This window comes from Bacillus sp. MN7755, from assembly GCF_054771475.1.
In genome coordinates, this window is the sequence record NZ_BTRL01000026.1 from 1 (window position 1) to 115,343 (window position 115,343).

The following is a 115,343-nucleotide window of genomic DNA, read 5'->3' on the forward strand; positions in this document are numbered from 1 at the left end:
ATCATGGATAACAATCAACCACCGAATATGATGCCATATCAAATGCCATACCAACAGCCTATGATGCCGCCGAATCCCTATTATCAACAACAAAATCCATATCAAATGCCGTATCAGCAAGGGGCGCCGTTTGGACCGCAATATACGTCTATGCCAAATCCAAATATGATGCCAATGGATAATAATATGCCGCCGCTCGTGCAAGGAGAGGAAGATTGTGGGTGCGGGGGAGAGAGTAGGCTATATAGTCCGCAACCTGGAGGGCCACAATACGCGAATCCTTTATATTATCAACCAACTCAATCCGCATATGCACCACAGCCTGGAACGATGTATTATCAACCAGATCCGCCAAATGTATTTGGGGAGCCAGTTTCAGAAGAAGAGGATGAAGAAGAAGTCTAAAAAAGGTGGGATTATTCCCACCTTTTTTGTATGTAGATTCGTTCTGAAAACGGAAGATTTACACCAAATGTTAGAAAATCCCCAGTGAAATATTAACAGTGTAAAAACCTTCTCTGTTACTCATCATAAGAGGGAGCTTTTCAGAAGAGAAGCTCATTCTAACAGAGGGGGTTTTTGTATTGAATACGAAAGTAAAAGTGATTGCTGCTTCTTTGTTAGTTACCAGTGCATTAGCTGCATGTGGTACACCAAAAGATAATAATGCAATGGATGGACGTAACTACAATTACGAACGTACATCTTATAATGATACACACCAGTATCGTGATAATGTAACGCGTAACGATCGTTATACAGATTATGTAACATATAGAAATGGTCGTAACGATACAGGATATAACAATTATTACCGTGATGTAAATTACAACGGTCAAATTGCGAATCCGCATCCAACTCGTAATATTACAATGAACAATTCATACATTAACAATGATGGTAAGACAGCAGAAAGAATTACAAATCGTGTGAAACGTATGAATAACGTAGACCGCGTATCTACAGTTGTATATGGAAACGATGTGGCGATTGCAGTAAAACCGCGTAATCCAGTATCGAATGAAACGGCACTTGCAAACGAAGTTCGTCAAGCCGTTGCAAATGAAGTTGGAAACAGAAATGTGTACGTCTCTGTAAGAAATGACATGTTTACTCGTGTCGATGCAATGAGTACACGCCTACGTAATGGTACAGTTACAAACGATTTTAATCGCGATATAACAAATATGTTCCGAGACATTCGTTACGGTTTAACTGGTACTATGCGATAGCAAAATAAAGGAGGAAGGGGGATCCCTTCCTCCTATTCATCGTCGTCTTGTAAACGACGCTTTTTAATAAAATAACTAATGGAGTAAGAAGCTAAAAAGCATATGAAGAAAATACTACCTGTTAGAATAGCTTCAAACAGAGGTCTTTCTGGACTGAAAATGATATAAATAATGGCTATAATAGTTCCTACAATAAAAGAACGTAAAATAATTTTGTAATAAGGAGTTAACTTTATTTCTTTTTCGTTTTCTTCTACATCGATAGAAACGCTTAACTGTAAATAACTAAGTACTATACTTGTAAGAATAAATAATAACCACAAGGGAGATTTCGTAATTTGATCCATTCCTTCAGTGAATCCGATATAGCCTAAAATTCCAATTATACCAAGTGATTGAAAAAGGAAGGCAATACGTACGTTTTTTAATGTTTGAAGAATAAGACGCTCATCTTTTATTTTTTTCACAATATCCATCTCCTGTTTATTATGATTTCGCTGTTATATTGATTGTAACATATATATTGCATTTATCAATTTATAGCTTACATAAATTCTGTTTGGGTGAAAGAGGAAATATTTTTTTTATAAACATGTTGCACTTATACTTTATTAATGTTATATTAGAAAAGCGATGAGCTAATTTACGTAAGACGAGAGATATGCTTAAGTGCTAAACACGCGAATGTGGTCGCCTGGTCTCTCGCCGTAAACGCATCAAGACGCCTGCTTTGCAGGCGTCTTTCATTTTATATGAATATAATGGGAAGAATGGAGGAATCCAATCTTCCCTTTTTTGTTGAAATAAAAGTCGGAAAATAAAGTTATTTACAAGTGTATATGAAAGGGTTACTATTTAATGGTAATATATTACATGTTTTTTAGATATAAAAGGTTGGGATGAATAGGATATGGAGAATTTTGAATGTAGAAATACAGAAGTTGTATTAGAGAAATTTCAGGTCGTAACACCTATATTTCAGGCGTTGGGAGATGAGAATCGTCAGCAAATTATTATGCTGTTGTTAGAAAACAAACAGATGAATGTAACGCAAATAACAGATAGAATGGGGATTTCTAGACCAGCTGTTTCGCATCATTTGAAAATTTTAAGACAAGCAGAACTAATTGTAGCGAATCGAAATGGAAAAGAAATTTTTTATTCTATAATAGCTGGAGAATTTTTAAAACAGGTGAAGGATTTACTCCAAGCAATAGAGTCAAATTATTAATTTTTTTTAACTAACATGTAAACAAGTTTAAACTTTTAAACTTGTTTGTGTGAAAGGGGTAATAAAAATGAACAGAATAAATCGTATGTATGTAATTATGTTATTTGTTCCTTTGTTTTGGGGTGGGTCTTTTGCAACAGCAGAGCATGTTATTACTGAAATTCCACCGATTACTGCGGCAACAATTCGTTTTGGTTTAGCAGGTTGTATTTTAATAGGCATAGTTTTTATGAAATCTGAGTGGAATACAAGTTTGTTATTAAAGAATTGGAAAGGGCTGTTCTTTGTATCGTTAACAGGTATTTTTGGCTATAATGTTTTTTTCTTTATGGGACTTAACTATACTTCTACTCTGAATGGATCGCTTATTATTGCTACAATGCCTGTTTTTGTAACATTGGGAGCAACATTATTTTTTAAAGAGTCTTGGAGTATAAAAGTCGGAATAAGTTTAATTTTGTCCCTTATCGGTGTAATAGTTGTTATTACAAGTGGTTCAATGAATACACTTATGTCTTTGTCATTTAATAAGGGGGATTTTTTATTTATAGCTGCTTTAATCTGTGGGGTGTTATATAGCTTAACAGGAAAAAAAGTTATGAGTGGTGTCTCCCCTTTGTTAACTACAATGAGTATGACGGTATTGGGTACTGTGTTTTTAGCAGGCCTTTCTCTATATGAAGATGGATGGGGAAAGGTTGGGACGTTTTCTTTACAGGGATGGATAGAAATGTTGTATATGGGCATATGTGGGACGTTAGTTGGATATATCGTGTTTAATAAAGGAGTAGAAGAGCTAGGTGCAAGCAAAGCAAGTATGTATTTAAATCTAACTCCTATTGTGGCTACTGGTATATCAGTTGTCTTATATGGAGCAGCTGTTACGTGGCAACAAATAGTTGGGATGATAATCGTATTAATTGGTGTTTATATAGTGACGGTACAATCAAATAAAGATATAAAAAAGCTTTCACGTAATCAATACGTTTCAAAATAGGTAGAAATCATTGGACTCTATAAGTCTTAATGAGAGCAATCTATGGATTAGGGATAAAACCCCCATTTCCGGAAAAACTACTAATGAAAGTTTGATCTTGCCTAAAAGAGGTGAACGGAAATGAAATGGATACTGATTGCAGTACAAGCTTTCGTTATGATATTTTGCTTAGCTTATGAGACGAGTGCGAGGGCGGAAGGGCCAGTACCAAAAGTGACAGAGAAAGACCCTCAAGTTACAATTTTATTAGAGCGTATGTATGTTGATGGAGAAGTAAGTGAAGAAATCTTTACAGAAAAAGTGGTGGATTTAGAAAAGTTTTTACAGCAGTATAAAGAATGGCAGCTCGTTGATCGTGATGATGTACAAATCGTATTACAAAAGAAAGTTGATGATATTTCTCCGTTATTAAAGACTAGCGGTTATTTTGGCGTGTCAGAGGAAGGGATATTACAAATTTTTAAAGGTGTACCGAAAAGTGATAATGCGATTCATTCCTTCTTTCAAATTGATATGAAAAAGCTTGAGAGTTATGAGCGTGCGAAATTGAAGCGTGGTATTCGCATTAAATCAAAAGAAGGTTTTGTGAAGACGATTGAAAAAATGAAGCAATACGCAGTGCAAAATAAGAAAAAAAGCAGCTCATGGTGAGCTGCTTTTTTCTTATTTATTTTTAGCTAAAATTTCTTTTGCGATTTCATCAATTAGCATATCTTTTCCGATAGGATTGAAAGCTTTCGTATTGAAGATTTCATTTGATACTTCATATACATGATTGTTTTTTACTGCTTTATTGTCTTTCCAAACGGCACTATTTTTGTAGTCTTCGTAAACCTTATCAGCTTCGCCGCCAAAGTTTACAATAAACATTTGATCAGGTTGGAATGCAACAAGACCTTCTAGCGATACTTGCGCCATCGTTTGTTTTAAATCTGTACCTTTTGTTGCTGGAAGTTTTAAGTCGTTAAAGATGATGTCGCCGTACCCGAAGCTACCGTATACACGGAAGTTTTGTGGTGTAACTGCGACGAACATAAAGTTCTCATCTTTTGTTTTCTCTTTAATCTTTTTAGATAAAGAATCTGCTTTTTTATCGTAGTCTGCAATCCATTTGTCTGCTTTCTTTTCTTCGTCAAATAGTTTACCTACTTCTTTAAATTTACCACGCCAATCTTCTAAGTTTGTTTCTAGAACTACTGTCGGTGCAACCTTTTCTAATTGATCATAAATCTTCAATTGACGATTATTTAAAATAATTAAGTCTGGTTTTAAAGCAGTAACAGCTTCTAAATCAACTTTAGGTGCCCAGTACCAACCTACTGCTTTTACTCCATCTAGTTTTTCTGTTAAATGCTTTTGGATTTTATCTTTATATGTATTTGCTGTACCAACAGGTTTATGTCCAAGAAGTAATAATTCTTCTGTTGATCCAGATAAGTCAACAATTCTCTTTGGATTTACTGGAATTGTAGATTCCCCTTTAGCATGTTTTACAACTTTTGTTTTCGGTTGTTCTTTTGCTTTTGATTCTTCTTTTTGAGAAGAACAGCCAACGATAGAAAGAACAACTAGCATAATAGTAAATAAAATAAATAGTTTACGTTTCATCCTGATGTAACCCCTTTAATTAGTATTGATAATCATTATCGACCTCTGTATATTAAGGTGCTTTACACTTTCTGTCAATGGAAAATAACAGAAGTTTCAAATAGAGAACATTTGTTGGGGCAGTCTCGCTTTTCTATCATTAAATATGTTAAAATGGAATACATGATTTAAGAGGGAGAGATCGTATTTTGTTTGAATATGTTACAGGTTACGTGGAGCATGTAGGACCGGAATATGTAGTAATTGACCATAATGGAATTGGTTATCAAATTTTTACACCGAATCCGTATGTATTTCAAAGAAGTAAGCAAGAAATCCGTGTCTATACATATCATTATGTGAGAGAAGATATTATGGCACTTTACGGTTTTAAAACACGTGAAGAGCGTTTATTATTTACAAAGTTGTTAGGTGTGTCTGGTATTGGGCCAAAAGGCGCTCTTGCAATTTTAGCTTCTGGTCAAACAGGACAGGTCGTTCAAGCGATTGAACATGAAGATGAGAAGTTTTTAGTGAAATTCCCGGGCGTCGGAAAGAAAACAGCGCGCCAAATGATTTTAGATTTAAAAGGAAAACTAGCTGATGTCGTGCCAGATGCATTTGTTGATTTATTCTCAGACGCAGAACGTTTTGATGAGAAAAAAGGTTCATCGGCTGAGCTTGATGAGGCGCTGGAAGCTCTGCGCGCACTTGGATATGCGGAACGAGAAGTTTCTCGCGTTGTACCAGAGCTATTAAAAGAATCATTAACGACGGATCAGTATATTAAAAAGGCACTTAGTCTTTTACTAAATGGTAAGAGGTGAGTATAATGGACGAACGTCTCCTTTCAGGGGAATCTGCATATGAAGATGCAGATTTAGAATATTCATTACGGCCACAGACGCTCCGTCAGTATATTGGCCAAGATAAAGCGAAACATAATTTAGAGGTGTTTATTGAAGCGGCGAAAATGCGTGAGGAAACGTTAGATCACGTGCTTTTATATGGACCACCGGGTCTTGGTAAAACGACGCTTGCGAATATTATTGCAAATGAAATGGGCGTAAATGTTAGAACTACTTCAGGTCCAGCAATTGAAAGGCCGGGAGATTTAGCAGCTGTATTAACAGCACTTCAGCCAGGGGATGTATTATTTATTGATGAAATTCATCGTTTGCATAGATCAATTGAAGAAGTACTATATCCTGCGATGGAAGACTTCTGCCTTGATATTGTAATTGGAAAAGGACCGTCAGCACGATCTGTACGTTTAGATTTACCGCCATTTACATTAGTTGGAGCGACAACACGTGCTGGGGCATTATCAGCGCCGCTTCGTGACCGTTTCGGTGTGCTTTCAAGATTAGAGTATTACACAGTAGATCAGCTTTCTGCAATTGTTGAACGTACAGCAGAAGTGTTCGAAGTTGAAATTGATTCGTTAGCCGCACTAGAAATTGCAAGACGTGCTCGTGGTACACCTCGTATTGCGAATCGTTTATTACGACGTGTACGTGATTTCGCACAAGTTCGTGGTAACGGAACGGTTACGATGGAAATTACACAAATGGCGTTAGAACTACTGCAAGTAGATAAATTGGGTCTAGATCATATTGATCATAAATTATTGCTTGGTATTATTGAAAAATTCCGTGGTGGCCCAGTTGGACTAGAAACGGTTTCGGCAACGATTGGAGAAGAATCTCATACGATTGAAGATGTGTATGAGCCATATTTATTACAAATTGGCTTTTTACAACGAACGCCAAGGGGCCGAATTGTAACGCCACTTGCATATGAGCATTTCGGAATGGAGATGCCAAAAGTATGACGGAGATGCCAAAATTGCTTATTACAGCAGGTATCTTACTTATTGTTGTTGGATTAGCTTGGAAGTTCATTGGAAGACTTCCAGGCGATATTTTTGTGAAAAAAGGAAACGTTACCTTTTATTTTCCTATCATTACATGTATTGTGTTAAGTATTGTATTATCTTTTATTATGTATATAATAAATCGATTTAAATAAGAAATAGGTGGATATAGTTATGGATATTAATCTGTTTGATTTTCATTTACCAGAAGAACTTATTGCACAAGTCCCATTAGAAGATCGTGAAACATCAAGATTAATGGTGTTAGACCGTGAAACAGGTGATATTGAGCATAAACATTTTACGGATATTCTTTCTTACTTACATGAGGGGGATTGCTTAGTTTTAAATGAAACGAAAGTAATGCCTGCTCGTTTGCACGGTGTGAAAGAAGATACAGGCGCGCACATTGAAGTACTTCTTCTAAAGCAAGAGGAAGGTGATAAGTGGGAAACGCTTGTTAAGCCAGCGAAACGTGTGAAAGAAGGAACTGTTATCTCTTTTGGCGAAGGGAAATTAAAAGCAACTTGTATTGGAACTGCAGATCAAGGTGGACGTCAGCTTGAATTTTCATATGACGGCATCTTCTATGAAATTTTAGATGAACTTGGAGAAATGCCACTTCCTCCATATATTAAAGAGACGCTAGAAGATCGCGATCGCTATCAAACGGTATATGCGAAAGAAATCGGTTCAGCAGCAGCGCCGACAGCAGGACTTCACTTTACAGAAGAGTTACTGGAGAAATTAAAACAAAAAGGCGTTGAGTTAGCATTTATTACACTTCACGTAGGGCTTGGAACATTTAGACCAGTTTCTGCTGATACGATTGAAGAACACCATATGCACGCAGAATATTACCATATGTCTGAAGAGACAGCGACATTATTAAATCGTGTGAAAGAGAATGGTGGGCGTATTATTACGGTAGGTACGACATCAACTCGTACGTTAGAAACAATTGCGACAGATCATGACGGCAAGCTTTGTGCTGCTTCTGGCTGGACAGACATTTTTATGTATCCAGGTTATGAATTTAAAGCAATTGATGGTTTAATTACAAACTTCCATTTACCGAAATCAACATTAATCATGCTTGTAAGTGCATTTGCAAATAGAGATAATGTACTTCATGCTTATAATGAAGCAGTAAAAGAAAAATATCGTTTCTTTAGCTTCGGTGATGCAATGTTCGTTGCATCTCACGCTAAAATGGGAAACAAATAAAAGGAGTAAATTATGACAGCAATTCGTTATGAATTTATTAAAACTTGTAAACAAACGGGTGCCCGTTTAGGACGTGTACATACGCCGCACGGTTCATTTGATACGCCGACATTTATGCCAGTTGGTACACTTGCAACAGTTAAGACAATGTCACCAGAAGAATTAAAAGCAATGGATTCTGGCATTATTTTAAGTAATACGTATCATTTATGGTTACGTCCAGGTCATGAAATTGTACGCGAAGCAGGTGGTTTGCATAAATTTATGAACTGGGATCGTGCCATTCTAACAGACTCTGGTGGTTTCCAAGTATTTAGCTTAAGTGACTTCCGCCGTATTGAAGAAGAAGGTGTTCATTTCCGTAATCACTTGAATGGAGATAAATTATTCTTATCACCAGAAAAAGCTATGGAAATTCAAAATGCATTAGGTTCAGATATTATGATGGCATTTGATGAGTGTCCACCATTCCCAGCTACTTTTGAATATATGAAGAAATCTGTAGAACGTACAAGCCGCTGGGCAGAGCGTTGCTTAAAAGCACATGAACGTCCACAAGATCAAGGTTTATTCGGTATTGTACAGGGCGGAGAGTTTGAAGAACTTCGTCGTCAAAGTGCGAAAGATCTTGTTTCAATGGACTTCCCTGGCTATGCTATAGGTGGTCTATCTGTTGGTGAACCAAAGGATATTATGAATCGTGTCCTTGAGTTTACAACACCACTTCTTCCAGACGATAAACCACGTTACTTAATGGGCGTAGGTTCTCCTGACTCATTAATTGATGGTGCAATTCGCGGTGTTGATATGTTTGACTGTGTACTTCCAACTCGTATCGCTCGAAATGGTACATGTATGACAAGTGAAGGTCGCCTTGTTGTGAAAAATGCGAAATTCGCAAGAGACTTCGGTCCGCTTGATCCAAATTGTGATTGCTACACATGTAAAAATTACTCTCGCGCGTACATTCGTCATTTAATGAAATGTGATGAAACGTTCGGAATTCGTTTAACGTCTTATCACAACCTTCATTTTCTGTTAAACTTAATGGAGCAGGTGAGACAAGCTATTCGTGAAGACCGTCTTGGCGATTTCCGCGAAGAGTTCTTTGAACAGTATGGCTTTAATAAACCGAATGCTAAAAACTTCTAATACATAATTTAAAAGGAGGAACAAAAGATGAATCCAGGTATGATGAATATCGTTATGATCGTTGCGATGTTTGCGATTTTCTATTTCTTATTAATTCGCCCGCAACAAAAGCGTCAAAAAGCAGTTGCTCAAATGCAAAGTGAGTTATCAAAAGGTGATGCTATCGTAACAATCGGTGGTTTACACGGTACAATCGAATCAGTAGATGAAACGAAAATTGTTGTTAAATCTGGTGGTTCACATTTAACTTTCGATCGCAATGCGATTCGTGAAGTTGTGAAAAACTAATGAGGAAGGCCCTGCATGAAATGTGCAGGGCCTTTTTTAGTTGTTTTGTTTTGACATATTTACACCGAAAATACCACCGAGTGTACTCGCACCCATTAATGCTAATTGGTAAAGTAACTGTGGGTTCGATAAAGTTTGAGAGAAGCCTAAATAGTTAACTAGAAAAACAAGTATAGTGAATGTAAGTCCTGTTGTGAATCCTACTAGCCAACCTTTTCCTTGGGCTTTCTTGCCGGCGGTAAATCCAGATATGAGCATAGATAAAAGAGCTAGTATAAAAATAGTAACGGCTAATGTCCCTTCGTTCATATCTGTAAATTTCAATAAAAGAGCCATAACCATGCTAGTAATTGTTGCAAGAATTAATAGGGTAACGATACCGAAGCCAATCGCAGTTGATAATTTTTTTGTTCCATCCATTTATACATTCCCCCTTTTTAATACAAGCATATTTTCCTTTTGCCTAAGTTAGACTAGTTTCTTTTTTATAGGGGAATCTATAGGTAAAAAAGGAGATGCAGAAATGGAATGGGTATCGGTAATTGGCCGGACGATGCTTTTGTATATCATTATATTAATTATTTTTCGTTTTATGGGTAAACGTGAAATAGGAGAATTAAGTGTATTAGATTTAGTCGTATTCATTATGCTTGGCGAAATGGCTGTAGTGGCAATTGAAAATACCGATAAATCACTTTGGCATCAATTAGTTCCGATGATTTTTCTTATGTGTATACAGATCATTTTGTCTGTCATTTCTTTAAAGTTTCAACGCTTTCGGCATTTAATAGAAGGGGAACCAGCGATCATTATTAATGCGGGAAAAATTGACGAAAAAAAGATGAAAAACCAGCGATATAATATAGATGATTTAATGATGCAACTAAGGGAACAGGGAGTTGGAGACATCCGGGATGTAGAATACGCTATTTTAGAACCGTCTGGGAAGTTATCTGTCTTTCAAAAACGAAAAGGTCAAGAGGATGCATTGCAGTTTACTCTTCCTCTTGTTATTGATGGAGAAATTCAATCTAGTCATTTGCAAATGATTGAACATACAGATGAGTGGCTCGTTGGAAAATTAAAAAACTTAGGATATAACGATGTAACACAAATTTTATACTGTAGCTTTCAAAACGGACAATTTTTTGTTGATTTGAAAGAAAACTAGAGGCTTACTATATGAAATAGTAAGCCTGTTTACTTCAAAAATGAAAGTTTTCGAATGATAGGTAGACGACTTAACTCTTCTTTTCGAATGAGCTTGAAAATGAAAAGGAGCACAATATAAACGAGTGTTGTTAAAGTGATTTCCCATAATGTTTGTATGCCAAGTGAATGAGAGAAAATTATATACTTATGAAGGTAAAAACCGAATGAGCCTGCGATACCGATGGCAAGTCCGCCAAAAATATAGTCTTTTGCGTAAATGGTAAATGTAATTTTCTTTAAAACAGTAGCATAATGAAGAAATGTTACTGTTACTATATTTGCTGCAATTGCAAGGGCAACCCCCATCATTTGAAACTCTGGCCGTGAAGCTAGTACAAAAATAACGATTAATTTCACGATGGCACCAATAAACGTATTCATCATGGCAGCACGTGCTAAATTTAAAGCTTGCAAAACAGAGGTAAGCGGACTTTGAAAATAATGAAATAAAAAGCAAGGTGCAAGAAGCTGGATGAATGCTGTTGCACTATCCGATCCATACATAAGAGTTAAAATAGGTGAAGCGAATACGTATAATATAACGACAGACCATCCACCGGTAATTAATGAAATTCGAAGTGCTTGTTGTAAGCGGTGTTCCACTAATTTATGTTGCCTTTTAGCCATCGCTTCACTAATAGATGGAACGAGTGCTGTAGAAAGAGCATATGTAATAAAGGCTGGCAGTGATAAGAGCGGGAAGGCATAACCATTTAATATACCGTATTGCTGGGTTGCGACAGAGGCAGCAACGCCAGCAATCGCTAAGCTTTGCATAACGACAATAGGTTCAAAAAAGTATGAAACGGAGCCGATTAAACGACTTCCTGTAGTTGGAAGAGCGATATCCATAAGAGAATAAAATGTCCCTTTGCTTTCCTTTACAGTAGTGAAAAATCCAGAGCGTATAGATAAATGTTTTTCACGCTGGAATAAAGTAAGTAAAAATAATAATGATGCAACTTCACCTAGAACAGCTGATAACATAGCGCCGGCTGCTGCATATTCTACGCCGTAAGGTAAAAATAATTGAATGCATATAGCAATAATCGTAATGCGGACAACTTGTTCTATGACTTGGGCGTAAGCGCTAGGTTTCATATTTTGTTTCCCCTGAAAGTAACCGCGTAAAACAGAAGACACAGCTATAACAGGAACGACAGGTAAAATAGCCATTAATGGATAGTACGTTCTCTCATCGGTTAATAATGTTTTTGCTAAAATAGGTGTGAGGAGCATAATCCCAATTGTTAAAATGATACTAATAACGGATGTAACAGCTAATGATACTGTTAATATTTTTTTAACTCTTTGTTTATCGTTCACAGCTTCCGCTTCTGCTACAAATTTTGCGATTGCGACAGGAAGGCCGATTTGTGTTAATGTAATTGCTAGAATGAATGTAGGAACGGCCATCATATAAAGGCCAACGCCTTCTTCTCCTAAAATACGTGCCATTACAATCCGGTTAATAAATCCAAGGATTTTGGTAATAAAGCCGGCTATCATTAAAATAAATGCGCCTTTTAAAAAGCTTTGTCTCGTCATGTTCTTCTCCTACCTTCTCAAAATCAGTGGAATGATTTACAATAATTTATATGCACGTACGAGACAAGAATGACAAGCATTTAAGAGAGTAAAGTATGATAGTGCTCTTGAAAGTAGTTATTGCTGTCCATTAGAGCGGGATTAAAAGCGACTTTTCGTGCGAAATAAGAAGGAGATGTTATGTATGTTAGATAAAGAGGCTTTGGTAGAATCATACCGCGGACAGTTACAAGTCGTTTTAGAAAGTAAAGTAGAAGAGTTCCACATGTTCGGTTACGACCGAGTGACAGATGATGACATTTGGAAGTTTCTCAAAGTGAAAAAGTGGAAAAAGATAGACAGTGATGTTAGATTGTATGAATTAGTAAATGATGTATTAAGAGTAAGTGCTAATGAGTATATGACATATTTAACTGTTGAAGCGTACCAAGCGCCACTTTGGTCATTTGATGAATATGAAAATAAATAACCGACTGCAATTGGTTTGTTCTTCCTTTTGCAGTATAATGATAGGTATTGATAATGAGGAAATAATTATGTCTAAGATTATATATAAAGGGGGTAGTGAAGAGAGAAAATAAATAATGAAAGTGTAGGTATTGTGAAAAACTTACCGACACAGCTAGTGATGAACTAGCAAAATTATAGAAAGGAAGTCTACTAACTAGACGTATGCACACGTGTAAAAGTGAATCGTAAGAGATTTATTTAAAGTGTTAGTAGCAGAAAGAGGGTACATATGGCAAAGCGTGGTACGAGAATTGCCGCCTTTTTCCTCATCGTTCTATTAATCGGTGGAGTAATTGGTGCGGCAGGAAAAGACATAGCAAAAGGAATTAGTCTAGGACTAGACCTTCGCGGTGGTTTTGAAATTCTGTATGAAGTAAAACCAGCCAAAAAAGGTGATAAAATTGACCGAGAGGCACTTGTAAGTACAGTAGGTGCTCTTGAAAATCGTGTCAATGTTCTCGGTGTAAGTGAGCCGAACATTCAAATCGAAGGGCAAGATCGAATTCGTGTACAGCTTGCTGGTGTACAAGATCAGCAAAAAGCACGTGAGATGTTGTCAACGCAAGCAAAATTAACATTCCGTGATGTAGATGACAATCTACTTATGGATGGAACGGATTTAAAAGGCGGCGGAGCGAAGCAAACGTTTGATGAGCAAGGGCGTGCGAGCGTAGGTCTTACACTAAAAAGCGCTGAAAAATTCCGTGAAGTAACTGAAAAAATTTCAAAAATGCCACCACCAACGAACTTAATGGTAATTTGGCTTGATTTTGAAGAAGGAAAAGATTCGTATAAAGCAGAATCTGCAAAACCGAATCCGAAGTTCTTATCAGCAGCAACAGTAAGTCAAGTATTTAACCAAGCTGAAGTATCTATCGTAGGTGGAAACTTCACAGTTGAAAGTGCGAAACAACTTTCATCTTTATTAAATGCAGGTGCACTTCCTGTTGATTTAAAAGAAATGTATTCAACATCAGTTGGAGCGAAATTTGGTCAACAAGCGTTAGAGCAAACGATTTTCGCTAGTGCGATTGGTATCGCTCTTATTTTCTTATTTATGCTTGTATTCTACCGTTTACCAGGAATTGTAGCGGTTATTATGTTAGGTCTATACATTTTCGTTACATTACTTGTCTTTAACTGGATGCATGCAGTCCTTACGTTGCCAGGTATTGCGGCGTTAGTGCTCGGGGTAGGTATCGCAGTTGATGCGAATATTATTACGTACGAGAGACTGAAAGAAGAACTGAAAATTGGTAAGTCAATGATGTCAGCGTTCCGTGCTGGTAACCATCGTTCATTAGCAACAATTTTAGATGCAAACGTTACGACTCTTGCAGCAGCTGGTGTGTTATTCGTTTATGGTAATAGCTCTGTAAAAGGATTCGCAACAAGTTTAATCGTAAGTATTTTAGTTGGTTTCGTTACGAACGTATTCGGTACTCGTTTCTTACTAAGTTTACTTGTAAAGAGTCGTTACTTCGATAAAAAACCAGGATACTTTGGTGTGAAACAAAAGGATATTATTCCATTAACAAAAGGTGTAGTACATCCACCGACAAGATTTGATCGTATTAACTTCGTAAATATCGGTCATAAATTCCTTGTTTTCTCGATTGTAGTTGTAATTGCAGGTGCAATTATACTACCAATTTTCAAATTGAATCTTGGTATTGACTTTGCGAGTGGTACACGAATTGACTTGCAATCAAAACAAGCAGTTACTGTGTCTGATGTGCATAAAGATTTTAAAGAATTGAACATTGAAGTGAAGGAAGAAAATATTGTACCGACTGGAGATGACAATAAAGGATTTGCAGTTCGTACATTAGGTGTTCTATCAAAAGATGAAATTGCAAAAACAAAAACATTCTTCCACGATAAATACGGTACAGATCCAAACGTGAGTACAGTTTCACCGACAATCGGTAAAGAAATTGCACGAAATGCATTTATCGCAGTATTAATTGCTTCTGCGGTTATCATTTTATACGTAAGTATTCGATTCCGATTTACGTACGCATTATCTGCAGTACTTGCATTATTACATGACGCATTTGTTATGATTGTTATATTTAGTATTTTCCAGTTAGAGGTAGACTTAACGTTTATCGCTGCGGTATTAACAATCATCGGTTATTCTATTAATGACTCAATTGTTACGTTTGATAGAAACCGTGAATTATACAAACAGAAAAAACGAGTTCGCGATATAAAAGACTTAGAAGAAATCGTAAATGCAAGTATTCGCCAAACACTTGGTCGTTCGATTAACACCGTATTAACAGTGTTATTCCCAGTAATTGCGTTACTTATCTTCGGTAGTGAGTCACTACGTAACTTCTCGTTTGCGTTACTTGTTGGATTAGTTGTAGGTACGTACTCTTCTGTTTTCGTTGCTTCTCAAATTTGGTTAATGCTTGAAAACCGTCGTTTGAAAAAGGGTAAAAACAAGAAGAAGGTTGAGAAAGTAGAATCTGAACCGCAAGTATAAAAAAGATGATGTCTCTTTATGAGGCATCTCTTTTTTCGTTTGTGGATACAATAAGATAGAAACTTTAAAATGAAAAAATGGAAGAAAGTGGTGACGTTATCGCTGTTTTTGTTACAATAAAAAGATAGGTTAAGAAAAGAAGGGATTTTAATTATGGAAAAAGATGAACGTTTTAAACAGGCCGAGTTTGGTGCTATTGTCGGGATCGTTGGTAATATTATATTAGCGATTGTAAAGGCGGTAATTGGTTATATTGGGAACAGTAAAGCGCTATTAGCGGATGCCGTGCATTCTGCATCAGATGTAATTGGTTCGCTAGCTGTACTGTTTGGATTGCGAGCAGCAAAGCAGCCGCCTGATGAAGATCATCCATATGGTCATGGTAAAGCGGAATCGATTTCAGCGATTATTGTTGCGGTATTATTATTTATTGTGGGAATCGAGATAGCGATTTCGTCTATAAAAGCTTTTTCGCAGGAACTAGAACCACCGAAAGCAATTACGATTTTTGCTGTTGTTCTTTCGATTATCGTGAAAGAAGGAATGTTTCAATATAAATTCCGATTAGGGAAAAGGGTAAATAGTGATGCAATTATTGCAAATGCATATGAGCACCGTTCGGATGTATTTTCTTCAATTGCAGCTTTAATCGGTATTTGTGCAGCGATTATGGGTGGTAAGTTCGGATTAGATTGGCTTGTATATGCTGATCCAATTGCAGGGTTATTTGTTTCGCTTCTTGTTGCAAAAATGGCGTGGAGTATTGGAGCAGAAGCAATTCATGCAACGCTTGATCATGTTCTTCATGAGGAAGATGTTATTCCGCTTAGAGAAGCAGTACTTCAAATAGATGGTGTGAAAAAAATCGGTTCTTTATATGCAAGGGAGCATGGTCATTACGTTATTGTTGATATTAAAGTTTCAGTAGATCCGTACATTACTGTAGAAGAAGGGCATCGCATTGGAAAGCATGTGAAAGAAACGCTTATGAAACAAGATAACGTACAAAATGTATTTGTACATATAAATCCGTATTCTCCAAATTAAACATTATTAACATTTTAGTATATAGATATTGCATCGTAGTTTGCATTATATTGTCACCCCTTAATCTGTCTTGTATAATGAACAGGTTAAGGGGTGATTTCGTGTTACAACCGAAGACGCGTTGGAAAGAAAAAGAATATAATGGCGAGCGAGTGAGTGAATTAGCAAGTAAATTACAATTATCACCACTTGTCGTTTCGTTATTCCTCGGTAGAGGACTAGATACTGAAGATAAGATTTTAGATTTTTTAAATACAGAAAATCAAGAATTTCATGATCCATTTTTATTGGAAGGAATGGATAGAACGGTAGAACGTGTAAATAAGGCGATTCAAAATGGAGAGCAAATATTAATATTTGGTGACTACGATGCGGACGGAGTAAGTAGTACGACTGTGTTATATCTTGCCTTGCAAGAATTAGGTGCAGATGTAGAATTTTATATTCCAAACCGTTTTACAGAAGGTTATGGACCAAACGAAGAAGCATTTCGTTGGGCGCATAGCGCAGGATTCTCGCTAATTATTACTGTCGATACTGGTATCGCAGCAGTACATGAAGCGAAGGTAGCGAAGGAGCTTGGAGTAGATCTTATTATTACAGATCACCATGAGCCACCACCAGAATTGCCAGAAGCACTTGCGATTATTCATCCGAAATTAGATGGCGGTGTGTATCCATTTCACTATTTAGCTGGTGTAGGTGTTGCGTTTAAAGTTGCGCATGCACTACTGGGCCGTGTACCAGAACATTTATTAGAAATTGCGGTAATTGGTACGGTAGCCGATTTAGTATCACTTCATGGTGAGAATAGATTGCTAGTGAAACGCGGCTTAAAACATATGCGTATGACGAAAAATATCGGACTAAAGGCGCTATTTAAAGTTGCTAACGTTTCACAAAGTGAAATTACAGAAGAGAGTATTGGCTTCTCAATCGCACCGCGTATTAATGCAGTTGGCCGTTTAGAAGATGCAGCACCTGCTGTACATCTTTTATTATCAGATGATCCAGAAGAAGCGAAAGAGCTGGCTGAAGAAATTGATGAGCTGAACAAACTGCGAAAAGATATTGTAAAGCAAATTACAGAAGAAGCTATCGCTGAAGTGGAAACTAATTTCACGCCTGAAGAAAATAAAGTATTAGTGCTTGCAAAAGAAGGCTGGAATCCAGGTGTAATTGGAATTGTTGCTTCTAAATTAGTTGAACGTTTTTATCGTCCAACGATTGTATTAAGCATTGATCCTGTAAAAGAAACTGCAAAAGGTTCAGCACGTAGTATTGCAGGATTCGATTTGTTTGCAAACTTGTCAGATTGTAGAGAGCTATTGCCACACTTCGGAGGACATCCGATGGCAGCGGGAATGACGCTACATATGAATGATGTAGATGAATTACGCCGTCGCTTAAATGAGCAAGCAGAGGTAATTTTAACAGAAGAAGATTTTATTCCGATTACAGCTGTTGATGCTTTTTGTAAAGTGGAGGACGTAACACTTGCAGCGATTGAAGATATGCAAAAGTTGGCGCCGTTTGGTGTTGGAAATCCGAAACCACGTATTGCAGTGAAGGATGCAGAGCTAGAAAGTATTCGTGCAATCGGATCAGACGGTTCTCATTTGAAAATGGCTCTTCGCGATGGACAGGCAACACTGGATACAATCGGATTTGGTTTTGGTGCGTATGCGAAAGAAATTTCTCCAGTTGCAAAGGTATCTGTAATAGGGGAAGCGTCTATCAATGAATGGAATAATTTTAAGAAGCCGCAATTAATGGTACAAGATATTGCTGTAGACGCATGGCAATTATTTGATTGGCGTAGTATGCGTAACGTAGAATCAAATTTAGCAGAACTTCCAAAAGAAAAAATAACAATGGTGTATTTTTCTGAAGAGGTATTGCATAAATTTTCTTTAGAAGACTATAAAGAGCATATTATGCATGCATCAGAAGTAACTGAGTTAAATGATCAATACATCGTGTTACTTGATTTACCAAAAGGAACAGATGAATTACGAGATCTATTTAAAGTTGGGTTCCCGTCGCGAATTTATACACTATTTTATCAAGAGAATAATCATTTATTTAGTACTGTTCCAACGAGAGAACACTTTAAATGGTACTATTCGTTCTTGAGCCAAAAAGCACCATTTTCTTTAAGACAATATGGAGAACAACTATGTCGTCATAAAGGTTGGTCAAAAGATACAGTAAATTTCATGACACAGGTGTTTTTTGAGTTAGAATTTGTTACAATAAAAGATGGCGTCATTTTTATGGCAGACAAAAAACAAAAGCGTGATTTAATTGAATCGAACACATATCGTGAGAAAATGAACCACTTACAATTAGAAAAAGAATTGGTTTATAGCACATATCAGCAACTATATACATGGTTTGAAACGATTCGTAATCATAAAGAAGTAGAACAGTTAGGGTAAAGGATTTGTATTTACAAACCTTTTAGATCTGAGGAGGATTCAGAAATATGGATTTCAAGCAACATATCGCAATTGTACCGGATTATCCAAAAGAAGGTATTGTGTTTAAAGACATTACACCGTTAATGAATGACGGTAAAGCATACAAAGCAGCAACAGATGCAATCGTTGAGTATGCAAAAGATAGAGATATCGATGTTGTAGTAGGACCAGAAGCTCGTGGCTTTATTATCGGTTGCCCAGTTTCTTACGCATTAGAAGTAGGATTTGCGCCGGTTCGTAAATTAGGAAAATTACCACGTGAAGTAATTACAGTTGACTACGGTAAAGAATATGGTAAAGATGTTTTAACAATCCATAAAGATGCAATTAAGCCAGGTCAACGCGTATTAATTACAGATGACCTATTAGCTACTGGTGGAACAATTGAAGCGACAATTAAGCTAGTTGAAGAACTAGGCGGAGTTGTAGCAGGAATTGCATTCTTAGTAGAGCTTACTTACTTAGATGGTCGTAAAATGTTAGATGGTTACGATGTATTAGTATTAGAAAAATACTAATCACTATATAGTAAAACTACGGTGATAAAAAGTACCCGTGAATCTCTTGGAGAGGAGCGGGTACTTTTGTATAATTGAACAAAAAATTATGGTGAAATGTCAGTAAAATCTTTTCCTTTTCACAATTCACAATCATTGGGTTATAATGATAGAATATAATTTATTCTATTTAATAAAGATAAAGTCAATTTTCAATAAAAGGTGATTCGATGGCAAATGAGCAGGTACTAACAGCTGAACAGGTACTCGAGAAAGCAAGTCAATATTTAGTGGATGAAGATATTGAGCTAGTGGCACGTGCCTATGAATATGCACGAGATGCGCATAGCGAACAATACAGAAAATCGGGTGAACCGTACATTATTCATCCAATTCAAGTTGCAGGTATTTTAGTTGATTTACACATGGATCCAGCTACAGTATCAGCAGGTTTCTTACATGATGTAGTGGAAGATACAGAGATTACACTAGAAGATATTGAACGGGAATTTAACAAAGAGATTGCTATGCTTGTCGATGGTGTGACAAAGCTCGGAAAGATTAAATATAAATCTCATGAGCAACAACAAGCAGAAAACCATCGCAAAATGTTTATTGCAATGGCTCAAGATATTCGAGTTATTTTAATTAAACTAGCTGATCGTCTTCATAACATGCGTACATTGAAACATTTGCCTCAAGAGAAGCAGCGTCGCATAGCGAATGAAACGTTAGAAATCTTTGCACCTTTAGCACATAGGCTCGGAATTAGTACTATTAAATGGGAGCTAGAGGATACGTCACTTCGCTATTTAAATCCACAGCAATATTATCGTATTGTAAATTTAATGAAGCGTAAACGTGCAGAACGTGAAGAGTATTTAGACGAAGTAATGACTGGTATTCGTGAGAAATTAGACGAAGTTGCAATTCAACCTGAAATTTCTGGAAGACCAAAACATATTTACAGTATTTATCGTAAAATGGCACTGCAAAACAAGCAGTTTAATGAAATTTACGATTTATTAGCTGTACGTGTCGTTGTAAATAGTATTAAAGATTGTTATGCAGTGCTTGGAATTATTCATACGTGTTGGAAGCCGATGCCAGGTCGTTTTAAAGATTATATTGCGATGCCGAAAGCGAATCTATATCAATCTCTTCATACGACTGTAATTGGGCCGAAAGGTGATCCACTTGAGGTGCAAATTCGTACGAAAGAAATGCACGAAATTGCAGAATTCGGGATCGCGGCACACTGGGCGTATAAAGAAGGAAAAACAGCAGAAACAACAGGTACATTAGAGAAGAAACTCACATGGTTCCGTCAAATTTTAGAATGGCAAAATGAAGCTTCGAATGCAGAAGAATTTATGGAGTCATTAAAAATTGATTTATTCTCTGATATGGTATTCGTCTTTACACCGAAAGGCGATGTAATGGAATTACCACTTGGATCTGTTCCGATTGATTTCGCGTATCGTGTCCATTCGGAAATTGGAAATAAAACAATTGGTGCAAAAGTAAACGGAAAAATGGTGACGCTTGATTATAAATTAAAAACAGGTGACATCATTGAAATTTTAACATCGAAACATTCGTATGGGCCAAGTCAAGATTGGGTAAAACTTGCTCAAACATCTCATGCTAAAAATAAAATTCGTCAATTCTTTAAGAAGCAACGTAGAGATGAAAATATTGAAAAAGGCCGTGAACTTGTTGAAAAAGAAGTACGTGGTCTAGAGTATGAAATGAAAGAAGTGTTAGCTCCTGACAATTTAAAACGTGTTGCTGAGAAGTTCAATTTTGCAAATGAAGAAGATATGTTTGCAGCAGTTGGATATAGCGGAATTACAGCGTCACAAATTGTTACGAGACTAACGGACAAGTTCCGTAAGCAACGTGAAGAAGAAGAAATTGTGGAAGTTAAAGAAGTTCGTAAACCGATGAAAATTCGAAAATGGGATTCTGGCGTTAAAGTAAGTGGTGCGGATAATTTATTAATTCGCTTATCAAAATGCTGTAACCCAGTACCGGGTGATGATATCGTTGGGTATATTACGAAAGGCCGAGGCGTATCGATTCACCGCCGTGATTGTGTAAATGTTCATACAGAAGAAGCTGTAGAACGATTATTAGAAGTAGAGTGGGAAGGTAGCCCTGAAAAAGAAATTGAGTATAACGTTGATATTGAAATTTCAGGTTACGATCGCCGTGGTTTATTGAATGAAGTATTGCAAGCTGTTACAGAGACGAAAACGTACATTTCAGCTGTTTCTGGTAGAAGTGACCGTAATAAGATGGCGACAATTAATATGTCAATCTCGATTCGTAACTTACAACATTTGAAAAAAGTAGTAGAACGCATTAAACGTGTTCCAGAAATTTATGCAGTACGACGCATGATGCATTAATAGGGAGTGTAGAAAAGATGAGAGTTGTTTTACAACGATCAAAAGAAGCGTCTGTCACAGTAGACGATGAGATCGTAGGACAAATTCCGTTCGGTTTAACATTACTAGTTGGCATTACGCATGAAGATACAGAAAAAGATGCAACTTACATTGCAGAAAAAATTGCGAACTTACGTATTTTTGAAGATGAGAGCGGAAAGATGAACCATTCTGTACTTGATGTAGAAGGACAAGTTCTATCAATTTCGCAATTCACATTATACGGAGATTGCCGCAAGGGAAGACGTCCAAACTTTATGGATGCTGCAAAGCCTGACTATGCGGAGCGTTTATATGATTTCTTTAATGAGGAAGTTCGTAAGCAAGGATTGCATGTAGAAACAGGTAAGTTTGGAGCAATGATGGATGTTTCTTTAATCAATGATGGTCCGGTGACCTTAATTGTGGAAAGTAAATAGTGTTGCTTAAAAAGAGAGGATTATATAATCCTCTCTTTTTTATACATTGTTGTATGTTTTGTTCATTTATCCTGTTATATGTGGGAATCGGGCTACCCGTAAAAGCCTGATTAAAGTTTCACTTTATCATAGGATTAATTTAAAGGGAATAAAAGGGAAATAAGGTGTAGCATGCTTCAAGAATTCAATATAGCTTTACGCTTCGTGCTAGAGTTATGCATTCTTGGGATTGTTGGATACTGGGGATTGCGAGTAGGAAAAATACCAGCTATAAAAATTACACTTGCGATTATTATTGTTGTGAATCGAGTGTTAATGTTTATTTGGAATCAATAGATTAGGTCATTACTTATATAGTATAATGAAAAAAATGGTAAAAATATTTGAATGTATGTGTGATAAGGGGAGATAGTATATGAATTGGTCAGTCTTTAAAGATTTAAAATTTTTATTGCGATTTAGCTTAGCTATTCTTTTCAATGCATTAGGAATTACTTTCGCAGTATTAAGTTACGGTACTTGGGTAGTATTTGTAATGGCAGCGATGGTTGCAACATTCTTTATGATTCAAAGGGGTGCTTACTTATATAAGAGCGTTATGGAATAACGTTATTCATTTATATGTATAACCCTCTCATCAATATGGAACAATAAAAAGTAAAACATCCATATTGAATGTGAGGGATATACGTATGCGTATGAATGAAAAAGGGCATTCTGTTACAAATGGTGCAAATCAACTGTTTAACGTGAATTTTCATGATTTTATTTCAAAAGAGCAAGACAACACTTCAATGGAGCTTGCTTCTGAATTTGGCATTTCGCTTCAAGATGTTAAGCGTCTAAAGAAGCAAATTGAACGCTCTTAGAGTACTTGACAATCCTACTCAACAAACGTATAGTAATTTTATATTTACATATGAATATAACCGTTGATAGAGAAGAGTAAATGAGACACACATGGAAAGAGAAGAAATGTCTTAGGCTGAAAACATTTCTGCATGATGACTGATTGAATGACACTCTAGAGGTTTCAACTTGAACGGCATATATGCTTAGTAGAGATGAACGCATATTTAAGCGTTATTAAAAAAGTGGAAGCATACGTGCTTCAATTAGGGTGGCACCACGGGTATAATACTCTCGTCCCTACTGTTCAAACAGTAGAGGCGGGAGTTTTTTTATTTTTATTAAGATTAAAACAATTTGAGGAGGAACTGAATATGTCTATTCAAATCCCACGCGGAACGCAAGATATTCTTCCAGGCACTGTTGAGTTATGGCAGTATATCGAAGGGCAAGCACGCGAAATTTGCCGTCGTTACAATTATAAAGAAATTCGCACACCAATTTTTGAACACACTGAGCTATTTTTACGCGGTGTTGGTGATACGACAGATATCGTGCAAAAAGAAATGTACTCATTCCAAGATCGTGGAGAGCGTAGTTTAACATTACGTCCAGAAGGCACTGCACCTGTTGTACGTTCTTACGTTGAAAACAAAATGTTCGGTGACGCAACACAACCAACGAAATTATACTATATCGGTCAAATGTTCCGTTACGAAAGACCACAAGCAGGTCGCTATCGTCAATTCGTACAATTCGGTATCGAAGCAATCGGTAGTAACGATCCTGCAATTGATGCAGAAGTAATTGCACTTGCTGTAGAGTTTTACCGCGGCATGGGCTTAAAAAATATTAAAGTTGTATTAAACAGCTTGGGTGATGCAGCGAGCCGTCAAGCGCACCGTGATGCATTAATCGCACACTTCGAGCCACGTATTGGTGAGTTCTGTTCTGATTGTCAATCTCGTTTAGAAAAGAATCCTCTTCGTATTTTAGATTGTAAGAAGGACCGTAACCATGAATTAATGGGAACAGCACCATCTATTACAGAATACTTAAACGAAGATTCAGCAGTATACTACGAAAAAGTTCAAGAACTATTAACGATGATGGATGTTCCATTTGAAAAAGATCCGAACTTAGTACGTGGTTTAGATTACTACCAACATACTGTATTTGAAATTATGAGTGAGGCAGAAGGCTTCGGTGCTATTACTACATTAAGTGGCGGCGGCCGTTATAACGGACTTGTACAAGAAATCGGTGGGCCAGAAATGCCAGGTATCGGTTTTGCTATGAGTATCGAACGTTTAATTATGGCGCTAAAAGCTGAAAACATTGAATTACCAATTGAACATAGTATCGATTGCTATGTTGTAGCGCTTGGTGAAAAAGCGAAAGACCATGCTGCAAAAGTTGCGTTTGATCTTCGTAAAGCTGGATTATCAGTTGAAAAAGATTATTTAGATCGCAAAATGAAAGCACAATTTAAATCAGCAGACCGTCTAAAGGCGAAATTTGTAGCTGTATTAGGGGAAGATGAGCTAGATAAAGGCATCATTAACTTAAAAGATATGGCAACAGGTGAACAAGAAGAAGTAGCATTAGATGTATTTGCTTCATACGTAGCAGAGAAATTAATATAGGGGGAACTTACAGTGGCTGAAAGAACACATGCATGTGGAAAAGTAACAGTAGAAGCAGTTGGACAAACAGTTCAATTAAAAGGTTGGGTACAAAAACGCCGTGATTTAGGTGGATTAATCTTTATCGACTTACGTGACCGTACAGGTATCGTACAAGTTGTATTTAACCCAGAAACATCAAAAGAAGCACTAGAAGTAGCGGAAACAATTCGTAGCGAATACGTATTACACGTAGAAGGTACAGTTGTTGAGCGTGGTGAAGGTGCAATTAATGACAATATGGCAACAGGCCGTATTGAAGTACAAGCAACGAAAGTAAACGTATTAAACGCAGCGAAAACAACGCCAATCATCATTGCTGATGATACAGATGCATCAGAGGATGTACGTTTAAAATATCGTTATTTAGACTTACGTCGTCCGGTAATGTTTAACACATTCAAAATGCGTCATGACGTAACGAAAACAATTCGTAACTTCTTAGACACAGAAGAGTTCTTAGAAGTGGAAACACCAATTTTAACGAAGAGCACACCAGAAGGAGCTCGTGACTATTTAGTACCAAGTCGTGTACATGATGGTGAATTCTATGCATTACCACAGTCTCCGCAGCTATTTAAGCAGCTTCTTATGGTCGGCGGATTTGAGCGTTACTATCAAGTAGCACGTTGTTTCCGCGACGAAGATTTACGTGCGGATCGTCAACCAGAATTCACGCAAATCGATATCGAGGCTTCATTCTTAACACAAGATGAAATTTTAGATATGATGGAGCGCATGATGACGAAAGTTATGAAGGATGCAAAAGGTGTAGAAGTTAGCGCACCATTCCCTCGTATGAAATATGCTGATGCAATGGCTCGCTACGGTTCTGATAAGCCAGATACACGCTTTGAAATGGAACTAACAGACTTATCTGAGTTTGCTGCAGGTTGTGGCTTCAAAGTATTTACAAGTGCTGTAGAAAGCGGCGGACAAGTAAAAGCAATTAATGCAAAAGGTGCTGCGAGCAAATACTCTCGTAAAGATATCGATGCATTAACTGAATTCGTAAAAGTATACGGTGCTAAAGGTCTAGCTTGGCTTAAAGTGGAAGAAGACGGCTTAAAAGGACCGATTGCGAAATTCTTCGGTGAAGAGGATGCAAACGTGTTAATGACTACGCTAGAAGCTACTGCTGACGACTTATTACTATTCGTAGCAGATAAGAAGAGCGTTGTTGCAGATAGCTTAGGCGCACTTCGTTTACGTCTAGGTAAAGAGCTTGAGTTAATTGACGAAAGTAAATTTAACTTCCTATGGGTAACGGATTGGCCACTTCTTGAGTACGATGAAGATGCAGATCGTTACTTCGCAGCTCACCACCCATTCACAATGCCATTCCGTGAAGACGTTGAGTTATTAGAAACAGCACCAGAAAAAGCACGTGCACAAGCATATGACCTTGTATTAAATGGTTATGAGCTTGGTGGTGGATCACTTCGTATTTACGAGCGCGACGTACAAGAAAAAATGTTCAAAGCACTTGGATTCTCACAAGAAGAAGCGCAAGAGCAATTCGGATTCTTATTAGAAGCATTCGAATACGGTACGCCACCACACGGCGGTATCGCATTAGGTTTAGACCGTCTTGTTATGTTACTTGCAGGTCGTACGAACCTTCGTGATACGATTGCATTCCCGAAAACAGCAAGTGCAAGCTGCTTATTAACAGAAGCTCCAAGCCCAGTTGCAGAAGCACAGCTTGAAGAGTTGAACTTGAAATTGAGCTTGAAAGAAGAGAAGTAAGAGAAGTAAAAATAGGGTCTAGATGGTTATACTAATACCATCTAGGCTTTTTTTGATAGGAAGTTTAAAAAGTCCGGTTCTGATAACTGTCGCATCTTATCGTTACGTATGCTAGTCCAGTGCTCGAGTAGTACTCCTACACTGCGCTCCTCCTAGCATACGTGCCTCGATTTGCTTGGTTCTCTGAATCCTCCTTTTTAAAACTGTATTTAGGAAGAAATAAAAGTAGGTTTACACTATGTTTTCATTCTCGAAATATGTATTTTTAGGAATTCTATAACTTTTTCTATACAAATAGTCGGAAAAACGCTAGAATACATGGTAGACCATTTTTGTAATAGGAGTGTAGAGCTGAATGTTACATCAATTTTCACGTAATGAATTAGCCTTCGGTAAAGAAGGACTTGAAATATTAAAAAATAGTACAGTCGGTATTTTAGGAATTGGCGGCGTAGGTTCTTTTTCCGCTGAAGCGTTAGCGCGTTCTGGCGTTGGGCGTCTTGTATTAGTTGATAAAGACGTTGTAGATATTACAAACGTAAACCGTCAAATTCACGCTTTAGTATCTACTGTAGGACGTTCAAAAGTAGAATTAATGAAAGAGCGTATCGCAGATATTAACCCAGAGTGTGAAGTAATTGGACTAGAAATGTTTTATACAGATGAAACATATGAAGAGTTCTTTAAACACGGTTTAGACTTCGTAGTGGATGCATCGGATACGATTACGTTCAAGATCCATTTAATTAAACAATGTTTACGTCGTAAAATTAAAATTATCTCATGTATGGGTGCAGCAAATAAAATGGACCCAACTCGTTTCCGTATTGCGGACATCTCTAAAACACATACAGATCCAATTGCGAAAGTAATTCGTACGAAGCTTCGTAAAGAGGGTATTAAAAAAGGTGTAAAAGTTGTCTTCTCTGATGAAAACCCAATCGTAATTCGTGAAGAAGTACGTAAAGAAATTGTACCAGACGAAAATGCGAAAATTCGTAAAGCGAAATTACCGCCTTCATCAAATGCATTCGTACCATCTGTGGCAGGCTTAATTATGGCAAGTCACGTTGTACGTGAACGCATTAAAAATGTAGAAGTGAAACGTGTAGGACAAGAATAAAAAGAAAGCATATATCCGTCTAGGGTATATGCTTTTTCTATTATATTTTAAAGAACTGCTGATATTTGCAATACTAATACTTCAAGTGTAAGTAATCCTAATAAAGAATAATCGTATTTGTCCGATTTATAACCTGAGGTCTTTTTTAAACTATGAATTGTAAAAAGGCCTAAAGTTAGAACGAGAATACCGAGTGTTATTTTGAAGACTACTAATGAAATGGCAATCAGCTCCTTTCAATCGTATATGTTTATAGTGACATTTAAGTTAAATATATCCAATTTACTCCGTGAATTTCCTTTTGTAACAAATCGACTTGTTTTGTCAATATTTGTTGGTAAATCGATATCTCTTGTCGAATAGTTGATATAATTAAAAAAATCGTTGATATATTGTAAGTTACGATAGATATATTTGAAAAATCGTCGATATAATTTCATTTACCAATATATCATTCACAGAAAAAATAAACAGGGATGTCACTTAGTCAAAAAAGTGACATCCCTGTTTTTAATTCTCTGCAGAATATATAATATCTAAATTTCCATTTTGATCTGTCTTGAAAATGGGAGCGATCTGTTCTTCTTGTTCTTCAACCGAAACAAGTTTTCGAGCACGGTCCATAATTCTAACAAGCATCGCATAATCTTCTTCGATTGCTTGTTGTTTTTTTGAGAGTACCGCTAATTTTGCTTCAAGTTCATGATTCATTTTTTTCAGGGACGTGAGCTGAGTCTGTAATACTTCATTTTCAGTTTGTAATTTTGCGAGTGAAGGGTTGTTATGCTCCAAATTTTGCAAAAACGAGATGATATTTTGCATTGTAAGTTCTTGTTTATTTGGCGTAATATCTTCTGAAAACTCGGCATCGATTACGAGTTGTTTCGTTTTCGTGAAATGCTCTTTTTCTATTTTAGCTTCAGAGCGCTTTAATTCTTTACGTTGTTTTTTTGCAAGTTGCACCGCATCTTCGTAATTCGGTCTTACTTCAGCATTCCATCTAAATCCGCAAGCTGCTGAAGTACGGTTCAATGTATCGCCGACTTCATCGAATGCTTTTATTTGTGTACTGCCGCTGCGAATATGCCGTAAAACAGTTTCGGCTAAAAGGAGATCGTCTTCTTTTGTCCATGCATCTTGACGTGTTTTCATAAGCGAAGCCTCCATAATGGTGACGTTTTCGCTTATGTTACCCTTTATTTTTCGTTTTATTCGAACTTTGTAATCTTTCATATACAGTAGAAAGTGCTTGCTCAAATTTCCCTGTCGTTTTCGGTTTATAATATTGTTTGTTTTTTATTTTATCAGGTAAGTATTGTTGTTGTACCCAGCCATTTGGTTGGTCGTGTGGGTATAAGTATCCAATGCCTCTTCCAAGTGATTCTGCGCCTTTGTAATGACTATCTTTTAAATGACTTGGGATGTCGCCTGTTTGACCGTTACGTAAATCGTGTAATGCAGCATCAAGTGCTTTATAAGCTGAGTTTGATTTTGGTGATAGGCACAGCTCGATAACGGCATTTGCAAGTGGTATGCGTGCCTCTGGGAATCCAACCCGTTCAGCTGATTCTATAGCTGCTAGTGTACGTGGTCCGGCTTGCGGGCTAGCAAGTCCGATATCTTCATATGCCATAATAAGAAGACGTCTACCAATACTTTGTAAATCACCTGCTTCAATAAGGCGTGCTAAATAATGAAGTGCTGCATTTACATCACTTCCGCGCACCGATTTTTGAAATGCCGATAATACGTCATAATGAGCATCTCCACCTTTATCGTGAACGAAGCTCTTTTTTTGCAAGCATTCTTCTGCGATTTCTAGCGTGATTTCCGCAGCTTTGTCATCCGTTGTAAAGCTAGATAATACAGCTAGTTCAAGTGCATTATAAGCGGAACGCATATCTCCGCCTGATGCATTTGCAAAGTGATGTAATGCTTCAGGTGTAACCGTTACATCATATTCCCCAAGACCTTTTTCTTTATCTTCAAGTGCTCGTTTTAAGCCAATTAAAAGATCGTCTTCTGTCAGGGCGTGTAACTCGAAAATTTGACACCTGCTCCGAATAGCAGAGTTTATCGCATGAAATGGATTACTCGTCGTTGCACCAATTAAAGTAAGAAGCCCACTTTCTAAATGAGGTAATAGAAAGTCCTGCTTTGCTTTATCTAGACGGTGCACTTCATCTAAAATTAAAACAAGATGTCGATGCATTTTCGCTTCTTGTACGACAACTTCCATATCTTTTTTATTATGGGTAACAGCGTTTAATAGACGAAACGGAGTACCGGTACTTCCTGCGATTGCGCTAGCGATTGATGTTTTTCCGGTGCCTGGAGGGCCGTATAAAATCATAGATTGAAAATGATTTGCTTGGACCATTCGCCATAAAATCTTTCCTTCACCAACTAAATGTTGTTGTCCGATAATTTCTTGAATATTTGTAGGGCGCATTCGATGTGCGAGTGGTTGTTTCATTTTTACCGTCTCCCTTAATGTATAATCTCTTTCTATCGTATCATTTTTTTTAGTGGAATTTGAAATAGGATGCTGTTTTGTGGGAAATATGAATATGAATATTTTCATTTTTCTTTCAATTGTAATAATTTCCGAGTTTTTCAATGTGATTTTATGTTATCATTTTGATACACAAGTTGAAATTTCTTATAATACTATATTATGCTATAATTTCATAGGATTTTAAATTGTGTTCTTTTATAAATAAGATATAACCAATAGAAGTGAAAATTTGAAAAGAGGTGCAAAATAGATGAAGATTTCAACGAAAGGCCGCTACGGCTTAACAATTATGATCGATCTTGCAAAAAAGTTTGGTGAAGGTCCAATTTCATTAAAATCAATTGCGCAGGCACATGATTTATCTGAACATTACTTAGAGCAATTAATTTCACCACTTCGTAACGCTCGTCTTGTAAAGAGTACGCGTGGTGCATATGGCGGATATGTATTATCAGACCAGCCGGCTAACATTACAGCTGGGGATGTAATCCGTGTATTAGAGGGTCCGATTAGTGTTGTAGAAATGATAGAAGAAGAAGAGCCAGCACAACGCCAATTATGGATGCGTGTTCGTGATGCGGTGCAAGAAGTGTTAGATAGTACAACGTTAGAAGATTTAGTACGTTATGAGGAAGAAAATCACGGGGGCTATATGTTTTACATTTAATTCCTTGTGAAACGATTTGGAAAGAAGGAGATTTAATGGAACGCATTTACTTAGATCATGCTGCGACATCTCCGACTCACCCAGAAGTGGTCGAAAAGATGATTCCATATATGACAGAAACATTCGGAAACCCGTCTAGTATTCACTTTTATGGACGTCAAACGCGCCATGCAGTAGATGAGGCGAGACGCGCATGCGCACGGAGCATTCATGCGAATCCGAATGAAATTATATTTACGAGCGGTGGTACGGAAGCTGATAATTTAGCGCTTATCGGTGTAGCGCGTGCGAACCGTCATAAAGGTAACCATATTATAACGACACAAATTGAACATCATGCAATTTTGCATACGTGTGAATTGTTAGAGCGTGAAGGATTTGAAGTGACATATTTACCTGTTGATAAAACAGGACGCGTTCAAGTTTCTGACATACAAAAGGCATTAACAGAAGAGACAATCCTTGTATCCGTTATGTTTGGGAATAATGAAGTTGGGACGATGCAACCAATAGCGGAAATAGGTAAGCTGCTAAAAGAGCATCAAGCTTATTTCCATACAGATGCGGTACAAGTTTATGGCTTAGTAGAAATTGATGTGAAAGAGTTTGGCATTGATCTATTATCAATTTCAGCTCATAAAATTAACGGACCAAAAGGTGTAGGGTTCCTATACGCTGGTGCAAATGTGAAATTTGAACCGTTATTAATAGGCGGGGAGCAGGAAAGAAAACGCCGTGCTGGTACTGAAAATGTACCGAGTATTGTTGGTTTACAGCAAGCAATTTTGTTAGCTGAAAAAACTCGTGAGCAAAAAAATGCCCAATATGAAGAGTTTAAAGATATAATGGTATCTGTCTTCAAAAATGAAGACATTACTTTCGAGGTAAACGGAAACTTAGAATATCGCTTACCACATGTGCTTAATATTAGTTTTACAGGAATGAACATTGAACCATTTCTTGTGAACTTAGACTTAGCTGGCATTGCAGTGTCAAGTGGTTCGGCTTGTACAGCTGGTTCAATTGATCCATCACATGTATTAGTGGCGATGTTCGGAAAAGACTCCGATCAAATACGTTCATCCGTACGCTTTAGTTTCGGACTTGGAAATACGAAAGAGCAAATTGAGAAAGCGGCGTACGAAACAGTGAAAATCGTGAAGCGATTAACACAAAATTAGCATGGGAGGTGACATGATGAACAAACTACCTCACGAAACACGCGTTGTCATCGGGATGTCCGGTGGCGTCGATTCATCTGTAGCAGCTCTTTTATTAAAAGAGCAAGGTTATGATGTAATCGGAATTTTTATGAAAAACTGGGATGATACGGATGAGAATGGTGTCTGCACAGCAACCGAAGATTACAATGATGTAATTGAAGTGTGTAACCAAATTGGTATTCCGTATTATGCAGTAAACTTTGAAAAACAATACTGGGATAAAGTATTTACGTACTTCTTAGATGAATACCGAGCTGGTCGTACACCAAACCCAGATGTAATGTGTAATAAAGAAATTAAATTTAAAGCATTTTTAGAGCATGCAATTGCGCTTGGTGCTGATTATGTAGCGACAGGTCATTATGCACGTGTTGCTTATATGGACGGCGAATATAAAATGCTTCGCGGCGTTGATGACAATAAAGATCAAACGTATTTCTTAAATCAATTAAGCCAAGAGCAATTATCAAAAACAATGTTCCCGCTGGGTGAGCTGAAGAAACCACAAATTCGTGAAATGGCGAAAGAAGCTGGTTTAGCGACAGCGGCGAAGAAAGATAGTACAGGTATTTGCTTCATTGGTGAGCGTAACTTTAAAGATTTCTTAAGTAACTATTTACCAGCACAACCAGGTGTGATGCAAACATTATCTGGTGAAGTGAAAGGAAAGCATGACGGTTTAATGTATTATACAATTGGACAACGTCATGGCCTTGGTATTGGTGGTAACGGTGATCCATGGTTTGCTGTTGGGAAGAACTTGAAAGAAAACATTCTATATGTTGATCAGGGATTCCATAACGAACTTCTATATGGTGATGAAGTTATTGCTACGAATATCGGCTGGGTAAGTAATGAAGCGAAAGAAAAAGAATTTAAGTGCACAGCGAAATTCCGTTATCGTCAAGAAGACAATAAAGTAACGGTTCAAATCGTTGATGAAAATACAGTTCGTATTCTTTGTGACGAGCCAATTCGTGCAATTACACCAGGACAAGCAGTTGTTTTCTATGATGGAGATGAGTGCTTAGGTGGTGCTACAATTGATGAAGTATACCGTAGCGGTAAGAAATTGGATTATTTAGGATAAAACGAGAAGCCTCTGCCGATTCGCGGTTAGAGGTTTCTTTTACATAAAGCGAATTTTCGTTCGCTTGGAAAATACATTCTTTGTTATAATTTGTTGTAGAGGTGAAGGACATGTCAAACAAACTTGAAACAGGTATTAAATATATGCAAGAAGGAAATTGGGAAGAAGCTGCTAAAAATTTTACAGAAGCAATTGAAGAAAATCCAAAAGATGCACTTGGATACATTAATTTTGCTAACTTATTAGATGTACTAGGTGATAGTGAAAGAGCAATTTTATTTTATAAACGTGCATTAGAGTTAGATGATAAATCTGCAGCTGCTTATTATGGATTAGGAAATGTGTATTACGGCCAAGAGCAATTTGCAGAGGCAAAAGCTATATTTGAACAAGCGATGCAATCTGGATTACAATCAGCTGATGTAACATTTATGCTAGGTATCACACATGTGCAACTTGGAAACGATCGTCTTGCACTGCCATTTTTACAAAGAGCAACAGAATTAGATGAAAACGATGTAGAAGCTATGTTCCAGTGCGGACTTTGCTTTGCGCGTTTAGAACATATTCAAGAGGCGAAACCTTATTTTGAAAAGGTATTAGAAATGGATGAAGAGCATGCGGATGCGTATTATAATTTAGGTGTTGCGTACGTATTTGAAGAAAATAACGAGAAGGCTCTGGCTTTATTTAAGAAAGCAACTGAAATTCAGCCAGATCACTTCTTAGCTGGTAATGGTGTTCGTTTATTAGAGCAAGAAGCTGAATAAGATGAACATATAGTTTAATGGGTAGTTATCCCTCATCTAAAGAGGTGGGGGATGTACTGTTCATTAAAGTGAAAAGATCGGAAAGGAGAGGAAAGATGGGAAATCAACATGCAATGGATTTGTTTGAGGAAGAGAAAAAGTTTATAAAAGCGCAAGTTCTTCATACCATTTTCCACAACGAAGAAAACCTCTATTCCGTTGTCAGTATGAAAGTCATTGAAACAAATGAAACGTACGACGAAAAAAAAGTGATGATAAATGGTCATTTTCCCCGTATGCATGAAGATGAAATGTTTACATTGACAGGTCATTTTAAGGATCATCCAAAGTATGGGAAACAATATTTAGTTGAAACATTTAAAAAAGAATTACCGCAAACAAAAGCAGGTATGGTGCAATATTTAGCGAGTGATTTATTTAAAGGAATCGGAAAGCGTACAGCTGAAAAAATTGTGGACCATCTTGGGGAACATGCCATTTCTAAAATTATGGATGATCCTGAGGCGTTAAGTGGTGTTGTCAACAAACAAAAAGCGCAGGAAATATATGAGACAATTGTTGAGCATCAAGGGCTAGAGAAAGTAATGAGCTTTTTAAATGGTTACGGTTTTGGAACGAAGCTTTCTATTAAGATTTACCAACAATATAAAGAGATGACGTTAGAAGTGATTCGTAATAATCCATATCAACTTATTGAAGAAGTGGACGGCATTGGCTTTGGACGAGCAGATGATATAGGACGTGCGTTAGGAATATCGGGTAATCACGATGATCGTGTACGTGCAGGATGTTTTTATACGTTAGAGAATGTTTCACTGCAACTCGGTCACGTTTATATGGGAAAAGATCAACTTGTAAGAGAAACGATGTCACTTTTAAACAGCCAAGAAGGAAGAGTGACAGAGGAGGACATTATAGGCTGCGTTGAAATGATGCAAAGTGAAGGGAAAGTCATAATAGAAGAAGAACGAGTGTATTTAGCATCGTTATTCTACTCTGAAAAAGGTGTTGTAAAGTCTATTCGCAGGCTTATGAATCAAGAAGAAACACCTTCATTTCCTGAAGCTGAAGTGTTAAAGACGTTAGGTGAAATTGAAGAACAGCTGACTGTTCAGTATGCACCGCTTCAGCAAGAAGCAATTCAAACGGCACTTCATAAACCGATGATGTTATTGACAGGTGGACCAGGAACAGGGAAAACAACAGTTATTAAAGGAATTGTTGAAATGTATGCGTCACTTCACGGGCTATCGTTAAATCCGAATGAATATAGTGATGATAATCCATTTCCAATATTATTAACGGCTCCAACGGGAAGAGCGGCGAAGCGTATGAGTGAATCAACAGGTCTTCCAGCTTGTACAATTCATCGTTTACTTGGTTGGACACCAGAAGGGTCTTTCCAACGTAATGAAACGGACCCGGTACAAGGGAAATTGCTCATAATTGATGAATTTTCAATGGTTGATATTTGGCTTGCGAATCAGCTGTTTAAATCACTGCCGACAAACATTCAAGTTATCGTTGTAGGTGATGAAGATCAGTTGCCATCTGTAGGACCAGGACAAGTGTTGAAAGATTTATTGAATGCAGGTGCAGTTCCAACAGTAAAGCTTACTGAGATTTATCGTCAAGCGGAAGGTTCATCTGTTATCCAACTTGCCCATGCGATAAAAAATGGAACGCTCCCGCCAGATTTAGCGCAAAACCAAAAAGATCGTTCGTTTATTGGCTGTACAGGAGCACAAATTGTTGAGGTTGTTAAGAAGGTTTGTGAAAATGCTAAGACAAAAGGGTTTAGCGCAAGAGATGTACAAGTGTTGGCCCCGATGTATCGTGGACCGGCAGGTATTAATGTACTAAACGAAGCGTTGCAAGAAGTGTTTAATCCGAAAAGGGAAAAGAGTAAAGAAATTGCTTACGGTGATGTTGTATATCGAAGAGGCGATAAAGTACTACAGCTTGTTAATCAGCCGGAGAGCCAAGTGTTTAATGGTGATATCGGAGAAATTGTTTCGGTGTTTTATGCGAAAGAGAACGTTGAGCAACAAGATATGATTATCGTTTCATTTGATGGAATTGAGGTAACATATACAAAGCCGGATTTAAATCAAATTACACATGCATATTGTTGTTCGATTCATAAATCGCAAGGTAGTGAATTTCCGATTGTGATTATGCCGATAGTAAAAAGTTACAATCGTATGTTACGTCGTAATTTAATTTATACTGGTATTACAAGAAGTAAGAAGTTCCTTATTATTTGCGGGGAGGAAGCCGCTTTCCAGTCTGGTGTAAATCGCCTTGATGATGCAATGCGTCAAACGACTTTAGCTAGTCGTTTGCAAGAATCACAAGGAGAAGTACAGATAGTAACAGTTAATGGTGAAGAAATGGACGTGGAAAACATTTCACCGTATGATTTCATGTAACAAGGTGAGATTATATAGTGAAACTTTCAAACGTATAACGTTGAAAGGCTCCAGCAATGTATAAATGAATGCGGTTTGGACATAATGGCGAATAGAATCTGGGAGACTGTAAGGAGATGAAAGCCATATGTTTATTTGTCCAAATTGCAAAGGGAAAGACATTGGAAAAATAGGTGTCAACCAATTTTATTGCTGGAATTGTTATATCGAATTATCGGTTTCAAAGGGGAAAATCCATACGCATCAAGTAGAGGAAGATGGTTCATTAAGCTCTCTTGATGATTTATTTGATGAAAACGAAAGAACGATCGGATAACGAAAAGGGGGATTTACTTTGAATCTACGCAATTCATTAATCGCATTAGGTGTTGGAGCGGCAGCATATCAATATGCTCGCAAACAAGATGTATTTTCAAAACGTAATATGAAAAAAGCACGTAAGATGATTAAATCTTATTTATAAGCGTAAAAAACTCCCTTCATGATAAGGGAGTTTTTTTATGCGCTTGTATGCAAATATAAAAGTCCAATTTCAGAGAAGAGATAAGATAGGCCGTAACATCCAACGCCAAGCATGCCGTAATGAAATAATTGCTTCGCCCTTTCTTTTCGTGAAGAACGAATAAAGAAACCTTTCCAAATACCAAACCCGATACAAATCCATTCAAGAATCATAAAAAGTGCAGATAAGATGAGCATAAATAAAACCATTATGAGCCCTCCTGATTATATTGTTTCATGTTGCATTCTCAGGGGTGGTTGTCCTTGTTATGTTATGTATATGTACGTCTTTACAAAACAGTATGGTCCGTATGAAAAGATTTTAAAAGTTTTGCACATAACCTACCCTATTTATTTTCAAAATAAAGGTGGAGGAGGTTTTTCGTGTGAAGAATCTTAAAATCATTTGGATATATCGTTTAGGATTATTGTTACTTGTATTTCTTTGTCTGCTCGTCTTTTTAAAGATTAAGCCGCTATGGGCACCGATTATTTTTGTATTTAAAGTGGCGATTACACCGTTTCTTATTGCGTGTTTTATTGCGTATTTATTGCATCCTTTAATTGAAAAAATTCATAAGGAAGGGATGCCGCGCACACTCGCTATTTTGCTCATTTACATCCTTTTCTTTGGCGGAATTGGTTATGGAATTTATAAAGGAACACCAGTCGTTATTAAGCAGTTACAAGAAATCAATGAACAATTTCCGCAGTTTACAAAAATGTATGATTCTTGGATGGATGGCGTTACGGAACAAACGGCGAATTTTCCATCATTTATTCATGAAAAGGTGAAACAAATTTTTGGTGGTGTAGAAGCAAAAATACAAGCGCTTTTAAATAAAGTGATGAGTACAGCTCGCGGTGTACTCGATTCATTGCTCATTATTTTTTTAATACCGTTCATTGTATTTTACATATTAAAAGATTATGGTGAGTTTTATCATATCTTTTGGAAACTAGTCCCGAGTAAATGGCGTAGTACGGGGCAAATGCTTGCAAAAGAAATTGATAAGTCACTCGGAAGTTATATTCGAGGACAGTTATTTGTTTGCTTAGTATTAGGGGGAGTGTCCGTTCTTTCTTTTTGGTTTATCGGCATGAAATATCCATTATTACTTGGCATTATTATTGGGGTAACGGATATAATACCATACTTTGGTCCTATTTTAGGAGCAATCCCGACATTAATGATTGCAGCAACTGTATCAACGAGTTTACTCATTAAGGCAGGGATTACGATTGCCATTTTACAATTTTTAGAAAGTAACATTTTATCGCCTTACATTGTTGGTAAGTCGCTTCGCATGCATCCTGTTATTATTATGCTTGCATTACTAGTTGGAGGAGAGGTTGCGGGGATTGTGGGGTTGTTAATATCGGTTCCGATTTTAGCTGTTATTCGTACAGTGATTGTGCATGTGAGACCTCTTTGGAAAAGAGAAGATGTGTAATAAGAAAGCCCTCTATTTATAAAAGTAGAGGGCTTTCATTATTTAGAGAGCTGTTCGTGTATTTGTTGAACGAGAGAGCTGACATCATTTGTTTGAATATGTTTTATTATTTTCCATTCATTATCATACATAAATACAATTTGACTGCCGAAAAGATGTTTTTTCTCTTTTAGATTAGAAATTTTTGTGAAAGAGTACTCCTCAAATAATGGGTTCTTACTTACATCTGGTCCATAAAAGAAGAGTCGTTTGTTCGTTAAAATTAACAGCCCTGGTCTTGCGACGGAACGATATATAAATATATCTAATGAACATGCTGCGTAAAATAATATCGTTTCATCAGTCGTTAACATATTTTTAGCTTTATTCAATAAGGTTGTCATTATAATCGCTCCTTTATTATTGATAATTTGATTATAACAAAAATAAAATGTTCAGAAAAGTTTATAGGGGTAGTACAATTTATTAATACATGCATAATATATGAAAAGGCTGTTAAGAATGACTAGTAGAATAGCTATGATTAATAAACAATTGATATAATATAAATGATTATCTACATTGACAAACTTAAGAGAATTCTATTATATTTAGTCATATAATACATTAAATCAATGACGGAACAAGTACGTTACAGTCCATTTATAGAGAGAAGCTTCCACATGGCTGAAAGAAGCTTTAAATGAAGGGTAACAGAAAGCTAATCCTGAGAGCAGCTAATCACTGCCGTCTTGCCACGTTACGGCACCATGAGGTGATGAATTGATTGTTATAATAATCAATTCATAATTAGGGTGGTATCGCGAGTTAACTCTCGTCCCTTTTATAGGGGCGGGAGTTTTTTATATTTAAGGAGGAAAATAAAATGAAACAACTAACAGGCGCACAAATTCGTCAAATGTTTTTAGACTTTTTCCAAGAAAAAGGACATGCAGTAGAACCTAGTGCATCACTAGTTCCACATGAGGATCCATCTCTTTTATGGATTAACAGTGGTGTAGCAACATTAAAAAAATATTTTGATGGACGCGTAATCCCGCAAAATCCACGTATTACAAATGCTCAAAAATCAATTCGTACAAACGATATTGAAAACGTAGGGAAAACAGCTCGTCACCATACATTCTTTGAAATGTTAGGGAACTTCTCAATCGGTGATTACTTTAAAGAAGAAGCAATTACTTGGGCTTGGGAATTCTTAACGAGTGACAAATGGATCGGATTCGATAAAGAATTATTATCAGTTACAATCCATCCAGAAGATGAAGAAGCATTCACAATTTGGAATGAGAAAATGGGTGTTCCAAAAGAGCGCATCATCCGTTTAGAAGAAAACTTCTGGGATATCGGTGAAGGACCAAGTGGACCGAATACGGAGATTTTCTATGACCGCGGAGAAGCTTACGGTAATGACTTTAGTGACCCAGAATTATATCCGGGCGGAGAAAACGAGCGTTACTTAGAAGTATGGAACCTTGTATTCTCTCAATTTAACCATAATCCAGACGGTTCATATACACCACTTCCTAAGAAAAACATCGATACAGGGATGGGTCTAGAGCGTATGACATCTATCGTTCAAGATGTGCCTACAAACTTTGACACAGACTTGTTCATGCCAATGATTGGTGCAACAGAAACAATCTCTGGTGAGAAGTATCGTAATGGTGACTTAGAAAAAGATATGGCGTTTAAAGTAATTGCTGACCATATCCGTACAGTAACATTCGCTGTTGGTGACGGTGCTCTTCCATCTAACGAAGGCCGTGGTTATGTATTACGTCGTTTATTACGCCGTGCTGTTCGTTACTCTAAGAAATTAAACATCAACCGTCCATTCATGTTTGAATTAGTACCGGTTGTTGGAGAAGTAATGAAAGACTTCTATCCAGAAGTACTTGAGAAGAAAGATTTCATCGCAAAAGTTGTGAAAAATGAAGAAGAGCGTTTCCACGAAACACTTCATGATGGTGAAGCAATTTTAGCTGAAGTTATCGCAAAAGCAAAAGAAGAAAAAACAACTGTTATTTCTGGAGTAGATGCGTTCCGTCTATATGACACATACGGTTTCCCAATTGAATTAACAGAAGAATATGCAGAAGAAGCTGGTATGACAGTTGATCAAGAAGGCTTTGAAAATGAAATGGAAAAACAACGTGAGCGTGCACGTGCTGCTCGTCAAGACGTTGATTCTATGCAAGTTCAAGGCGGCGTCCTTGGAGAAGTGAAAGTAGCGAGCGAATTCGTTGGTTACGGTACAGTTGCAACAGAAAGTAACGTTGTTGCACTTGTGAAAAATGGCGAATACACAGACAGCTTACAAGCTGGCGAAGAAGGACAATTGATGATTGATGTAACACCATTCTATGCTGAGAGCGGCGGACAAATTGCAGACCGTGGTTACCTTCTTGCTGATGGCGTGAAAGTTCTTGTAAAAGACGTACAAAAAGCACCAAACGGTCAAAACTTACACAAAGTTGTTGTGGAAGAAGGTACGTTAACGAAAGATGCGGCTGTGAAAGCTATTATCGATACGAAAAACCGTAGTAGCGTTGTGAAAAACCATACAGCAACTCACTTACTACACCAAGCATTAAAAGACGTTCTTGGAACGCATGTTAACCAAGCAGGTTCTCTTGTAACTTCTGAACGTTTACGCTTTGACTTCTCTCACTTCGGTCAAGTACAAGCTGACGAATTAGAAAAAATTGAGCGTATTGTAAACGAGAAAATTTGGGAAAGTATTGATGTTGAGATTTCACAAAAAGCAATCGAAGAAGCGAAAGAAATGGGCGCAATGGCATTATTTGGTGAAAAATACGGTGATGTTGTACGCGTTGTACAAGTTGGCGATTATAGCTTAGAGCTTTGCGGTGGTTGTCACGTTGATAACACAGCTTCTATCGGTATTTTCAAAATTGTTGCTGAGTCTGGTATCGGTGCAGGAACTCGTCGTATTGAGGCGGTAACTGGTAAGTCTGCTTATGAATTAATGAACGATCAAGTAGGTTTATTAAAAGAAGCAGCTGGAAAAATGAAAACAAATCCGAAAGATATTTTAACAAGAGTAGATGGTTTATTTGCTGAAGTAAAACAACTTCAAAAAGAAAACGAATCTCTTGCAGCGAAATTAAGCAATATCGAAGCTGGAAACTTAACTGATTCAGTAATGACAGTTGATGGCGTGAACGTATTAGCGGCAAAAGTAAATGTTGCAGATATGAACAACTTACGTACGATGATGGATGACCTGAAAAATAAATTAGAATCAGCAGTTGTCGTATTAGCGTCTGTAAATGATGATAAAGTAAACATCTTAGCTGGCGTAACGAAAGATTTAATTAGCCAAGGATACCATGCTGGTAAACTTGTGAAAGAAGTAGCTTCTCGTTGTGGCGGTGGCGGTGGTGGCCGTCCTGATATGGCACAAGCGGGCGGTAAAAACCCAGCGCAAGTTGAGGAAGCTTTAGCATTTGTACAAGAGTACGTTAAATCTGTTTCAAAATAAAGAGATAGTAGTGTACAATGGTAGGGAGAGGAGAAGTTCTTCTCCCTATACTTACTATATAAGTGAGGTGCTTGAAATGGACGGTTTTGATAAAACAATGAAGTTTAGCATTCAAGATGAAAAACAGAGTGTCCATGTAAATGATGTACTTTTAACTGTGTATGATGCACTTCAAGAAAAAGGCTATAATCCGATTAACCAAATCGTCGGTTATTTATTAAGTGGAGACCCAGCATACATACCTCGCCATAAAGATGCACGAAGCATCATTCGCAAGCTTGAACGTGATGAATTAATTGAAGAGCTTGTGAAGTCTTACTTGAAACATCATCGTGAGGAGTAGTTTATGCGGATATTAGGTTTAGATGTAGGTACAAAAACAGTCGGAGTTGCAATTAGCGACGAAATGGGCTGGACAGCACAAGGATTAGAAACAATTAAAATTAACGAAGAACGAGGTAATTTTGGTTTTGACCGTATTTCTGAGTTAGTAAAGCAGTACAATGTGGACAAAATAGTAGTAGGTTTACCTAAAAATATGAATGGTACAATTGGCCCACGTGGTGAAGCGTGCCAGCAATTTGCAGAAAACCTACGAGAGCTGTTACAATTAGACGTTGTAATGTGGGACGAGCGTTTGTCAACGATGGCAGCGGAACGTCTGCTCATTTCAGCTGATGTAAGTCGTAAGAAGCGAAAGCAAGTAATCGATAAGATGGCTGCAGTCGTAATCTTACAAGGATTTTTAGATAGTAAATAAGAGGTGACCAAAATGGAAGAAAATCAAATTACAATTGTAGACGAAAAAGGTAACGAACATTTATGTGAAATTATTTTCACTTTTGATGCTGAAAAATTCGGTAAAAAATCATACGTAGTCTTCTCTCCAATCGGTGAAGTAGACGAAGATGGAGACCCAATTTATGATGCAATGGCTTATGAGCAAAATGAAGAAGAGGGCGGAAGTTTACTTCCAATCGAATCTGAAGAAGAGTGGGAAATGGTACAAGAAATGTTCAACACTCTAGCTGATGAGCAAGAAGCTGAATAATTAAGTATTGAAAAGGTGGACGACATATAGTCCACCTTTTTTTATATGTAAAATGAAAGATTTTTTGTCGAAACTGTGTAATCCTTTGTAGTATAATGAGACGGATTGTAGAAAAAATAAAGTATCTGTCAAAAATGATAGATAAGTTTATTGTGATTTTGTATCGTGTTGTATAGAAATATGTACATATGGCCTACAATTGAATAAGGAGGAAGAGTTTTGGTAGAGAATCAAGTGAAAAAGAAGCGTAGACGCATTTTTTTATTTTCGATTATTGCACTGCTTTTAGTTTGTGGTTCAGTCTATGCGTATATTTCATCCGCATTAGGACCAGTTGACAGCGGGAATAAAAAAGAGATTGAAGTAGAAATTCCAAAGGGATCATCTACTAGTAAAATTGGTGAGATTTTAGAAGAAAAAGGTGCTGTGAAAAACGGTACAGTTTTTAGTTTTTATACAAAGGCTAAATCTAAAAATTTACAAGCGGGTACATATTTATTAAATCCTTCAATGAATGCAAAAGATGTTATAGAACAAATGTCATCTGGTAATGTACATCGTCCAGCTCTTTATAAAGTGACGATAAAGGAAGGGGCACAAGTAACTGAAATTGCAGAAACGGTTGCAAACGAATTAAAGTGGAATAAAGATGATGTCGTACGTCAATTAAACGATAAAGCATTTATTCAAAAAATGCAGAAAAAGTATCCGAAGTTACTAACGGATAAAATCTTTGATAGCAATATTAAATATCCATTAGAAGGTTATTTATATCCTGCGACGTACTCTTTCTATAAAAAAGATACGACGTTAGAAGAAATTGTAATTCCAATGCTTGAAAAAACAAATGCAATCATTGTTCAAAACGAGGCAAAAATGAAAGCGAAAAACTGGGATGTTCATCAGCTTTTAACATTGTCTTCACTTATTGAAGAAGAGGCAACAGGTTTTACAGATCGTCAAAAGATCTCTAGTGTCTTTTATAATCGTTTAGCGAAAGGTATGCCACTGCAAACTGATCCAACGGTATTATACGCACTTGGAAAGCATAAACAACGTGTATTATACGAAGATTTAAAAATAAACTCACCGTACAATACGTATGTTGCGAAAGGATTGCCGGTTGGCCCAATCGCAAACTCTGGTAAACATTCAGTAGAAGCGGCGTTAGAGCCTGCGCAAACAGATTATTATTATTTCTTAGCTGCACCAACTGGTGAAGTGTACTATGCGAAAACATTGGAAGAGCATAATGCATTAAAGCAAAAATATATTACGAAAAAACAGTGAAATGGGGAGGGGTAGCGAAAAAGGTCGCACATCCCTCTTTTTTGTGGTAAAATATATCGGGTTAAAAACTGGCAGAAGAATCGTTTTTAATATCAAAACGGGACGTACAAGCTAAGGGTGAAGCTGGCTTGTATTTTTATTGCATTCTATGTGTGAAAAGACGTCATAGAGGCACTTCTCCATGTAAATAAGGAGGACCATTATGGAGGATGCAGTTAACGAGTACCTATTATCATTTATTGATCCAAAAGATAAATTAATTCTTGAAATGGAAGACTATGCGAAAGAAAATCATGTGCCGATTATGGATCGACTTGGAATGGAATTTATGTTGCAATTTTTACGTTTAATTGGACCGAAAAGCATTTTAGAGCTTGGTACAGCAATTGGCTATTCTAGTATTCGTATGATGCAAGCTATTCCAAATTCTCGCATTGTGACAGTTGAGCGCAATCGCGAGCGATATGAAAAAGCACTTGAATATATAGAACGTTCACCAGTTAAAGAGCGTATTTCCGTTATTTACGGTGATGCATTAGAAACAGGCGAGCAAGTAGAAGAACATGGAACATTTGACGTTATTTTTATTGATGCAGCAAAAGGACAATATCGTCGCTTTTTTGACTTATATGAACCGTTATTAAATCCTGGCGGTGTAATTATTTCAGATAATGTTATGTACCATGGCCTTGTAACGACTAAAGAGAAAATTGAAAACAGACGTACACGTGGTTTAATCCGTCGTATTAAGACGTACAATGAATGGCTTATGAACCATGAAGGATATGATACAACGATTTTCCCAATTGGTGATGGAGTTGCTGTTAGTAAAAAGAAAGGGTGACCAAGGTATGAAAAAACCTGAATTGTTAGTAACGCCAAAAGCAGTGGCGGATATCGAACCTCTTGCGAAAGCAGGAGCAGATGCGGTAATGATCGGTGAGCAAAAGTTTGGTTTACGTTTAGCAGGGGAATTTTCACGTGAAGATGTGAAACAAGCTGTGAAGATTGCACATGAAAATGGTGTAAAAGTATACGTAGCAATGAATGCTATGTTCCACAATGATAAAGTAGAAGAATTGACAGACTATGTTGCATTTTTAAATGAAGTACATGTAGATGCAATTGTTTTCGGTGATCCAGCGGTATTAATGGCGGTCCGCGAAGTAGCGCCAAATATGCAATTGCACTGGAATACAGAAACAACAGCAACAAACTGGTTTACTTGTAACTACTGGGGACAAAGAGGAGCAAAACGTGCTGTATTAGCTCGTGAGCTTAGCTTAGATGAAATTGTTGAATTAAAAGAAAATGCTGAAGTGGAACTTGAAGTGCAAATTCACGGTATGACTTGTATGTTCCAATCGAAGCGTTCATTAGTAGGAAACTACTTTGAGTATCAAGGACGTAATCTTGACATTGAAAAGAAAAAATATGAAGAGAATATGTTCTTATATGACCCAGAGCGTAACAATAAATATCCAATTTATGAAGATGAAAATGGTACTCACATTATGAGTCCAAACGATATTTGTTTCATCGATGAATTAGAGGAACTAATCGATGGTGAAGTAGATAGCTTAAAAATTGATGGTGTACTAAAAAGCTCTGAATACATTATTGAGGTAACGAAGAAGTATCGTAAAGCTATTGATCTATGTGTAGAAGATCGTGATGCGTATTATGACGTGAAAGACGATTTATATAAAGAGATAGAAGAAATGCAACCGGTAAATCGTCCGTTAGATACAGGATTCTTCTTTAAAGAGACGGTTTACTAAACGAGGAGGGTGTAGGAAATGACTGTACAAGAAATTTCACGAGTGATCGATGGCAAACGCGTTATTGTGAAGAAACCTGAACTGTTAATCCCTGCGGGTAACTTAGAAAAATTAAAAGTAGCTATCCATTATGGGGCAGATGCTGTATATTTAGGTGGACAAGAATTTGGTCTTCGTTCGAATGCAGGTAACTTTACACTGGAAGAAATGGCAGAAGGTGTTGAATTTGCAAAGAAATATGGAGCGAAAATATATGTAACAACAAATATCTTTGCACATAATGAAAATATGGACGGGCTAGAGGAATATTTAAAAGGGATTGAAAAAGCTGGCGTAACGGGAATTATCGTTGCTGATCCGCTTATTATTGAGACGTGTAAACGTGTAGCACCTTCTGTTGAGGTGCATTTAAGTACACAACAATCACTATCCAACTGGAAAGCAGCACAGTATTGGAAAGAAGAAGGTTTACATCGTCTTGTATTAGCTCGTGAAGCAAGCTATGAAGAGATGAAAGAGATTAAAGAAAAAGTGGATATTGAAATTGAAGCATTCGTCCATGGTGCAATGTGTATCGCATATTCAGGAAGATGTACGTTAAGTAACCATATGACAGCGCGTGACTCTAACCGTGGTGGTTGTTGTCAATCTTGCCGCTGGGACTATGATTTAGTTCAAACGGTATCACAACATAAAGATGCAAAAGAGCTTCCTCTATTCCAAGAAGAAGATGCTCACTTTGCGATGAGTCCAAAAGATTTAAATTTAATTTTATCAATTCCGAAAATGATTGAAATTGGAATCGATAGCTTAAAAGTTGAAGGACGTATGAAATCTATCCATTACGTAGCAACTGTAGCGACTGTATATCGTAAAGTAATTGATGCATATTGTGCGGATCCTGATAACTTTGAGTTTAAACAAGAATGGTTAGATGAGCTTGATAAATGTGCAAATCGTGATACAGCTCCTGCATTCTTTGAAGGGGTTCCAGGACATCAAGAGCAAATGTTTGGAAATCATAGTAAGAAAACAACGTATGATTTCGCTGGTTTAGTGTTAGATTATAATGAAGAAACGGGCATCGTAACGATTGAGCAACGTAATCATTTCAAACCAGGACATGAAGTGGAGTTCTTTGGGCCAGAAATAGAAAACTTTACGCAGACGGTGGAGAAAATTTGGGATGAGGATGGAAACGAATTAGATGCAGCGAGACATCCGTTGCAAATCGTGAAATTCAAAGTGGATCAACGAGTGTATGTGAATAATATGATGCGCAAAAGCATACTTCAATAAGAAAGAGTGATAGTCGAATGGGGACGAATAAGCCTGTTGTAATTGGAATTGCTGGTGGTTCGGGATCAGGTAAAACGAGTGTAACGAAAGCGATTTTTGACCATTTTAAAGGTCATTCTATTTTAATCTTAGAGCAAGATTATTATTACAAAGATCAAAGCCATTTACCAATGGAAGAGCGTTTAAAAACAAATTATGATCATCCGCTTGCGTTTGATAATGATCTGTTAATTGAACATTTGCAGCAGTTGCTTGCATATGAGCAAATTGATAAGCCTGTATATGACTATACATTGCATACGCGTTCAGAAGAAATTATTCCAGTTGAGCCGAAAGATGTAATCATTTTAGAAGGAATTCTTATTTTAGAAGACCCACGCCTTTGTGAATTAATGGACATTAAGCTGTTCGTTGATACAGATGCGGATCTTCGTATCCTGCGCCGCATGCAGCGTGATATTAAAGAGCGCGGTCGTACGATGGATTCAGTTATTGATCAATACGTAAGTGTTGTACGTCCAATGCACAATCAATTTATTGAGCCTTCTAAGAAGTTTGCGGATATTATTATCCCTGAAGGTGGACAAAACCACGTTGCAATTGATATTATGGTTACAAAAATTGCAACAATTCTTGAACAAAAAGTAAATTTGTAATAGCATAGTAAAAGATATACGATAGGAAGGGATTTTTTCCCTTCCTATCGAATACAATGAAACATGCAACCTCATCTATATATAGGTGAGGGCATATTTATATCAACTTTCCATACATATCTTCTTTATATAAAGAAGAATTGGGAATACGGGGTTGTATGTGACAACTCCGCTAGTGCATGCGTGCTAGAAACCTCCGCTATACATATAAGTGGGGGAGTTTTCATATGGAACTCCTCTTTTTTTTCGGGGGATTGGTATATAAAAGGAGTGGAAAATATGGCAACAGAAAAAACATACCCTATGACGCAAGAGGGTAAGCAAAAGCTAGAGAACGAACTTGAGGATTTAAAAACGGTAAAACGTAAAGAGGTTGTAGAGCGCATTAAGATTGCACGTAGCTTTGGAGATCTTTCAGAGAACTCTGAGTACGATGCAGCGAAAGATGAGCAAGCATTCGTAGAAGGGCGTATTACACAACTTGAAAACATGATCCGTAATGCGGTTATCATTGAAGACAATGGTGAAGAGTCTACAGTTGTAACACTAGGTAAAACAGTAACATTTAAAGAGTTACCAGGTGGAGACGAAGAAGCTTACACAATCGTAGGTAGCGCAGAAGCAGATCCATTTGAAGGAAGAATTTCTAACGATTCTCCAATCGCAAAAAGTTTATTAGGTAAGCAAATTGGTGAGAAGGTAGCAATTCAAACACCAGGTGGAGAAATGCAAGTAGAGATTATCTCTGTAAAATAACGTAAAAATCACTCGTGTAAAAACGGGTGATTTTTTTATTTGTATAAAAGATGAAACATCTCGTCTAAACTACATGAGACGAGGTGTTTTTTATGAAAATAAAACGGAGAATTACAATTGTTTTAATTTTTTTTATAAGTATCATGTTTATATTACTTTGTCGTTTAATTCAAATACAAATTACAGATACGGAATCATTTACGGATCGTAAGATTAATTTAATCGAAAAAAGTGTTACACAACGGACGCAATCCATTACGGTAGATGATGGACGAGGCCATTTCATAGACCGAAACGGTAAGGAAATAGGTGAGCAAAAGTATCCGGTGTTAATTGTTTTTCCATTTCTACAAATAAAAAATGGCATGTTAGAAAAAATTGCGCATATCATTGGTATGTCGAGACAAGAGATTGAAAGTCAAATGAAAGATAAGAAAAGTGCATTTATCATGCAAAGAGGAAATGGACCATTTCGCTTGGCACGAGAGCAGATGGAGAAGGTGAATCAATTAAATGTATTAGGCATTGTAGCAGCTGAAGTTCGTTTACGGCAAACTAGCGTGATGAATCATTTAATTGGCGATGTGGGTGAGAATGAACGGGAATTTCAAAAACGATACGGAGAAGTAAGAAAAATTTCAAAACAAACGCCAATTGGCATTTCAGGATTGCAACAATCATTTGATGAATTTCTTTTGACCGATGGAGGGGCAAAAGTATTGTATCAAGTGGACAGACAAGGAGAACCGATTTTTGGGAAACAAGCGAAATATACGTCGCCTGGAAATCCATTTTACCCAGTGACGATTCAAACTACTTTACATAACGAATTACAGCAAAAAGCAGAAGAAGTGGTTGAAGCAAGCGAAATAAAGAAGGGGGGATTAGTGTTACTTGATGTAAAGAAAAATGAAATTTTAGCGATGGTCAGTAAACCATCTGTACAGGTGAAAGATGAGGATTTATATAAAACTACGCTTGAAAATCAAATGTTAACACCACATTTTCCCGGTTCTGTTTTTAAAACAATAGTTGCAGCGGCAGTGATTGATCAAAATAAAAATGTTTTTAATCGCGCATTTAATTGTAGTAAAGATTTATATGGTGAAGACCACCCACAAGTTATGATGGGTACACTTAGTTTTAAAGAGAGCTTTGCTAGAAGCTGTAACAGGACATTTGCAGAGTTAGGTAACGAGTTGATACAAAAGGATAAGATGGTGTTAGAAACTTACGTAGCGGCTTTAGGAGCCGCTGATAAGGTTGGGTGGAAAGGTCCTGTATTTCATACACCTCATTTTGAGCAAATGTCAGAGGAGAAGAGTGTTACGATCTGGGGGAATGAAGGAAATAAGAATAGTAAAAAAGCGGTAGCGCAAACAGCAATTGGACAGAAAGATGTACGTATGTCACCTCTAGCGATTGCAAATATGATGGCGACAATTGCTAGAGGCGGAGAAAAGATGGAAGTGAAAGCTGTTGAAAAAATAATGTATAAAAATGGAACGGACTTTTATACATTTGAAGACCATACATTAGGTGGAAAACAGCTTTCGTATGAAACAGTGAAAACATTACAAGAGTTATTAAGGAGTGTTGTAACAACGGAGAAAGGAACAGGAGCAGCATTCCAATCATTGCCGCTAAGTGTTGCCGGAAAATCTGGGACAGCGCAAACAGGAAAAGGGGCGAAAGCGAATCGTTGGTTTGCGGGCTATTTTCCATATGAAAATCCAAGATATGCTTTAGTTGTCGTGGATATAGAAACGAATAGCAAGGTAAATACAGTTACACCTATTTTCAAAGCTATTGTAGAATCAATCCATCAATTAGAGAATGGAAAGTAATCTTGCAATTCATAGTGAAATGTTTTCATTTCGTGAAAATATTATTGTAAATGTTCAACCTTTCTAGATTTAATGTTACAATAGCAAGTATGAAAAACTGCATGGGGGTTTGAAGAATGGCAGGAGGATCTAGATTCCAACAGAAACAACAAAAACGTCGTCAAAACGGTGTTTTAAATATTGCAATCGCAATTGTATTAATATTAGTAGCTATTGTATCATATCAATTGTTTGTTCCTGAAAGAAAAGAACAAGCGTCTTCTAGTGACAAAAAAGTAGCTCAGCAAACAACGAAAGAGAATAAAGCTGAGAAAGCTAAGGGCAAAGAAGAGACGAAGAAGAATGAACAAGAGAAGGCAGAGGCTAAGAAAGAAGAAGAAGAGAAGCTAAAGGCTGAAGAAGAACAGAAAAAAGCTGAAGAAGAAGCGAAGGCTAACGAGAAAGTAGCAGCTGAAAAAACACAGCCAAAGGCAACTGACGCTTATACGAAATCTTCTTGGAAGCCAGTAGGTACAGAGCAAGGTGCAACACCTGCGATGACGTTTAAAAAAGGTACAGCAGATTGGAATGAGATGAATCAAGCGATTTCAGCTGCAATTGACGTTCCAGTAGAGCAATTAGTTATTCATCGAATCGGAAATAACGGTAAAAATAAAGCTTACGGTAACGTACAAGATAAACAATCGGGTAAAAGATATTATGTAAATATTGATTGGGTAGATAATGAGGGCTGGAAACCAGTACTTGTTCAAACTCTAAACTAAAAAAAGAGAAGCTCCTTAGGAGCTTCTCTTTTTTGTTAGCGTAATTTCTTTAATTTAAAATGAACAACCGCGCTATAATACGGTCTTTTGCTTTCGGGATCCATAACCATTTGATGTGAGATGTGATGAACTTCAAGCATAAGTGCTTTATTATTATCGATTTGTTCACTAATTTTTCGTTCTAAAGAAGCTAAGTCTCCCGCTTCAAAAAATTCTACTTTATCTTCTAACATTTCAAAGGTAAATGACATGAAGACGGCCCCTCTCCTATGTAATCAACTATAGTGTAACAAAGAAAAGAAGGAAATACCATGTACATTTCAATTGACATTTTTAGAAAGAGGGAATATCATACTGATAAAACCGATAAGAAAAAGGGGAATTTTTATGGGGACAGAATTTAATGGTTTATTTGATGAGTGGGCTCATACGTACGACTCATTCGTACAAGGCGAAGATATACAATATAAAGAAGTTTTCGCCCATTATGAGGACATTCTAGAGGATGTAGTTAACAAGTCATTTGGTCATGTATTAGAATTTGGTGTTGGTACAGGTAATTTAACAAATAAATTATTACTTGCTGGCCGCACAGTTTACGGTATAGAACCGTCACGTGAAATGCGCATGATTGCAAAAGAGAAATTACCGCAAGAGTTTTCCATTACAGAAGGTGATTTTCTTTCGTTTGAAGTCCCAAATTCAATTGATACCATTGTAAGCACCTATGCATTTCATCATTTAACAGATGATGAAAAAAATGTAGCGATTGCGAAGTATAGTCAATTACTAAACAAAGGTGGTAAAATAGTGTTTGCTGATACGATATTTGCAGATCAAGATGCATATGATAAAACTGTTGAAGCAGCAAAACAAAGAGGTTTTCACGATTTAGCAAACGATTTGCAAACAGAATACTATACACGTATTCCAGTCATGCAATCTATTTTTGAAAACAATGGCTTCCATGTAACGTTTACGAGATTAAATCATTTCGTTTGGGTAATGGAGGCAACTAAGCGATAGAAAGAGGGAATTAGATTGAGAATTGCTGTAATTGGAGCAATGGAAGAAGAAGTACGTATTTTACGTGACAAATTAGAACAAGCAGAAACAGAAACGGTTGCGGGTTGTGAATTTACGAAAGGACAATTAGCAGGACATGAAGTCATCTTGTTAAAGTCTGGTATTGGTAAAGTAAACGCAGCGATGTCAACGACAATTTTATTAGAAAAATATAAGCCTGAAAAAGTAATTAATACTGGTTCAGCTGGTGGATTCCATCATTCTCTAAATGTTGGAGATGTAGTGATTTCAACAGAAGTTCGTCATCATGACGTAGATGTAACAGCATTTAACTATGAATATGGTCAAGTACCAGGAATGCCGCCTGGATTCAAGGCTGATGAAGCATTAGTTGCATTAGCTGAGAAATGTATGCAAACAGAAGAAAGTATTCAAGTTGTAAAAGGTATGATTGCAACAGGCGATTCATTTATGAGTGATCCGGACCGCGTTGCAGCCATTCGTGATAAATTTAAAGATCTTTATGCAGTAGAAATGGAAGCAGCAGCTGTTGCACAAGTATGCCACCAATATGAAGTTCCGTTTGTTATTATTCGTGCACTTTCTGATATTGCTGGTAAAGAATCAAATGTTTCATTTGATCAATTTTTAGATCAAGCAGCTCTTCATTCTACAAACTTTATCGTAAAAGTATTAGAAGAGTTAAAGTAATGTAACAAAAAGGCAACTGTCTCATATAAAGAAAATACATACAGTTGCCTTTTCTTTATTGGCAAATAAGGGGGAGAACACGATGAATGTATATCGTGGAGTTCATGAGTTAATTGGTCATACACCAATTGTAGAAATTACTCGTTTTTCACTTCCAGAAGGGGTCCGTTTATTTGCGAAGCTTGAATTTTATAACCCAGGTGGAAGCGTTAAGGATCGCTTAGGAAGAGAATTAATTGAAGATGCGCTCGAAAAAGGGCTTGTTACAGATGGCGGAACAATTATTGAAGCGACTGCTGGAAATACTGGTATTGGACTGGCACTTGCAGCGTTAGAACATGATTTACGCGTTATTGTTTGTGTACCAGAGAAATTTAGTATTGAAAAGCAAGAATTAATGAAAGCACTAGGTGCAACGGTCGTGCATACACCGACTGAGCAAGGAATGACCGGCGCAATAGCAAAAGCCAAAGAGCTAGTAAATGAAATACCGAATTCATACTCTCCAAGTCAGTTTGCAAATGAAGCAAACCCTCGTGCTTATTTCAAAACACTAGGTCCTGAACTTTGGGATGCACTTAACGGAGAGATTAACATATTTGTTGCAGGAGCAGGAACTGGTGGTACATTTATGGGGACTGCATCTTATTTGAAAGAAAAAAATATAGATATAAAAACGGTTATTGTGGAACCAGAAGGATCCATTTTAAATGGTGGTAAAGCCGGCTCACATGAAACAGAAGGGATTGGCCTTGAATTCATCCCGCCATTTTTGAAAACATCTTATTTTGATGAAATTCATACAATTTCTGATCGAAATGCATTTTTACGAGTGAAAGAATTAGCGCAGAAGGAAGGACTTCTCGTTGGAAGCTCTTCAGGAGCAGCATTTCATGCAAGCTTACTTGAAGCAGAGAAAGCGGCGCCAGGTACAAATATTATAACGATTTTTCCTGATAGTAGTGAGCGCTATTTAAGTAAAGACATATACAAAGGATGGGAATAAAAAATGAGAGCAAAGACAAAGTTAATTCATGGTATTCGCATAGGAGAACCTTCAACTGGATCTGTAAACGTACCGATTTATCAAACAAGTACGTACAAACAAGAAGCAGTTGGTAAGCATCAAGGATATGAATATTCACGTACAGGCAACCCAACACGTGCTGCTTTAGAAGAAATGATTGCTGTATTAGAAAATGGTCATGCTGGATTTGCATTTGGTTCAGGAATGGCTGCTATTACAGCGACAATTATGTTGTTCTCAAAAGGTGACCACGTTCTTTTAACAGATGATGTGTATGGCGGAACGTATCGCGTTATTACGAAAGTATTAAATCGCTTCGGTATTGAACATACATTTGTAGATACAACAAATCTAGAAGAAGTTGAAGAAGCGATTCGTCCAAATACGAAAGCAATTTATGTAGAAACACCAACGAACCCACTACTAAAAATTACTGATATTAAGAAAATCTCTACTCTTGCTAAAGAGAAAGACTTATTAACAATTATTGATAACACATTCATGACGCCATATTGGCAGTCGCCGATTTCTTTAGGAGCAGATATTGTGCTTCATAGTGCAACGAAATATTTAGGAGGTCATAGTGATGTAGTGGCAGGTCTAGTAGTTGTAAATAGCCCACAACTAGCAGAAGACCTGCACTTTGTACAAAACTCAACAGGAGGTATTCTTGGACCACAAGACAGCTTCTTACTACTTCGCGGTTTAAAAACATTAGGAATTCGTATGGAGGAACATGAAACGAATTCACGCGCTATTGCTGAGTTTTTAAATAACCATCCAAAAGTAAATAAAGTATATTATCCAGGTCTTGCATCACATCAAAACCATGAACTAGCAACAGAGCAAGCAAATGGATTTGGTGCAATTATCTCATTTGATGTAGATAGCGAAGAGACATTAAATAAAGTACTTGAGAAATTGCAATACTTTACACTTGCTGAAAGTTTAGGAGCAGTAGAAAGTTTAATTTCTATTCCATCTCAAATGACACATGCATCAATCCCGGCAGATCGTCGCAAAGAATTAGGAATTACAGATACATTAATTCGAATTTCTGTCGGTATTGAAGACGGTGAAGATTTAATTGAAGATTTAGCACAAGCATTAGCATAGTAAAAATGCACTGCTAATATAGAGCAGTGCGTTTTTATTATGTCTATTTTGTGAAAGTTTTCACAAAATAGACATACACAAATGAAATGATTTCATGTATATTGAATTCATGAAGTGTTACTCACGAACAAACTTGTGAAATATTTCACAAACAATGAAGTTCATGTAGGAAAGCAACTCTATTTTTTTTGCGCTAATCGGGACTTGTGATGACCTATAGGGTCTTATTTAGTCCAAGATAGCAGAATAGGAGGAATTTACATGGTAGTCAAAGAGAAAGTTGTAAATGAAATGCAGGAAGTAAAAGAGATGATTGATACGTTAGTGAATAACGGTCGGAAGGCTTTACAAGCATTAGAAAGTTTTACACAAGAGCAAATTGACAACATTGTTCATGAAATGGCATTAGCAGGTGTTGATCAACATATGCCACTTGCAAAGTTGGCTGTTGAAGAAACAGGGCGTGGTGTATACGAAGATAAATGCATTAAAAATATTTTTGCTACTGAATATATTTGGCATAGCATAAAGAAAGATAAAACAGTAGGGATTATTCACGAAGATCCTCATGAAGAAATAATAGAAATTGCGGAACCTGTTGGTGTAGTAGCTGGGGTAACGCCGGTAACGAATCCGACATCGACAACAATGTTTAAAGCATTAATCGCGATAAAAACGAGAAATCCAATTATTTTCGCATTTCATCCTTCAGCACAAAACTGTTCTATTGCAGCCGCGAAAACAGTATACGATGCAGCGGTGAAGGCGGGGGCACCAAAACATTGTATTCAGTGGATTGAAAAACCTTCTGTCGAAGCAACGAAACAATTAATGAACCATGAAGGTGTTGCGCTTGTTTTGGCAACTGGAGGAGCAGGTATGGTGAAATCAGCTTATTCTACTGGAAAACCAGCGCTAGGTGTAGGTCCTGGTAATGTACCGTGTTATATAGAGAAATCAGCGCATATAAAACGAGCGGTTAATGATTTGATTTTATCAAAAACGTTTGATAACGGTATGATTTGTGCATCAGAACAAGCAATCATTGTAGACAAGGAAATTTATGATGATGTGAAAACAGAAATGATTGCAAATGATTGTTACTTTGTAACCGAGGAAGAGAGAAGAAAATTAGAAAAGCTCGTTATTAATGAAAATACATGTGCAGTAAATAGTGATATTGTAGGGAAATCAGCACAGTATATTGCCGAATTAGTTGGAATTGCTGTACCTGAAAATACAAAAATGCTTGTAGCTGAAATACAAGGTATCGGAGCAGCATATCCACTATCTCGTGAGAAATTGAGTCCAGTATTAGCTTGTGTAAAAGCAAATTCATTAGAAGAAGGATTTACATATTGCGAAGAAATGTTAAGCCTCGGTGGTTTAGGACATTCAGCAGTCATTCATTCTGTAAATAAAGAAGTGCAAAAGCAATTTGGATTACGCATGAAAGCTTGCCGCCTTATTGTAAATGCCCCTTCATCACAAGGAGGAATCGGTGACATATATAATGGGTTTATTCCATCACTTACGCTTGGCTGCGGCTCGTATGGGAAAAACTCAGTTTCTCAAAACGTAACAGCGACGCATTTATTAAATATAAAAAGGTTGGCAAATAGAAAAAAGAATATGCAGTGGTTCAAATTACCACCAAAAATTTATTTTGAAAAACATGCGACGGCATATTTAGCAAGTATGCCTAACATTTCACGTGCATTTATTGTAACGGATCCGGGAATGGTTGAGCACGGATATGTAGATACAGTCGCGCACTATTTACGTAAACATGCAAATGATGTGAAAGTTGAAGTTTTCTTTGAGGTCGAGCCAGATCCATCAGATGAAACTGTTTTTAAAGGTGCGGAAATGATGAGAAGTTTTAAGCCGGATGTCATTATCGCACTTGGTGGAGGTTCAGCTATGGATGCAGCGAAAGGGATGTGGCTTTTCTATGAGCACCCAGAAGCAACATTCTATGGAATTAAACAAAAGTTTTTAGATATAAGAAAACGTACATGTAAATATCCGGAATTAGGAAGTAAGGCGCAGTTTGTTGCCATTCCAACAACATCAGGAACAGGATCAGAAGTGACACCATTTGCGGTTATTACAGATAAGAAAAATAATATAAAGTATCCACTTGCAGATTATGAATTAACGCCAGATGTAGCAATTGTAGATCCACAATTTGTAATGACAGTACCGCCACATGTAACAGCAGACACTGGGATGGACGTATTGACGCATGCAATAGAGGCGTATGTGTCTGTTCTGGCAAATGACTATACAGATGGATTAGCATTAAAGGCCATTGATCTCGTATTTAAATATTTACCAAGAGCATTTAAAGATGGAAATGATGAAGAAGCACGAGAAAAAATGCATAATGCTTCTGCAATCGCAGGGATGGCATTTGCAAATGCGTTTCTAGGTATTAATCACAGTTTAGCACATAAAATTGGGCCGGAATTCCATATTCCGCATGGACGTGCGAATGCAATTCTTATGCCACACGTAGTTCGCTATAATGCTATTAAGCCAAGAAAACACGCATTGTTCCCAAAATATGAGCACTTTGTAGCTGATGAACGTTATGCACATATTGCGAGAATGCTCGGGCTTCCAGCACGTTCAACAGCAGAAGGTGTGGAATCACTCGTTAAAGCAATTATTGAGCTTGGAAAAAGTTTAAATATAAATATGAGTATTGCAGGACAAGGAGTTGCTAAAGATCAATTTGAAGAGGTTGTTGGATTATTAGCAGAAAGAGCTTTTGAAGATCAATGTACAACAGCTAATCCAAAATTACCTCTCATTTCAGAGCTAAAAGAAATTTATATGGAAGCATATAAAGGTGAGTAATGGTTATGAAAGAGTCGCAATAAAGCGGCTCTTTTTCTTTTGGAAAACATCTCCCAGAATGGCTGTATTTACTTGTCTTTAAGTTTAATAGAATATGATACAGTGAAATGGAGGAGTGAGAATATAATGAAAGAATTACAAGAAAAAATAGAAGATTATACTCGGTTCGGACAAATTCTTCTCGCTGTAAGTACATTGTTAATGGTTGGCTTATTGATTCCGAATGGAGCAAAAGAAACATTACAACCTTTTGTTATGATGGGGAGCATCGTTATATTTTTAGGTTTATCCTTCTTTTTCTTTCAGCGTGTGAAAGTGATGCGAGACGAGTTAGAGGGAAACGAATGTGAATAATACTGATAAATAGAGCGTTACAAAAAGAAGGAATTTTTTTGTAACGCTTTTTGTTTTTTCTAGAAAATGTATGCGTTTCATATTGACAATGATAATCCTTATCAATTAAAGTAGAATAGTAGTTAATGATTATCATTATCAGTTAGAGGTGAAAGGATGAATAAATCTATTACGCTATTCACAGCGATTTTATCAATTTTTTTCTTATTAATAGGTTGCAGTGCAAAAGGAGACGAAACAGCATCGGCAACAAAAACGGAAAAAGGAAAAGAGAAAATCGAAGTTACGGATCTGTCAGGAAGGAAGGTAACATTCGATAAGGCGCCAGAAAGTTTTGCTACGTTGAGTATGGGAGATATGGATATAATTCATGCTTTAGGTGGAAAAATAGTAGGTCGTCCAGATGCAAAAATAACTCTTCCAGAGGATGTAAAGAAAATACAAGTAATTGGGAACGCACATCAGCCGAATTTTGAGCAAATTGCTAGTGTAAAGCCTGATGTACTTATTGCTAACAATGGATTCCAAAAGAACGTTCCAACGGTTGAAAGACAAGGAACGAAAGTAATGATTTCTTCTGCAAATTCTGTACAAGATATTCAAAAGAATATTGAGCTATATGGAACGATAATGAAGAAAGAAGATAAAGCAAAAGAACTTAACCAAAAAATTAATGATCAAATAAAGAAATATGAGAAAAAGAGCGATGTGAAAGCATTGCTAGTGTATGGAGCACCAGGTACATATTTAGCAGCATTACCAACATCTTTATCAGGTGATATTTTAGAAAAGACAGGCGGGAAAAATATTGCAGCTGATTTTACAGAAATGAAGGAATATCCGCAATATGCACAGCTCAGCGTAGAACGTATTATTGAGGCAAATCCAGATGTGATTTATTTAATTACACATGGAGATCCAAATAGCGTTAAAAAAGCATTTGAAGGCGAAATGATGAAAAATGAAGCGTGGAAAAATTTAGATGCAGTAAAACAAAATCGTGTAGTTATTTTGCCACCTGATTTATTTGGATCTAATCCTGGAACAAAAGTTACAGAAGCGATGGACTTTATGTATAAAAGTATACAAGATGTAAGGAAATGATAAGTATGGAAAGTAGTGAAGTAGTAAGGGGAAAGGAACATCCTTTTGCGAAAAAAAGATGGATAATAGCAGTTAGTTTAGTTGTATTAACGATCTTAGGTCTTTTTTACGGCCTTTTCGCAGGAAGCTTATCCTTTTCTTTACGAGATATTCTAACAGGGATACAAGATGAGGGTTCGACAGTTCATCGAATTGTATGGGACCTTCGTATACCAAGAGTGCTCGTTGGGTTTATAGTAGGGATATGTTTAGCTACATCTGGTGCATTACTACAAGGAGTTATGAGAAATCCTCTTGCAGACCCTGGTATTATCGGAGTTTCATCTGGAGCAGGCCTTGTAGCAATTGTAATTATGATTTTATTCCCTCAGCATATGGCTTTTTTACCGCTCGGGGCGTTTTTAGGAGCTTTCATAACGGCGATGGTCATTTATGCTTTATCATGGCAAAAAGGGGCACCACCTTCAAGAATTGTCTTAGTAGGTGTGTCAATTAATGCATTAATTGGTGCAGCGACGTCAGCATTAATGTTATTACATAGTGACAAAGTACAATCCGTGTTACCGTGGTTAGCGGGCGGCATTGGTGGTGTAAGTTGGGCACATTTAAACATGATTATTTATTATGCAATATTCGCTATTATATTAGCCTTCTTTGGTATTAAACATATTCGAGTATTAATGCTTGGAGATGAAATGGCGAAATTATTAGGTCATAACGTGGAGAGAAGCCGTTTTTATTTAATAGTAGTAAGCACATTATTAGCTGGAATTGCAGTTAGTGTTTCTGGTCTTATTGGATTTGTCGGTCTGGTCGTACCACATATGTTACGTTTATTGGTTGGAAATGACTATAAATATTTACTGCCATTATCATGCCTTGGCGGAGGGATATTACTTGTTTTTGCGGATGCGATAGCTCGAAGTTGGTTCGATCCAATTGAATTACCTGTAGGTATTTTATTATCCTTCTTAGGTGGTCCGTTCTTCTTATATTTAATTCATAGAGGAGGAAAACAACGTGATTTCCGTTAACAAAGTGTTTTACGCACATTCTGAAAGATTTCAAATGCAAAATATGAATGTACATATTAAAGCTGGAGAGGTCGTTAGTTTAATTGGACCGAATGGATCGGGGAAATCTACTTTGCTTCGTTTAATGGCAAGATTACTTAAACAAAGCGAAGGGGATATCATTTTAGATGGAAAAAGTATTCATAAGATGAAAAGTGCAGATGTAGCGAAGCAATTAGCGATGTTACCACAAATGCATGATCATCAATTAGATTTAACCGTGAAAGAACTAATTGAATTCGGAAGAGGCCCCCATAAATCATGGAGTAGCCGCTTAAATAAAGAAGATGAAGAAATTGTTGATTGGGCATTGTCTGTTACAAATCTTGAAGGGTATGAATATCGTCTTTTACAATCTTTATCAGGAGGAGAAAGACAACGTGCCTGGATTGCAATGACGCTAGCACAACGTACAAATGTCTTATTATTGGATGAGCCAACAACCTTTTTAGATATCGTACATCAGTTGGAAGTAATGGAACTTGTGAAACGATTAAACGAGGAGTTTGGAATGACAATTATAATGGTTTTACATGACATTAACCAAGCTGCTCAATATAGTGATCGCTTACTCGTATTAAGGCAAGGGAAGATTCAGTATGACGGTATACCAGAAGAAGTATTATGTCATGAAATGTTTCAACATGTATTTGGTATAGATGTAGATATTTTTCAAGGAAGCGACAAGCCATTTTTTACACCGAAACGAATTTCTAAAAGAGGAGGAACAAGATGCGAACAGAAGAACGTGTTACCACTGAGTTAGTAAGGGAATTTGTTATGGCAGCTCATGGAGATTTAGAGAAAGTACAAGAACTGTTGGCTGAATCGCCAAGCTTACTTCATGCTTCTTACAATTGGGACGGATCAGATTGGGAAAGTGCGTTAGGAGCAGCACATGTAGGTCGTAAAGATATTGCTCTTTATTTATTAGAAAAAGGTGCTCGAATGGATATTTTCGCAGCTGCTATGCTTGGAGAATTAGAAGTCGTACAAGCTATTTTAGTAGCACAACCAGAAGCATTACGTGCACCTGGTCCCCACGGTATTTCCCTTCTTCAACATGCACGAATGGGTGGAGAAAAAGCACAGCGTGTATTTGAGTACTTAACGGTGCTCTCTTAATGACCGCAAAGGTTCTTATGTGCGGTAAACTTTTCACTTTCATATAATTGAAAAGTTTACCGCCCGTTAGAACGGGATAAGTATCTAGTATATTTGAAAATCCTACACCCCCCTCAATTGTAGTTTTCTGTATGCTAGTTATGATATGGATGCAGTAGACAATATTTGTCTACTGCCTTTTTTAAACTCTTGATAGATTGAATATTCTGCATTTTTCCGTTAGTTCATTTATAATAGATAGTAACATTTAGTATATATACAAAACATGATCGTGTAGTTAAGTACAAATTAGTGGGAAGGAGAAAAAGATGTTTCATACAGATCGTTTACAAATTCGCAAATATACAATGGATGATTTACAGTTCTATGCTTCACTATGGGGAAATGAGAAGGTAATGCGCTATATTGGAAATGGGACGTTAAAAACATATATGCAATGTAAAAAAAGTTTGGAGGAATGGGTGATCCCTAGCTATAAAAACGGTCTCGGTTTATTTGTATTGATTGAAAAGGAAACGGGAATACGAATTGGTCATGCAGGATTAGTAAAGCAGCAGATAGATGGGAAAGAGGAAATTGAAATTGGTTATTGGTTATTACCTAAGTATTGGGGAAAAGGGTATGCGAAAGAAGCAGCGGCAGCATTTCGAGACTATGGCTTTCAAGCGTTACGAATGAATAAATTAGTTTCTCTTATTAATCCGGACCACCCTGCCTCAATCTTTGTTGCTAGAAAAACAGGGCTTAGTTATGAGAAAACAACTTCATTTCATGGGATGGATGTTCTCGTGTATTCCATTAAGCGCGTTGGATGAAAAAAGGTAAATTGCATCTTTTGAAGAATGGTATATAAAAATAAAGGGGGGATTACATGTATATTTACCATAATGGACTTATTATTCGTGAGGGAACGAATGGTGTACCTGCATATGCAATTAAAACTTTATTCGAAGATGCCGGTTGGAGTAATGATAATATCCCTTCTTGGCAAATTGAAAAATTCACGATAGCATTTGAAAATTCAACATGGGCATTCACAATTTGGGATGAAGAAGAGATGATTGCTATGGTTAGAGTCATTTCTGATGGAATCATGGTCGCGAATATAGTAAATTTAGTTGTGAAGTGTGAATATAGAGGGAAGGGACTAGGTAAGAAACTTGTCGCCCTTTGTTTACAAAAGCTACCACATGGCGACTGGTTTGCGCACACATCTGCGAGTAATTTTGATTTTTATAGAAGTTGTGGTTTTGAGGTAAGAGAGTTATCAAGAAATGGAACATGTGCGTACTATGGATACCAAATTGCCAAAAGAGATGGGCACCGGTAAAAGAGCGAAAGACAAAGAATAAGTACAGTTATAAGTATTTTTCATTCTTTTTATAATAGAAAATAAATTGAGACTCATTTTATGATAAAATAAAAGAAAATTCTGTTTATTATTAGGGGGATAAAAATGAGTATAAAAGTTGGGAATGTATTTAAGTACGAAAGAAGATTTACTGAGGAAGAGGTTTTTGAATTTGCAAATATTACAGGAGATAAAGGTAGGCATCATATGGAATATGATGAAAATGGACGTTTAATGGTTCATGGTTTATTGACTGCTAGTATTGGAACGAAAGTAGGAGAAGAATTACATTACATAGCAAGAGAATTAGTAAGTGAGTTTATTAGACCAGTTTTTGCAGGAGATACGATCACTTGTGAATTAACTTTAACGAATGTTGAACAGATGGAAGGATACAAAAAGGTTTCAATCGAGTCAGTTTATCGCAATCAACATGAAAAAACTGTACTAGTTGGGACAAGTTATGGAGTTATAAGGGAATAAAAAGAAGCCTAATTTACAGGCTTCTTTTTTGTTTAATAAACACGTTTCCGATTTTCCGCATGACTAGAGATGAGTAATAATGCAGTTTCTTTCCCTATATTACGAACAATATGAGGAACACATGCATTCCAGGAGAAAGAATCACCTTCTTCTACAATTGCAATATCTTCTCCATGTTGAACTTCTAGTTTGCCGCGTAATACAAGGTGACATTCTTCCCCTTCATGTGCATTTGGTGTATTTTCTTTCGGAAATCCAGCAGGAATTTCTACGAGATTTAGGCGAAGGCCACCCTGCTCTGCAACATGCTCAATTCTTTGTTCATCTTTTCCGTATACACTGTATTTACGCTCTACCTTTTTGACAACTTTCAACCGATCTTTTTGTTCTAACAATAAGTAGGGAAGAGGAACATTTAAGAAATTGGAAATCGTTTCTAAAGTTGAGATAGAAGGTGATGTTTTATTATTTTCAACCTGACTCATAAATCCTTTAGAAAGACCTGTTCCCTCACAAATTTGTGCGATTGTTATGCCTCTACGTTGACGAATTTCACGTATTGCAGAACCAATATTCATAAAATCAAGCTCCTTTTTGTAAACAACTATTTGTATCATAGCAAAAAAAATATATTTTTTCCCAGTGAAAATGAATTGACGAATAAAAAAATTTAGTGTATGTTTTGTAATGTGAATAAAAGTTTTGCATAAGAAAACTATAAAGGAGAGAAAGAAATGAATCAACATATTGGTAACTTAATTATTCGTATCGTGTTAGGGGTAACATTCTTTATGCACGGTTTAACAAAATTCCAATCAGGAATTGACAATATTGCAGGGTGGTTCACAAGCATTGGTTTACCAGGAGGACTGGCATACGGTGTAGCAACAGTAGAATTAGTTGGTGGTATATTGTTAATTCTAGGTTTAGGTGTAAGATATATTGGATTATTATTTGCACTTGTTATGGCTGGAGCAATTGTAAAAGTAAAATGGTCAGCTGGTTTATTAGGAGATGGAAAGAATCCTGGCTTCGAATTAGAACTTGCATTACTAGCAATGGGTGCGTACTTATTTGTTGCGAAAGCGGATGGTTTTGTAGATAATTTCTTAAAAGAGAAAATGTCAAAGAAGAACTAATTTAAATGGGGGGCTAACAAGATGAGTTTTCAACTTCATCCCGATACAACACTTGATGTTGTTCATTTATATGTATCAAATATAAAGAAATCACTAGAGTTTTATACAGAAGTACTAAGTATGAAAGTACTAAAAGAAGATGAAATGGTCGTTACATTTGGGAATGAAAATAACGAACCACTCCTTATCATTGAAGAAAAGAAAGAAGCCTTACCAAAGCAAAGAGGGAGAACGGGGTTATATCATTATGCAATTTTATTACCAAGCAGACAGGATTTAGCGAATGTCCTTCGTCATCTTGTAGAAATGGTATATCCACTGCACGGCGGAGCCGACCATTACTTTAGTGAGGCCCTTTATTTAGCTGATCCAGATGGAAACGGGATTGAAATTTATCATGATCGCCAAAAAGAGGTTTGGCGTGATGAGAATGGAGAACTACCATTTGTTAGTAACCCGTTAGCTGGTGAAGAATTATTGCAGCAAGGAAGTGCGTGGAACGGTTTTCCAGCTGGTACTGTGATGGGACATATTCATTTCCATGTAGCTGATTTGGAAGAAGCGAAACGTTTCTATGTGGATGGTCTTGGCTTTGAAGTAACAATCCCAGCTCGTAATGGGGCGTTGTTTGTATCCGCAGGTGGCTACCATCACCATATCGGTTTAAATACGTGGCAAGGTGAAGGAATACTACCGCAAATGCCAAATTCCGTTGGCTTGAAATATTTCACAATTGTATTAGCAGATGAAAAACAAAAAGAGCAAGTATGTAAAAGTTTAAAAAATATTGGCAAGATTGCTACGTACAAAGATGGAATATTACAAGTCGAGGATCCATTTGGACATTGTATACATTTCAAAATAAAAGGAGAAGCCTAAAAAAGGCTTCTCTTTTTTATTTTCTTATAATTGCTTTTTCGTTTTGTAAAAATAGTTCATCAAATTGCTTCGCAAGCTCAAAATCTAGTTTCGTTAAACCTTTTGCATTCCAAGATGACAAAGTAATAATAACTGCTTTATACTGGATAAGGATAAATGGATGGTGATTATTTTCTTCTGATAGTTTGGCGGCTTCAGAGACAAATTCGACTCCTTTTAAGTAGTCGGAAAACATATATTTTCGTTCAATCCATTTTTCATCTTTTACCATCCATTTATCTACATTCAATAATTCCTCTTGAATTTCTTCTTCAGTTAATCGTAGCATCATTTTTCACATCCTTTACCTGCAGTAGCGCAAGACCATTGTTAATAAGACGTGTTACAGCTTCGTCGGTTGTGAAAGTAGACAGTTGTTGTAATAGTGCTGCTGATGTTTCGTGCCCTTTGTTATGCTCTAAAAGTAATTCTAATATTTCAAGACGAAGTAGCCATTCTTTACCATAAAATTTATTTAATACTTCTTGAATTGCTACTAATTGCTCGACATGCGCGTCGTGTAAAATACCTTCATTTCGAATATCTCGAACTGTTTGATACATACGATCGAGCTCAGTTAATGTGAGAGGTACTGGAGTTTCTTCTATTTCTTCATCAACTGGGAAAAACGATGCCGCATCTGCAGCTCCTGGGAATACAGAAGTGACTTTTGAACCAACAGCCATATCAAAAGCACCCCATGAAGCATCAAATAATAAACTGTCTTTATAAGTAACTGTACAATCGATAAAGGATATAAGAGCAATCTTTTTATCGTTTTTTTCAATAGCTGTTACCGTTCCTTTTATATGGATACCACTTGCAAAAGTAAATGCTGCTGTATTTCCAATTGTAATTCCTAATGATTGTAATTGCTCATCTGTACAATTTTCTAATGCAATATTTTCAGTGAGTAATCCAATTGGTGTTCCAAAGCCGTCACTGTGTACAGCCGTAGAATGATTCGCTAGTTGTTTATTGTGAATTGCTAATGCTGTTGGCGAACTTGTTCGCATATAAATCAATTCACCTGCATCGTTTTCAATTGTCTCTGTGAATGTACCTGTAATTTGTAATCCGCTATTTAGCTCAGCAGTGGCATGGTTTTCAGAGCGAATTGCTTTTTCTAAGCCTTTTTTACCACCTGTTTTAAAGGCCATTGTTTCAGCGAATTTCTCAAGTGCTTCCGTTAATTCTTCAAATGATTCACAAACAAATAGTTGTGGTTGCATTTTTGTTACGTCATAAGTTGTACTTGTACATGCTTCGATAGAGAATGGAACCTTTTCTACAGCGTCTGTTAAGCAATGTTTACTTTCGCCAACAGAAGAAAGGAGGCCAGCACCATATATTTTTGGATCGCCTATATCTCCAATTAATCCATATTCCACTGTCCACCAGAAAAGGCGTGAAATTTGTTCAGCTTCTGATAAGCCAGAAACTAATTTTTGTTTTTCAATTACCGCATTTTCAGCAGCTGCAACTTCTTCATGTGTAGAAGTCGGGCTTTCTTTTACGATTGTTAATGTACGAACTGCTTCAAACGCATCATGTTCTTCTTTTGTAGAGAAAGCTTTTGCTCCAATTTGTCCAAAGCGTTTTACATACTTTGCATATGTAGGATCAAGTAAAATTGGTGCGTGGCCTGCAGCTTCATGAACGATATCAGGAGCCGGTGTATACTCGATATTTTCTACTTTACGAATATCTGTTGCAATTGGTAATAATCCGTGGCCTTGAAAATCAAAGAATGCTACTCCAGGAATAAGCCCGTCAATCGTTACAGCACCCCAGCCGCTTGGTGCCAAACACTCATTCATTTCTTCTACTTTAGGAATTGCATCTATATTAATACCAGATGATTGTAGTCCGTTCACATAGGCTGGATGAGCAACATCTTTTAAAAAGCTATGATTTTGTCTCATAATGTAACGCCACACAGCGTGATTCACCGGCGTGTATTGATCATAATGTTGTGTGGATACGAATGGTTTTAAATGCGATGGAATTTCTGTTTTCTTTGTCATTTAGACATCCTCCTTTTTTTCTGTAAAATTAAATATCGGTTTCGTATAGCTTGTACCACCCCCTTTCAAATTTGTAAGCGCTTATAAAATTTTATCATAAGATTCGGAATTATTTAACATTTGTTTCTGTGAGAAATAGAAAAAGCCCCTATCGGAAAATCCGATAGGGGCGAAAGAATCGCGGTACCACCCTATTTGTAAGTGAAAATATACTTACATCTCAATTAATGATAACGGAAAAACTCCGTCTTTTCCTTCATGCGTAAAAGCACTACGAAAAAGAAGCTCCAGAATTGTAATTCGTACTTATATATGTGCCAATTTCCACCGACCATTAGCTCTCTGTAACAGGGATATAAGATACTACTGCGATTCTTTCAACGCGTACATATGAAATTATGTAAAAGGACAGACGCAAAAAAGTCCCTATCGGAAAATCCGATAGGGACGATAAAAATCGCGGTACCACCCTATTTGTAAACAAGTAATTGTTTACCACTCACTTTACGATAACGGAAAGATCCGTCTTTCTCTTCATGCATAAAAAGCATTACGGGAAAGAAGCTCCAGAATTGTAATTCACGCTTGTATATGTACTGATTCGCACCAACCATCAGTTCTCTGAGACAGGGATATAAGTCGCTACTAGTATTCCTTCAAAGCCAATATATAATTCATTCAACTAAACTATGTTTTGTATTATAAAACTATATTTGAAAAATTGTCAACAATAATTTTTTATTTCACATCTAAATCAACATTTAAATTAGATGTATTTCCAGCTGCATCGGTTGCAACAAGATGAACTGTATTTTTACCTTCTTGTAATTGAGTACGATCGAAATAAATGTCATAGCTTTTCTCCCAAGGGTTCAGGAATGCCTGTTCCCATATACCATTTCCGTTTATTTCATACTGTAGTCTCACTGGAATTCCAGGTGATACCCAACCAGATTCTGTCATCCAATCTAGTAGAATATCGTCAACTTTTCCTCTAATTACAAGATTTTCTTGATCAACTTCATGTGTCAATTTTGGTGCAGTTCGGTCAATAAATACAGCCCCTGTTTGTTTCGTTTCGCCCCCTGAGTTGGAGGCAACAGCTTCAATTTGATATAAACCATCCGCTAGTGGTGATCCATCTATTTTTGTACCATTCCATTTGAAAGGTTTATAACCTGCTGTTTCATTTTTTCCTTGATAAATCATGCCTTGGTACGTTACACGTTCTTTTGTAACTAAGTTAGCGTGTAACGTTACATCTTCCACTGGAGCAACTAAATAGTAGTTGATGAGATTATCATCTAATATGTTGTCCCCGTTTGGACTAAAAGTAGAATTCACAATTTCGAGACCATCAATACGTTTGTAATCTTTAGGGTCGATACTAAATGTAAATGGAATTCTAATTTCTTCTTTCGCTCCCTGCTCTTTTACATATACATTCCCAGTATACACACCTTGTGGTAGTGAGCTATCGACAGTGATAGTAAATGGCTTTTCCGTATTACTATTTGGTTGTACGCTAATCGATGAAGGAACAGAAGTTTTTATTTTTGTTTTTGTGTTTGCATCCAGTAATTCTACACGAGTTGAAAAGGTTTTCTTTTTATTAGAAAGATTTTGTAACGTAATATTTTGCGTCAGTTTTACTTTTCCGCTATTTGGCTTTATAAGACCGAAGCTGACATTGTTAGGCTTTACTAATACATTTGTTTGAACAGCTTTTGGAATGTTAATTAAGCCAGATCCTTGCGTCATAACAGGATACGTATTTTCATTTACATCTTTTAAAGTTTTTGCTGTATTGGCAAGAGATGCTTTTAATTGTTCCGTGGTCCAATCAGGATGCATTTGACGCAAGAGGGCAACCGCTCCAGCTACTTGCGGAGCAGCCATACTTGTTCCGTTATGAGATTCATAGCCGCCTCGTGGCACTGTACTAGTAATTTGTACGCCAGGAGCAACGATATCTGGTTTTATAAGCCAACTTCCTTGTGACGGACCTCTGGAACTGAAGTTGCTAATTAATTCAGTCGGAACGGGTTGTCCAATTTTTATATTTTTCTTGCGCTTTGTAATTAAGTTTTTCAACTCTTCACCATTTACATTTGATAATTGCATAACTGGAAGGGCTAGGTTTTCACGTGCAAAGTATTCAGGCATAATATTGATTTCTTTTTCTGTAGAAATTAATAGTACACCAATTGCACCAGCTTGCTTCGCTTGTTCAGCTTTTACTAACGTACTAGAAGTACCTTGTAAAACAAGTGCAAATTTTCCTTTCACATCTTGTTTTGCATAATCGCTTGGACTACCATAGCCAACATATACAAGCGGAGAATCATTTCCTATTGGGAAATCTGATTTTGATAACGGTAGCCCTTGATATGTTTTGCTGGAACCAGCTACTTGGAATGTTGGAAACGGGATAGAAACAGTAGATGCTCCAACTGATATAACGCTGCTTGCATTTCCTGGTGCATCAACAGACCAAGGTTTTGGTCCGTCATTTCCATTCGAAACGACTGCAGTAACCCCAAGTTTTGCTGCACGTTCTAACGTTAATGTTACAGGTTGATCAGGTACATTTAAATCTTGTCCAAGGGATAGATTTAACACATCAGCACCATCTTGAATTGCTCGTTCAATACCTTGAATAATATCATCTGTTGTACCAGTTCCACCGTCATTCATAACACGATAGGCTAGAATAGAAGCATTTGGAGCAACGCCTTTAATTTTTCCATTCCCAGCAATAATTCCAGCGACATGAGTACCATGTACGTTACCATCCATTGGATCGTTATCTTCATCGACAGTGTCATATCCACCGATATAATTTGCCTTTAAGTCAGGGTGTGTATAGTCTACGCCAGAGTCGATAATGGCTACTTTCATACCTTTTCCATCAAGCGGTTCGCCAGATGGGTCTTTTAAATTCCATGCTTCAGGCGCACCAATTGTCGGTCCGCCGATATTTGGTACTTCTTCGTTAGCAGTACTTTTTGATGTTTCATGCAATTTATATGTTAAGTTCGGATAGACCGCCTTTACTTCAGGTAAAGAAGCAAGAGCAGTAATTTGATCTCCAGGAACTGAAATAGAGAAACCAGAAAATAACGTATTATAAACTTCTTTAATTTTTGCACCAGGTGCTTTTTCTTTTATTTTCTTAGTCGTATCTTCTTGTGCCTTTTTAAGCTCGGCATGATAAGACTGCGCATTATTATTTTGTAAATCTGGAGCATGCTGAATGTTACTTTGCGCAGCAAGAGGCGCATGTTGCAATTCTACAATGACAGATATTTCTTTTGTTGTTTTTGTTTCAACATGTTGAGCAATTTTATTTTCTCCCCACTGTTCAATCGTTGTTTTTAGTTGTGGACTAAATTGCTTCTCCTTTTGCAGTGACTCAGCATGGGCGCTTAAAGCGCCAAAACTTGAAAAGACGAGCGCCATACTTAATAGTGTAGATGTAGTTTTTTTCATTGAAACTCCCCCTAATAAAAAGTGCTAATATTACGAAAAGTCATCTTACATTTTCGTTATAAAACATATAAACGAATGTTGGCTAAACTATACTTTCGACATAATTCATACCAATTCTCTATGAATTAAAAATTTCTTGGGAAATTTTTTCTGATTATGTCGAATAGGGGATTTTTCACATATTGTAGGTGGGGTGTGAGGAATGCTATGGGGGAAATGGAGGAGTGTTATGAAAAAGGTTTTAGCAAGTGTCATAACAGTATTATTCATATTTTTAAGTTCAATTACTATTACTAAAGCAGAAAATAGCGGGGGGAAAATTGCTTTTATTCGTCATCATAACCTTTGGATTAAAGTTGATGGGAAAGAAAAACAACTTACAAAAGGAGAGAACATAACAGGGCCGAAGTGGTCATATGATGGGGAGTGGCTAGCATATGTAAAAGGAAAGAAACAAAGTATTCTTGAGTTATATCGGCTGAAAGACGGAAAGAAAGTTACGCCGTTTCACTCAGAAGCATCGAATTATCAATGGTCACCAACAGAAAATATAATTGCATTTATATTTACAGGTACATTAAATACATTTGATGTAGAAAAAAAGAATGCAGATTTTGAAAATGTATCGGCTGGTGTAGGTGATTATGCATGGTACCCCGATGGAAAGAACTTTCTTGTATCTTCTGAAGCGCACTTACTTCCAACAGGATGGACAGGGGCTCAGCTATATGAAGTGCAAAAAGATGCACATATGAATCCTCACAAAATGAAGCATTTGTATGCATTGCCAAATGAACATGATGATTTCCTAGCACTAGTTGCAAGTGGCTTTAAATGGTCACCAGATCAAAAGTGGATTTCATTTTTAGCAGTACCGACAGCTTCATGGTCAGCTGATAGTAATACGCTTTGCTTAGTTCGTGCAGATGGCAGTCGGTTTGAAAAAGTAGATCAAATGTTATTAAACGCACAATGGTTTCAATGGGCACCATCAAAAAATATATTAGCTTATATTGAAGGGAGCGGAAGAGTTGCATTAGAAAATAAACATTTAAAAGTAAAGGAATTGCCAGCACTTCAGCAGAACATATTTACGCCGAAAGGATATGTTGATTGGGATTTTGCATGGAAGAACGATAGAGTAATTATCGTTTCACGAGCAAAAGAGGCAGGGATAGAAACTCCACCAGAAAAAAGGCCACTACCATCTTTATATGAGGTCGATAGTACAAGCAATGCACAGCATCAAATCACAAAGGAAACTAACAAGAAAGGGGATTATCACCCGATTTTCATGAAGAAGAGTAATCAATTAATTTGGATACGTTCAGACCGTAAGAAAGCGGATGTATGGCTTGCTCATAAAGATGGGAAACAGGAAAAGTGGATTGAAAATATAGATGTACCAGCGTGGTATTATGAGAAATGGAATTGGGAAAATGTCATCTCGGTGAAAGAAGAATAAAAAACCTGCCTAAAAGATAATTTTAGGCAGGTTTTTTTTATTGTTATTTATGTGTTTTATTTGGCTTTTTTTTCGCTGGGTTTCCGTTCCCCTGACGTTTTCTATTTTGTTCATCTTTTGCTTGTTTTTCATGCAGTGTATCTAAAAAGTCATTCGAGTTACTCATTTTTCTATCGCTCCTTTCATTTCGTCCTAATTACTATAACCATTTAGGAGGATAATCATGAGATAAAAAAGTTAAGCACTGAGTTTTCTTCGATAGTATACGTAAAATATGCCGTACGTAATAAATAGCATAAATAAAATTTGTAACTCTACATTTTCTTTTAAAATAGTTGCGACAGAAGTTGGTAAGTAAGGTGATGTATCGCTCGTTCCTACACCTAACCATTTGTTTAAGAGGTTAATGGTACAAAACATAAAAACACCGGACCAGCTTGCAATAATTGCCTTCTGCTTAATTTTTGTTTCACGTTCATCATCTGTAATCCAAGGATTAGCCGTTTTATCACTGCTAAAAAATCCGTTTATATATCCCCATATAATCATTCCGATTAAGATGGTTATCCATTTCATATTTGGAATTTCCCTCCCTATTGTAAAAAGTGTTTTACATATACAATTGTAATGTTTTCCAATTTTTTATGTCAAATATTTTTTACATATCGGTTTTTCATATAGCAGGAATAAAGGATGGAATAGGGAAGAAATATGTAAAAGGATTACTTAGCGAGAGGAGGATGAGTATGAAACTCATCTTTGTTCGGCACGGTGAAGGAGAACATACAAAAGATTTGCCGTCAAGTTTATAAGTGCTTCATCCACCATTAACGGATGAGGGAAGGAATCAGGCTAAATCACTTCAATGCAATGTGCCATTGCAAGAGGCGGATATATTAATTGCTAGTCCTACACTTAGAACTTTGCAAACGGCGACAATATGGAGTGCGAAAGTAGCCTGTCAAAAACTCGTCCACCCATATATATCCCCACGTATTTTTCCTTATCGAGAAGGAGCGAAAACATTACCATGTGATCACATAGTAGATCAGGGAATAATAACAAATTTATTTCCACATTTCTCGATTGCGAAAAGTACAAATAAGCAGTTATGGACGGAAGGTATAAATACTATTTCAGAGAATTGTTTTCAGCAAATAGTAGATGAATTTCTTCTTTGGTGTTATGAGCTAGGCGCTGAAAGAATTTGCATTGTATCTCACGACGGGACAATTACAGCATATAGGCAATATTTACAGAATGTCGTTTTAACTAGATCTGATTTTTTGCAAGAAACGGGTATATATGAAATGAATGTATCCCTTAAAAGTTTAATTGATGAAATCTAATTATAGGATGGAGGGTGTATGTTGAAGGTTGCACTGGTAGTTGGCTTTAATTCTGATTTAGAGGCGCAATCAATCCGAGCATCACTTGAATATTTTGGGGCGAAAGTTATAACATACTGGATTGGTAGACCGAAAGAGTTCATCGATATTCTTTCTGGAAAGGGTTTATATAATGATATTAATTATGTTGTCTTTTGCTTTCATGGTGATGAAGGAGAGTTTGTCATGGAAGAGTTAGGTGAAGATATATATGAACAAGATGAACCGAGGGGATACTTTGGTGCAGTAGAAATTTATAAATATGCAAAATTGCATAATACACATATTGTAAATAGTGGGTGTACGTTAGGGGAGCGAAAACTAGCAGAATCTTTTTTACGTAGTGGAGCAAAATCGTATATTGGATCGATAGATTATGTAGATGGGAATGCAGCACTTATGTTTACAATACGCTTATTTTACGGGGTTATTAACCATAAAAAAACGTTAGAAGAAGCATTTCAAGAAGCAAGGTTAATTGATGAGGAGACACGTACATTTCGATTCTATAAGTAGTGTGAAACACGTTTATTCTATATTCGAATAAATGCGTTTCACATTTAACTCACATTTTTTTTACATTTTCTTCAATGAAAACCATTATCACTTATGGTATGATATGTTCAAGTTTTTACAGGTAATAAAAGTTACTATATAAACGTTAGTTTTTAATGTTTCATACACATGTCACGAATTATTCATAATTAACGTTTGTAAAATAAGTAACTAATGTTATTATATTACCTGTAACTAACTTAATTACAACTTTAGGAGGAAGATATGGTTATTCAATTTTTAAGAGAAAACAAAGCAGTTTCTTTTGTGCTAGCAGTAATCCGAGTGTATCTTGGTTACACATGGTTAATGGCTGGAATTGGTAAACTACAAGGAAAAGGATTCGATGCAACGGGTTATTTACAAGGTGCAATTGAAAAATCTAAAGGAGCACAACCGGCTGTTCAATCTTGGTGGGCATCATTTTTACAAGATTTCGCAATTCCAAACGTTGATCTATTTAATACACTTGTAACGTGGGGAGAGATTTTAGTCGGAATTGGTTTAATTGTGGGCTGTTTAACAAAAACAGCGGTCTTTTTCGGTCTTGTAATGAACTTTTCCTATATGTTTAGTGGGTCAATTGGTGTGAACCCTGAAATGGTTATCTTATCTATGTTCGTTCTTGTTTCTGGTATGAATGCTGGAAAACTTGGACTTGACGGCTTTGTTATCCCAAAAGTTTTAGGATCAAAAGCTCAAAAACGCCAAAAGCAAGCTGCTTAATATATGAAAGCGGGTATCTCAAAATGAGATACCCGCTTATGTTATTTTTCAAATTGTATCGGATTGTTTTTAAAGAAATCTTTTACATACCCTACAAATTCCTGTGGTTCTTGGCGAAACGGTGCATGATAACCTTTTTCAATAACATGGAAAGTACTATTTTTTAAGAATTGATGATATGTTTCTCCTTCCTTCCAAGAAACGCTACTATCATTTCTTCCCCATATAATTAAGGTTGGTTGTTTCATTTCATTTGCATTGATTTGAAGACGTCTAGGCCATAATTTCATTTTATTGTAATGCTCTTCATCATTACGTTTAAATTTCACTTTGCTCTCATCATAATCTGCAATAGCAGAAACGGTATTTAAATCAGTCGACAACTGAGGTTTCGGTGAACCTTGTTTATTAACGAATGTATGAGGACCGCCTGTAGCATCAGTTAAAATAAGGTGGGTAACGGCTTCAGGATATAAATATGTTAAATTAAGAGAAATTTCTCCGCCCATTGAATGCCCCAGTATTGCAAACGAATCGTAACCTAGTTTTTTCATTAATTTATAATACAAATTTGCATGAGTGGGGAAAGAATAATAAAAATCCATCGGCTTAGATGAGCGCCCAAATCCTAAAGCATCTACAGAAATAATTGTATGATCTTTTGCTAAGTCTGAGTAAATCTTTTGAAAACCATCTGAGGATCCTCCAAATCCATGGATCATAAGTAAAGGTGGTTTTTCATTACCAATCTTTTTGAAGTAAATGGTTTGACCATCTATTTCTACCATTTTTTCCTCGGTAGCTAGTTTTGCTGTAAGTGTATTTTTAACTTGTTTTACTTGTTCTACTGGCTTTTCTGCTGCACTACATCCTACTAATAGTGTAAGAGTAAGACAACCTACCATAAAATAGCTAAATCGCTTCAATTAGGTGTCCCCTTTCTAACATAACGCTGTATCTATCATAGCAAATAGCATATTACGATTTCCAGGAAGTTGGCTACCATTTTTTATCATAAGAGGTGAAAGGAGCGTTTCCTGGAAATTTTCTGTTTGAAGAAATTTGCGAAATGAAAACTGTGAATGTGGGACATCAATCCTTACTGTGCCATTCCAACATTCACATATGTTTTGTAGTAATTGAATAGCATCTTCTTCTCGTTTGGCGATAAGTGGATTGATACATAATATATTACCTTTTTGTATACATAAGGAAAAAGCTTCTATACAGTTATGTCTCTCAATTTTAAAAGAGTGGCTGGTTCTTGGTAATAGTAATGAGTAAAGTAAAGAACGATCGGCACCAGTTGTAATTTGATCGAGAGAAATAAGCGATATAAAGTCTTTTTCTTTTACTTGTTGTGTATGAGTGATATGTGTCTTAGTAGTTTGTTTTTCAAAACGATGAATCTTCGTTACTGTTTGAAATCCGCATGATGTATAAAGAGGCTCGCCGGCTTTTGTTGCAATAAGTGCAATTGATTGTTTTGGGGGAGTGTGTTCTAAGCAGTAATTAAGCAAAATACGTCCGATGCCTTGGCCTTGAAAATTAGGATGGACGATTAACATGCCAATAGTAGAAAAACTATTTTTAAAAGGAAATACTCCTCCAGCTGCAATCAGTTTATTTTCATGCATATAACCGATAAGTGTGCCGAGCGAAAGATACATTTCGAATTGTTTTTTCATAAATACTTTATCTTGTAACCATCCAATAGCTTTGCAAAGGTCGAGCAAATCAAAAATAAAAGTTTCATCTAGTTTTATTATTTTCATAAATATTCACCACATTTCTATTAATTTTCATAAAAGTAGATTGAAAATGTTAAATAAGAGATTTACGTTAAATGAAATCCAACTTGTTTATAGTTTGATTGTAAAGGGGAAGATGGTTGGTATGAACAGACAAAGTTATACAAATTATAACTGATATTTACATAAGTTAACAAAAAATTTACATATAACTAATTTTCTCTTAATAGTCTTCCGTTAAATTTGATAGTGGGAAATGAATAACCTAATTAGGGGGACAATACAGTGAAAAAGTTTGTGAAAAAAGCATGGCCATTTGCAGTTGTGGCGTCGTTAGCAGTTACTTCGGTGGCAACATGGAATTTTACACGTTCTAGTGAAGTAAATGCAGATGAGAGCGGAAGCAATGCAAAGATTAAAAATGTTATTGTATTAATTGGGGATGGTATGGGCCCTTCATATATGACGGCTCACCGTTATATGAAAGATAATTCAAAAACTTTTGAGATGGAATCTACAGAATTTGATAAGCATCTTGTAGGAACACAAAAAACATATCCAGAAGATGAACATGAAAATATTACAGACTCTGCATCGGCAGCAACAGCTATGTCAGCAGGGATTAAAACATATAATGCAGCAATCGCGGTTGATAATGATAAAGCAGAAGTGAAAACTGTTCTTGAACAAGCGAAAGAAAAAGGGAAATCAACAGGATTAGTTGCAACTTCTGAAATTACACATGCAACCCCAGCGGCTTTCGGTGCGCATGACATTAGCCGTAAAAATATGGACGCAATTGCAAATGATTATTTTGATGAAAAAGTTAAAGGGAAGCATAAGGTAGATGTTATGCTTGGCGGTGGTGTAAATAACTTTGTTAGAAAAGATCGCAATCTTACAGAAGAATTTAAGAAATCTGGTTATAGCTATGTAACAGATCGTAATCAATTGTTAAATGATAAAAATGATCAAATTCTTGGTTTATTTGCGCCAGGCGGTTTAGATAAAATGATTGACCGTACCGATAAAACACCTTCATTAGAAGAAATGACAAATGCAGCAATTGAGCGTTTGAACAAAAATAAAAATGGTTTCTTCTTAATGGTTGAAGGAAGTCAAATCGACTGGGCTGGACACGATAATGATATCGTTGGTGCAATGAGTGAAATGGAAGACTTTGAAAAAGCATTTAAAGCAGCGATTGAGTTTGCGAAAAAAGATAAAAATACGTTAGTCGTTGCAACGGCAGACCACGCTACTGGCGGATTATCTTTAGGTGCGAATGGTGAGTATAACTTTAAAGTAGATCCAATTAAAGCTGCAAAACGCACACCAGACTTCATGGCAAATGAGATTGCAAAAGGTGCAAATGTAGAAGAAACATTGAAAAAATATATTGATTTACAATTAACACCAGAAGAAATTAAAGCGGTAAACGATATTGCTCCTTCAAAAGATGTCACAAAGATTGATAATGCGATTGAAGATATTTTCAATAAGCGTTCGGTGACAGGATGGACAACAGGTGGACATACAGGGGAAGATGTAAACGTATATGCATTTGGCCCCGGTAAATACTTGTTCTCTGGCGTTCAAGAAAATACAAATATCGCTAAACGTGTCTTTGATATTGTTGGCGGTGGGGATCCGAATAAAGGAAGACGCTAATTATAAATGGAAGTGAGGCGAAATGCCTCACTTTTCTTTTTAGGAGATGGGAAGATGAGGGGTTTTTTCAGAGGGATAGGATCCCTTCTAATAGGTGTATTATTGCTAGTTGGATGTCAATCTAAAGAGAATCAGATAGAACAAAAATCCACTACTACAAAAGCTGAGGAAAAGGTACAAATAACGAAAGAAGAAGAGAAATCGATTCAAGATGTTATGGAGGAGTTTGTACGGACGACCAATGAAAAAAATCTTGCTGAACATATGGAGTTATTTTCAAAGAAGATGCCTAGTGCTGAAGACTTAAAAACGCAAAAAGAAGCAGCTTTTCAAAAGGGAAATAAGAAAATTGAATTGGAACATATAGACATGAAAGTTAGTAAAGCAGGGTATGTTGTTGTTGAAATAAAGGAAAAGGAACTAGACGGGGAGGTCACTCTTCAGAAGAAAGTACGGTATGCACTTGGAAAAGAAGAGGATGGCTGGAAAATTGAAGAAGTTCGCACGATAGGGAAGAAATAAAGTGAAACTTTAATCAGGGAGCCTTCCTGCCTGTAAATAGCGAAATAAAAAAGGTTCTCATTGGCGAGAACCTTTTTTTATAGTGGTAACATAATTTGATTTGAGCATGCTTCGATATCATCAATATCTTGGCGAATGGTCGCCATTTTATTATCAAGATCTTCAGCCTTCATTGCTGCATCATGTAGTTCATCTTTTAAATACTCAGGTATTTTCCCTTCATATTTATAATAAAGTTTATGTTCTAAACTTGCCCAGAAGTCCATTGCAAGCGTACGTAACTGAATTTCTGCAAAGACTTCTTTTGTACCAGAATTTAGTGATAAAGGATATTTAATAATCATGTGTAAACTTTTATAGCCGTTTCCCTTTGGATTAGCAATATAATCTTTTACCTCTATGATTTCCATATCTTCACGCTTTTGAATGACTTCTTTTAAATGATAAATATCTTCTACGAAGCAACATGTAATACGAATGCCGATGATGTCTTGTAAATGCGTTTGGGCATTTTCAACTGTCGGTAATAAATTTTTACGTTCAAGCTTTTTAATAATACTTTCAGGTTGTTTTAATCTTGTTTTTATATGTTCAAACGGGTTGTAATCCTCTAAAAATTGGGCTTCCCGGTTCATAATTTCAAATTTAGTTTTTAACTCTTCTAAAGCAAATGTATATGGTAGTACAAAAGCTTTCCAGTAGTTAACTGTTGATTGATTATATTCCATTTATATACACACCTTTTCCTATTTACAAGTGAGGTTGTTATTATACTAAATACCAAATCATATAAGCGCAAGCAGCAAATGATGAGATCATAAAACGATATTTAGTTTTCATAATTTCAGCTCCTTTCGAGTAAGATTCTATATGAATAAACGTGATTGTTAATAAGTTCACTATGTACAATTCCTATAGTAATAGATTCGTGTGAATTTCGTATGAACTAATTGTTTCAGCTTTTTGTCTTTTTTTTTGTAAATCATCATTATTATCCATAATTTAAAGTGTTTTCATTTGCTTTATCCATTTGTATAAATTAATGTATATTTGAATTTATAGTTATTAAGGAGGGTATATGGTGAACTTTGAAGAATTGGCAATTGCTAGACGTTCCGCAATGAAATTTGTACAAGGAATAGAAATCCCTGATGAGGATTTTAAAAAAATATTTGAGCTAACAAAGCTTTCTCCATCTTGTTACAATTTGCAACATACGCATTATGTTGTAATTCGTGATCAAGAGCGCAAAGAAAGATTAAAAGAGTTAGCTTTTAGGCAATATAAAGTATCGAGTGCATCTGCAGTAATACTTGTTTGTGGTGATAAGAGAGCATACCAAAATGTTGAAAATATTTATTTCGGTATGAAGGTTTTAAAGATGATTGATGAATGTGAGTATGAAGATACAATTAGGCTAACGAAAGGGTTATATGAAGGAAAAGGAGAACGCTTCATGGCAGAGGAAGCGATTAGAAATGCTTCGTTAAGTGCGATGACGTTTATGTACGCAGCTAAATATTATGGCTATGATACGTGTCCAATGATCGGTTTTGATGAAAAAGCAGTACAAAGTGAATTAAATATGCCGGAGCATATAGTGCCTGTTTTAATGATTACGATAGGAAAAAGTGATACTACTAAAACTCGCCCACGAGGATATCGAAAGCCGATTAGTGAGTTTGTTACATATGAGACATTTTAATAAAAAGTATAAAGTACTAAAAATAAAAGGGTTCTATTTAGAACCTTTTTGTTTTGCAATTGACAAATAGAATAAAGTTATATAACATATAAATCGTAATCATTACGTTTTAGTTGCAATCTTTGAAAGAAAGGAGAATTACATATGCGTGTAAATATTACCTTAGCTTGTACGGAGTGCGGAGATCGTAATTACATTTCTAAAAAAAATAAACGAAATAATCCAGAGCGCATCGAACTAAAAAAATATTGTCCACGATTAAAGCGAGTAACGTTACATCGTGAAACGAAGTAGAAGACTAGAGATATCTCTAGTCTTTTTTTGTTTATAGTTCTTTGGTTTTGTTTGTTATAATTACCTTAAATTGTAATAAAAGGAGAAGTATGATGAATCAAAAAGATATAGAAAGAAAAGAGCAAGTGGATCATATTGTTAACATTCCAGATGATTATAGGCTCGTTGTAGATGATCAAGAAGGTGTGGACGACCCATATCATCTATTATGGTGGGAACATAAAGCGGATGAGGAGAGAACAATACAGATTACGTTGAATAGACATAATGGTAGTTTAATTGAATTTAGGATAGAGGATGAAAATGCTGTTTCGAGCGGTAAGGAAGCGATAGAGGGGAATAAAGCAAGAGAGATTGCAAATACATTCTTAAAACAATATACAAAAGAAGGATATGAATTTTATACATATGTAACTGTTGAGGATGATTGGCGCGGTTGGAAAAAAGTAAATTATATGCAAGAAGTGAATAGCTATCCATTGCCGAATACAGGGTGTGTTGTGCGAGTTCATCCTTCAGGGGATGTTGTGAATTTTCATTATAATGGACAAAAAGCTATCGAGAAAAAACCGTTATGGCCAAGTGAAATTGTTGAGGAGAACGTCGTTTTAGAAAATTTGAAAGCTAGACAAGATATGAGACTTGTATTTGTAGATTTAACACACTCTTCATGTGAGTATGAAAATGGAGAAGAAGTAAAAGGATACCATCTTGTATATGAACCAGCACCTAGTCATGCATCTATTGATGCAAGTAAGGGAGAAGATTTGTTTGGACCAGAACATTATAAATTACCGCCAACAGTAGCTGTTGAAAAAATAAAAAAAGGTAGCCGGCAAGATGATATATTCGATTTATTTGACTGGGATAAAGAAAGTTTTACAAAAGTAGATGAGACGGAAAATGATGATGAAATAAGAATGAAATTTGTTCTGAAAGAGGAATTACAGAAACAGAAAGAAGAAAAGAATCCATATTTAATGAATGAATTTTTTAAAAAGCATTTACCGATGTTAAAATATAATAATTTAGTTAGCGTTACAATTGATAAATTAACCAATGAATTAACTGGTTTTATAAAACTGACAGATGATAAAGAAGTAAAGCAAATACTGTTTAGAGAGGAATGTTTACAAAAAGCACTTCAATTTTTAGAACGAGTTATTCCAGATATCACAAAATATCTGCGTCTTTGGGAGGAACGTGAAGAAGCAGAAGATGGGATTGAAAGATTTATCTTTTCTGTATATATAAATGATATTCCGGCAGAGTATAACCAATTTATGATTAACATCAATGCGGAAAACGGTGCTGTGATGCACTACTCTGGAGAGTCTAGCAACCTTATAAAAGAATTACTTACATACGAAACAACACCAAAAGTAACTAAAGAAGAAGCGTTAGAAATATACAGAGAGGCTATCCGAGTTAAATTAGAATGGTCTATAGATCATGATGTAGAGGAAACGGTATATCAATTGTTGTATAAACAAACAACGGATGAGAAGTGTAAAGAATTCTTCGACGGTAGTCGAGAAATTCGTTATATTGATGCGCATACTGGGGAGAAAATTTGGAGTGAATATTAGTAACAGCCAATCGAGAGTCTCGATTGGCTGTTGGTTATATGATTAGAGTAGGAGTTTTAATTGATTGTAAGTACGCCTTTTTGAGCTTCATACCAATTATATATGTTCCCATCCGAACCTACTGCGAAATTGTAAACGCGTTGGCGTTCGCCCTCTCCGCGTGCGTAGAAGACATCGTATAGTTTAATTCCATTGATTATACCGATAGGTTCATTTGTAGCGCCATAGTGCAGTTGGGCTGTTTGAGGTCCCATTCTTTTTTCTAAGATTTTTATAGCATCTTCACTTGTGAATTTAGTAATATCGACTGGTTTATTTATTGGTTTATCTGTTTGCTGATTAACTTGTTGAGCTTTCTGTGTATTTTTAAATTCTGCTTCAGTTAATGTGCTACCGTCACTCCAATTAACAATAATTTCTCCAGTTTGTTTATGAACAGAAAAGGTGAAATCAGCACGATGATTATCAAATTGAGGCATGAAAGTATAGTAATCAGTACCTGGTTTATTATTAATTTTATTTTTTGTAGAGCTTACACTAGGTAGGAGGGTGTAAGTAACTTTGTTTTCGTCTAATGTTCCGAATTTTTTAATAAGAATTTCTTTAGCCATGCTTGCTGTTATGTTTATATTTGTAGCGTTTTCTTGCTTTTCTTTAATTTTTGTTTGTTCTTCAGGGGTTACTTGATCTTTTTCCGGTTCTTCCGGTTTGTTCCTGTTTTCAGTATTTGTATTATCTTTTATTGTCACAGTTTCCTTTTTGTTGTTATCAGTTTGTGTATGTGTATTTTGTTGTTCACAGGCTGAAAGTAGGAAGAATGATAAAATGAGTACGATAGAGTTTTTAATTTTTACAGTTGAGTAGGGCATGAAAACACCTCTTTCTAATTTTTTGTACTTTATAAATTGTAATATATAAAAAATATAATTAAAGTTATTGGGTTTATTCGTTTCTTCAAAAAGCTAAGGGTTCCATATTTATATCGTACAGACACAAACAACCTCACGCCCACATACACTTAGTAAAGACCACTATTTTGGCGGAGGTGAAAGGTTTGAGTCTATTCGCCGCAATTGGATATATGGTTCGAGAAGTGTTTGTTTTTGTTTCTTATGTGAAGAATAATGCGTTTCCGCAGCCGTTATCATCAGACGATGAGAGAAAGTACTTAGAGTTAATGGAGCAAGGTGATGCTCAAGCGAGGAATCTGTTAATTGAACATAATTTACGGCTTGTAGCTCATATCGTTAAAAAATTTGAAAACACAGGGGAAGATGCAGAAGATTTAATTTCAATTGGTACAATCGGGCTCATTAAAGCGATCGAGAGCTATTCGGCAGGAAAAGGAACAAAACTTGCGACGTATGCAGCGCGCTGTATTGAAAATGAAATTTTGATGCATTTACGTGTACTAAAGAAAACGAAAAAGGACGTTTCACTTCATGATCCGATCGGGCAAGATAAAGAGGGGAATGAAATATCGCTTATTGATATATTAAAATCAGAGTCTGAAGATGTAATTGATATGATCCAGCTTAGTATGGAGTTAGAAAAGATTAAAGAGTATATCGATATTTTAGATGAGCGAGAGAAAGAAGTAATTGTGAAGCGTTTTGGACTGGGGCTTGATAAAGAGAAAACGCAGCGGGAGATTGCAAAGGCACTCGGTATTTCCAGAAGCTACGTATCAAGAATTGAAAAGCGCGCTTTAATGAAAATGTTCCATGAATTTGTAAGAGCAGAGAAAGAGAAAAAAGCGAAAGAATAATGTACATTGCAAGCAGCCTTATTTTAAAAAGGGCTGCTTTTCTTTTTGTAAATAAGGAAAGAAAAAGAGTTGTGTTCAGAAGAAATCCATGTTCACTGTTGAAAATGACGGATTCTATCTGTAATATTAGAAGGTGCTAAACAATTTAAGAATAATACCATACTTAGTTTTCCGCATGTATAATGAACCAGTTTTATATGATATGTGGGAATAAGAACCAATTTCACATATGATATAGAAGGAAAAGAAGGGAAAGCTAAAGTTATAGGCTGATTAGGAGGTTTCGCAATTTGCGACGTACATTATATCGACTTATGATCGAACTTACAAATGGTCGTTTTACTTCTTATATATTACGTAAATTTGCACAATCTCGTTTGAGCTCTATCATTATTTCATCGTATGCGAAAGTTTTTCAAATTAATCAAGATGAGATGGAAAAGGGTTTGAAGGAATATAGAACATTGCATGAATTATTTACGCGTAAGTTAAAAGAAGGAAAGCGTAGTATTGATACAGATGCATCGAGTATCGTTAGTCCTGTTGATGGTGTTTTTGCTGATCACGGTCCTATTGAGGACACAAAAACATTTGATATTAAAGGCAAGCGTTATTCGATTGTGGATATGCTAGGTAATGAAGAACGTGCAAAGCGATATGCAGGTGGTACATACATGGTTATTTATTTAAGTCCAAGTCATTATCATCGTATTCATAGTCCACTTTCGGGTTCTGTGACTGAAAGATTTGTACTCGGTAGAAAATCATATCCAGTAAATGCAGCTGGTATGGAATACGGGAAAGAACCATTGTCAAAAAATTATCGTTCTGTTACAGAAGTGAATAGTGACGGCGAACATATGGCGCTTGTAAAAGTAGGAGCTATGTTTGTTAATAGTATTGAGCTGCTACATGAAAGAAGTACTGTTCAAAAAGGTGAAGAAATGGCATACTTTACATTTGGTTCAACAGTTGTGTTATTGTTTGAAAAAGATATGATAGAAGTAGTGCAGAATTTGAAGAGTGGACAAGAGCTTCGTCTCGGTGAAAAAATTGCTACTCGATTGGCTCATAAGTAAAGAAAAGATTTAATAACTGTAAGCAAGAGTTATGGACAAAGATGCTTAATGATGAAGTTCCCGAGATGGGAGTACTTGTTTATTCGAGAGCCATCGCAGGATGGCTCTTTTTACAAGTTAGCTAATTAAAAATTCACTTTATATGTAATTAAGACGATTTGACCAGCTTGTCCTCTAATGAGCGTCTAATAATTTCTTGTTTTATAAGTAAAATGAAGTCGGGATTTAATTTTAGTTCTTTTGCTTTATAATAAGACTCAGTGAGTAACTCGGTAGATAACTGTTCCATATGCTTTGTTTTCAAGGTGAGTCACCTCCTAATAATATAAGGATTGATTCGTTGTTGCATTTAATGTACCAAAAAAATATGACAGTCACAAACGAGTGGTTATCCACATACCTAGGTGGATAAAATGTGTATAGATTGTTAGTAAATTCCAAATTGACTGAAAAATTAATGTGGAAAATGTGTACAATTTTATCCACAGGTTAAATATCGAAATATGTTGTCGAAAAATTTTTATGAAAACTCCTCAAAGAGGTGAAAGAAATTGAAGCTATTTTTACCAAATGAATATGTGAAGAATGTATATCATGTTCAACCAGAAGATTTGAAAAAACGTGGAATTAAAGGCGTTATTACTGATTTAGATAACACTTTAATTGAATGGGATCGTCCAAATGCAACGCCGCAACTTGAAGAGTGGTTTTTGAAAATGAAAGAGCTAGGCATTCAAGTAACGGTCGTTTCAAATAATAATGAGCAACGAGTAAAAGACTTTGCTGATCCATTAGGTATTCCATTTATTCATAGTGCGCGTAAACCATTTGTTCGTGCATTTAAGCGTGCGATGCAAGAGATGCACCTGCAACCAGATGAAGTTGTAGTAATTGGGGATCAGTTACTAACAGATGTTCTAGGTGGAAACCGTGTGGGACTGCATACGATTTTAGTTGTACCGGTAGCACAAACGGACGGATTAGTAACGCGCTTTAATCGAAAAATTGAACGAAGAATTATGAAAAACATGAAGAAAAAAGGTTTAATTAACTGGGAGGAATAGAGTTTGACTGAAACAATTAAATGTATTGGTTGCGGTGTAGAAATTCAAACAGAAGATAAAAATGAAGTAGGATATGCTCCGGCCTCATCTTTAGAGAAAGAACAAGTAATTTGTCAACGCTGTTTTCGTTTGAAGCATTATAACGAAATTCAAGATGTATCATTAACAGATGATGATTTCCTACGTATTCTAAATGGAATTGGAAATTCGGATGCGTTAGTAGTTAAGATTGTAGATATTTTTGATTTTAATGGTAGCTGGTTACCTGGCTTACATCGTTTCGTCGGAAATAATAAAGTATTACTTGTTGGGAATAAAGCGGATTTAATTCCTAAGTCAGTAAAACATGATAAAGTAAAGCATTGGATGCGTTATAGTGCAAAGCAGCTAGGATTAAAGCCAGAAGATGTCTTTTTAATTAGTGCAGCGAAGGGACAAGGGATTGCTGAGCTGGCAGATGCTATTGAGTATTACCGCGGCGGAAAAGATGTTTATGTTGTTGGATGTACGAATGTAGGAAAATCAACATTTATTAATCGTATGATTAAAGAATTTAGTGATGAGACTGAAAATGTAATTACAACATCTCATTTCCCAGGAACAACGCTTGATTTAATTGATATTCCATTAGATGAAGAATCTTCTTTATATGATACGCCAGGTATTATTAACCACCATCAAATGGCTCATTATGTTGGAAAAGAAAGCTTAAAGCTTATTACACCAACAAAAGAAATTAAGCCGATGGTGTTCCAATTAAATGAAGAACAAACATTGTTCTTTAGTGGACTGGCACGTTTTGATTATGTAAGTGGTGGTCGTCGTGCATTTACTTGTCACTTCTCGAATCGTTTAACAATCCATCGTACAAAGCTTGAGAAAGCAGATGAATTGTATAAAAATCATGCTGGGGATTTACTAAGCCCACCAACACCAGAAGAATTAGCAAATATGCCAGAGCTAGTGAAATACGAGTTTAATATTCGTGAACCAAAAACGGATGTTGTATTCTCTGGATTAGGATGGGTTACTGTGAACGAACCAGGAGCAAAAATTGTTGCACACGTACCAAAAGGAGTAAGTGTTTCATTACGTAAATCTTTAATTTAATATGGAGAGGGATTTATGAAACAATTATATGGTGTAATCGGAAATCCAATTGGACATTCATTATCACCCGTTATGCATAACGATGCATTTGAACACTTGAATATGGATGCCCATTATCAGGCATTTCTTGTTAAAGAGGAAGTGCTAGGGGAAGCAGTAAGAGGTTTAAAAGCATTAGGTATTTCAGGATTTAATGTAACAACTCCGCACAAAGTTGCTATTATGGATTATTTGGATGAGACTGACCCGCTAGCAAAACAAATTGGTGCAGTAAATACAGTTGTTCATAAGGATGGAAAATTGATTGGCTACAATACAGATGGAATTGGTTTTGTCCGAGCACTGCAGTCAATTAGTAGTGAACCACTTCAAGAGAAACGTATTTTATTGATTGGCGCAGGTGGTGCTAGTCGAGCTATTTATTTTTCTCTTGCTGATGTAGGTGTGAAAGAGATTGATGTAGCTAATCGTACAGTAGATAAGGCGAAAGAACTTATTGCTGCATGTACGGCTACGGTTCATTCTGTGGCTTTATCGTTAGAAAAAGCAACAGAAGAACAAGGAAATTATGATATTATCATTCAGACGACAACAATAGGTATGCATCCACGCGTTGAACATACGCCATTACAAATTTCTTCGTTAAAAAAAGGAACGATTGTATCAGATATAATCTATAATCCATTTGAAACGAAAATTTTATGTGAGGCAAAAGAGCAAGGTGCAGTGATTCAAAATGGTATTGATATGTTTGTTTATCAAGGGGCGCTTGCATTTGAAATGTGGACAGGGCTTGTACCGAATATCGATAGAATGAAACAATTAGTTATAAGAAAACTTGGAGGCTAACATATATGTTAACAGGAAAACAAAAAAGATTTTTACGTGCACAAGCACATCATTTAACACCAATTTTTCAAGTAGGAAAAGGTGGAGTAAATGAAAACATGATTAAACAAATCGCAGATACTTTAGAGGCTCGTGAGTTATTTAAAGTAAGTGTGCTACAAAACTGTGAATTCGATCGTCGTGAAGTTGCAGAAGAACTTGCAAAAGGCGCACGTGCTGAAATCGTTCAAGTAATTGGAAGTACAATCGTTTTATACAAAGAATCTAGAGAAAATAAGCAAATTAAGCTTCCTCGATAAAAAGACAAGCATATGCTATTTTTATCGCTAGTGCGTAATGATGTAGAGAGCGAAACCAATTGAACTTTTATTAACAGTAAACTCTCTTCGAATAGAAATGAAGAGAGTTGCTGTACGTAAAAGGAAGGGGCGTTTCTTTTGAAAAAAATTGGCATCATTGGCGGTACATTTGATCCGCCACATTATGGGCACTTGCTCATTGCAAATGAAGTATATCACGCTTTGAATTTAGAAGAAGTATGGTTCTTACCGAACCAAATTCCGCCGCATAAACAAGGGCGGAATATTACAAGTGTAGAAAGTCGCTTACAAATGTTAGAGCTTGCGACTGAGGCAGAGGAACATTTTTCTATTTGTTTAGAAGAGCTAAGCAGGAAAGGCCCATCTTATACGTATGACACTATGCTACAATTGACGAAGAAGCACCCGGATGTGCAGTTTCACTTTATTATTGGTGGAGATATGGTTGAGTATTTACCGAAGTGGTATAACATTGAGGCGTTACTTGATCTTGTAACGTTTGTTGGAGTCGCAAGACCTGGTTATACATTGCATACACCTTATCCTATCACCACTGTGGAAATTCCGGAGTTTGCAGTTTCTTCATCTTTATTACGTGAGAGATATAAAGAGAAGAAAACATGCAAATATTTACTTCCTGAAAAAGTACAGGTATATATCGAGAGGAATGGGTTGTATGAATCGTGAGAAAGCACTTCATATTGTCAAACAACAAATGCATGAAAAACGTTATATACACACAATTGGTGTAATGGAGACAGCAATTGAACTTGCTAAGTTATACGGTGTGGATGAAAAAAAAGCTGAAGTTGCAGCTATATTCCATGATTATGCGAAGTGTAGAGCGATTTCAGAAATGGAAGAGATCATTAAAAGTGAAGATTTGCCGAAAGATTTACTTTGTTATAACAAAGAGTTATGGCATGCACCTGTTGGGGCATACTTAGTAGAAAAAGAAGTAGGCATTACGGATCCTGAAATCCTGCAAGCTATTACATATCATACAAGTGGTCATGAGAAAATGACGATGTTAGATAAAGTAATTTATGTAGCAGATTACATTGAGCCTGGTCGGAAGTTTCCAGGAGTGGAGGAAGCTCGTAAACTCGCATATGCGGATATAAATCAAGCTTTATTATTTGCATTAAAGAGAACAATTCAATTTTTAATGGAAAAAAATCAAACGATTTATCCATTAACATTCCAAACATACAACGCAGTTATCAAGGAGGAAATGAGTAAATGAAAGATAAAGATTTATTAGTATTAGCGGCAAAAGCAGCTGATGATAAGAGAGCAGAAGATATGGTTGTCCTAAATATGCAAGGTATTTCACCAATTGCAGATTATTTCATTATTTGTCACGGTAACTCAGATAAGCAAGTGCAAGCAATTGCGCGTGAAATTAAAGCGAAAGCACACGAGTTCCAAATCGACGTACAACGTATGGAAGGTTTTGACGAAGCACGTTGGGTATTAGTTGACCTTGGAGATGTAGTTGCTCATGTATTCCATAAAGATGAGCGTAATCACTATAATTTAGAGCGTCTATGGGGCGATGTGCCACGTGAAGATATTACAGACGAGCTAGACCAATGAAATACGAACAATTTGCATTGTTGTACGACGAATTAATGAATGATGTCCCTTATGAGAAATGGGTAGAATTCACAGAGGAAAGTTTACAGCAAGCGGATATGAAAGAGGCAAAGATTCTTGATGTAGCATGCGGTACTGGTAATGTAACACTTCCACTTGTACAAAAGGGTTACGATTTAATCGGTGTCGATCTTTCAGAAGAAATGTTAACAGTCGCTCAGCAAAAACTAGGCGGAGAAGGATATTTTATCCCTTTTTACCAACAAGACATGCGAGAACTTGATGTTCCAGGTGAGTTTGACTGTGTAACAATCTTTTGTGATTCATTAAATTATGTATTGCAAGAAGATGGAGTGCAAGAAACGTTTAGAAGAGTGTTTCACCATTTACGTCAAGATGGTTTGTTTTTATTTGATGTACATTCTTTATATAAAATACATCATGTATTTCAAAATGAAACATACACAGTGAATGGAGAGGAAATCTCTCTTATTTGGAATTGCTTCCCTGGTGAAGAATCAAATAGTGTAGAACATGATTTAACATTCTTTGTTCAAGATCCAGAAGAAGATGTGTACCATCGTTTTGATGAATGTCACGTGCAACGTGCATATCCGGTTGAAGAGTTAACGAAATGTCTTGAAGAGGCTGGTTTTACAGTACTTCGCGTAACTGGTGATTTTGAGCGACTTGAAGTTACAGAACAAACAGAGCGTATTTTCTTCATGGCGAAGAAAAACGGATAAAGTGAAACTTTAATCAGCGGGGGGCTTCACCCTCCGCTGATTATTAGTTGAACCAATCGGGCTTTTACGGGCAGTTGATCCCTCACTGAACTTCTTTGTTTTCGCTGAGTTTTGAGGTGGGGATCTTACTGGCCGGCAAATAGCGGGATAAAACAAAAGCAACCGAGAAGGTTGCTTTTGTTTTGTAAAGAAGCTGTAATTTTAGTTCTAGAATAATAAGAAGATGGTATACGTAAAGTGTGAAAATGCTAGTTTAAGTGAAAATATAATGTAAAAAAGTAAGTATTGATAAAAAGGATTTGGAATGATGATGACGTATTTATTATGTGTGCTTATTGAATTGCTGATCAACGCATTTTAAATCTTCATCAAATTTCTCGTGTGTCCGCTCGATTAATTTATGAAACATATCCCCAACATGTTCTTCTAAAACACGAATACCTTCTCCTGTAACGCCGCCTTTAACACATACTTTTTCTTGTAAAGTAGGCAATGTGAAAATCCCTTTTTCAAGTAGTTTCCCCATTCCAACGACCATTTCACTTACTAAAGTAGTGGCTTCTTCATGTGTAATATTTGTTTTATCTACAGCAGCGTTAATGAAACATTGTAATAAATAACTAAAGAATGCAGGACCACAGCTTGCTATATCAGATGAAACGCGCGTTATATCTTCTTCTATTACAAGGGGAGTAGAAATTTTTTTGAATAGGCGAAATAGTTTTTGTTGCCACTCTTCAGAGCAGTGACTTCCAAATGTAAATAGTGATGCGCCAGACAGAGCGCGGTTTGTAATGCTCGGAATAATACGTGCGACGTGGCAAGGTACAAGTGTCTCTAATTGTGATGGAGATATTGGACTTGTGATAGAAACTAAGCACTTTTCATCAGAAAAACGTTCAGCGTATTTTTGTAGGATCGGGTATATATCTATCGGCTTTACGCAAATAAAAATAAGATGTGATCGTTCGATTACTTCATCAATAGTTTTGGCTATATGAACAGAAGAGTATTTTTCCTTTATATGATATGCTTTGGCTGGCGTTCGATTAATAATTGTAAGGCACGAAGGTTTGACAGCACGGGTTTCTAAAAATGCATCGATTAGTATATTCCCCATGTTCCCTGTCCCTATAATTCCTATGTTCAATGTTTCATCCCTCCTTCGTAACAGCTTTCTCCTAAACAATATGAATGATGTTATAAATTTATGATTAGAGGTGTAAAATGATGTGGGATTTTCCAAAGAAATGGTTAGGATTAGTAGCTATTATTGGAATTGTACTTTTTCTTCTTTTCTGGAAAACGAACCAGCATACAGAGCGATCGGTCATTACAACGGATGTGCAAGCGAAAGAGATAGAGAAAAAAAGTAAACCGAAAATATCGGATACAAAGCAGCAGAAAAAAATAATTATAATTGATATGAAAGGGGCTGTTGTTAAAGAGGGAGTGTATGAAATGAAAGAAGGGGACCGGGTCAAGGATGCTATTGAAAAGGCAGGTGGTTTTTTGCCCGAGGCAGATAGGAAAAAGGTAAATTTAGCGCAAGTGGTACAAGACCAAATGATCCTTTATGTGCCAGATAAAAACGAACAAGTGCAAGAAGGGGCTGCTGTTTCAAAGGAGGAGGGGAAAGTTCAAATAAATGTAGCTTCTAAAGAACAACTTGAAAAAATTACAGGTATCGGTTCTAGGAAAGCAGAAAGTATTTTGAAATATCGTGAGGAACATGGTCCGTTTCAGAAAATAGAAGATTTATTAGAGATTGATGGGATTGGTGTGAAGTCTCTGGAAAAAATAAAAGATCAAATTATTATTCCGTAAAAGATTGACGAAGTTTTTCTTCATTCGCTACACTACAAGTAGATAAAAAAGTAGGTGAAAAATATGGAACGAATTTCATGGGATCAATATTTTATGACACAAAGCCATTTACTATCTCTACGTAGTACATGTACAAGGCTTGCGGTAGGAGCGACAATTGTTCGTGATAAACGAATTATTGCTGGTGGATATAATGGTTCAATTAAAGGTGGTGTACATTGTATAGATGATGGATGCTACGTTATTGATAATCATTGTGTTCGTACAATTCATGCGGAAATGAATGCTTTATTACAATGCGCAAAGTTTGGTGCGAAAACGGAGGACGCGGAAATTTACGTTACGCATTTCCCTTGTTTACAATGCTGTAAGGCAATTATTCAAAGTGGTATTACAGCAGTTTATTATGCACAGGATTATAAAAATCATCCGTATGCCGTAGAGTTATTTGAAAAAGCGAATGTAACAGTGAAGCATGTTCCGCTAGAATATGATATTGCAGCGTTAGAGGATCAAAAGCGTCATATGGAGTTAAAAGAACTATTTGCATCTTTAGAAAAAGAGAACTTATCAATGGAAGAATTACAACATGTATTCACGAAAGCAAAAATGATGCTATAAGGAGTGAGTATGAGTTGCATGGACAATGGGGCTATGTTGCAATCTCATTTATAATAGGGATTGCAATCGCCTTTTCCTCTTCGGTTGCACTACTGATGTGTTGTTTCGTTTTTTATGTTTTCTTTTGTTTATATCGTACTTCGCGTAAAACCTTCTTTTTTTGTATGATAGCGTGTTTTAGTGGCGCTATGTACACTACGTATGTTCAAGGACAAAATAAGCCTCTAGGAGATCCCTACGGACTTACAAGAGGAGTAATACAAAACACACCTCTTATTAACGGAGATCGCTTATCATTTCAAGTTGAAGATCAGAATAAAAATATAGTGCAGTTAAGTTACAAAATTAAATCAGCCTTGGAAAAGAAACAACTGCGACAATTACATGCAGGAGTATCATGTATATTCGAAGGTGAGAGGAAAGAACCGCAAGTAGCCCGCAATTTTCATGGTTTTAATTACCGTGATTATTTGTATAGGCAAAATATTCATTTCACATTTGATGCTACATATATTTCTGAATGCCATAAAACATCATTGTCACTCGTGCAACGGATTCTTCTTTTGAGGCAGCAAGCAATCTCGGGAGTTACAGAAATGTTTCCAGAGCAATCAGGTGCTTTTATGAATGCGTTAGTATTTGGTGATAGACTACAAATGACATTTGAAGTTGAAGAGCGATATCAACAATTTGGTCTTGTACATTTGTTGGCAATTTCAGGGTCGCATATCGTATTGTTAATGGTAATTGTGTATTTTATTTTGCTAAGAAGTGGTGTGACGAGGGAGATAGCAACATTATGTCTTATCTTCTGTATTCCTATATATATGATTTTTGCAGGAGCATCACCGTCTGTTATAAGAGCTTCTATAACAGGAGTTTTGATGTTGAGTACTTTCATGTGTTCTCTTCGTTTGTCTAGCTTCGATGCTTTAAGTGTAACGGCTATATGTATGCTTATATATGATCCATATCTTATTTATAATATTGGGTTTCAATTTTCTTTTGTTGGTAGTTTTGCTTTACTTTTGTCTGCCCCGCTTTTACTAGAGAGTAGTAATGGAGTGATCCGAAATTCTATTTATATTTCTCTTATTTCACAGCTCGTTAGTACTCCGATTTTGTTATATCACTTCGGTTATTTTTCTCCATATAGTATTTTTCTGAACATCCTATACGTTCCGTTTTTATCCCTCGTTGTATTGCCGTGTAGTATTGTTATTTTGGTATGTATACCAATCATTCCATTTCTTGCAAAAGGAATTGCGAATGTACTATCAATAGGTTTGAATCTTTCTAATGATTTTTTAATTTATTGTGAAAGCTTACCATTTATCCGCCTTAATTTCGGGCAAACACCTATACTTCTTGTAGCTCTATATTGTGTGAGTATAGTTAGTATATTGATGGTTTGGGAAAGGCGAATATCGAAGGGGATTATGTTTATAGCTTCGGGTATATTTCTTTTTATTTGTACATGTCATTATGTATATCCGTATTTTCGGGAAACCGGAAGTGTTACATTTCTTGATGTTGGACAGGGAGATGCAATATTAATTCGCCTCCCGTACGATAAAGAGATTTACCTCATTGATACCGGTGGAACAATTCGTGTAAACAAGGAAGAATGGCAGCGGAAAAAGCATGAATTTTCAGTTGGAAATGATATTTTAATTCCTTATTTACAAAAGGAAGGCATTAAAACGATCGATAAATTAATCGTAACGCATGGAGATGCGGACCATATAGGTGCTGCGGAAGAGTTATTATCAAATATAACCGTAAAAGAAGTTGTATTTGGCCGAAAGCAACAAGATGCAGTATTAGAAACAGTAATAAAGAAACAGGCGTTAGAAAAGGAAGTGAAAATAAGGGAAGTGGGAGAAGGGGAGAGTTGGAGTGTAAATGAAGCGGAATTTTTTGTACTAGCTCCAACGGGAAAAGAAAGAAGTGAAAATAACGCTTCAATTGTAATATGGGCAAAATTAGGAGGGGTAACGTGGCTGTTTACAGGTGATTTAGAAGAAGAAGGAGAGAAGGTTTTAGTAGCTACGTATCCAGATTTACGGGCGGATGTTTTAAAGGTTGCTCATCATGGGAGTAACACGTCGTCTATAGTGCCTTTTCTGAGCGCCGTACAGCCTAATATAGCGATTATTTCTGCCGGTGAGCGTAATAGGTATGGGCACCCTCATAAGGAAGTTATAGAGCGTTTTGAGAAGATGGGGATTGAAATATGGCGCACGGATAAGCAAGGTGCTATTTCCTATATTTTTAAAGGGGAACACGGAACCTTTCATAGCAAAATCACATATGATGAAACACATAATAGATAAAAAGAAGACTGCCAGTAAGCAGCAGTCTTTAAGAACCAATAAATTTAATAACAGTTGCAATGATGAAAAGTGTTGCGAAAAAACCAAATGAGACGATAAATCCTACCCCTGAATCAATAGCGTCATTGCGTTTACTTTGAACGTTTTGTTCAAAATCATTCATTTAGAATCCCTCCCCAACATTCCACTTTAGTATAAAATATTGTCAGAAAAAAATCTACAATTTCCATATGAAGAGAAATCGAGTGTTTTTACTACTTTTAAATCAGGAAGTAACGTGAGTTTTTTGTTTCCAAGCATGTTAACAGTTGGCACTTATACTCGAATTTTTATTGTGAATAATAAAGGGAAGGTGATTACCGCACACCAATAAGAAACCCGGGGCTTATTGCGTGGCGTTTAATATAAATAAAGGGACGGGTTATACAGCCTGTTCCTTTGTACTTGTAAAACAAAAGCTAGGGCATTAGTATAAATATATATTGCCAAGTTAGGGAGTAGGAAAAAGTATGAGTAGTGATATACATAAAAAGATTAAAAAGAAGCAGTTTGCTCCGTTGTATTTGCTGTATGGAACGGAAGCGTTTTTTATAAATGAAACGATAAAGCTTATTACAACAGAAGCGCTTGAAGAGGAAGATCGTGAGTTTAATGTTGTGACATATGATTTAGAAGAAGCGTATTTAGAAGATGTGGTTGAGGATGCACGTACACTTCCTTTTTTTGGAGAACGTAAAGTGCTATTAATAAAATCACCACTATTTTTAACTGCACAAAAAGAAAAGTTAGAGCAAAACATAAAGATTTTAGAAGAATATATTGGAGAGCCTTCTCCATTTTCTATTCTTGTTTTTGTTGCGCCTTACGAAAAGCTGGATGAACGAAAAAAAATTACAAAATTATTAAAGAAAACAGCGGATATAGTAGAAGCAAATACGATGCAGGTGCAGGATGTTCAGAAGTGGATTGTTGCTCGTGCAGATGAAGTGCATGTACATATTGATAATGCAGCTGTTAGTTTGTTGTTAGAGCTTGTAGGAAGTAATGTAACGATGTTGGCGAAGGAAATGGACAAGTTAACGTTATATGTCGGTATGGGCGGAGAGATTACATCGAAACTTGTTGCCGAGCTTGTGCCAAAATCAGTTGAACAAAATGTGTTTGCTTTAACAGAAAAAGTGGTGAAAAAAGATATCGCGGGTGCGATGCAAATTTTGGATGGATTATTTACGCAGCAAGAGGAACCGATTAAATTGCTTGCGTTATTAGTAAGTCAATTCCGCTTGCTGCATCAAGTGAAAGAGTTACAGCAACGTGGTTATGGACAAAATCAAATTGCTTCTCATATTGGTGTGCATCCATATCGTGTAAAGTTAGCGATGAATCAAACGAAGTTTTTCTCTTTTGAGGAACTAAAGAAAGTGATTATAGAATTAGCGGAAGCTGATTATAGTATGAAGACAGGAAAGATGGATAAGAAGCTTGTACTTGAGTTTTTCTTGATGCGGTTAAATCATATGTGATGATACAAAAAAAGTTCACGTTACCAAGTAACGTGAACTTTTTTGTATATAAAAAAACGACCCAAATGGATCGTTTTTTAAACGCCTTACGCGTTTACTTGTTTCGCTAAGCGAGATTTTTGACGAGCTGCAGCGTTTTGGTGGATAAGACCTTTACGAGCTGCTTTGTCAAGTTTTTTAGAAGCAGTTTTGAAAGCTTCTTTAGCAGTTTCAAGATCGTTATTAGTAACTAAAGCTTCTACAGTTTTAACAGCAGAACGCATGTCAGACTTGATAGAAGCGTTATGTGCACGACGCTCTTCGCTAAGTTTAGCGCGTTTGATAGCAGATTTGATGTTTGCCATACTTTTCACCTCCCTGGTGCAATCGAATGACTCGATTCTTACATAGAACAAGTGATATTCTATCAAACGGTGAAGAGAATTGCAATAGTATATCAATGAAATTTCACGTAAAGGAAAGAATGACCTTATATAACTTTGGGAAATCTAACGATATTTACTATGAATTACGGAGGAGATACGATGAAAGAACCATTAGATTTAAGTAAATATAGCGTTAGAACTGACCTTGCTGTAGAGGCGCATCAAATGTTACAAGAGCGCCAAGAAGAACAAAATGGAATACAAGGAGTTATTGTAAAAGAGAGGGAAGAAGAAGGTGTTACCATTACAAAAGTAACGATTGATGAAGTTGCGTCTGAATCGATGGGTAAAAAACCTGGAAATTATTTAACGCTTGAAGTACAAGGTATACGTCAACAAGATACGGAACTGCAACAAAAAGTAGAGCGCGTTTTTGCGAAAGAAATTTCTTATTTCCTAGAAGAGGTTGGTGTTACGAAAGAAGCGAGCTGCTTGGTCGTCGGTCTTGGGAATTGGAATGTAACGCCAGATGCACTTGGACCGATAGTGGTAGAAAATGTATTGGTAACGAGACATTTGTTTCAACTGCAGCCTGAAAGTGTAGAAGAAGGGTTTAGACCTGTTAGTGCAATTCGTCCTGGGGTAATGGGGATTACAGGAATTGAAACAAGCGATGTTATTTATGGGATTATTGAGAAGACCAATCCGGACTTTGTCATTGCAATTGATGCGTTAGCTGCCCGTTCTATTGAACGAGTAAATAGTACGATACAAATTTCTGATACAGGAATTCATCCTGGATCTGGTGTTGGGAATAAACGTAAGGAGCTAAGTAAAGAAACATTAGGAATTCCTGTTATTGCTATTGGTGTTCCGACTGTAGTTGATGCCGTTTCGATTACAAGCGATACAATTGATTTTATTTTGAAGCACTTTGGAAGAGAGATGAAAGAGGGACATAAGCCATCAAGATCTTTATTACCTGCGGGATTTTCATTTGGAGAAAAGAAAAAATTAACAGAAGAAGATATGCCGGATGAAAAAAGCCGAAATATGTTTTTAGGTGCTGTAGGTACACTGGAAGATGAAGAGAAGAGAAAATTAATTTATGAAGTGTTATCTCCTCTTGGCCATAATTTAATGGTGACTCCGAAAGAAGTGGATGCTTTCATAGAGGATATGGCAAATGTAATAGCGAGTGGGTTAAATGCAGCGCTGCATCATCAAATTGACCAAGATAATACAGGGGCATATACACATTGATGGGAAGAGATGATAATAGTTTAAGTCACTTTTCACTTTTATGTATATGTAGTGCAGCTATATGTTTACTTATGGTGATAGCAGGGATGGCACTTGCTAATCATGGTTTAAAAAGTATGAAAGGTTATCAGCAAATGTCATATGAACAAATAGCACATATGACAGGAACAGAGGGTGCGGTTGCTGAATTAGAAATTTCGGGAAGTTCGTTTTCGACAATTGAGAAACAAAAACAATTAGAAAGCTTGAGAAGTTTTAATGTTTTAGAAGGAATTGGTATGGCGATAGCAAGTGTTTCTTATGAAGTAACAAAGTTTGGGGTAGATATAGTTGTTGGGAAAGTAAAAGAAATTTTTAGTTAAGAGTCAAACGGAGGACGGTTGTTTTACAGATTTGTAAGACAGCCGTTTTTTAATTTGAAAAAGGTTTGTCTCTTATGGTTTGTTCGCATAAGATATAGATAGAATGATTTGTATCGTAAGCAGCACGAGTTTTCATTGAATCTTTGTTGCTCTATTGATATAATCAGTGCTAGTGTATATTGGCGAGACTATTAGGAGTTGAGAACATAGATGAACAAAGAAGAAAGAGCAAAAAGACAGTCCAAAATTCGTAATTTCTCTATCATTGCTCATATTGACCACGGAAAGTCAACGTTAGCAGACCGTATTTTAGAGAAAACAAACGCGTTAACACAACGTGAAATGAAAGCTCAATTGCTTGACTCTATGGATTTAGAGCGTGAGCGTGGTATTACAATTAAATTAAACGCAGTACAATTAAACTATACAGCAAAAGACGGTGAAGAATATATTCTTCACTTAATTGATACACCAGGACACGTCGACTTTACGTACGAAGTATCACGTAGTTTAGCGGCTTGTGAAGGCGCAATTCTTGTAGTGGATGCAGCACAAGGTATTGAAGCACAAACGTTAGCGAACGTATACTTAGCGCTTGATAATAATTTAGAGATTTTACCGGTTATTAACAAAATTGACTTACCAAGTGCAGACCCGGAGCGTGTACGTCAAGAGGTAGAAGATGTAATTGGTTTAGATGCATCAGAAGCTGTACTTGCTTCAGCAAAAGCTGGGATTGGTATTGAAGAAATTTTAGAACAAATTGTTGAGAAAGTACCAGCACCAACAGGTGATTCAGAAGATCCGTTACAATGTATGATTTTCGACTCTTTATATGATCCGTATCGCGGTGTAATTGCTTATATCCGTGTTGTAAATGGGACGGTAAAAGTTGGCGATAAAGTACGTATGATGGCAACTGGTAAAGAATTTGAAGTAACAGAAGTAGGTGTATTTACACCGAAGACTACGCAACGTGACGAGTTAACAGTAGGTGATGTAGGTTTCTTAGCAGCATCGATTAAAAATGTTGGTGACACACGTGTTGGTGATACGATTACACACGCGAAACGTCCAGCTGCAGAGCCGTTAGCAGGTTATCGTAAATTAAACCCAATGGTATTCTGTGGTTTATATCCGATTGATTCTGCGCGTTACAACGACTTACGTGATGCGTTAGAAAAATTAGAGTTAAATGATTCTGCACTTGAGTTTGAACCAGAAACATCTCAAGCGCTAGGATTTGGTTTCCGCTGTGGTTTCTTAGGACTTCTTCACATGGAAATCATTCAAGAACGTATTGAACGTGAATTTAAGATTGATTTAATTACAACAGCGCCAAGTGTTATTTATAAAGTTTATTTAACAAACGGTGAAGATGTTATTGTTGATAATCCATCTAATATGCCAGATCCACAGTCTATCGATCGTGTAGAAGAGCCGTTTGTGAAGGCTTCAATTATGGTTCCCAATGACTATGTTGGAGCTGTAATGGAAATTTGCCAAGGTAAACGTGGAACGTTTATTGATATGCAATATTTAGATGAAACACGTGTTACATTAACGTATGAAATCCCGTTATCAGAAATCGTATATGATTTCTTCGATCAGTTGAAATCAAATACGAAAGGGTATGCATCATTTGATTACGAGTTAATTGGTTATAAACCATCTAAACTTGTGAAAATGGATATTCTTTTAAATAATGAACAAGTGGATGCTTTATCATTTATCGTACACCGTGATTCAGCGTATGACCGCGGTAAAGTAATCGTAGAAAAATTAAAAGAATTAATTCCAAGACAACAGTTCGAAGTGCCGATTCAGGCGACTATCGGGAACAAAGTTGTAGCACGTTCTACAATTAAGGCGATGCGTAAAAACGTACTTGCAAAATGTTATGGTGGTGACATTTCTCGTAAGCGTAAACTTCTTGATAAGCAAAAAGAAGGTAAAAAACGTATGAAGTCTGTTGGTTCTGTAGAGGTACCGCAAGAAGCGTTCATGGCTGTACTGAAAATGGATGACAACTAATATTTACTTGTTATATAAAAAAAGAAGCCGTTTATACGGCTTCTCTTTTTGTATCATTACTTTTTAGACATCTGAGTATCTCTCAATTACAATAGTGAGAGATGCTTTTTAGTTCATACAGAGTTAGGAGTTTGTTAATGTCCGAAAATATTCGAAAAGATATTCATGAGAAGATACAAAATGGTAATTTTAATTGTGAAAAGGAATTAACCCTTTCTATTATTAGCGGGAAGTGGAAAGTTGTGATACTGTGGCATCTTGGTGTAGAAGGGCCTCATCGTTTTAGTGAATTACAACGATTATTCCCAAACATTTCTCATAAAGTTTTGTCGAACCAATTAAAAGAGTTAATGGAAGATGGGATTGTTGATCGAACAGTATACCCAGAAATTCCTCCACGAGTGGAGTATTATATGACGGAATTAGGCATGTCGCTTTTACCAATCGTTGAAATGATGTATGATTGGGGAAAAATGCGAATGGAACAAATTCGTAATACGTTAGAGAAGTAAAGAACCCTCCCGAGTGCGGAGGTTTTCTTTTTAGAAAGGTAGGAGTTATATTTGGTACAAGCTGCATATATTCATATTCCGTTTTGTCAGCATATTTGTCACTATTGTGATTTTAATAAAGTGTTCATTGAACGCCAACCGGTTGATCAATATTTAGATTATCTAGAGAAAGAAATAATAAACACGGTTCAAAAAGTACCGTTTGATAGTATGAAAACGATTTTTGTTGGTGGGGGAACTCCGACAGCGTTAAATATGGAACAGACAAAAAAGCTACTCGATATTATTAACCGTCGTTTGCGTCCGTTTGCTCCGAATTGTGAATTAACATTTGAAGCGAATCCAGGTGACTTGCCGAAAGAGAAGTTAAACGTATTGCTAGAAGGTGGAGTGAACAGAATTAGTTTTGGTGTGCAAACATTTCGAGATGAACTGCTTGAGAAAATTGGTCGCAAACATACAAGGGAAGATGCCTTTGTAGCGATTAGAGAAGCACAGGAAGTGGGCTTCAAAAATATTAATATAGATATTATTTATGCTTTGCCAGGACAAACGATAGAAGACGTAAAGGAAACATTAGATATTGCTTTTACGCTTGGTGTACAACATTTCTCGGCATATTCATTAATTGTGGAACCGAAAACAGTGTTTTATAACTTAATGAATAAGGGGAAATTACGTCTTCCAGGTGAAGATCACGAAGCGAAAATGTACGAAATGGTAATGGATGAAATGGAGAAACATGGTTATAAGCAGTATGAAATTAGCAATTTCTCAAAAGGTGATAATGAAAGTAGACATAATCTCACATACTGGAATAATGAAGAGTATTATGGATTTGGAGCTGGGGCTCATAGTTATGTAAATGGAGAACGTATCCAAAATGTAGGGCCACTGAAGCAATATTTCAATAAAATTGATGAAACGGATTTTCCATATTTAGACGTCCACGCAGTGACGGAGAAAGAAAGAATGGAAGAAGAACTGTTCTTAGGGCTTCGAAAAACAAAAGGTGTATCTAAAATGGCGTTCCAAAAGAAATTTGATATGGAGATGGATCAAGTTTTCGCGAAGCAGTTGCAAAGTAATCAAGAACAAGGGTTGCTTGAAGAGGGAGACGGATACGTGCGTTTAACACGAAAAGGAAAATTATTAGGGAATGAAGTGTTCCAGTCATTTTTGATTGATTAAATAAATGTTCTATAAACGTGAAAAAGTTTCATTATTTCGTGACGTTTCCGTTGACAATTGAATGTCAATTTTGGTAAGTTATTAATAGATTTAGCACTCGAAGACAAAGAGTGCTAACAGAGGTGATGATGAGATGCTTACGGAACGTCAGCTCTTAATTTTACAAACAATTATTGATGACTTTATTGGATCAGCGCAGCCGGTTGGTTCTAGAACGTTGGCTAAAAAAGATGAAATTACATTTAGTTCAGCTACTATTCGAAATGAAATGGCGGACTTAGAAGAATTAGGTTTTATTGAAAAAACGCACAGTTCTTCTGGCCGTGTTCCTTCTGAGAAGGGATACCGATTTTATGTAGACCATCTTTTAGCGCCGCAAAACTTACCGAAAGCTGAAATTGTACAAATTAAAGATTTATTTGCTGAAAGAATTTTTGAAGCGGAAAAAATTGCACAGCAATCGGCTCAAATTCTATCAGAACTTACGAATTATACGGCCATTGTTCTTGGACCGAAGTTAAGCACAAATAAACTTAAAAATGTACAAATTGTGCCGCTTGATCGTCAAACTGCAGTCGCTATTATTGTAACTGATACAGGGCATGTACAAAGTAAAACGATTACCGTTCCGGAATCTGTTGATTTATCAGATTTAGAAAAAATGGTTAATATTTTAAATGAAAAGCTATCGGGTGTACCGATGGAAGAACTGCATAATAAAATCTTTAAGGAGATTGTTACAGTTTTACGTGGGTATGTTCATAATTACGATAGTGCAATAAAAATGTTAGATGGTACATTTCAAGTTCCGTTATCGGAAAAGATATACTTTGGAGGAAAAGCAAATATGCTTTCGCAACCAGAGTTCCATGACATTCACAAAGTAAGATCCTTGCTGACGATGATTGATAATGAAGCTGAGTTTTATGATATTTTGCGTCATAAACAAGTCGGTATTCAAGTGAAAATTGGTAGGGAAAACTCTGCGACAGCCATGGAAGATTGTAGTTTAATTTCTGCAACGTATTCGATTGGAGAAGAGCAGCTTGGAACGATTGCTATTTTAGGTCCGACGAGAATGCAATACTCTCGTGTAATTAGTTTGTTGCAGTTATTTACGAGACAATTTACTGATGGACTTAAAAAGTAAATGAGAGTAATACATTCGCTCAAGTAATGGAATTTTCATTGCTGTGTGTAATATATAATACTTAGGTAATCATGCTATGCATGATAACTAATACCTTTTAAGGAGGTGAATATTGTGGAAGAGCGTAACGAACAAGTGGTAGAAGAAGTAAAAGAAGCGCAAGTTGAAGAAGCTGTCACGCCAGAAAACAGTGAAGAAACTGTAGAAGAAAAAAGTGAGGCTGCTCTTTTACAAGAAAAAGTAGATGAGTTACAAGCGAAACTAACGGAAACGGAAGGTCGCACATTACGTCTACAAGCTGATTTTGAAAATCATAAGCGTCGTGTCCAAATGGATAAACAGGCTGCTGAAAAATATAGAGCGCAAAGTCTAGTTTCAGACATCTTGCCAGCCCTTGATAACTTTGAAAGAGCGATGCAAGTGGAAGCAAGTGATGAGCAAACGAAATCCTTATTACAAGGTATGGAAATGGTGCATCGTCAATTGCTAGAAGCGTTGGCTAAAGAAGGTGTGGAAGTGATTGAAGCTGTTGGTAAACAGTTTGATCCTAATGAACACCAAGCTATTATGCAAGTGGAAGACAGTGAATTTGAATCAAACGCGGTAGTTGAAGAATTCCAAAAAGGTTATAAACTAAAAGACCGTGTGATTCGCCCATCAATGGTAAAAGTAAATCAATAATTTACATAAAAGTAGGAGGATTCGCCATGAGTAAAATTATCGGTATTGACTTAGGTACAACAAACTCTTGTGTAGCTGTTATGGAAGGTGGAGAACCAAAGGTTATCCCAAATCCAGAAGGAAACCGTACAACACCTTCTGTTGTAGCTTTCAAAAATGAAGAGCGTCAAGTTGGGGAAGTTGCAAAGCGTCAAGCAATTACAAACCCAAATACAATCATGTCTGTTAAACGTCATATGGGTACAGACTACAAAGTAGAAGTTGAAGGTAAAGATTATACACCACAAGAAATTTCTGCAATCATTTTACAAAACCTAAAAGCTTCTGCTGAAGCATACTTAGGTGAAACAGTAACGAAAGCTGTTATTACAGTACCTGCATACTTCAACGATGCAGAACGTCAAGCAACAAAAGATGCTGGTCGTATCGCTGGTTTAGAAGTTGAGCGTATCATTAACGAACCAACAGCAGCAGCGCTTGCTTACGGTTTAGAAAAACAAGATGAAGAGCAAAAAATCTTAGTATATGACTTAGGTGGCGGTACATTTGACGTATCTATCCTTGAGTTAGCAGACGGAACATTCGAAGTTATTTCAACTGCTGGTGACAACCGTCTTGGTGGAGATGACTTTGACCAAGTTATTATTGACCACTTAGTAGCTGAATTCAAAAAAGAAAATAACATTGATTTAAGCCAAGATAAAATGGCACTTCAACGTCTGAAAGATGCAGCTGAAAAAGCGAAAAAAGATCTTTCTGGTGTAACACAAACACAAATTTCATTACCATTCATTAGTGCTGGAGCTGCTGGTCCATTACACTTAGAATTAACATTAACAAGAGCGAAATTCGAAGAGATTTCAGCAAGTCTTGTTGAAAGAACGTTAGAGCCAACTCGTCGTGCATTAAAAGACGCTGGTTTTGCTCCAAGTGAATTAGATAAAGTTATCCTTGTTGGTGGGTCTACTCGTATCCCAGCTGTACAAGAAGCTATTAAACGTGAGACTGGTAAAGAACCATATAAAGGTGTAAATCCTGATGAAGTTGTAGCATTAGGTGCTGCAGTTCAAGGTGGCGTACTTACTGGTGATGTAGAAGGCGTACTATTATTAGATGTAACTCCACTTTCTTTAGGTATTGAAACTATGGGTGGCGTGTTCACGAAATTAATCGAGCGTAACACTACAATTCCAACAAGTAAGTCACAAGTATTCTCAACAGCTGCTGATAACCAACCAGCAGTAGACATTCACGTATTACAAGGTGAGCGTCCAATGTCAGCTGACAACAAAACATTAGGTCGTTTCCAATTAACAGACCTTCCACCAGCACCACGTGGTATTCCACAAATCGAAGTAACATTCGATATTGATGCGAACGGTATTGTTAACGTACGTGCGAAAGATTTAGGAACAAGCAAAGAGCAAGCTATTACAATCCAATCTTCTTCAGGTCTTTCTGATGAAGAAGTAGATCGTATGGTACAAGAAGCAGAAGCAAACGCTGACGCTGACCAAAAACGTAAGGAAGAAGTTGAACTTCGTAACGAAGCTGACCAACTTGTATTCCAAACAGATAAAGTTGTAAAAGATTTAGAAGGTAAAGTGGATGCGGCTGAAGTTGCAAAAGCAACAGAAGCGAAAGAAGCATTACAAGCTGCGATTGAGAAGAACGAGCTTGAGGAAATCCGTGCGAAAAAAGACGCTTTACAAGAAATCGTACAACAATTAACTGTTAAATTATACGAGCAAGCTCAAGCAGCTGCAGGGCAAGCAGAAGGTGCACAAGGAGCACAAGATGCTGGCGCGAAGAAAGACAATGTAGTAGACGCTGAGTTTGAAGAAGTAAAAGAAGATAAGTAATAATAAATAAGTAAGATGACAAAAAGTCAAAGTCAAGCGTGCCTTGGCTTTGGCTTTTTGTATGAATGAGAAGGAATGTGTGAGGATCTTAAGTTTTTTATTTTGCATACTGTAAGTAAGGAAACTTTGTTGCAAAGCACTTTCTTTCGGTGTTAAAATTACGTTTATGTGAAAGATTCGGGGGTTGTAAATTTATGAGTAAACGAGATTATTATGAGGTCCTTGGGCTTAGCAAGGGTGCTTCAAAAGATGAAATAAAAAAAGCGTATCGTCGTTTGGCTAAAAAATACCATCCAGACGTAAGTAAAGAAGAAAATGCAATTGAAAAGTTTAAAGAAGTACAAGAAGCATACGAAGTATTAAGTGATGATCAAAAGCGCGCGCAATACGATCAATTTGGTCATGCTGGTGCAAATCAAGGCTTTGGTGGCTTTGGCGGCGGAGGAGACTTCGGCGGAGGCTTCGGTTTCGAAGATATCTTTAGTTCATTCTTTGGCGGTGGTGGCGGCAGACGTCGTGATCCAAATGCTCCACGTCAAGGTGCTGACTTACAATATCAAGTTACTTTAGATTTTGAAGAAGCTATTTTTGGTAAAGAGTTAAATGTCGAGATTCCAGTAGAAGATCCATGTGATACTTGTAAAGGTAGCGGAGCAAAACCAGGAACTTCAAAAGAAACATGTAAACATTGCTCAGGATCAGGGCAAGTAAGTGTAGAGCAAAATACACCATTTGGTCGTATTGTAAACCGTCAAGCTTGTGGGCATTGTTCAGGAACTGGTCAAATGATTAAAGAAAAATGTACGACATGTCACGGTTCTGGTAAAGTTCGTAAACATAAAAAAATCAACGTTAAAATTCCAGCGGGTATCGATAACGGTCAACAAATTCGTGTATCTGGAAAAGGTGAAGCGGGCGTAAATGGCGGGCCAGCAGGAGATTTATATGTTGTTGTTCATGTAAGAAGTCATGAATTCTTTGAGCGTGAAGGAGATCACATTATTTGTGAAATGCCATTAACGTTTGCGCAAATGGCACTTGGTGCTGAAGTGGAAGTTCCTACTGTTCATGGTAAAGTGAAGCTGAAAATTCCAGCAGGAACACAAACAGGAACAGAATTCCGCTTAAAAGGAAAAGGTGCTCCGAACGTACGTGGATATGGTCAAGGGGATCAATATGTAGTCGTGCGTGTTGTTGTACCGACGAAATTAACTTCACATCAAAAAGATTTATTACGTGAATTTGCAGGACAAGAAGAGCAGGATGATAGTTTATTCGGAAAGCTTAAACGTGCTTTCAAAGGGGAATAATGGAAATAAAAAATGGAGTTGGTAAATTGTGAAATGGTCAGAAATTAGTATTCATACAACAGAAGAAGCAGTAGAAGCTGTCTCTCATATTTTACATGAAGCTGGTGCTAGTGGAGTTGCGATTGAGGACCCGGCGGAGTTGACGAAAGAGCGCGAGCAACAATATGGTGAAATTTATGCATTGAACCCAGATGAATACCCGGAGGAAGGTGTGTTAATAAAAGCATATTTCCCGCAAACGGATTCTTTACAGGAGACAATTGCAGGTGTAAAATCATCTATTGATGTGCTTCCATCTTACGACATCGAAATTGGTACTGGAAATATTACCGTTAACGAAGTCAATGAAGAAGATTGGGCTACTGCTTGGAAAAAATATTACCATCCAGTACAAATTTCTGATACATTCACAATTGTACCGACGTGGGAAGAATATACACCATCTTCTCCGGAAGAAAAAATTATTGAATTAGATCCAGGTATGGCGTTTGGGACAGGAACTCATCCAACAACAACGATGTGTATCCGTGCTTTAGAAAAAACAGTACAGCCAGGTGACGCTATCATTGATGTAGGAACAGGTTCTGGTGTACTGAGTATTGCAGCAGCAAAATTGGGTGCGGCTTCTGTTCAAGCATATGATTTAGATCCGGTTGCGGTTGAAAGTGCAGAAATGAATGTACGTTTAAATAAAACAGATGATATCGTATCTGTTGGACAGAATAGTCTTTTAGAGGGTATTGAAGGTCCTGTTGATTTAATCGTAGCTAACTTATTAGCAGAAATTATTCTTTTATTCCCTGAAGATGCAGCAAGAGTTGTGAAGTCAGGCGGATTATTTATTACATCGGGCATTATTGCTGCGAAGGAAAAAGTGATTTCTGAGGCGCTAGAAAAAGCTGGATTTACAATTGAAGAAGTGTTACGAATGGAAGATTGGGTAGCAATTATTGCACGAAATGCGTAATATAGATTTTAGTCTATAATGAAAAGGAGAGTCTCTCACTATAAGGTGAGGGACTTGCCGTTTGTTATATGAAAAATGATAACGTTTCGTTCTTTTCGTAAGTATTGACTTACGAAAGGAACGAAACTCTACTAAGGTGATTATATGCAACGTTATTTTGTAGAAGAGAAATATGTAAATGAGACAAGTATTCGCATTGTAGGTGATGACGTACATCATATCGCAAGAGTGATGCGTATGTCAGCTGGTGATCACATTTATTGCTGTGTAAACGGAAAAACAGCAGTATGTTCAATTGATGAAATTACCAGTGAATTTATTAATACGGCTATTGTAGAATGGGGAGAGGCGTCAAGTGAACTTCCTGTTTTCGTGACGATTGCAAGTGGACTGCCAAAAGGAGACAAGCTAGAGTTAATTTTCCAAAAAGGAACAGAGCTTGGGGCAGCTGCATTCTTACCATTTCAAGCATCTCGCTCTATCGTAAAATGGGATGCGAAAAAAGCTGATAAAAAAGTTGAGCGTTTAAGAAAAATTGTGAAAGAAGCTGCGGAACAATCACATAGAAGTGAAGTTCCAGAAGTACATGCTCCAGCATCGTTTAAACAATTGCTTTCAATGAGTGGTGAGTATGATGTTTGTCTTGTTGCTTACGAAGAGGAAGCGAAACAAGGCGAGAAATCTAATTTTGCGAAAGCTTTAACGATGATGAAACCAGGTCAGAAGCTATTGATTGTATTTGGCCCAGAAGGCGGTTTAGCTGAGGAAGAGATTACAGCGCTTCGTGAACATAAATTTGTACCATGTAGTTTAGGACCAAGAATTTTAAGAACAGAAACGGCGCCGTTATACGCGTTAAGTGCTGCTTCGTATCATTTTGAATTGATGGGGTGATGATCAATGTCAACTGTTGCGTTCCATACGTTAGGTTGTAAAGTAAACCACTATGAAACAGAAGCCATTTGGCAATTGTTTAAACAAGGTGGATATGAAAGAACTGAATATGAAAAGAAAGCTGATGTATATGTTATTAATACGTGTACAGTAACGAATACGGGAGATAAGAAAAGTCGTCAAGTTATTAGACGTGCTGTTCGTCAAAATCCGGATGCAGTTATTTGTGTAACTGGATGTTATGCACAAACATCTCCAGCGGAAATTATGGCGATTCCTGGTGTAGATATTGTAGTTGGTACACAGGATCGTGAAAAGATGTTAGGATACATCGAAGAATTCCGCAAAGAGCGTCAACCAATTAATGCTGTCCGCAACATTATGAAAACACGTGTATACGAAGAACTGGATGTACCTTATTTCACGGATCGTACACGTGCATCTTTAAAAATACAAGAAGGTTGTAATAACTTCTGTACATTCTGTATTATACCTTGGGCGCGTGGTTTAATGCGTTCGCGTGATGGAAAAGAAGTTATTAAACAAGCACAGCAATTAGTAGATGCAGGATATAAAGAAATCGTATTAACAGGTATTCATACAGGTGGATACGGTGAAGATATTAAAGATTATAATTTAGCTGGGTTACTTCGTGATATGGAAGCGGAAGTAGGCGGATTAAAACGTCTTCGTATTTCTTCTATTGAAGCGAGTCAGATTTCAGATGAAGTAATTGAAGTGTTAGATAAGTCTGAAGTAGTTGTACGTCACTTACACATTCCGTTGCAATCTGGATCTAATACTGTATTAAAACGTATGCGTCGTAAGTATACGATGGAATTCTTCCAAGAGCGTTTAGATCGTTTGAAAGAAGCGTTACCAGGTCTTGCGATTACATCAGACGTAATCGTTGGTTTCCCAGGTGAAACAGAAGAAGAATTCATGGAAACATACAATTTCATTAAAGAGAATCGCTTCTCTGAGTTACACGTGTTCCCTTACTCAAAACGTACAGGAACACCTGCAGCACGCATGGAAGATCAAGTTCCTGAAGATGTGAAGAACGATCGTGTTCACCGTTTAATTGAACTATCTAATCAATTAGCGAAAGAGTATGCGTCACAGTTTGAAGGCGAAGTACTTGAAATTATTCCAGAAGAGCAATTTAAAGAGGGCGACCGTGAAGGATTATATGTAGGTTATACAGATAACTACTTGAAAATTGTATTTGAAGGGTCAGAAGAATTAATTGGTAAACTAGTGAAAGTGAAAATCACGAAAGCTGGTTATCCATATAATGAAGCGCAATTTGTTCGTGTTCTTGAAGATGATGTGAAAAAAGAATCAGCAAGCGCATAAAGTGAAACTGTAATCAGCGTAGGATTCATCCCCCCGCTGATTATTAGCCCTCACCAATCGGGCTTTTACGGGCAGCACGATCCCCACCTAACTTCTTTGTTTTCGCTGAATTTTGAGTGGGGGTCTTACTGCCTGGCAAATAGCGGGCAAAGAAAGCATGCAAACGGAAACGATTTGCATGCTTTCTTTTTTTAGTGGAGACGTTAAGTACTGAAAAGGTATGAAATGAGTAGTTGTTTCGTACATTCCTGTATGAAAAAAGGTGTAATGACCAAAATATAGTTGTCTTCAGGTAAAAGAATAACAGCCATCTGCATAGTTTTTGAAAAAGGAAGAGCATCTATTCTTCTTTTATTCTGCCAAATAGTTGACCTGAAGTGATAAAATGTATTATAATCGTAAAAGACATGCTGAAGAAGTGTTTCTTTTTGCATGCTGAAGTTAGTATGTAAGTGTGATGTTTCGGAGGGAGGGAAAGAGAATGTCAAAAACAGTCGTTCGTAAAAACGAGTCTTTGGAGGATGCACTTCGCCGTTTTAAAAGATCGGTTTCTAAAACTGGTACACTTGCTGAAGCAAGAAAGCGCGAGTTTTATGAAAAACCAAGTGTAAAACGTAAGAAGAAATCTGAAGCGGCAAGAAAGCGTAAATTCTAAGAGAGGGTGTAAGTTATGAGTCTTCTCGGTCGTTTAAACGATGATATGAAACAAGCGATGAAGAATAAACAAAAAGAAAAATTAACCGTCATTCGTATGGTTAAGGCTGCTTTACAAAATGAAGGTATTAAACTGCAACATACTCTTACTGAAGAAGAGGAATTAACAGTTTTAGCTCGTGAAGTAAAACAGTATAAGGACTCCCTCCTTGAATTTAAAAAAGCTGGTCGTGAAGACCTTGTTGATAAACTGCAAAGTGAAATTCGGATTTTAAGCGCATATTTGCCAGAGCAATTAACGGAAGAAGAATTAGCGAATGTAATTAAGCAAGTTATTTCTGAAGTTGGTGCTACTTCTAAAGCAGATATGGGTAAGGTGATGACTGCTGTTATGCCGAAAGTAAAAGGTAAAACAGACGGATCACTTGTGAATAAGCTGGTTATCCAGCTATTAGCATAAAAAAACGTCTCATTTCGTATGAGACGTTTTTTTATGCTTTTTTTCAGTTTGGACGTGATATTACAAGCTCTTTTTTCATACATATGGGATGAGAGGGGGTCTTTTGAGATGAAAAAATTAGAACAAATGAAGAATTGGTTAACGAAGCAAATAGACCTGCCAGTGGATGTGCTAATGGATCTACCTCGGATCACGCTTGTTGGGCAAGTGCATATCTATATAGAAAATCATCGAGGTTTATTAGTGTTTTCAGATAAAGAAGTAAGATTGTTGTTAAAGCATGGTCAATTATTAATTAAGGGACAGTCCTTTGTTATTAAAACAATCCTTCCGGAAGAACTTTTGCTGGAAGGGATAATTGAGCAAGTGACATTTTTAGAAGACGAAAAGAAAGAGAAGTGAGGGAAACTTCCGTATGTGAAGTTTTTCTTCTTTATTCTAACAATTTGACCCTACTATTTATGGACAATAAAACTTTGTATTTCATTTTCGTACGAGCTATTTTGCTAATTAAAGTGAAAAGTAGTGTGTCTACTTTTGGAAAGGTAGTGAAGGCAGTAGATGAAAAATAAATGGTTTATAAAGTGGCTTGGATATGTAAAGGTACGAATTGAAGGTAGAGGAGCGGAACGGTTCGTTAACGAATGTGTACGTAGAAAATTATTAGTTTGGGACGTTAAGAAGATTGCTGATGAAACGTTAGTTTTTTGTATGTTATTACGAGATGTGAAAAAAATCAAGCCGATTTATAGAAAAAATGAATGTAAATTATACTTTATTGGGCGTTACGGTTTTCCTTTTTTGAATAAGCGCTTAATTAAAAATAGTGGATTCTTAATTGGTTTTTTAATTTTCTTTTTTGGCATGATTGCATTATCAAATATGGTTTGGAAAATTGAAATTACAGGAGCGAAACCTGAAACAGAATATATATTAATGAAAGAATTGGACAAAATGGGTATTAAAAAAGGAAAATTACAATTCCAAATGCCTAGTGTAGAAGATGTACAACGTCATTTGACAGACAATATTAATGCGATTACTTGGGCAGGACTAGAAATAAGGGGAACGACGTACCACTTTAAAATTGTTGAAAAAAATGAGCCGAAAAAAGAAAAGGAACAAAGACCGCAAAATTTAGTGGCAAAAAAAGAAGCGATTGTTACAAAAACATTTGTTGAAGTAGGAAAACCAGTCGTTCTAAAAAATGATCATGTAGAAAAAGGGCAGCTTCTCGTATCGGGGGTATACGGTAATGAGGAGAGTCAGACGATTGTTTCGGCGAAAGGTATTGTATATGGTGAAACGTGGTATACATCTAATGTGAATGTGCCACTGAAGACACAATTTCAAGTATATACTGGTAATACGTATAATGAGCATTACCTTAAATTGGGGAGTACGAAAATAAAAATATGGGGATTTCAACATGATAAGTATAAACGCTCCCGTACGGAAAGTGTAAAGCATGATGTGAAATTATTTGGTTTTACACTACCGATTGCATACGAAAAGGATATAGTGCGAGAAGAGGAAGAAGCGAACCGGGAATATACAGAAAAACAGGCAATGAAAGTAGCAAAAGAGATGGCTGAAAAAGAACTAAAGAAAAAATTGGATGAACATGCTATGATTGTAAGTGATAAGATTTTGAGTAAAGAGGTTGAGGCGGATCAACTAAAAGTCACATTGCATTATACTGTGATTGAAAATATTGCAGAGCCACAACCAATATCCGAATCCGATATTCAAGGAGACTGAGTAATGGCAGAACAATTAGTAGAAATGAACCAACAATTGGAAAATACTAACGAAGCAATCGCTCTTTTTGGAGTCAATGATGCTCATTTAAAAGTAATTGAACGGGAACTGAATGTATCGATTGTAACTAGAGGTGAAACTGTTCATGCATCTGGAGCAGTTGAAACTGTGACACTCGTAGAAAAAATCTTACAGCAATTACTTGTTGTTATTCGAAAAGGTGTGTCAATTACAGAAAGAGATGTTGCGTATGCAATTCAGCTCGCACAACAAGGGAAAATTGCTCAATTTGAAGAGTTATATGAAGAAGAAATCTTTAAAACGACAAAAGGTAAATCCATTCGTGTAAAAACAATGGGGCAAAGAAGATACATTCATACAATGAAGAAGAATGACATTGTATTTGGAATTGGACCTGCTGGGACTGGGAAAACATACTTAGCTGTAGTAATGGCTGTGAGAGCTTTAAAGCAAGGGTATGTAAAGAAAATTATTTTAACGAGACCGGCTGTAGAAGCAGGCGAAAGTTTAGGTTTTTTACCAGGGGATTTGAAAGAGAAGGTAGATCCGTATTTACGTCCGTTGTATGATGCTCTGCACGATATTCTTGGACAAGAATATACGCAGCGTATGATGGAGAGAGGTGTAATTGAAATCGCGCCTCTTGCTTATATGAGAGGGCGTACGCTCGATGATTCATTTGTTATTTTAGATGAAGCGCAAAATACAACGGGTGCACAAATAAAAATGTTTTTAACAAGATTAGGTTTTAGTTCTAAAATGGTTATTACGGGAGATCCTTCACAAGTAGATTTACCAAAAGGGGTAAAATCAGGGCTTTCGCTAGCTTCTAACATTTTATCTGGTGTATCAGGTCTTTCGTTCATTACATTAGAACAAACGGACGTTGTGAGGCATCCACTGGTGCAACGT

120 protein-coding genes, 3 pseudogenes and 4 other annotated features (1 of these 127 running past the window's edge) are annotated in these 115,343 nt (G+C 36.6%); of the genes and pseudogenes, 100 read left to right on the forward strand and 23 right to left on the reverse strand.

The features are described 5' to 3' along the window. Both ACYVEC_RS25355 and ACYVEC_RS25360 read left to right on the forward strand, forming a co-directional pair. A pseudogene (locus tag ACYVEC_RS25355) lies at positions 1 to 405 on the forward strand (peptigoglycan-binding protein LysM); the annotation flags it as partial. A 179-nt stretch (positions 406 to 584) separates the two neighbouring features. Beyond that, entirely contained in the window at positions 585 to 1,232 is a 648-nt protein-coding gene (locus ACYVEC_RS25360) for a YhcN/YlaJ family sporulation lipoprotein (RefSeq protein ID WP_001093531.1), read from the forward strand. 32 nt (positions 1,233 to 1,264) lie between these two features. On the opposite strand, the gene ACYVEC_RS25365 is transcribed toward ACYVEC_RS25360, so the two are convergent. Beyond that, entirely contained in the window at positions 1,265 to 1,699 is a 435-nt protein-coding gene (locus tag ACYVEC_RS25365; protein ID WP_063222841.1) for a hypothetical protein, read from the reverse strand. Positions 1,700 to 2,142: 443 nt separating this feature from the next. Here ACYVEC_RS25365 and ACYVEC_RS25370 point away from each other — a divergent pair, with 443 nt between their 5' ends. The 3 genes from ACYVEC_RS25370 (at position 2,143) to ACYVEC_RS25380 (ending at position 4,111) form a co-directional block, all read left to right on the forward strand. After that, positions 2,143 to 2,463, forward strand: coding sequence for an ArsR/SmtB family transcription factor (locus ACYVEC_RS25370; RefSeq protein WP_097951217.1), 321 nt, complete (start codon positions 2,143 to 2,145; stop codon positions 2,461 to 2,463). Between the two features lie 67 nt (positions 2,464 to 2,530). Beyond that, on the forward strand, positions 2,531 to 3,460 hold the full coding sequence (locus tag ACYVEC_RS25375; protein ID WP_460508938.1) for a DMT family transporter: 930 nt from the start codon (positions 2,531 to 2,533) through the stop codon (positions 3,458 to 3,460). 120 nt (positions 3,461 to 3,580) lie between these two features. Then, complete coding sequence (locus ACYVEC_RS25380) at positions 3,581 to 4,111, forward strand: BofC C-terminal domain-containing protein (protein WP_063222844.1); 531 nt, start codon at positions 3,581 to 3,583, stop codon at positions 4,109 to 4,111. A 12-nt stretch (positions 4,112 to 4,123) separates the two neighbouring features. Here ACYVEC_RS25380 and ACYVEC_RS25385 read toward each other — a convergent pair whose 3' ends face one another. After that, positions 4,124 to 5,068, reverse strand: a complete 945-nt coding sequence (locus ACYVEC_RS25385; protein ID WP_063222845.1) for an iron-hydroxamate ABC transporter substrate-binding protein — start codon at positions 5,066 to 5,068, stop codon at positions 4,124 to 4,126. Between the two features lie 188 nt (positions 5,069 to 5,256). On the opposite strand from ACYVEC_RS25385, the gene ruvA reads away from it, so the two are divergent. Genes ruvA through yajC form a run of 6 tightly spaced genes read left to right on the forward strand, consistent with a single transcriptional unit; the run spans position 5,257 to position 9,590 of the window. Beyond that, a complete protein-coding gene (gene ruvA, locus ACYVEC_RS25390; RefSeq protein ID WP_060632378.1) occupies positions 5,257 to 5,874 on the forward strand; it encodes a Holliday junction DNA helicase RuvA in 618 nt (205 codons plus the stop codon). Between the two features lie 5 nt (positions 5,875 to 5,879). Further along, positions 5,880 to 6,881 (forward strand): Holliday junction branch migration DNA helicase RuvB, encoded by a 1,002-nt coding sequence (ruvB, locus tag ACYVEC_RS25395; protein WP_000344450.1) that lies wholly within the window; start codon positions 5,880 to 5,882, stop codon positions 6,879 to 6,881. Then, entirely contained in the window at positions 6,878 to 7,078 is a 201-nt protein-coding gene (locus tag ACYVEC_RS25400) for a DUF2905 domain-containing protein (protein ID WP_000138162.1), read from the forward strand. The genes ruvB and ACYVEC_RS25400 overlap by 4 nt, the downstream gene beginning before the upstream one ends. A 19-nt stretch (positions 7,079 to 7,097) precedes the next feature. Next, the gene (gene queA, locus ACYVEC_RS25405; RefSeq protein WP_063222846.1) at positions 7,098 to 8,150 is read left to right on the forward strand and encodes a tRNA preQ1(34) S-adenosylmethionine ribosyltransferase-isomerase QueA; all 1,053 of its coding nucleotides are present in this window, start codon (positions 7,098 to 7,100) and stop codon (positions 8,148 to 8,150) included. A 12-nt stretch (positions 8,151 to 8,162) separates the two neighbouring features. Then, positions 8,163 to 9,302, forward strand: coding sequence for a tRNA guanosine(34) transglycosylase Tgt (gene tgt / locus ACYVEC_RS25410; RefSeq protein WP_000125368.1), 1,140 nt, complete (start codon positions 8,163 to 8,165; stop codon positions 9,300 to 9,302). 27 nt (positions 9,303 to 9,329) lie between these two features. Then, positions 9,330 to 9,590 (forward strand): preprotein translocase subunit YajC, encoded by a 261-nt coding sequence (yajC, locus tag ACYVEC_RS25415; RefSeq protein WP_063222847.1) that lies wholly within the window; start codon positions 9,330 to 9,332, stop codon positions 9,588 to 9,590. A gap of 36 nt (positions 9,591 to 9,626) precedes the next feature. Here the strand turns inward: yajC and ACYVEC_RS25420 are convergent, their stop codons facing one another. Beyond that, positions 9,627 to 10,010, reverse strand: coding sequence for a TIGR04086 family membrane protein (locus ACYVEC_RS25420; RefSeq protein WP_063222848.1), 384 nt, complete (start codon positions 10,008 to 10,010; stop codon positions 9,627 to 9,629). Between the two features lie 103 nt (positions 10,011 to 10,113). Between ACYVEC_RS25420 and ACYVEC_RS25425 the strand changes: the two genes are divergently transcribed. Beyond that, positions 10,114 to 10,761 carry a DUF421 domain-containing protein gene (locus tag ACYVEC_RS25425; RefSeq protein WP_063222849.1) on the forward strand — a complete coding sequence of 216 codons (648 nt, stop codon included), beginning with the start codon at positions 10,114 to 10,116 and terminating at the stop codon, positions 10,759 to 10,761. 29 nt (positions 10,762 to 10,790) lie between these two features. On the opposite strand, the gene spoVB is transcribed toward ACYVEC_RS25425, so the two are convergent. Then, entirely contained in the window at positions 10,791 to 12,350 is a 1,560-nt protein-coding gene (spoVB, locus tag ACYVEC_RS25430) for a stage V sporulation protein B (RefSeq protein ID WP_063222850.1), read from the reverse strand. A 184-nt stretch (positions 12,351 to 12,534) separates the two neighbouring features. Here spoVB and ACYVEC_RS25435 point away from each other — a divergent pair, with 184 nt between their 5' ends. The 13 genes and pseudogenes from ACYVEC_RS25435 (at position 12,535) to ACYVEC_RS25495 (ending at position 27,659) form a co-directional block, all read left to right on the forward strand. After that, positions 12,535 to 12,819, forward strand: a complete 285-nt coding sequence (locus ACYVEC_RS25435; protein WP_000884549.1) for a post-transcriptional regulator — start codon at positions 12,535 to 12,537, stop codon at positions 12,817 to 12,819. A 270-nt stretch (positions 12,820 to 13,089) separates the two neighbouring features. After that, positions 13,090 to 15,354 (forward strand): protein translocase subunit SecDF, encoded by a 2,265-nt coding sequence (gene secDF, locus ACYVEC_RS25440; RefSeq protein WP_063222851.1) that lies wholly within the window; start codon positions 13,090 to 13,092, stop codon positions 15,352 to 15,354. A 153-nt stretch (positions 15,355 to 15,507) separates the two neighbouring features. Beyond that, entirely contained in the window at positions 15,508 to 16,401 is an 894-nt protein-coding gene (locus ACYVEC_RS25445; protein WP_063222852.1) for a cation diffusion facilitator family transporter, read from the forward strand. Positions 16,402 to 16,502: 101 nt separating this feature from the next. Continuing rightward, complete coding sequence (gene recJ, locus ACYVEC_RS25450; protein WP_063222853.1) at positions 16,503 to 18,842, forward strand: single-stranded-DNA-specific exonuclease RecJ; 2,340 nt, start codon at positions 16,503 to 16,505, stop codon at positions 18,840 to 18,842. 47 nt (positions 18,843 to 18,889) lie between these two features. Next, positions 18,890 to 19,402: an adenine phosphoribosyltransferase gene (locus ACYVEC_RS25455; RefSeq protein WP_000346213.1), complete on the forward strand. Its 513-nt coding sequence runs from the start codon at positions 18,890 to 18,892 to the stop codon at positions 19,400 to 19,402. A 209-nt stretch (positions 19,403 to 19,611) separates the two neighbouring features. After that, complete coding sequence (gene relA, locus ACYVEC_RS25460; protein WP_063222854.1) at positions 19,612 to 21,795, forward strand: GTP diphosphokinase; 2,184 nt, start codon at positions 19,612 to 19,614, stop codon at positions 21,793 to 21,795. Between the two features lie 17 nt (positions 21,796 to 21,812). Continuing rightward, positions 21,813 to 22,253, forward strand: coding sequence for a D-tyrosyl-tRNA(Tyr) deacylase (locus ACYVEC_RS25465; protein WP_063222855.1), 441 nt, complete (start codon positions 21,813 to 21,815; stop codon positions 22,251 to 22,253). 171 nt (positions 22,254 to 22,424) lie between these two features. Continuing rightward, a pseudogene (locus ACYVEC_RS25470) lies at positions 22,425 to 22,580 on the forward strand (DUF2568 domain-containing protein); the annotation flags it as partial. An 88-nt stretch (positions 22,581 to 22,668) separates the two neighbouring features. Beyond that, positions 22,669 to 22,860, forward strand: coding sequence for a hypothetical protein (locus tag ACYVEC_RS25475; protein ID WP_063222857.1), 192 nt, complete (start codon positions 22,669 to 22,671; stop codon positions 22,858 to 22,860). An 85-nt stretch (positions 22,861 to 22,945) separates the two neighbouring features. Then, a complete protein-coding gene (locus ACYVEC_RS25480; protein ID WP_063222858.1) occupies positions 22,946 to 23,122 on the forward strand; it encodes a hypothetical protein in 177 nt (58 codons plus the stop codon). 54 nt (positions 23,123 to 23,176) lie between these two features. After that, positions 23,177 to 23,407 (forward strand) — a binding site (T-box leader). A gap of 69 nt (positions 23,408 to 23,476) precedes the next feature. Then, complete coding sequence (gene hisS / locus ACYVEC_RS25485; RefSeq protein WP_000027087.1) at positions 23,477 to 24,748, forward strand: histidine--tRNA ligase; 1,272 nt, start codon at positions 23,477 to 23,479, stop codon at positions 24,746 to 24,748. Between the two features lie 12 nt (positions 24,749 to 24,760). Continuing rightward, entirely contained in the window at positions 24,761 to 26,536 is a 1,776-nt protein-coding gene (gene aspS / locus ACYVEC_RS25490; RefSeq protein WP_063222859.1) for an aspartate--tRNA ligase, read from the forward strand. A 355-nt stretch (positions 26,537 to 26,891) separates the two neighbouring features. Next, positions 26,892 to 27,659 (forward strand): tRNA threonylcarbamoyladenosine dehydratase, encoded by a 768-nt coding sequence (locus ACYVEC_RS25495; RefSeq protein ID WP_000903182.1) that lies wholly within the window; start codon positions 26,892 to 26,894, stop codon positions 27,657 to 27,659. 510 nt (positions 27,660 to 28,169) lie between these two features. Here the strand turns inward: ACYVEC_RS25495 and ACYVEC_RS25500 are convergent. Then, positions 28,170 to 28,811, reverse strand: a complete 642-nt coding sequence (locus tag ACYVEC_RS25500; RefSeq protein ID WP_063222860.1) for an RsfA family transcriptional regulator — start codon at positions 28,809 to 28,811, stop codon at positions 28,170 to 28,172. Between the two features lie 37 nt (positions 28,812 to 28,848). Then, a complete protein-coding gene (locus ACYVEC_RS25505; RefSeq protein ID WP_063222861.1) occupies positions 28,849 to 30,135 on the reverse strand; it encodes a replication-associated recombination protein A in 1,287 nt (428 codons plus the stop codon). 292 nt (positions 30,136 to 30,427) lie between these two features. On the opposite strand from ACYVEC_RS25505, the gene cymR reads away from it, so the two are divergent. The 7 genes from cymR (at position 30,428) to ACYVEC_RS25540 (ending at position 36,822) form a co-directional block, all read left to right on the forward strand. Then, on the forward strand, positions 30,428 to 30,844 hold the full coding sequence (gene cymR / locus ACYVEC_RS25510) for a cysteine metabolism transcriptional regulator CymR (protein WP_000704116.1): 417 nt from the start codon (positions 30,428 to 30,430) through the stop codon (positions 30,842 to 30,844). Between the two features lie 35 nt (positions 30,845 to 30,879). Then, a complete protein-coding gene (locus ACYVEC_RS25515) occupies positions 30,880 to 32,025 on the forward strand; it encodes a cysteine desulfurase family protein (RefSeq protein ID WP_199677522.1) in 1,146 nt (381 codons plus the stop codon). A gap of 16 nt (positions 32,026 to 32,041) precedes the next feature. Beyond that, entirely contained in the window at positions 32,042 to 33,157 is a 1,116-nt protein-coding gene (gene mnmA / locus ACYVEC_RS25520; protein ID WP_016135363.1) for a tRNA 2-thiouridine(34) synthase MnmA, read from the forward strand. Positions 33,158 to 33,267: 110 nt separating this feature from the next. Beyond that, a complete protein-coding gene (locus ACYVEC_RS25525) occupies positions 33,268 to 33,927 on the forward strand; it encodes a tetratricopeptide repeat protein (protein ID WP_063222863.1) in 660 nt (219 codons plus the stop codon). 95 nt (positions 33,928 to 34,022) lie between these two features. Further along, positions 34,023 to 36,359: an SF1B family DNA helicase RecD2 gene (gene recD2 / locus ACYVEC_RS25530; RefSeq protein WP_063222864.1), complete on the forward strand. Its 2,337-nt coding sequence runs from the start codon at positions 34,023 to 34,025 to the stop codon at positions 36,357 to 36,359. Between the two features lie 127 nt (positions 36,360 to 36,486). Beyond that, on the forward strand, positions 36,487 to 36,675 hold the full coding sequence (locus ACYVEC_RS25535) for a hypothetical protein (protein ID WP_000469281.1): 189 nt from the start codon (positions 36,487 to 36,489) through the stop codon (positions 36,673 to 36,675). An 18-nt stretch (positions 36,676 to 36,693) separates the two neighbouring features. Continuing rightward, positions 36,694 to 36,822 carry a YrzQ family protein gene (locus ACYVEC_RS25540; RefSeq protein WP_001053553.1) on the forward strand — a complete coding sequence of 43 codons (129 nt, stop codon included), beginning with the start codon at positions 36,694 to 36,696 and terminating at the stop codon, positions 36,820 to 36,822. A gap of 35 nt (positions 36,823 to 36,857) precedes the next feature. Here the strand turns inward: ACYVEC_RS25540 and ACYVEC_RS25545 are convergent, their stop codons facing one another. Then, positions 36,858 to 37,070 (reverse strand): hypothetical protein, encoded by a 213-nt coding sequence (locus tag ACYVEC_RS25545; protein ID WP_060632362.1) that lies wholly within the window; start codon positions 37,068 to 37,070, stop codon positions 36,858 to 36,860. Between the two features lie 176 nt (positions 37,071 to 37,246). On the opposite strand from ACYVEC_RS25545, the gene ACYVEC_RS25550 reads away from it, so the two are divergent. Further along, a complete protein-coding gene (locus ACYVEC_RS25550; RefSeq protein ID WP_063222865.1) occupies positions 37,247 to 38,314 on the forward strand; it encodes an AI-2E family transporter in 1,068 nt (355 codons plus the stop codon). Between the two features lie 38 nt (positions 38,315 to 38,352). Here ACYVEC_RS25550 and ACYVEC_RS25555 read toward each other — a convergent pair whose 3' ends face one another. After that, positions 38,353 to 38,697: a PH domain-containing protein gene (locus tag ACYVEC_RS25555; protein ID WP_063222866.1), complete on the reverse strand. Its 345-nt coding sequence runs from the start codon at positions 38,695 to 38,697 to the stop codon at positions 38,353 to 38,355. Positions 38,698 to 38,919: 222 nt separating this feature from the next. Continuing rightward, positions 38,920 to 39,139 (forward strand) — a binding site (T-box leader). Positions 39,140 to 39,179: 40 nt separating this feature from the next. On the opposite strand from ACYVEC_RS25555, the gene alaS reads away from it, so the two are divergent. The 12 genes from alaS (at position 39,180) to ACYVEC_RS25615 (ending at position 51,266) form a co-directional block, all read left to right on the forward strand. Then, positions 39,180 to 41,822 carry an alanine--tRNA ligase gene (gene alaS, locus ACYVEC_RS25560; protein ID WP_063222867.1) on the forward strand — a complete coding sequence of 881 codons (2,643 nt, stop codon included), beginning with the start codon at positions 39,180 to 39,182 and terminating at the stop codon, positions 41,820 to 41,822. A 76-nt stretch (positions 41,823 to 41,898) separates the two neighbouring features. Beyond that, a complete protein-coding gene (locus ACYVEC_RS25565) occupies positions 41,899 to 42,165 on the forward strand; it encodes an IreB family regulatory phosphoprotein (protein ID WP_000348590.1) in 267 nt (88 codons plus the stop codon). Positions 42,166 to 42,168: 3 nt separating this feature from the next. Then, a complete protein-coding gene (ruvX, locus tag ACYVEC_RS25570; protein ID WP_063222868.1) occupies positions 42,169 to 42,582 on the forward strand; it encodes a Holliday junction resolvase RuvX in 414 nt (137 codons plus the stop codon). Between the two features lie 12 nt (positions 42,583 to 42,594). Continuing rightward, positions 42,595 to 42,873, forward strand: a complete 279-nt coding sequence (locus tag ACYVEC_RS25575; RefSeq protein WP_000392245.1) for a DUF1292 domain-containing protein — start codon at positions 42,595 to 42,597, stop codon at positions 42,871 to 42,873. Between the two features lie 219 nt (positions 42,874 to 43,092). Next, positions 43,093 to 44,163 carry an endolytic transglycosylase MltG gene (gene mltG / locus ACYVEC_RS25580; protein ID WP_063222869.1) on the forward strand — a complete coding sequence of 357 codons (1,071 nt, stop codon included), beginning with the start codon at positions 43,093 to 43,095 and terminating at the stop codon, positions 44,161 to 44,163. A gap of 202 nt (positions 44,164 to 44,365) precedes the next feature. Further along, complete coding sequence (locus ACYVEC_RS25585; protein ID WP_063222870.1) at positions 44,366 to 45,007, forward strand: O-methyltransferase; 642 nt, start codon at positions 44,366 to 44,368, stop codon at positions 45,005 to 45,007. A 7-nt stretch (positions 45,008 to 45,014) separates the two neighbouring features. Next, the gene (locus ACYVEC_RS25590) at positions 45,015 to 45,944 is read left to right on the forward strand and encodes a peptidase U32 family protein (protein WP_063222871.1); all 930 of its coding nucleotides are present in this window, start codon (positions 45,015 to 45,017) and stop codon (positions 45,942 to 45,944) included. A gap of 18 nt (positions 45,945 to 45,962) precedes the next feature. Further along, on the forward strand, positions 45,963 to 47,243 hold the full coding sequence (locus ACYVEC_RS25595; RefSeq protein WP_000217970.1) for a peptidase U32 family protein: 1,281 nt from the start codon (positions 45,963 to 45,965) through the stop codon (positions 47,241 to 47,243). A gap of 17 nt (positions 47,244 to 47,260) precedes the next feature. Next, positions 47,261 to 47,899 (forward strand): uridine kinase, encoded by a 639-nt coding sequence (gene udk, locus ACYVEC_RS25600; protein ID WP_000537079.1) that lies wholly within the window; start codon positions 47,261 to 47,263, stop codon positions 47,897 to 47,899. A gap of 279 nt (positions 47,900 to 48,178) precedes the next feature. Further along, on the forward strand, positions 48,179 to 48,655 hold the full coding sequence (greA, locus tag ACYVEC_RS25605) for a transcription elongation factor GreA (protein ID WP_063222872.1): 477 nt from the start codon (positions 48,179 to 48,181) through the stop codon (positions 48,653 to 48,655). A 92-nt stretch (positions 48,656 to 48,747) separates the two neighbouring features. Continuing rightward, positions 48,748 to 50,502, forward strand: a complete 1,755-nt coding sequence (locus ACYVEC_RS25610; RefSeq protein ID WP_063222873.1) for a peptidoglycan D,D-transpeptidase FtsI family protein — start codon at positions 48,748 to 48,750, stop codon at positions 50,500 to 50,502. 116 nt (positions 50,503 to 50,618) lie between these two features. Further along, complete coding sequence (locus tag ACYVEC_RS25615; RefSeq protein ID WP_060632351.1) at positions 50,619 to 51,266, forward strand: YrrS family protein; 648 nt, start codon at positions 50,619 to 50,621, stop codon at positions 51,264 to 51,266. 35 nt (positions 51,267 to 51,301) lie between these two features. Here the strand turns inward: ACYVEC_RS25615 and ACYVEC_RS25620 are convergent, their stop codons facing one another. Next, on the reverse strand, positions 51,302 to 51,517 hold the full coding sequence (locus ACYVEC_RS25620) for a YrzA family protein (protein WP_000010984.1): 216 nt from the start codon (positions 51,515 to 51,517) through the stop codon (positions 51,302 to 51,304). A 136-nt stretch (positions 51,518 to 51,653) separates the two neighbouring features. On the opposite strand from ACYVEC_RS25620, the gene ACYVEC_RS25625 reads away from it, so the two are divergent. The 13 genes from ACYVEC_RS25625 to ACYVEC_RS25685 all read left to right on the forward strand — a co-directional run bounded on the left by ACYVEC_RS25625 (position 51,654) and on the right by ACYVEC_RS25685 (position 63,501). Beyond that, the gene (locus ACYVEC_RS25625; RefSeq protein WP_063222874.1) at positions 51,654 to 52,292 is read left to right on the forward strand and encodes a class I SAM-dependent methyltransferase; all 639 of its coding nucleotides are present in this window, start codon (positions 51,654 to 51,656) and stop codon (positions 52,290 to 52,292) included. Between the two features lie 15 nt (positions 52,293 to 52,307). After that, the gene (gene mtnN / locus ACYVEC_RS25630) at positions 52,308 to 53,003 is read left to right on the forward strand and encodes a 5'-methylthioadenosine/S-adenosylhomocysteine nucleosidase (RefSeq protein WP_063222875.1); all 696 of its coding nucleotides are present in this window, start codon (positions 52,308 to 52,310) and stop codon (positions 53,001 to 53,003) included. Positions 53,004 to 53,085: 82 nt separating this feature from the next. Continuing rightward, a complete protein-coding gene (locus tag ACYVEC_RS25635; protein WP_063222876.1) occupies positions 53,086 to 54,009 on the forward strand; it encodes an O-acetylserine dependent cystathionine beta-synthase in 924 nt (307 codons plus the stop codon). Positions 54,010 to 54,012: 3 nt separating this feature from the next. Next, a complete protein-coding gene (locus ACYVEC_RS25640; protein WP_063222877.1) occupies positions 54,013 to 55,146 on the forward strand; it encodes a bifunctional cystathionine gamma-lyase/homocysteine desulfhydrase in 1,134 nt (377 codons plus the stop codon). A gap of 261 nt (positions 55,147 to 55,407) precedes the next feature. Then, entirely contained in the window at positions 55,408 to 58,011 is a 2,604-nt protein-coding gene (gene adhE / locus ACYVEC_RS25645; RefSeq protein ID WP_063222878.1) for a bifunctional acetaldehyde-CoA/alcohol dehydrogenase, read from the forward strand. A gap of 126 nt (positions 58,012 to 58,137) precedes the next feature. Further along, positions 58,138 to 58,365, forward strand: coding sequence for a YrhC family protein (locus ACYVEC_RS25650; protein WP_063222879.1), 228 nt, complete (start codon positions 58,138 to 58,140; stop codon positions 58,363 to 58,365). Between the two features lie 156 nt (positions 58,366 to 58,521). Beyond that, positions 58,522 to 59,469, forward strand: coding sequence for an ABC transporter substrate-binding protein (locus ACYVEC_RS25655; RefSeq protein ID WP_275719419.1), 948 nt, complete (start codon positions 58,522 to 58,524; stop codon positions 59,467 to 59,469). A gap of 5 nt (positions 59,470 to 59,474) precedes the next feature. Continuing rightward, positions 59,475 to 60,503 (forward strand): FecCD family ABC transporter permease, encoded by a 1,029-nt coding sequence (locus ACYVEC_RS25660; protein ID WP_063222881.1) that lies wholly within the window; start codon positions 59,475 to 59,477, stop codon positions 60,501 to 60,503. Next, on the forward strand, positions 60,490 to 61,308 hold the full coding sequence (locus tag ACYVEC_RS25665; protein WP_063222882.1) for an ABC transporter ATP-binding protein: 819 nt from the start codon (positions 60,490 to 60,492) through the stop codon (positions 61,306 to 61,308). The genes ACYVEC_RS25660 and ACYVEC_RS25665 overlap by 14 nt, the downstream gene beginning before the upstream one ends. Then, positions 61,275 to 61,667, forward strand: coding sequence for a hypothetical protein (locus tag ACYVEC_RS25670; protein WP_063222883.1), 393 nt, complete (start codon positions 61,275 to 61,277; stop codon positions 61,665 to 61,667). The genes ACYVEC_RS25665 and ACYVEC_RS25670 overlap by 34 nt, the downstream gene beginning before the upstream one ends. A gap of 308 nt (positions 61,668 to 61,975) precedes the next feature. Beyond that, positions 61,976 to 62,482: a GNAT family N-acetyltransferase gene (locus tag ACYVEC_RS25675; protein WP_063222884.1), complete on the forward strand. Its 507-nt coding sequence runs from the start codon at positions 61,976 to 61,978 to the stop codon at positions 62,480 to 62,482. A 56-nt stretch (positions 62,483 to 62,538) separates the two neighbouring features. Beyond that, a complete protein-coding gene (locus ACYVEC_RS25680; protein ID WP_063222885.1) occupies positions 62,539 to 62,997 on the forward strand; it encodes a GNAT family N-acetyltransferase in 459 nt (152 codons plus the stop codon). A gap of 126 nt (positions 62,998 to 63,123) precedes the next feature. Next, complete coding sequence (locus tag ACYVEC_RS25685; RefSeq protein WP_063222886.1) at positions 63,124 to 63,501, forward strand: hotdog family protein; 378 nt, start codon at positions 63,124 to 63,126, stop codon at positions 63,499 to 63,501. A gap of 32 nt (positions 63,502 to 63,533) precedes the next feature. On the opposite strand, the gene ACYVEC_RS25690 is transcribed toward ACYVEC_RS25685, so the two are convergent. After that, the gene (locus tag ACYVEC_RS25690) at positions 63,534 to 64,079 is read right to left on the reverse strand and encodes a helix-turn-helix domain-containing protein (RefSeq protein ID WP_063222887.1); all 546 of its coding nucleotides are present in this window, start codon (positions 64,077 to 64,079) and stop codon (positions 63,534 to 63,536) included. Positions 64,080 to 64,235: 156 nt separating this feature from the next. Between ACYVEC_RS25690 and ACYVEC_RS25695 the strand changes: the two genes are divergently transcribed. Together ACYVEC_RS25695 and ACYVEC_RS25700 are read left to right on the forward strand one after the other, a co-directional pair. Beyond that, the gene (locus ACYVEC_RS25695; protein ID WP_460508986.1) at positions 64,236 to 64,640 is read left to right on the forward strand and encodes a DoxX family protein; all 405 of its coding nucleotides are present in this window, start codon (positions 64,236 to 64,238) and stop codon (positions 64,638 to 64,640) included. A gap of 21 nt (positions 64,641 to 64,661) precedes the next feature. After that, entirely contained in the window at positions 64,662 to 65,519 is an 858-nt protein-coding gene (locus ACYVEC_RS25700; protein WP_063222889.1) for a VOC family protein, read from the forward strand. A gap of 16 nt (positions 65,520 to 65,535) precedes the next feature. Here ACYVEC_RS25700 and ACYVEC_RS25705 read toward each other — a convergent pair whose 3' ends face one another. From ACYVEC_RS25705 to ACYVEC_RS25715, 3 genes are all read right to left on the reverse strand, one after another. Continuing rightward, positions 65,536 to 65,850, reverse strand: a complete 315-nt coding sequence (locus ACYVEC_RS25705) for a 4a-hydroxytetrahydrobiopterin dehydratase (protein ID WP_098556376.1) — start codon at positions 65,848 to 65,850, stop codon at positions 65,536 to 65,538. Then, positions 65,831 to 67,585, reverse strand: a complete 1,755-nt coding sequence (locus ACYVEC_RS25710) for an aromatic amino acid hydroxylase (RefSeq protein WP_063222891.1) — start codon at positions 67,583 to 67,585, stop codon at positions 65,831 to 65,833. Before ACYVEC_RS25710 ends, ACYVEC_RS25705 begins: the two co-directional genes overlap by 20 nt. A 162-nt stretch (positions 67,586 to 67,747) precedes the next feature. Next, positions 67,748 to 67,975, reverse strand: a binding site (T-box leader). A gap of 50 nt (positions 67,976 to 68,025) precedes the next feature. Then, positions 68,026 to 68,254: a binding site (T-box leader), on the reverse strand. Positions 68,255 to 68,323: 69 nt separating this feature from the next. Further along, positions 68,324 to 71,077 carry a S8 family serine peptidase gene (locus ACYVEC_RS25715; protein WP_431112762.1) on the reverse strand — a complete coding sequence of 918 codons (2,754 nt, stop codon included), beginning with the start codon at positions 71,075 to 71,077 and terminating at the stop codon, positions 68,324 to 68,326. A gap of 229 nt (positions 71,078 to 71,306) precedes the next feature. Between ACYVEC_RS25715 and ACYVEC_RS25720 the strand changes: the two genes are divergently transcribed. After that, on the forward strand, positions 71,307 to 72,542 hold the full coding sequence (locus tag ACYVEC_RS25720; protein WP_063222893.1) for a TolB family protein: 1,236 nt from the start codon (positions 71,307 to 71,309) through the stop codon (positions 72,540 to 72,542). 43 nt (positions 72,543 to 72,585) lie between these two features. Here the strand turns inward: ACYVEC_RS25720 and ACYVEC_RS25725 are convergent, their stop codons facing one another. After that, entirely contained in the window at positions 72,586 to 72,708 is a 123-nt protein-coding gene (locus tag ACYVEC_RS25725) for a DUF4023 domain-containing protein (protein ID WP_000071861.1), read from the reverse strand. A 71-nt stretch (positions 72,709 to 72,779) separates the two neighbouring features. Then, positions 72,780 to 73,118, reverse strand: a complete 339-nt coding sequence (locus ACYVEC_RS25730; RefSeq protein ID WP_063222894.1) for a hypothetical protein — start codon at positions 73,116 to 73,118, stop codon at positions 72,780 to 72,782. 170 nt (positions 73,119 to 73,288) lie between these two features. Between ACYVEC_RS25730 and ACYVEC_RS25735 the strand changes: the two are divergent. From ACYVEC_RS25735 to ACYVEC_RS25745, 3 genes and pseudogenes are all read left to right on the forward strand, one after another. After that, positions 73,289 to 73,891 (forward strand): annotated as a pseudogene (locus ACYVEC_RS25735) (histidine phosphatase family protein). Positions 73,892 to 73,909: 18 nt separating this feature from the next. Continuing rightward, positions 73,910 to 74,446, forward strand: a complete 537-nt coding sequence (locus tag ACYVEC_RS25740) for a CHAT domain-containing protein (protein ID WP_063222896.1) — start codon at positions 73,910 to 73,912, stop codon at positions 74,444 to 74,446. 264 nt (positions 74,447 to 74,710) lie between these two features. Beyond that, on the forward strand, positions 74,711 to 75,211 hold the full coding sequence (locus ACYVEC_RS25745; RefSeq protein WP_063222897.1) for a DoxX family protein: 501 nt from the start codon (positions 74,711 to 74,713) through the stop codon (positions 75,209 to 75,211). Between the two features lie 41 nt (positions 75,212 to 75,252). Here ACYVEC_RS25745 and ACYVEC_RS25750 read toward each other — a convergent pair whose 3' ends face one another. Then, a complete protein-coding gene (locus ACYVEC_RS25750; protein ID WP_063222898.1) occupies positions 75,253 to 76,137 on the reverse strand; it encodes an alpha/beta fold hydrolase in 885 nt (294 codons plus the stop codon). A gap of 15 nt (positions 76,138 to 76,152) precedes the next feature. Further along, entirely contained in the window at positions 76,153 to 76,986 is an 834-nt protein-coding gene (locus ACYVEC_RS25755; RefSeq protein ID WP_063222899.1) for a GNAT family N-acetyltransferase, read from the reverse strand. Between the two features lie 261 nt (positions 76,987 to 77,247). Here ACYVEC_RS25755 and ACYVEC_RS25760 point away from each other — a divergent pair, with 261 nt between their 5' ends. Together ACYVEC_RS25760 and ACYVEC_RS25765 are read left to right on the forward strand one after the other, a co-directional pair. Beyond that, a complete protein-coding gene (locus ACYVEC_RS25760) occupies positions 77,248 to 78,633 on the forward strand; it encodes an alkaline phosphatase (protein ID WP_063222900.1) in 1,386 nt (461 codons plus the stop codon). Between the two features lie 54 nt (positions 78,634 to 78,687). Beyond that, positions 78,688 to 79,155 carry a hypothetical protein gene (locus ACYVEC_RS25765; protein WP_275719422.1) on the forward strand — a complete coding sequence of 156 codons (468 nt, stop codon included), beginning with the start codon at positions 78,688 to 78,690 and terminating at the stop codon, positions 79,153 to 79,155. Positions 79,156 to 79,232: 77 nt separating this feature from the next. On the opposite strand, the gene ACYVEC_RS25770 is transcribed toward ACYVEC_RS25765, so the two are convergent. Continuing rightward, positions 79,233 to 79,883, reverse strand: coding sequence for a GTP pyrophosphokinase (locus ACYVEC_RS25770; RefSeq protein ID WP_000456215.1), 651 nt, complete (start codon positions 79,881 to 79,883; stop codon positions 79,233 to 79,235). A 350-nt stretch (positions 79,884 to 80,233) separates the two neighbouring features. Here ACYVEC_RS25770 and ACYVEC_RS25775 point away from each other — a divergent pair, with 350 nt between their 5' ends. The 3 genes from ACYVEC_RS25775 to ACYVEC_RS25785 all read left to right on the forward strand — a co-directional run bounded on the left by ACYVEC_RS25775 (position 80,234) and on the right by ACYVEC_RS25785 (position 82,743). Next, on the forward strand, positions 80,234 to 80,860 hold the full coding sequence (locus ACYVEC_RS25775; protein ID WP_063222902.1) for a nitroreductase family protein: 627 nt from the start codon (positions 80,234 to 80,236) through the stop codon (positions 80,858 to 80,860). 144 nt (positions 80,861 to 81,004) lie between these two features. Next, positions 81,005 to 81,154: a 50S ribosomal protein L33 gene (gene rpmG / locus ACYVEC_RS25780; protein ID WP_001265617.1), complete on the forward strand. Its 150-nt coding sequence runs from the start codon at positions 81,005 to 81,007 to the stop codon at positions 81,152 to 81,154. Positions 81,155 to 81,246: 92 nt separating this feature from the next. Further along, complete coding sequence (locus tag ACYVEC_RS25785) at positions 81,247 to 82,743, forward strand: YcdB/YcdC domain-containing protein (RefSeq protein WP_063222903.1); 1,497 nt, start codon at positions 81,247 to 81,249, stop codon at positions 82,741 to 82,743. A 56-nt stretch (positions 82,744 to 82,799) separates the two neighbouring features. Here the strand turns inward: ACYVEC_RS25785 and ACYVEC_RS25790 are convergent, their stop codons facing one another. Next, the gene (locus ACYVEC_RS25790; RefSeq protein ID WP_063222904.1) at positions 82,800 to 83,612 is read right to left on the reverse strand and encodes a hypothetical protein; all 813 of its coding nucleotides are present in this window, start codon (positions 83,610 to 83,612) and stop codon (positions 82,800 to 82,802) included. A gap of 185 nt (positions 83,613 to 83,797) precedes the next feature. Between ACYVEC_RS25790 and sigK the strand changes: the two genes are divergently transcribed. Continuing rightward, positions 83,798 to 84,511, forward strand: a complete 714-nt coding sequence (sigK, locus tag ACYVEC_RS25795) for an RNA polymerase sporulation sigma factor SigK (RefSeq protein WP_000051382.1) — start codon at positions 83,798 to 83,800, stop codon at positions 84,509 to 84,511. Between the two features lie 290 nt (positions 84,512 to 84,801). Continuing rightward, positions 84,802 to 85,590, forward strand: a complete 789-nt coding sequence (locus ACYVEC_RS25800; protein ID WP_063222905.1) for a phosphatidylserine decarboxylase — start codon at positions 84,802 to 84,804, stop codon at positions 85,588 to 85,590. A gap of 148 nt (positions 85,591 to 85,738) precedes the next feature. On the opposite strand, the gene sda is transcribed toward ACYVEC_RS25800, so the two are convergent. Beyond that, entirely contained in the window at positions 85,739 to 85,894 is a 156-nt protein-coding gene (gene sda, locus ACYVEC_RS25805) for a sporulation histidine kinase inhibitor Sda (RefSeq protein WP_000850094.1), read from the reverse strand. Between the two features lie 247 nt (positions 85,895 to 86,141). Between sda and ACYVEC_RS25810 the strand changes: the two genes are divergently transcribed. From ACYVEC_RS25810 to ACYVEC_RS25845, 8 genes are all read left to right on the forward strand, one after another. Then, positions 86,142 to 86,654: a YqeG family HAD IIIA-type phosphatase gene (locus ACYVEC_RS25810; protein ID WP_063222906.1), complete on the forward strand. Its 513-nt coding sequence runs from the start codon at positions 86,142 to 86,144 to the stop codon at positions 86,652 to 86,654. 3 nt (positions 86,655 to 86,657) lie between these two features. Beyond that, a complete protein-coding gene (yqeH, locus tag ACYVEC_RS25815; protein WP_060632327.1) occupies positions 86,658 to 87,764 on the forward strand; it encodes a ribosome biogenesis GTPase YqeH in 1,107 nt (368 codons plus the stop codon). Positions 87,765 to 87,779: 15 nt separating this feature from the next. Next, complete coding sequence (aroE, locus tag ACYVEC_RS25820; protein WP_063222907.1) at positions 87,780 to 88,613, forward strand: shikimate dehydrogenase; 834 nt, start codon at positions 87,780 to 87,782, stop codon at positions 88,611 to 88,613. 5 nt (positions 88,614 to 88,618) lie between these two features. Beyond that, positions 88,619 to 88,912 (forward strand): ribosome assembly RNA-binding protein YhbY, encoded by a 294-nt coding sequence (gene yhbY, locus ACYVEC_RS25825; RefSeq protein ID WP_000955224.1) that lies wholly within the window; start codon positions 88,619 to 88,621, stop codon positions 88,910 to 88,912. 138 nt (positions 88,913 to 89,050) lie between these two features. Beyond that, complete coding sequence (nadD, locus tag ACYVEC_RS25830; RefSeq protein ID WP_063222908.1) at positions 89,051 to 89,620, forward strand: nicotinate-nucleotide adenylyltransferase; 570 nt, start codon at positions 89,051 to 89,053, stop codon at positions 89,618 to 89,620. Then, positions 89,610 to 90,179 (forward strand): bis(5'-nucleosyl)-tetraphosphatase (symmetrical) YqeK, encoded by a 570-nt coding sequence (gene yqeK / locus ACYVEC_RS25835; protein WP_063222909.1) that lies wholly within the window; start codon positions 89,610 to 89,612, stop codon positions 90,177 to 90,179. The genes nadD and yqeK overlap by 11 nt, the downstream gene beginning before the upstream one ends. Then, positions 90,176 to 90,532 carry a ribosome silencing factor gene (gene rsfS, locus ACYVEC_RS25840; RefSeq protein ID WP_063222910.1) on the forward strand — a complete coding sequence of 119 codons (357 nt, stop codon included), beginning with the start codon at positions 90,176 to 90,178 and terminating at the stop codon, positions 90,530 to 90,532. The genes yqeK and rsfS overlap by 4 nt, the downstream gene beginning before the upstream one ends. Then, positions 90,529 to 91,278, forward strand: a complete 750-nt coding sequence (locus ACYVEC_RS25845; protein WP_460509008.1) for a class I SAM-dependent DNA methyltransferase — start codon at positions 90,529 to 90,531, stop codon at positions 91,276 to 91,278. Before rsfS ends, ACYVEC_RS25845 begins: the two co-directional genes overlap by 4 nt. 322 nt (positions 91,279 to 91,600) lie before the next feature. Here the strand turns inward: ACYVEC_RS25845 and comER are convergent, their stop codons facing one another. Next, positions 91,601 to 92,428 carry a late competence protein ComER gene (gene comER / locus ACYVEC_RS25850; RefSeq protein ID WP_063222912.1) on the reverse strand — a complete coding sequence of 276 codons (828 nt, stop codon included), beginning with the start codon at positions 92,426 to 92,428 and terminating at the stop codon, positions 91,601 to 91,603. Between the two features lie 77 nt (positions 92,429 to 92,505). Here comER and comEA point away from each other — a divergent pair, with 77 nt between their 5' ends. The 3 genes from comEA (at position 92,506) to ACYVEC_RS25865 (ending at position 96,062) form a co-directional block, all read left to right on the forward strand. Then, positions 92,506 to 93,105 (forward strand): competence protein ComEA, encoded by a 600-nt coding sequence (comEA, locus tag ACYVEC_RS25855; RefSeq protein ID WP_063222913.1) that lies wholly within the window; start codon positions 92,506 to 92,508, stop codon positions 93,103 to 93,105. A gap of 63 nt (positions 93,106 to 93,168) precedes the next feature. Continuing rightward, a complete protein-coding gene (locus tag ACYVEC_RS25860) occupies positions 93,169 to 93,726 on the forward strand; it encodes a ComE operon protein 2 (RefSeq protein ID WP_063222914.1) in 558 nt (185 codons plus the stop codon). A 14-nt stretch (positions 93,727 to 93,740) separates the two neighbouring features. After that, entirely contained in the window at positions 93,741 to 96,062 is a 2,322-nt protein-coding gene (locus ACYVEC_RS25865; RefSeq protein ID WP_063222915.1) for a DNA internalization-related competence protein ComEC/Rec2, read from the forward strand. Between the two features lie 28 nt (positions 96,063 to 96,090). Here the strand turns inward: ACYVEC_RS25865 and ACYVEC_RS25870 are convergent, their stop codons facing one another. Beyond that, positions 96,091 to 96,225 carry a YqzM family protein gene (locus tag ACYVEC_RS25870; RefSeq protein ID WP_000997609.1) on the reverse strand — a complete coding sequence of 45 codons (135 nt, stop codon included), beginning with the start codon at positions 96,223 to 96,225 and terminating at the stop codon, positions 96,091 to 96,093. A 346-nt stretch (positions 96,226 to 96,571) separates the two neighbouring features. Between ACYVEC_RS25870 and holA the strand changes: the two genes are divergently transcribed. After that, positions 96,572 to 97,585, forward strand: coding sequence for a DNA polymerase III subunit delta (holA, locus tag ACYVEC_RS25875; protein WP_063222916.1), 1,014 nt, complete (start codon positions 96,572 to 96,574; stop codon positions 97,583 to 97,585). Positions 97,586 to 97,671: 86 nt separating this feature from the next. On the opposite strand, the gene rpsT is transcribed toward holA, so the two are convergent. Further along, on the reverse strand, positions 97,672 to 97,929 hold the full coding sequence (rpsT, locus tag ACYVEC_RS25880; protein WP_060632317.1) for a 30S ribosomal protein S20: 258 nt from the start codon (positions 97,927 to 97,929) through the stop codon (positions 97,672 to 97,674). Positions 97,930 to 98,109: 180 nt separating this feature from the next. Here rpsT and gpr point away from each other — a divergent pair, with 180 nt between their 5' ends. The 17 genes from gpr to ACYVEC_RS25965 all read left to right on the forward strand — a co-directional run. After that, the gene (gpr, locus tag ACYVEC_RS25885) at positions 98,110 to 99,213 is read left to right on the forward strand and encodes a GPR endopeptidase (protein ID WP_460509016.1); all 1,104 of its coding nucleotides are present in this window, start codon (positions 98,110 to 98,112) and stop codon (positions 99,211 to 99,213) included. Next, complete coding sequence (locus ACYVEC_RS25890) at positions 99,210 to 99,575, forward strand: YqxA family protein (RefSeq protein ID WP_080468483.1); 366 nt, start codon at positions 99,210 to 99,212, stop codon at positions 99,573 to 99,575. Before gpr ends, ACYVEC_RS25890 begins: the two co-directional genes overlap by 4 nt. Positions 99,576 to 99,785: 210 nt before the next feature. Further along, positions 99,786 to 101,609 carry an elongation factor 4 gene (gene lepA, locus ACYVEC_RS25895; protein WP_060632314.1) on the forward strand — a complete coding sequence of 608 codons (1,824 nt, stop codon included), beginning with the start codon at positions 99,786 to 99,788 and terminating at the stop codon, positions 101,607 to 101,609. Between the two features lie 137 nt (positions 101,610 to 101,746). Further along, entirely contained in the window at positions 101,747 to 102,121 is a 375-nt protein-coding gene (locus ACYVEC_RS25900) for a winged helix-turn-helix transcriptional regulator (protein ID WP_060632313.1), read from the forward strand. A gap of 51 nt (positions 102,122 to 102,172) precedes the next feature. Beyond that, the gene (gene hemW / locus ACYVEC_RS25905) at positions 102,173 to 103,312 is read left to right on the forward strand and encodes a radical SAM family heme chaperone HemW (protein ID WP_063222919.1); all 1,140 of its coding nucleotides are present in this window, start codon (positions 102,173 to 102,175) and stop codon (positions 103,310 to 103,312) included. Between the two features lie 133 nt (positions 103,313 to 103,445). Then, positions 103,446 to 104,462: a heat-inducible transcriptional repressor HrcA gene (gene hrcA, locus ACYVEC_RS25910; RefSeq protein WP_060632311.1), complete on the forward strand. Its 1,017-nt coding sequence runs from the start codon at positions 103,446 to 103,448 to the stop codon at positions 104,460 to 104,462. Between the two features lie 114 nt (positions 104,463 to 104,576). After that, positions 104,577 to 105,143, forward strand: coding sequence for a nucleotide exchange factor GrpE (grpE, locus tag ACYVEC_RS25915; protein ID WP_063222920.1), 567 nt, complete (start codon positions 104,577 to 104,579; stop codon positions 105,141 to 105,143). A 26-nt stretch (positions 105,144 to 105,169) separates the two neighbouring features. Next, positions 105,170 to 107,005 carry a chaperone protein DnaK gene (gene dnaK, locus ACYVEC_RS25920; protein ID WP_063222921.1) on the forward strand — a complete coding sequence of 612 codons (1,836 nt, stop codon included), beginning with the start codon at positions 105,170 to 105,172 and terminating at the stop codon, positions 107,003 to 107,005. 194 nt (positions 107,006 to 107,199) lie between these two features. Then, the gene (dnaJ, locus tag ACYVEC_RS25925; protein WP_063222922.1) at positions 107,200 to 108,315 is read left to right on the forward strand and encodes a chaperone protein DnaJ; all 1,116 of its coding nucleotides are present in this window, start codon (positions 107,200 to 107,202) and stop codon (positions 108,313 to 108,315) included. Positions 108,316 to 108,343: 28 nt separating this feature from the next. Then, a complete protein-coding gene (gene prmA, locus ACYVEC_RS25930; protein WP_063222923.1) occupies positions 108,344 to 109,282 on the forward strand; it encodes a 50S ribosomal protein L11 methyltransferase in 939 nt (312 codons plus the stop codon). 144 nt (positions 109,283 to 109,426) lie between these two features. After that, a complete protein-coding gene (locus tag ACYVEC_RS25935; RefSeq protein WP_063222924.1) occupies positions 109,427 to 110,176 on the forward strand; it encodes a 16S rRNA (uracil(1498)-N(3))-methyltransferase in 750 nt (249 codons plus the stop codon). Between the two features lie 6 nt (positions 110,177 to 110,182). Further along, positions 110,183 to 111,535, forward strand: coding sequence for a tRNA (N(6)-L-threonylcarbamoyladenosine(37)-C(2))-methylthiotransferase MtaB (gene mtaB / locus ACYVEC_RS25940; protein WP_000108686.1), 1,353 nt, complete (start codon positions 110,183 to 110,185; stop codon positions 111,533 to 111,535). 481 nt (positions 111,536 to 112,016) lie between these two features. Further along, positions 112,017 to 112,190, forward strand: coding sequence for a 30S ribosomal protein S21 (gene rpsU / locus ACYVEC_RS25945; protein WP_000048061.1), 174 nt, complete (start codon positions 112,017 to 112,019; stop codon positions 112,188 to 112,190). Positions 112,191 to 112,205: 15 nt separating this feature from the next. Then, positions 112,206 to 112,649, forward strand: a complete 444-nt coding sequence (locus tag ACYVEC_RS25950) for a GatB/YqeY domain-containing protein (protein ID WP_063222925.1) — start codon at positions 112,206 to 112,208, stop codon at positions 112,647 to 112,649. A gap of 108 nt (positions 112,650 to 112,757) precedes the next feature. Next, positions 112,758 to 113,051: a sporulation protein YqfC gene (gene yqfC / locus ACYVEC_RS25955; RefSeq protein WP_000732265.1), complete on the forward strand. Its 294-nt coding sequence runs from the start codon at positions 112,758 to 112,760 to the stop codon at positions 113,049 to 113,051. Positions 113,052 to 113,210: 159 nt separating this feature from the next. Further along, the gene (gene yqfD, locus ACYVEC_RS25960) at positions 113,211 to 114,410 is read left to right on the forward strand and encodes a sporulation protein YqfD (protein WP_063222926.1); all 1,200 of its coding nucleotides are present in this window, start codon (positions 113,211 to 113,213) and stop codon (positions 114,408 to 114,410) included. A 3-nt stretch (positions 114,411 to 114,413) separates the two neighbouring features. Next, positions 114,414 to 115,343, forward strand: the 5' portion of a protein-coding gene (locus ACYVEC_RS25965) for a PhoH family protein (RefSeq protein ID WP_063222927.1). Its footprint extends 30 nt past the window's final position; 930 of the gene's 960 nt are visible here — the first part of the coding sequence; it begins with the start codon at positions 114,414 to 114,416; the stop codon falls past the right edge of the window.

Bases quoted from the DNA above. Each gene is read 5' to 3' on its own strand.
- ACYVEC_RS25500 (WP_063222860.1), bottom strand. From the start codon at position 28,811: ATGAAAACACGTCAAGATGCATGGACAAAAGAAGACGATCTCCTTTTA.
- yqeK (WP_063222909.1), top strand. From the start codon at position 89,610: ATGAATCGTGAGAAAGCACTTCATATTGTCAAACAACAAATGCATGAA.
- ACYVEC_RS25400 (WP_000138162.1), top strand. From the start codon at position 6,878: ATGACGGAGATGCCAAAATTGCTTATTACAGCAGGTATCTTACTTATT.
- ACYVEC_RS25610 (WP_063222873.1), top strand. From the start codon at position 48,748: ATGAAAATAAAACGGAGAATTACAATTGTTTTAATTTTTTTTATAAGT.
- ACYVEC_RS25860 (WP_063222914.1), top strand. From the start codon at position 93,169: ATGGAACGAATTTCATGGGATCAATATTTTATGACACAAAGCCATTTA.
- rpsT (WP_060632317.1), bottom strand. From the start codon at position 97,929: ATGGCAAACATCAAATCTGCTATCAAACGCGCTAAACTTAGCGAAGAG.
- ACYVEC_RS25635 (WP_063222876.1), top strand. From the start codon at position 53,086: ATGAATGTATATCGTGGAGTTCATGAGTTAATTGGTCATACACCAATT.
- lepA (WP_060632314.1), top strand. From the start codon at position 99,786: ATGAACAAAGAAGAAAGAGCAAAAAGACAGTCCAAAATTCGTAATTTC.
- yajC (WP_063222847.1), top strand. From the start codon at position 9,330: ATGAATCCAGGTATGATGAATATCGTTATGATCGTTGCGATGTTTGCG.
- ACYVEC_RS25425 (WP_063222849.1), top strand. From the start codon at position 10,114: ATGGAATGGGTATCGGTAATTGGCCGGACGATGCTTTTGTATATCATT.
- recD2 (WP_063222864.1), top strand. From the start codon at position 34,023: ATGGGAAATCAACATGCAATGGATTTGTTTGAGGAAGAGAAAAAGTTT.
- ACYVEC_RS25655 (WP_275719419.1), top strand. From the start codon at position 58,522: ATGAATAAATCTATTACGCTATTCACAGCGATTTTATCAATTTTTTTC.
- yqfD (WP_063222926.1), top strand. From the start codon at position 113,211: ATGAAAAATAAATGGTTTATAAAGTGGCTTGGATATGTAAAGGTACGA.
- dnaJ (WP_063222922.1), top strand. From the start codon at position 107,200: ATGAGTAAACGAGATTATTATGAGGTCCTTGGGCTTAGCAAGGGTGCT.
- ACYVEC_RS25640 (WP_063222877.1), top strand. From the start codon at position 54,013: ATGAGAGCAAAGACAAAGTTAATTCATGGTATTCGCATAGGAGAACCT.
- ACYVEC_RS25375 (WP_460508938.1), top strand. From the start codon at position 2,531: ATGAACAGAATAAATCGTATGTATGTAATTATGTTATTTGTTCCTTTG.
- cymR (WP_000704116.1), top strand. From the start codon at position 30,428: ATGAAGATTTCAACGAAAGGCCGCTACGGCTTAACAATTATGATCGAT.
- ACYVEC_RS25695 (WP_460508986.1), top strand. From the start codon at position 64,236: ATGAATCAACATATTGGTAACTTAATTATTCGTATCGTGTTAGGGGTA.
- ACYVEC_RS25725 (WP_000071861.1), bottom strand. From the start codon at position 72,708: ATGAGTAACTCGAATGACTTTTTAGATACACTGCATGAAAAACAAGCA.
- ACYVEC_RS25585 (WP_063222870.1), top strand. From the start codon at position 44,366: ATGGAGGATGCAGTTAACGAGTACCTATTATCATTTATTGATCCAAAA.
- ACYVEC_RS25710 (WP_063222891.1), bottom strand. From the start codon at position 67,585: ATGACAAAGAAAACAGAAATTCCATCGCATTTAAAACCATTCGTATCC.
- ACYVEC_RS25765 (WP_275719422.1), top strand. From the start codon at position 78,688: ATGAGGGGTTTTTTCAGAGGGATAGGATCCCTTCTAATAGGTGTATTA.
- ACYVEC_RS25475 (WP_063222857.1), top strand. From the start codon at position 22,669: ATGAATTGGTCAGTCTTTAAAGATTTAAAATTTTTATTGCGATTTAGC.
- rpsU (WP_000048061.1), top strand. From the start codon at position 112,017: ATGTCAAAAACAGTCGTTCGTAAAAACGAGTCTTTGGAGGATGCACTT.
- ACYVEC_RS25785 (WP_063222903.1), top strand. From the start codon at position 81,247: ATGAATCAAAAAGATATAGAAAGAAAAGAGCAAGTGGATCATATTGTT.
- ACYVEC_RS25870 (WP_000997609.1), bottom strand. From the start codon at position 96,225: ATGAATGATTTTGAACAAAACGTTCAAAGTAAACGCAATGACGCTATT.
- ACYVEC_RS25770 (WP_000456215.1), bottom strand. From the start codon at position 79,883: ATGGAATATAATCAATCAACAGTTAACTACTGGAAAGCTTTTGTACTA.
- ACYVEC_RS25590 (WP_063222871.1), top strand. From the start codon at position 45,015: ATGAAAAAACCTGAATTGTTAGTAACGCCAAAAGCAGTGGCGGATATC.
- ACYVEC_RS25380 (WP_063222844.1), top strand. From the start codon at position 3,581: ATGAAATGGATACTGATTGCAGTACAAGCTTTCGTTATGATATTTTGC.
- ACYVEC_RS25670 (WP_063222883.1), top strand. From the start codon at position 61,275: ATGCGAACAGAAGAACGTGTTACCACTGAGTTAGTAAGGGAATTTGTT.
- ACYVEC_RS25685 (WP_063222886.1), top strand. From the start codon at position 63,124: ATGAGTATAAAAGTTGGGAATGTATTTAAGTACGAAAGAAGATTTACT.
- queA (WP_063222846.1), top strand. From the start codon at position 7,098: ATGGATATTAATCTGTTTGATTTTCATTTACCAGAAGAACTTATTGCA.
- ACYVEC_RS25755 (WP_063222899.1), bottom strand. From the start codon at position 76,986: ATGAAAATAATAAAACTAGATGAAACTTTTATTTTTGATTTGCTCGAC.
- ACYVEC_RS25720 (WP_063222893.1), top strand. From the start codon at position 71,307: ATGAAAAAGGTTTTAGCAAGTGTCATAACAGTATTATTCATATTTTTA.
- ACYVEC_RS25900 (WP_060632313.1), top strand. From the start codon at position 101,747: ATGTCCGAAAATATTCGAAAAGATATTCATGAGAAGATACAAAATGGT.
- ACYVEC_RS25545 (WP_060632362.1), bottom strand. From the start codon at position 37,070: ATGGTTTTATTTATGCTCATCTTATCTGCACTTTTTATGATTCTTGAA.
- ACYVEC_RS25465 (WP_063222855.1), top strand. From the start codon at position 21,813: ATGAGAGTTGTTTTACAACGATCAAAAGAAGCGTCTGTCACAGTAGAC.
- dnaK (WP_063222921.1), top strand. From the start codon at position 105,170: ATGAGTAAAATTATCGGTATTGACTTAGGTACAACAAACTCTTGTGTA.
- ACYVEC_RS25515 (WP_199677522.1), top strand. From the start codon at position 30,880: ATGGAACGCATTTACTTAGATCATGCTGCGACATCTCCGACTCACCCA.
- ACYVEC_RS25575 (WP_000392245.1), top strand. From the start codon at position 42,595: ATGGAAGAAAATCAAATTACAATTGTAGACGAAAAAGGTAACGAACAT.
- ACYVEC_RS25420 (WP_063222848.1), bottom strand. From the start codon at position 10,010: ATGGATGGAACAAAAAAATTATCAACTGCGATTGGCTTCGGTATCGTT.
- ACYVEC_RS25705 (WP_098556376.1), bottom strand. From the start codon at position 65,850: ATGATGCTACGATTAACTGAAGAAGAAATTCAAGAGGAATTATTGAAT.
- greA (WP_063222872.1), top strand. From the start codon at position 48,179: ATGGCAACAGAAAAAACATACCCTATGACGCAAGAGGGTAAGCAAAAG.
- ACYVEC_RS25845 (WP_460509008.1), top strand. From the start codon at position 90,529: ATGAAATACGAACAATTTGCATTGTTGTACGACGAATTAATGAATGAT.
- ACYVEC_RS25690 (WP_063222887.1), bottom strand. From the start codon at position 64,079: ATGAATATTGGTTCTGCAATACGTGAAATTCGTCAACGTAGAGGCATA.
- ACYVEC_RS25935 (WP_063222924.1), top strand. From the start codon at position 109,427: ATGCAACGTTATTTTGTAGAAGAGAAATATGTAAATGAGACAAGTATT.
- ACYVEC_RS25625 (WP_063222874.1), top strand. From the start codon at position 51,654: ATGGGGACAGAATTTAATGGTTTATTTGATGAGTGGGCTCATACGTAC.
- gpr (WP_460509016.1), top strand. From the start codon at position 98,110: ATGAAAGAACCATTAGATTTAAGTAAATATAGCGTTAGAACTGACCTT.
- holA (WP_063222916.1), top strand. From the start codon at position 96,572: ATGAGTAGTGATATACATAAAAAGATTAAAAAGAAGCAGTTTGCTCCG.
- ACYVEC_RS25435 (WP_000884549.1), top strand. From the start codon at position 12,535: ATGTTAGATAAAGAGGCTTTGGTAGAATCATACCGCGGACAGTTACAA.
- ACYVEC_RS25950 (WP_063222925.1), top strand. From the start codon at position 112,206: ATGAGTCTTCTCGGTCGTTTAAACGATGATATGAAACAAGCGATGAAG.
- ACYVEC_RS25790 (WP_063222904.1), bottom strand. From the start codon at position 83,612: ATGCCCTACTCAACTGTAAAAATTAAAAACTCTATCGTACTCATTTTA.
- ACYVEC_RS25480 (WP_063222858.1), top strand. From the start codon at position 22,946: ATGCGTATGAATGAAAAAGGGCATTCTGTTACAAATGGTGCAAATCAA.
- ACYVEC_RS25740 (WP_063222896.1), top strand. From the start codon at position 73,910: ATGTTGAAGGTTGCACTGGTAGTTGGCTTTAATTCTGATTTAGAGGCG.
- ACYVEC_RS25660 (WP_063222881.1), top strand. From the start codon at position 59,475: ATGGAAAGTAGTGAAGTAGTAAGGGGAAAGGAACATCCTTTTGCGAAA.
- ACYVEC_RS25680 (WP_063222885.1), top strand. From the start codon at position 62,539: ATGTATATTTACCATAATGGACTTATTATTCGTGAGGGAACGAATGGT.
- ACYVEC_RS25745 (WP_063222897.1), top strand. From the start codon at position 74,711: ATGGTTATTCAATTTTTAAGAGAAAACAAAGCAGTTTCTTTTGTGCTA.
- alaS (WP_063222867.1), top strand. From the start codon at position 39,180: ATGAAACAACTAACAGGCGCACAAATTCGTCAAATGTTTTTAGACTTT.
- ACYVEC_RS25495 (WP_000903182.1), top strand. From the start codon at position 26,892: ATGTTACATCAATTTTCACGTAATGAATTAGCCTTCGGTAAAGAAGGA.
- ACYVEC_RS25385 (WP_063222845.1), bottom strand. From the start codon at position 5,068: ATGAAACGTAAACTATTTATTTTATTTACTATTATGCTAGTTGTTCTT.
- ACYVEC_RS25700 (WP_063222889.1), top strand. From the start codon at position 64,662: ATGAGTTTTCAACTTCATCCCGATACAACACTTGATGTTGTTCATTTA.
- ruvX (WP_063222868.1), top strand. From the start codon at position 42,169: ATGCGGATATTAGGTTTAGATGTAGGTACAAAAACAGTCGGAGTTGCA.
- yqfC (WP_000732265.1), top strand. From the start codon at position 112,758: ATGAAAAAATTAGAACAAATGAAGAATTGGTTAACGAAGCAAATAGAC.
- ruvB (WP_000344450.1), top strand. From the start codon at position 5,880: ATGGACGAACGTCTCCTTTCAGGGGAATCTGCATATGAAGATGCAGAT.
- ACYVEC_RS25615 (WP_060632351.1), top strand. From the start codon at position 50,619: ATGGCAGGAGGATCTAGATTCCAACAGAAACAACAAAAACGTCGTCAA.
- hisS (WP_000027087.1), top strand. From the start codon at position 23,477: ATGTCTATTCAAATCCCACGCGGAACGCAAGATATTCTTCCAGGCACT.
- mtaB (WP_000108686.1), top strand. From the start codon at position 110,183: ATGTCAACTGTTGCGTTCCATACGTTAGGTTGTAAAGTAAACCACTAT.
- ACYVEC_RS25715 (WP_431112762.1), bottom strand. From the start codon at position 71,077: ATGAAAAAAACTACATCTACACTATTAAGTATGGCGCTCGTCTTTTCA.
- spoVB (WP_063222850.1), bottom strand. From the start codon at position 12,350: ATGACGAGACAAAGCTTTTTAAAAGGCGCATTTATTTTAATGATAGCC.
- ACYVEC_RS25730 (WP_063222894.1), bottom strand. From the start codon at position 73,118: ATGAAATGGATAACCATCTTAATCGGAATGATTATATGGGGATATATA.
- ACYVEC_RS25675 (WP_063222884.1), top strand. From the start codon at position 61,976: ATGTTTCATACAGATCGTTTACAAATTCGCAAATATACAATGGATGAT.
- relA (WP_063222854.1), top strand. From the start codon at position 19,612: ATGGCAAATGAGCAGGTACTAACAGCTGAACAGGTACTCGAGAAAGCA.
- udk (WP_000537079.1), top strand. From the start codon at position 47,261: ATGGGGACGAATAAGCCTGTTGTAATTGGAATTGCTGGTGGTTCGGGA.
- hrcA (WP_060632311.1), top strand. From the start codon at position 103,446: ATGCTTACGGAACGTCAGCTCTTAATTTTACAAACAATTATTGATGAC.
- ACYVEC_RS25650 (WP_063222879.1), top strand. From the start codon at position 58,138: ATGAAAGAATTACAAGAAAAAATAGAAGATTATACTCGGTTCGGACAA.
- ACYVEC_RS25565 (WP_000348590.1), top strand. From the start codon at position 41,899: ATGGACGGTTTTGATAAAACAATGAAGTTTAGCATTCAAGATGAAAAA.
- ACYVEC_RS25555 (WP_063222866.1), bottom strand. From the start codon at position 38,697: ATGACAACCTTATTGAATAAAGCTAAAAATATGTTAACGACTGATGAA.
- ACYVEC_RS25595 (WP_000217970.1), top strand. From the start codon at position 45,963: ATGACTGTACAAGAAATTTCACGAGTGATCGATGGCAAACGCGTTATT.
- ACYVEC_RS25775 (WP_063222902.1), top strand. From the start codon at position 80,234: ATGGTGAACTTTGAAGAATTGGCAATTGCTAGACGTTCCGCAATGAAA.
- rpmG (WP_001265617.1), top strand. From the start codon at position 81,005: ATGCGTGTAAATATTACCTTAGCTTGTACGGAGTGCGGAGATCGTAAT.
- ACYVEC_RS25370 (WP_097951217.1), top strand. From the start codon at position 2,143: ATGGAGAATTTTGAATGTAGAAATACAGAAGTTGTATTAGAGAAATTT.
- tgt (WP_000125368.1), top strand. From the start codon at position 8,163: ATGACAGCAATTCGTTATGAATTTATTAAAACTTGTAAACAAACGGGT.
- ACYVEC_RS25505 (WP_063222861.1), bottom strand. From the start codon at position 30,135: ATGAAACAACCACTCGCACATCGAATGCGCCCTACAAATATTCAAGAA.
- ACYVEC_RS25620 (WP_000010984.1), bottom strand. From the start codon at position 51,517: ATGTCATTTACCTTTGAAATGTTAGAAGATAAAGTAGAATTTTTTGAA.
- rsfS (WP_063222910.1), top strand. From the start codon at position 90,176: ATGAAAGATAAAGATTTATTAGTATTAGCGGCAAAAGCAGCTGATGAT.
- yhbY (WP_000955224.1), top strand. From the start codon at position 88,619: ATGTTAACAGGAAAACAAAAAAGATTTTTACGTGCACAAGCACATCAT.
- comEA (WP_063222913.1), top strand. From the start codon at position 92,506: ATGATGTGGGATTTTCCAAAGAAATGGTTAGGATTAGTAGCTATTATT.
- ACYVEC_RS25525 (WP_063222863.1), top strand. From the start codon at position 33,268: ATGTCAAACAAACTTGAAACAGGTATTAAATATATGCAAGAAGGAAAT.
- ACYVEC_RS25455 (WP_000346213.1), top strand. From the start codon at position 18,890: ATGGATTTCAAGCAACATATCGCAATTGTACCGGATTATCCAAAAGAA.
- aroE (WP_063222907.1), top strand. From the start codon at position 87,780: ATGAAACAATTATATGGTGTAATCGGAAATCCAATTGGACATTCATTA.
- secDF (WP_063222851.1), top strand. From the start codon at position 13,090: ATGGCAAAGCGTGGTACGAGAATTGCCGCCTTTTTCCTCATCGTTCTA.
- mnmA (WP_016135363.1), top strand. From the start codon at position 32,042: ATGAACAAACTACCTCACGAAACACGCGTTGTCATCGGGATGTCCGGT.
- ACYVEC_RS25445 (WP_063222852.1), top strand. From the start codon at position 15,508: ATGGAAAAAGATGAACGTTTTAAACAGGCCGAGTTTGGTGCTATTGTC.
- adhE (WP_063222878.1), top strand. From the start codon at position 55,408: ATGGTAGTCAAAGAGAAAGTTGTAAATGAAATGCAGGAAGTAAAAGAG.
- ACYVEC_RS25535 (WP_000469281.1), top strand. From the start codon at position 36,487: ATGTTTATTTGTCCAAATTGCAAAGGGAAAGACATTGGAAAAATAGGT.